94 protein-coding genes, 1 pseudogene and 1 other annotated feature (2 of these 96 cut by a window edge) are annotated in these 115,343 nt (G+C 50.1%); of the genes and pseudogenes, 22 read left to right on the forward strand and 73 right to left on the reverse strand.

Annotated elements, in window-relative coordinates:
* The 8 genes from J4772_RS29475 to J4772_RS29510 form a co-directional block, all read right to left on the reverse strand.
* A protein-coding gene (locus J4772_RS29475) for a glycoside hydrolase family 2 TIM barrel-domain containing protein (RefSeq protein ID WP_209072623.1) crosses the window boundary here: on the reverse strand, positions 1-1,104 show its 5' portion. It extends 2,019 nt beyond the left edge of the window; the window shows 1,104 of its 3,123 coding nt (coding positions 1-1,104); it begins with the start codon at positions 1,102-1,104; its stop codon lies off the left edge, out of view.
* A gap of 28 nt (positions 1,105-1,132) precedes the next feature.
* Positions 1,133-1,945 (reverse strand): carbohydrate ABC transporter permease, encoded by an 813-nt coding sequence (locus J4772_RS29480; RefSeq protein ID WP_209077516.1) that lies wholly within the window; start codon positions 1,943-1,945, stop codon positions 1,133-1,135.
* 14 nt (positions 1,946-1,959) lie between these two features.
* Entirely contained in the window at positions 1,960-2,940 is a 981-nt protein-coding gene (locus J4772_RS29485; protein WP_209072624.1) for a carbohydrate ABC transporter permease, read from the reverse strand.
* Between the two features lie 47 nt (positions 2,941-2,987).
* A complete protein-coding gene (locus tag J4772_RS29490) occupies positions 2,988-4,313 on the reverse strand; it encodes an ABC transporter substrate-binding protein (protein WP_116059867.1) in 1,326 nt (441 codons plus the stop codon).
* A 136-nt stretch (positions 4,314-4,449) separates the two neighbouring features.
* Positions 4,450-5,646 carry a response regulator gene (locus tag J4772_RS29495; protein ID WP_209072625.1) on the reverse strand — a complete coding sequence of 399 codons (1,197 nt, stop codon included), beginning with the start codon at positions 5,644-5,646 and terminating at the stop codon, positions 4,450-4,452.
* Positions 5,621-7,366: a cache domain-containing sensor histidine kinase gene (locus tag J4772_RS29500; protein WP_209072626.1), complete on the reverse strand. Its 1,746-nt coding sequence runs from the start codon at positions 7,364-7,366 to the stop codon at positions 5,621-5,623. The genes J4772_RS29495 and J4772_RS29500 overlap by 26 nt, the downstream gene beginning before the upstream one ends.
* A 164-nt stretch (positions 7,367-7,530) precedes the next feature.
* On the reverse strand, positions 7,531-9,276 hold the full coding sequence (locus tag J4772_RS29505) for an amylo-alpha-1,6-glucosidase (protein ID WP_209072627.1): 1,746 nt from the start codon (positions 9,274-9,276) through the stop codon (positions 7,531-7,533).
* Between the two features lie 419 nt (positions 9,277-9,695).
* The gene (locus J4772_RS29510; RefSeq protein ID WP_209072628.1) at positions 9,696-10,268 is read right to left on the reverse strand and encodes a Uma2 family endonuclease; all 573 of its coding nucleotides are present in this window, start codon (positions 10,266-10,268) and stop codon (positions 9,696-9,698) included.
* 243 nt (positions 10,269-10,511) lie between these two features.
* On the opposite strand from J4772_RS29510, the gene J4772_RS29515 reads away from it, so the two are divergent.
* Positions 10,512-11,066 (forward strand): superoxide dismutase family protein, encoded by a 555-nt coding sequence (locus J4772_RS29515; protein ID WP_209072629.1) that lies wholly within the window; start codon positions 10,512-10,514, stop codon positions 11,064-11,066.
* Positions 11,067-11,298: 232 nt separating this feature from the next.
* On the opposite strand, the gene J4772_RS29520 is transcribed toward J4772_RS29515, so the two are convergent.
* The 8 genes from J4772_RS29520 to J4772_RS29555 all read right to left on the reverse strand — a co-directional run bounded on the left by J4772_RS29520 (position 11,299) and on the right by J4772_RS29555 (position 25,574).
* Entirely contained in the window at positions 11,299-12,522 is a 1,224-nt protein-coding gene (locus tag J4772_RS29520; RefSeq protein ID WP_209072630.1) for an enolase C-terminal domain-like protein, read from the reverse strand.
* A gap of 179 nt (positions 12,523-12,701) precedes the next feature.
* Entirely contained in the window at positions 12,702-13,364 is a 663-nt protein-coding gene (locus J4772_RS29525; RefSeq protein WP_209072631.1) for a GntR family transcriptional regulator, read from the reverse strand.
* A gap of 92 nt (positions 13,365-13,456) precedes the next feature.
* Positions 13,457-16,798, reverse strand: coding sequence for a discoidin domain-containing protein (locus tag J4772_RS29530; RefSeq protein WP_209072632.1), 3,342 nt, complete (start codon positions 16,796-16,798; stop codon positions 13,457-13,459).
* A 1-nt stretch (position 16,799) separates the two neighbouring features.
* Complete coding sequence (locus J4772_RS29535) at positions 16,800-18,773, reverse strand: beta-L-arabinofuranosidase domain-containing protein (RefSeq protein WP_209072633.1); 1,974 nt, start codon at positions 18,771-18,773, stop codon at positions 16,800-16,802.
* A gap of 28 nt (positions 18,774-18,801) precedes the next feature.
* Positions 18,802-21,804, reverse strand: a complete 3,003-nt coding sequence (locus tag J4772_RS29540; RefSeq protein WP_209072634.1) for a glycoside hydrolase family 99-like domain-containing protein — start codon at positions 21,802-21,804, stop codon at positions 18,802-18,804.
* Positions 21,805-21,909: 105 nt separating this feature from the next.
* Entirely contained in the window at positions 21,910-23,655 is a 1,746-nt protein-coding gene (locus J4772_RS29545; protein ID WP_209072635.1) for an extracellular solute-binding protein, read from the reverse strand.
* Between the two features lie 49 nt (positions 23,656-23,704).
* A complete protein-coding gene (locus tag J4772_RS29550) occupies positions 23,705-24,598 on the reverse strand; it encodes a carbohydrate ABC transporter permease (RefSeq protein WP_116059835.1) in 894 nt (297 codons plus the stop codon).
* 22 nt (positions 24,599-24,620) lie between these two features.
* Positions 24,621-25,574: an ABC transporter permease gene (locus J4772_RS29555; protein ID WP_247740888.1), complete on the reverse strand. Its 954-nt coding sequence runs from the start codon at positions 25,572-25,574 to the stop codon at positions 24,621-24,623.
* A 166-nt stretch (positions 25,575-25,740) separates the two neighbouring features.
* Between J4772_RS29555 and J4772_RS29560 the strand changes: the two genes are divergently transcribed.
* Positions 25,741-27,570 (forward strand): sensor histidine kinase, encoded by a 1,830-nt coding sequence (locus tag J4772_RS29560; RefSeq protein ID WP_209072636.1) that lies wholly within the window; start codon positions 25,741-25,743, stop codon positions 27,568-27,570.
* Complete coding sequence (locus tag J4772_RS29565; protein WP_209072637.1) at positions 27,548-29,128, forward strand: response regulator; 1,581 nt, start codon at positions 27,548-27,550, stop codon at positions 29,126-29,128. Before J4772_RS29560 ends, J4772_RS29565 begins: the two co-directional genes overlap by 23 nt.
* Before the next feature lie 153 nt (positions 29,129-29,281).
* On the opposite strand, the gene J4772_RS29570 is transcribed toward J4772_RS29565, so the two are convergent.
* Positions 29,282-30,382 (reverse strand): SGNH/GDSL hydrolase family protein, encoded by a 1,101-nt coding sequence (locus J4772_RS29570; protein WP_209072638.1) that lies wholly within the window; start codon positions 30,380-30,382, stop codon positions 29,282-29,284.
* A 243-nt stretch (positions 30,383-30,625) separates the two neighbouring features.
* Between J4772_RS29570 and J4772_RS29575 the strand changes: the two genes are divergently transcribed.
* Positions 30,626-31,525: an AraC family transcriptional regulator gene (locus J4772_RS29575; protein WP_209072639.1), complete on the forward strand. Its 900-nt coding sequence runs from the start codon at positions 30,626-30,628 to the stop codon at positions 31,523-31,525.
* A 23-nt stretch (positions 31,526-31,548) separates the two neighbouring features.
* Here the strand turns inward: J4772_RS29575 and J4772_RS29580 are convergent, their stop codons facing one another.
* The 14 genes and pseudogenes from J4772_RS29580 to J4772_RS29645 form a co-directional block, all read right to left on the reverse strand.
* Entirely contained in the window at positions 31,549-32,712 is a 1,164-nt protein-coding gene (locus J4772_RS29580) for a Gfo/Idh/MocA family protein (RefSeq protein ID WP_209072640.1), read from the reverse strand.
* A 23-nt stretch (positions 32,713-32,735) separates the two neighbouring features.
* Positions 32,736-33,566, reverse strand: coding sequence for a carbohydrate ABC transporter permease (locus J4772_RS29585; protein ID WP_209072641.1), 831 nt, complete (start codon positions 33,564-33,566; stop codon positions 32,736-32,738).
* A 13-nt stretch (positions 33,567-33,579) separates the two neighbouring features.
* Positions 33,580-34,488 carry a carbohydrate ABC transporter permease gene (locus J4772_RS29590; protein ID WP_209072642.1) on the reverse strand — a complete coding sequence of 303 codons (909 nt, stop codon included), beginning with the start codon at positions 34,486-34,488 and terminating at the stop codon, positions 33,580-33,582.
* A 75-nt stretch (positions 34,489-34,563) separates the two neighbouring features.
* Positions 34,564-36,039, reverse strand: a complete 1,476-nt coding sequence (locus tag J4772_RS29595; RefSeq protein WP_209072643.1) for an extracellular solute-binding protein — start codon at positions 36,037-36,039, stop codon at positions 34,564-34,566.
* Positions 36,040-36,072: 33 nt separating this feature from the next.
* A complete protein-coding gene (locus J4772_RS29600; protein ID WP_209072644.1) occupies positions 36,073-38,058 on the reverse strand; it encodes a hypothetical protein in 1,986 nt (661 codons plus the stop codon).
* A gap of 4 nt (positions 38,059-38,062) precedes the next feature.
* Positions 38,063-40,330: an alpha-L-rhamnosidase-related protein gene (locus tag J4772_RS29605; protein ID WP_209072645.1), complete on the reverse strand. Its 2,268-nt coding sequence runs from the start codon at positions 40,328-40,330 to the stop codon at positions 38,063-38,065.
* Positions 40,331-40,478: 148 nt separating this feature from the next.
* On the reverse strand, positions 40,479-41,480 hold the full coding sequence (locus tag J4772_RS29610) for a zinc-dependent alcohol dehydrogenase (RefSeq protein WP_209072646.1): 1,002 nt from the start codon (positions 41,478-41,480) through the stop codon (positions 40,479-40,481).
* Between the two features lie 268 nt (positions 41,481-41,748).
* Positions 41,749-42,434 (reverse strand): annotated as a pseudogene (locus J4772_RS29615) (twin-arginine translocase subunit TatC).
* A gap of 103 nt (positions 42,435-42,537) precedes the next feature.
* A complete protein-coding gene (gene tatA, locus J4772_RS29620) occupies positions 42,538-42,762 on the reverse strand; it encodes a twin-arginine translocase TatA/TatE family subunit (RefSeq protein WP_116059822.1) in 225 nt (74 codons plus the stop codon).
* 274 nt (positions 42,763-43,036) lie between these two features.
* Positions 43,037-43,888 carry a non-homologous end joining protein Ku gene (locus tag J4772_RS29625; RefSeq protein ID WP_209072647.1) on the reverse strand — a complete coding sequence of 284 codons (852 nt, stop codon included), beginning with the start codon at positions 43,886-43,888 and terminating at the stop codon, positions 43,037-43,039.
* Positions 43,889-44,061: 173 nt separating this feature from the next.
* Positions 44,062-44,250, reverse strand: coding sequence for a hypothetical protein (locus J4772_RS29630; protein ID WP_209072648.1), 189 nt, complete (start codon positions 44,248-44,250; stop codon positions 44,062-44,064).
* A 207-nt stretch (positions 44,251-44,457) separates the two neighbouring features.
* Positions 44,458-47,640: a type I restriction endonuclease subunit R gene (locus tag J4772_RS29635; protein WP_209072649.1), complete on the reverse strand. Its 3,183-nt coding sequence runs from the start codon at positions 47,638-47,640 to the stop codon at positions 44,458-44,460.
* A gap of 24 nt (positions 47,641-47,664) precedes the next feature.
* Complete coding sequence (locus tag J4772_RS29640; RefSeq protein ID WP_209072650.1) at positions 47,665-48,879, reverse strand: restriction endonuclease subunit S; 1,215 nt, start codon at positions 48,877-48,879, stop codon at positions 47,665-47,667.
* On the reverse strand, positions 48,879-50,576 hold the full coding sequence (locus J4772_RS29645) for a class I SAM-dependent DNA methyltransferase (RefSeq protein ID WP_209072651.1): 1,698 nt from the start codon (positions 50,574-50,576) through the stop codon (positions 48,879-48,881). Before J4772_RS29645 ends, J4772_RS29640 begins: the two co-directional genes overlap by 1 nt.
* A gap of 384 nt (positions 50,577-50,960) precedes the next feature.
* Between J4772_RS29645 and J4772_RS29650 the strand changes: the two genes are divergently transcribed.
* The 5 genes from J4772_RS29650 (at position 50,961) to J4772_RS29670 (ending at position 55,594) form a co-directional block, all read left to right on the forward strand.
* Positions 50,961-51,335 carry a hypothetical protein gene (locus J4772_RS29650; RefSeq protein ID WP_209072652.1) on the forward strand — a complete coding sequence of 125 codons (375 nt, stop codon included), beginning with the start codon at positions 50,961-50,963 and terminating at the stop codon, positions 51,333-51,335.
* 529 nt (positions 51,336-51,864) lie between these two features.
* Positions 51,865-52,503, forward strand: coding sequence for a Cthe_2314 family HEPN domain-containing protein (locus J4772_RS29655; RefSeq protein WP_209072653.1), 639 nt, complete (start codon positions 51,865-51,867; stop codon positions 52,501-52,503).
* Between the two features lie 187 nt (positions 52,504-52,690).
* The gene (locus J4772_RS29660) at positions 52,691-53,668 is read left to right on the forward strand and encodes an ABC-three component system protein (protein WP_209072654.1); all 978 of its coding nucleotides are present in this window, start codon (positions 52,691-52,693) and stop codon (positions 53,666-53,668) included.
* Positions 53,655-53,879 carry an ABC-three component system middle component 6 gene (locus J4772_RS29665; protein WP_209072655.1) on the forward strand — a complete coding sequence of 75 codons (225 nt, stop codon included), beginning with the start codon at positions 53,655-53,657 and terminating at the stop codon, positions 53,877-53,879. The genes J4772_RS29660 and J4772_RS29665 overlap by 14 nt, the downstream gene beginning before the upstream one ends.
* Positions 53,873-55,594 carry a DUF2326 domain-containing protein gene (locus J4772_RS29670; RefSeq protein WP_209072656.1) on the forward strand — a complete coding sequence of 574 codons (1,722 nt, stop codon included), beginning with the start codon at positions 53,873-53,875 and terminating at the stop codon, positions 55,592-55,594. Before J4772_RS29665 ends, J4772_RS29670 begins: the two co-directional genes overlap by 7 nt.
* Positions 55,595-55,977: 383 nt before the next feature.
* Here the strand turns inward: J4772_RS29670 and J4772_RS29675 are convergent, their stop codons facing one another.
* The 14 genes from J4772_RS29675 to J4772_RS29740 all read right to left on the reverse strand — a co-directional run bounded on the left by J4772_RS29675 (position 55,978) and on the right by J4772_RS29740 (position 71,611).
* The gene (locus J4772_RS29675; RefSeq protein WP_209072657.1) at positions 55,978-57,798 is read right to left on the reverse strand and encodes a TniQ family protein; all 1,821 of its coding nucleotides are present in this window, start codon (positions 57,796-57,798) and stop codon (positions 55,978-55,980) included.
* Positions 57,799-58,023: 225 nt separating this feature from the next.
* On the reverse strand, positions 58,024-59,382 hold the full coding sequence (locus J4772_RS29680; protein ID WP_209071836.1) for an IS4 family transposase: 1,359 nt from the start codon (positions 59,380-59,382) through the stop codon (positions 58,024-58,026).
* Positions 59,383-59,819: 437 nt separating this feature from the next.
* Entirely contained in the window at positions 59,820-59,957 is a 138-nt protein-coding gene (locus tag J4772_RS37690) for a hypothetical protein (protein WP_209072658.1), read from the reverse strand.
* Entirely contained in the window at positions 59,954-61,180 is a 1,227-nt protein-coding gene (locus tag J4772_RS29690; protein WP_209072659.1) for an RES family NAD+ phosphorylase, read from the reverse strand. The genes J4772_RS37690 and J4772_RS29690 overlap by 4 nt, the downstream gene beginning before the upstream one ends.
* A 191-nt stretch (positions 61,181-61,371) precedes the next feature.
* Entirely contained in the window at positions 61,372-63,387 is a 2,016-nt protein-coding gene (locus tag J4772_RS29695; RefSeq protein ID WP_209072660.1) for a TniQ family protein, read from the reverse strand.
* Between the two features lie 6 nt (positions 63,388-63,393).
* Positions 63,394-63,759 carry a hypothetical protein gene (locus J4772_RS29700; protein ID WP_209072661.1) on the reverse strand — a complete coding sequence of 122 codons (366 nt, stop codon included), beginning with the start codon at positions 63,757-63,759 and terminating at the stop codon, positions 63,394-63,396.
* Positions 63,760-63,786: 27 nt separating this feature from the next.
* Positions 63,787-64,284: a TniB family NTP-binding protein gene (locus J4772_RS29705; protein ID WP_209072662.1), complete on the reverse strand. Its 498-nt coding sequence runs from the start codon at positions 64,282-64,284 to the stop codon at positions 63,787-63,789.
* Positions 64,281-66,368 carry a Mu transposase C-terminal domain-containing protein gene (locus tag J4772_RS29710; RefSeq protein WP_209072663.1) on the reverse strand — a complete coding sequence of 696 codons (2,088 nt, stop codon included), beginning with the start codon at positions 66,366-66,368 and terminating at the stop codon, positions 64,281-64,283. Before J4772_RS29710 ends, J4772_RS29705 begins: the two co-directional genes overlap by 4 nt.
* Positions 66,358-67,107, reverse strand: coding sequence for a TnsA endonuclease N-terminal domain-containing protein (locus J4772_RS29715; RefSeq protein ID WP_209072664.1), 750 nt, complete (start codon positions 67,105-67,107; stop codon positions 66,358-66,360). The genes J4772_RS29710 and J4772_RS29715 overlap by 11 nt, the downstream gene beginning before the upstream one ends.
* Before the next feature lie 249 nt (positions 67,108-67,356).
* Positions 67,357-68,628, reverse strand: coding sequence for an ABC transporter permease (locus J4772_RS29720; RefSeq protein WP_209072665.1), 1,272 nt, complete (start codon positions 68,626-68,628; stop codon positions 67,357-67,359).
* A complete protein-coding gene (locus tag J4772_RS29725) occupies positions 68,621-69,526 on the reverse strand; it encodes an ABC transporter ATP-binding protein (protein ID WP_116059810.1) in 906 nt (301 codons plus the stop codon). The genes J4772_RS29720 and J4772_RS29725 overlap by 8 nt, the downstream gene beginning before the upstream one ends.
* Positions 69,523-70,446, reverse strand: a complete 924-nt coding sequence (locus tag J4772_RS29730) for an ATP-binding cassette domain-containing protein (protein WP_209072666.1) — start codon at positions 70,444-70,446, stop codon at positions 69,523-69,525. The genes J4772_RS29725 and J4772_RS29730 overlap by 4 nt, the downstream gene beginning before the upstream one ends.
* Positions 70,443-70,850, reverse strand: coding sequence for a GntR family transcriptional regulator (locus tag J4772_RS29735; RefSeq protein WP_116059808.1), 408 nt, complete (start codon positions 70,848-70,850; stop codon positions 70,443-70,445). The genes J4772_RS29730 and J4772_RS29735 overlap by 4 nt, the downstream gene beginning before the upstream one ends.
* A 29-nt stretch (positions 70,851-70,879) precedes the next feature.
* Positions 70,880-71,611: a hypothetical protein gene (locus J4772_RS29740; protein ID WP_209072667.1), complete on the reverse strand. Its 732-nt coding sequence runs from the start codon at positions 71,609-71,611 to the stop codon at positions 70,880-70,882.
* Positions 71,612-71,812: 201 nt separating this feature from the next.
* Between J4772_RS29740 and J4772_RS29745 the strand changes: the two genes are divergently transcribed.
* A complete protein-coding gene (locus J4772_RS29745) occupies positions 71,813-72,865 on the forward strand; it encodes a CAP domain-containing protein (protein WP_209072668.1) in 1,053 nt (350 codons plus the stop codon).
* 58 nt (positions 72,866-72,923) lie between these two features.
* The gene (locus tag J4772_RS29750) at positions 72,924-73,865 is read left to right on the forward strand and encodes an RluA family pseudouridine synthase (RefSeq protein WP_247740889.1); all 942 of its coding nucleotides are present in this window, start codon (positions 72,924-72,926) and stop codon (positions 73,863-73,865) included.
* Between the two features lie 461 nt (positions 73,866-74,326).
* On the opposite strand, the gene J4772_RS29755 is transcribed toward J4772_RS29750, so the two are convergent.
* The 4 genes from J4772_RS29755 to J4772_RS29770 all read right to left on the reverse strand — a co-directional run bounded on the left by J4772_RS29755 (position 74,327) and on the right by J4772_RS29770 (position 79,585).
* On the reverse strand, positions 74,327-75,982 hold the full coding sequence (locus tag J4772_RS29755; RefSeq protein ID WP_209072670.1) for a right-handed parallel beta-helix repeat-containing protein: 1,656 nt from the start codon (positions 75,980-75,982) through the stop codon (positions 74,327-74,329).
* 19 nt (positions 75,983-76,001) lie between these two features.
* Positions 76,002-77,672 (reverse strand): extracellular solute-binding protein, encoded by a 1,671-nt coding sequence (locus J4772_RS29760; protein WP_209072671.1) that lies wholly within the window; start codon positions 77,670-77,672, stop codon positions 76,002-76,004.
* Positions 77,673-77,755: 83 nt separating this feature from the next.
* Positions 77,756-78,640 (reverse strand): carbohydrate ABC transporter permease, encoded by an 885-nt coding sequence (locus tag J4772_RS29765; RefSeq protein ID WP_209072672.1) that lies wholly within the window; start codon positions 78,638-78,640, stop codon positions 77,756-77,758.
* An 18-nt stretch (positions 78,641-78,658) separates the two neighbouring features.
* The gene (locus tag J4772_RS29770; protein WP_246016440.1) at positions 78,659-79,585 is read right to left on the reverse strand and encodes an ABC transporter permease; all 927 of its coding nucleotides are present in this window, start codon (positions 79,583-79,585) and stop codon (positions 78,659-78,661) included.
* A 188-nt stretch (positions 79,586-79,773) separates the two neighbouring features.
* Here J4772_RS29770 and J4772_RS29775 point away from each other — a divergent pair, with 188 nt between their 5' ends.
* On the forward strand, positions 79,774-81,621 hold the full coding sequence (locus J4772_RS29775; protein ID WP_209072673.1) for a cache domain-containing sensor histidine kinase: 1,848 nt from the start codon (positions 79,774-79,776) through the stop codon (positions 81,619-81,621).
* 16 nt (positions 81,622-81,637) lie between these two features.
* Complete coding sequence (locus J4772_RS29780; RefSeq protein WP_209072674.1) at positions 81,638-82,393, forward strand: response regulator transcription factor; 756 nt, start codon at positions 81,638-81,640, stop codon at positions 82,391-82,393.
* Between the two features lie 12 nt (positions 82,394-82,405).
* On the opposite strand, the gene J4772_RS29785 is transcribed toward J4772_RS29780, so the two are convergent.
* From J4772_RS29785 to J4772_RS29845, 13 genes are all read right to left on the reverse strand, one after another.
* Positions 82,406-82,834 (reverse strand): DMT family transporter, encoded by a 429-nt coding sequence (locus J4772_RS29785; protein ID WP_116059798.1) that lies wholly within the window; start codon positions 82,832-82,834, stop codon positions 82,406-82,408.
* Positions 82,835-83,012: 178 nt separating this feature from the next.
* Positions 83,013-83,747, reverse strand: a complete 735-nt coding sequence (locus J4772_RS29790) for a cyclic nucleotide-binding domain-containing protein (protein ID WP_209072675.1) — start codon at positions 83,745-83,747, stop codon at positions 83,013-83,015.
* A gap of 200 nt (positions 83,748-83,947) precedes the next feature.
* A complete protein-coding gene (locus J4772_RS29795; protein ID WP_209072676.1) occupies positions 83,948-85,246 on the reverse strand; it encodes a TcaA 3rd/4th domain-containing protein in 1,299 nt (432 codons plus the stop codon).
* A 4-nt stretch (positions 85,247-85,250) separates the two neighbouring features.
* Positions 85,251-86,417, reverse strand: coding sequence for a PQQ-dependent sugar dehydrogenase (locus J4772_RS29800; RefSeq protein WP_209072677.1), 1,167 nt, complete (start codon positions 86,415-86,417; stop codon positions 85,251-85,253).
* A gap of 58 nt (positions 86,418-86,475) precedes the next feature.
* Positions 86,476-87,597 (reverse strand): outer membrane protein assembly factor BamB family protein, encoded by a 1,122-nt coding sequence (locus J4772_RS29805; RefSeq protein ID WP_247741243.1) that lies wholly within the window; start codon positions 87,595-87,597, stop codon positions 86,476-86,478.
* A gap of 250 nt (positions 87,598-87,847) precedes the next feature.
* Positions 87,848-88,000: a hypothetical protein gene (locus J4772_RS29810; RefSeq protein ID WP_209072679.1), complete on the reverse strand. Its 153-nt coding sequence runs from the start codon at positions 87,998-88,000 to the stop codon at positions 87,848-87,850.
* 17 nt (positions 88,001-88,017) lie between these two features.
* Positions 88,018-88,329 carry a ferredoxin family protein gene (locus J4772_RS29815; RefSeq protein WP_116059794.1) on the reverse strand — a complete coding sequence of 104 codons (312 nt, stop codon included), beginning with the start codon at positions 88,327-88,329 and terminating at the stop codon, positions 88,018-88,020.
* Positions 88,329-89,624 (reverse strand): FAD-dependent oxidoreductase, encoded by a 1,296-nt coding sequence (locus J4772_RS29820; protein WP_209072680.1) that lies wholly within the window; start codon positions 89,622-89,624, stop codon positions 88,329-88,331. The genes J4772_RS29815 and J4772_RS29820 overlap by 1 nt, the downstream gene beginning before the upstream one ends.
* Positions 89,608-90,642, reverse strand: a complete 1,035-nt coding sequence (locus tag J4772_RS29825) for an electron transfer flavoprotein subunit alpha/FixB family protein (protein WP_209072681.1) — start codon at positions 90,640-90,642, stop codon at positions 89,608-89,610. The genes J4772_RS29820 and J4772_RS29825 overlap by 17 nt, the downstream gene beginning before the upstream one ends.
* On the reverse strand, positions 90,639-91,475 hold the full coding sequence (locus J4772_RS29830; protein WP_209072682.1) for an electron transfer flavoprotein subunit beta/FixA family protein: 837 nt from the start codon (positions 91,473-91,475) through the stop codon (positions 90,639-90,641). Before J4772_RS29830 ends, J4772_RS29825 begins: the two co-directional genes overlap by 4 nt.
* 157 nt (positions 91,476-91,632) lie before the next feature.
* Entirely contained in the window at positions 91,633-93,078 is a 1,446-nt protein-coding gene (locus J4772_RS29835) for an HD-GYP domain-containing protein (RefSeq protein ID WP_209072683.1), read from the reverse strand.
* A gap of 96 nt (positions 93,079-93,174) precedes the next feature.
* On the reverse strand, positions 93,175-93,621 hold the full coding sequence (locus J4772_RS29840) for a hypothetical protein (protein ID WP_209072684.1): 447 nt from the start codon (positions 93,619-93,621) through the stop codon (positions 93,175-93,177).
* Between the two features lie 279 nt (positions 93,622-93,900).
* Positions 93,901-96,987: a glycoside hydrolase family 16 protein gene (locus J4772_RS29845; RefSeq protein ID WP_209072685.1), complete on the reverse strand. Its 3,087-nt coding sequence runs from the start codon at positions 96,985-96,987 to the stop codon at positions 93,901-93,903.
* Between the two features lie 318 nt (positions 96,988-97,305).
* On the opposite strand from J4772_RS29845, the gene J4772_RS29850 reads away from it, so the two are divergent.
* From J4772_RS29850 to J4772_RS29865, 4 genes are read left to right on the forward strand one after another with little or no spacing between them, the layout of a single operon-like run.
* On the forward strand, positions 97,306-97,956 hold the full coding sequence (locus tag J4772_RS29850; RefSeq protein ID WP_209072686.1) for a hypothetical protein: 651 nt from the start codon (positions 97,306-97,308) through the stop codon (positions 97,954-97,956).
* Positions 97,940-98,482: an accessory gene regulator B family protein gene (locus tag J4772_RS29855; RefSeq protein ID WP_209072687.1), complete on the forward strand. Its 543-nt coding sequence runs from the start codon at positions 97,940-97,942 to the stop codon at positions 98,480-98,482. The genes J4772_RS29850 and J4772_RS29855 overlap by 17 nt, the downstream gene beginning before the upstream one ends.
* Positions 98,469-98,597: a cyclic lactone autoinducer peptide gene (locus J4772_RS29860; protein ID WP_209072688.1), complete on the forward strand. Its 129-nt coding sequence runs from the start codon at positions 98,469-98,471 to the stop codon at positions 98,595-98,597. The genes J4772_RS29855 and J4772_RS29860 overlap by 14 nt, the downstream gene beginning before the upstream one ends.
* Before the next feature lie 9 nt (positions 98,598-98,606).
* The gene (locus J4772_RS29865) at positions 98,607-98,978 is read left to right on the forward strand and encodes a LytTR family transcriptional regulator DNA-binding domain-containing protein (RefSeq protein WP_116059784.1); all 372 of its coding nucleotides are present in this window, start codon (positions 98,607-98,609) and stop codon (positions 98,976-98,978) included.
* Positions 98,979-99,598: 620 nt separating this feature from the next.
* Here the strand turns inward: J4772_RS29865 and J4772_RS29870 are convergent.
* From J4772_RS29870 to coxB, 6 genes are all read right to left on the reverse strand, one after another.
* Entirely contained in the window at positions 99,599-100,060 is a 462-nt protein-coding gene (locus J4772_RS29870; protein ID WP_209072689.1) for a DUF420 domain-containing protein, read from the reverse strand.
* A gap of 118 nt (positions 100,061-100,178) precedes the next feature.
* Positions 100,179-101,078 carry a cytochrome c oxidase assembly factor CtaG gene (gene ctaG / locus J4772_RS29875; protein ID WP_209072690.1) on the reverse strand — a complete coding sequence of 300 codons (900 nt, stop codon included), beginning with the start codon at positions 101,076-101,078 and terminating at the stop codon, positions 100,179-100,181.
* A gap of 110 nt (positions 101,079-101,188) precedes the next feature.
* The gene (locus J4772_RS29880; RefSeq protein ID WP_116059780.1) at positions 101,189-101,512 is read right to left on the reverse strand and encodes a cytochrome C oxidase subunit IV family protein; all 324 of its coding nucleotides are present in this window, start codon (positions 101,510-101,512) and stop codon (positions 101,189-101,191) included.
* A 1-nt stretch (position 101,513) separates the two neighbouring features.
* Positions 101,514-102,134 carry a cytochrome c oxidase subunit 3 gene (locus tag J4772_RS29885; RefSeq protein WP_209072691.1) on the reverse strand — a complete coding sequence of 207 codons (621 nt, stop codon included), beginning with the start codon at positions 102,132-102,134 and terminating at the stop codon, positions 101,514-101,516.
* Positions 102,131-103,936: a cytochrome c oxidase subunit I gene (gene ctaD, locus J4772_RS29890; protein WP_209077519.1), complete on the reverse strand. Its 1,806-nt coding sequence runs from the start codon at positions 103,934-103,936 to the stop codon at positions 102,131-102,133. Before ctaD ends, J4772_RS29885 begins: the two co-directional genes overlap by 4 nt.
* A gap of 80 nt (positions 103,937-104,016) precedes the next feature.
* Positions 104,017-105,048: a cytochrome c oxidase subunit II gene (gene coxB / locus J4772_RS29895; protein ID WP_209072692.1), complete on the reverse strand. Its 1,032-nt coding sequence runs from the start codon at positions 105,046-105,048 to the stop codon at positions 104,017-104,019.
* Between the two features lie 448 nt (positions 105,049-105,496).
* Here coxB and J4772_RS29900 point away from each other — a divergent pair, with 448 nt between their 5' ends.
* Positions 105,497-106,219 (forward strand): YhcN/YlaJ family sporulation lipoprotein, encoded by a 723-nt coding sequence (locus J4772_RS29900; RefSeq protein WP_209072693.1) that lies wholly within the window; start codon positions 105,497-105,499, stop codon positions 106,217-106,219.
* Between the two features lie 82 nt (positions 106,220-106,301).
* Here J4772_RS29900 and J4772_RS29905 read toward each other — a convergent pair whose 3' ends face one another.
* From J4772_RS29905 to J4772_RS29925, 5 genes are all read right to left on the reverse strand, one after another.
* The gene (locus tag J4772_RS29905; RefSeq protein WP_116059776.1) at positions 106,302-106,490 is read right to left on the reverse strand and encodes a hypothetical protein; all 189 of its coding nucleotides are present in this window, start codon (positions 106,488-106,490) and stop codon (positions 106,302-106,304) included.
* A 319-nt stretch (positions 106,491-106,809) separates the two neighbouring features.
* The gene (locus tag J4772_RS29910) at positions 106,810-107,601 is read right to left on the reverse strand and encodes an FHA domain-containing protein (protein WP_116059775.1); all 792 of its coding nucleotides are present in this window, start codon (positions 107,599-107,601) and stop codon (positions 106,810-106,812) included.
* Between the two features lie 110 nt (positions 107,602-107,711).
* The gene (locus J4772_RS29915; RefSeq protein ID WP_209072694.1) at positions 107,712-109,385 is read right to left on the reverse strand and encodes a long-chain-fatty-acid--CoA ligase; all 1,674 of its coding nucleotides are present in this window, start codon (positions 109,383-109,385) and stop codon (positions 107,712-107,714) included.
* Between the two features lie 134 nt (positions 109,386-109,519).
* Complete coding sequence (locus tag J4772_RS29920) at positions 109,520-110,737, reverse strand: copper amine oxidase N-terminal domain-containing protein (RefSeq protein ID WP_209072695.1); 1,218 nt, start codon at positions 110,735-110,737, stop codon at positions 109,520-109,522.
* A gap of 81 nt (positions 110,738-110,818) precedes the next feature.
* Entirely contained in the window at positions 110,819-111,385 is a 567-nt protein-coding gene (locus J4772_RS29925) for a putative periplasmic lipoprotein (protein ID WP_209072696.1), read from the reverse strand.
* Between the two features lie 50 nt (positions 111,386-111,435).
* Positions 111,436-111,696 (forward strand) — a binding site (T-box leader).
* Between the two features lie 58 nt (positions 111,697-111,754).
* On the opposite strand from J4772_RS29925, the gene ilvA reads away from it, so the two are divergent.
* The 4 genes from ilvA to J4772_RS29945 all read left to right on the forward strand — a co-directional run.
* On the forward strand, positions 111,755-113,023 hold the full coding sequence (gene ilvA / locus J4772_RS29930; RefSeq protein WP_209072697.1) for a threonine ammonia-lyase IlvA: 1,269 nt from the start codon (positions 111,755-111,757) through the stop codon (positions 113,021-113,023).
* A 205-nt stretch (positions 113,024-113,228) separates the two neighbouring features.
* Positions 113,229-113,384 carry a hypothetical protein gene (locus tag J4772_RS29935; RefSeq protein WP_209072698.1) on the forward strand — a complete coding sequence of 52 codons (156 nt, stop codon included), beginning with the start codon at positions 113,229-113,231 and terminating at the stop codon, positions 113,382-113,384.
* A 265-nt stretch (positions 113,385-113,649) separates the two neighbouring features.
* The gene (locus J4772_RS29940) at positions 113,650-114,804 is read left to right on the forward strand and encodes an MGDG synthase family glycosyltransferase (protein WP_209072699.1); all 1,155 of its coding nucleotides are present in this window, start codon (positions 113,650-113,652) and stop codon (positions 114,802-114,804) included.
* On the forward strand, positions 114,785-115,343 hold the start of the coding sequence (locus J4772_RS29945) for an MFS transporter (protein WP_247740890.1). Its footprint extends 647 nt past the window's final position; 559 of the gene's 1,206 nt are visible here — the first part of the coding sequence; the start codon lies at positions 114,785-114,787; the stop codon falls past the right edge of the window. Before J4772_RS29940 ends, J4772_RS29945 begins: the two co-directional genes overlap by 20 nt.

Here is a 115,343-nt window from a genome sequence, read left to right on the forward strand (position 1 = left end):
TTTCATCATCAGCACGTCGTCGCGCATCGTCGCAAGCGACACGGTGCGTCCCGTATCCGGGTGATGGTCGTGCCGGTTTACGCCTTTTAGCAAAATCGCTTTGCCGTTAACGAGGAACACGCCGTTTTGGACTTCGATTTGGCGAAAACCGACGCGCTGGGCCACAGCCTCGACCAAACGTTCTTCGCCGTCGAACAGCTCCAATGTCAGATGATAGAGAGCCGGGTTTTCCGCGCTCCATAGCTCCGGCCCTTTTACCGGAACGGAGAAATCGACAATACTTCCCTTCACAACGCTCTCCGCTACCGCAACCTCCGAACCGTCCGCATCCAGCAGCCGCAAAGCCACCCGCCCCGCAACGGCAGATCCGGCAAAACTCACACTCACATTCAACACCGCGTCCCGATAGCTGTTTACCAGTTCGGTTATAACCCGATAGTCGAAGATACGAACAGTCGCAGGCTCGGCCACCAAGTACACGTCGCGGAAAATCCCGCTCAGCCACCACATATCCTGATCTTCCAAATAACTGCCGTCGGACCATTGATAGACGCGCACCGCCAGCCGATTCATCCCGCCGATTACGAAAGGCGTCACGTCAAACTCCGAGGTTAAACGGCTGCCTTGGCTATACCCGACAAACTGGCCGTTAACCCACACATGGAACGCACTGTCCACACCGTCGAATTTAAGCGCAATCTGCCTCCCGTCCCAGGACTCCGGCAGCTCGAACTCTCGAACATAGCAGCCCGTTGGATTATCGTTTGGCACATGCGGCGGATCGACGGGGATGGGGTAGTCCAAATCCGTATAATGCGGGCTGCCGTAGCCTTGCAGCTGCCAAAGTCCCGGCACCCGAATGTCGTCCCATGCGCCGATCGCATAGCCTTCCTCGTAAAATTTTTCCGGAGCCAGCTCCGGCCCTGCCGCGTATTTGAACTTCCAGACGCCGTTCAGCGATTTGAACCAGGGAGAGCTTCCCCGATCATAGCCCAGCGCTGCCCCGGCCTCCGGGAACGGTACGAAGTAAGCTCTGCTTGCCGTTCTTCCCCGCTCCAGCACCTGAAGATTTTCCCAGTCCTTTGCCGCATTGATGTTCTGCATGGTGTCTTTTCTCCTCCCAGTTCTCTCTCTATCCTTTAATGCCCGTACCCGCAATGCCTCCGACAATGTACCTCTGCGCGAAGAAGAATACCGCCAGCGGCACAATCGAGATCAGCGACGTAATCGCCATAATCGACTGCATATCGACGCCGAACATCCCTTTGAACTGCGCCAAGCCCAGCGTCAGCGTATACTTCGACTGATCGTTCAGGAAAATGAGCGGGCCGAGGTAATCGTTCCAGCAGCTCATCATTTGAAAGACGCCGACCAGAATCAGCGCAGGTCCCATAAGCGGTACAATAATCCGGAGGAAAATGCCCAGCTTGCTCGCCCCGTCGATCGTCGCCGCCTCGTCCAATTCGCGAGGGATGGTCAAAATAAACTGCCGCAGCAGGAAGATGAAATAAGCCGAGCCGAACCAGGCGGGTACGATCAGCGGCTTCAGCGTATTGATCCAGCCGAGATAGTTAAACTCCATATATTGCGGAATCATCGTCACTTCCCAAGGAATCATCATCGTCGACAGCACGACGAGGAACAGGAAGTTGCGTCCCTTGAACTCGAAACGGGCAAAGCCGTAGGCCACGACAGCGCACGAGATGAGCTGCCCTAGCGTCGCCATCACGGTTACGATTACCGTATTTTTCAGAAACACGTTAAACGGCTGTACCGTCCAAGCCTCCGCGAAGTTGCCGAACTTCCATACGGAAGGCAGCCATTTCGGCGGAAATTGATATAGCTCGGTCGGGTCCTTCAGCGCTGTCGTCAACGCCCAGAACAACGGTGCGATAAACAGCAGCGAACAAAATGCCAGCATCGCGTATACGAACGTTTTTCTCATGCTATTGCTAATGCTCATGCGGACCGCCTCCTGGCACCGGACTTCGGCTTCGAACCGCTCTTGATTTCTCCCTCATAATAGACCCAAGCCGCGGACGACTTAAAGACGAGGAACGACAGCCCGAGCACGATGATGAACATGAACCAGGCGTTCGCCGCGGAATAGCCCATTTTGAAATATTTGAAGGCGTTCTCGTACATGTACATCGCGTAAAAATAAGTCGATTTGAGCGGACCTCCCCCAGTCAATACGAGGGCCAAGGTCAACTGCTGGAACGCCGCGATAATCGATGTGATCAGGTTAAACAGCACGGTAGGGCTAAGCATCGGAATCGTAATGCTGCGGAACTGTCTGAATCTGCCGGCGCCGTCGATCGACGCGGATTCGTACAAATCCTTCGGAATGCCTTTCAGGCCCGCCAGGAAAATGAGCATCATTGAGCCCTGTCCCCACAAACTGGCGATGACCATAGCGACGAGCGACCATTTCGTATCGTTCAGCCAATCCGGACCGTCAATGCCGACAAGCGAGAGAAAAAAGTTCAAAATGCCGTATTCGCCGCTGTATACCCACGCCCAGATCATCGCCAGCGCAACGCCGGAAATGACGGAGGGCAAGTAGAAGGCGGTGCGGAAAAAGGCGCTGCCGCGTACGTTCTGATTAAGCAGCATAGCGAGGCCGAGCGCGACGACAATGTTCAGCGGCACGAACAGCGCAGCGAACTTGACGGTTACGCCGAACGACTTCCAGAACAGCGAATCCTGCGTAAACATCTCGACGTAGTTGCCAAAGCCGACAAATTTCACTTGGCCGACGATCGGCCAATCGAAGAACGAGATGACGAGCGAAAAAATCAGCGGACCTAACGTAAACGCGAGAAATCCGAACAGCCAGGGAAAAACGAAGAGGTAGGGCGAGACCCTACCCCATCCGCGTTTCCTTGCAGGCTTGAGGGTGGCTGCGTATGTTGCCGCTTGGGGGGCGATTTTAGCCATCTCTTAACCTTCCTTCTTTAAGAGGTAGTTCAAAAAGTCTAACCGACCTATTTCAAGTAACGAGTCCCGTCCTTAACCGCCGAGTTGAGGGCTTCTTGAGCGGAGGCGCCGTGAACGACTGCTTCGACCGCTGCTTCCAAATGGCGATTGACTTCGTTCCATTTGGAGTTGAGCAGGAAGGCCGGCGTATTGTCGGAGCGCTCCAGCATCGTGTAGAACGGTTTGTACAGCGGGTCTTGATCTACTTTCAGCTCGTTAACGACGCTGACGCGAACAGGCAAATCGGCTGTGCGCATCTTGATCGCTTCAGCGGAGACGTAAAATTTCACGAACTCCCAAGCCAGCTCTTTCTGCTTCGAATCTTTGGCGATGGACAGCGCGGATTCGGCGATGATGCCTTTGACCGGCTTGCCCGGGAACGCCGGCATTTCCACCGTACCAATATCGATGCCCGCTTCCTTGAAGCCTCCAAGCGGCCAAATTCCGCTCTCCCACATCGCCAGCTTGCCGGCTTTGAAAATATCCTCGCCGCTTTGTTGACCTTTGCCTCCGACGAGCACACCGGAGCCGTTCTTCACCAGATCGCCGAAGATTTGAATCGCTTCCGCCGTTTCCGGACTATTCATATAGCCCTCGATCGTTTTACCGTCGTCGGAGATAAACGAACTGCCGTTGCTCCATACGAAGCCTTGCAGATCGTACGTATCGTTCGAAGCGCGAACTCCGAAGCCGTACTGCTTCTTGCTCTTATCCGTCAGCTTGGCGGCGATGTCCTGGAAATCGCTCCAAGTCCAGCCGTCCTGCGGATAAGGAACCTGCGCCTCGTCGAACAGCTTCTTGTTGTAATACACGACTCGAGTCGTAAAACCGACCGGAATGCCGTACAGCTTGCCGTCGATCTTGCCGTAGTTGAAAAGACCGGAATAGAAATCTTCAATATTCAGACTGGCGTCCTTGGAAGCGAAATCGTCCAAAGGCTCAAGCGATTGATGATACGTCGGAAAATCCCACATGTACATAACGTCAGGCGGGTTCGCCGCTCCGAAGCCGGCGGCCAGCTTCTGATCGAAGCCGTCGGCGTACGCTTCCACTTGGACCTTCGTGCCGGGATGGCTTTGCTCGAATTTTTTGGCGATGTCCTGCTGAATTTTCAATGCATCGCCGGTATCCCAGGAAGCGAAGCGGATCGTTCCCGTCAATCCGGCATTTTCGGAGCCGCCGGTGTTTTCGGAGCTGGAGCCGGCGGACGGCGATGCGGATGGCGATGCGGACGGCGTGCCGTTGCCGGCTTTATCGCCGCCTCCGCCGCAAGCGCTTAACAACGAAACGCCCATCATTGTGGCCAATAGCAGAGCAGAGCTTTTCTTTTTCATTTGTGCTGCCTCCCCGTGGAATGTGCTCAAAATAAGTGAACCGCTTACATCCCTATCATAGAGGACATGAAAGCGGTTCAAAACGGACATCTATTCGGACCTTCGTGCGCTTTTGTTCGATGTTGGAGGTCGGGTGTCATTCTGTTCGGGACGCGCCGTCTTTTTGTTGCGTCCGGTAATGGCTTGGCGTCTGCCCGGTGCAGCGTTTAAACCATTTGCTAAAATATTTACTGTCGCCAAGGCCGGTTCGCTCGGCAATGTCTTGCATCGTCAGGGAAGTGTCCTTGAGCAATTCGCGGGCGATTTTCAGCTTGCGCTTATATTGATAAGCGACGAAGCTGAGGCCGACCGATTTCTTGAACAAAATCGAGAAATGACTGCGGCTAAGACCGACCTGTCCGGCTACGTCGCTGACCGACCAATCCGCGGCCGGATTGTCGTGCATCAATCGGAGCGCCTTCCAGATCGGTTCCGGCCACTCTCCGGACGACACGCCGTATGCTTTTTCCATTTCCGCTTCCTTGTGCAGCTCGGAAATCGCCCGCAGCCATTGCTGCGGGCCTTCTACAGGGCCGGAACGCGACCATAGCAGTTCCGCATGCTCGCTCTTGCGCTCTACAAGCCAGCCGCTCGCGGCATCTGCAAGCGCGGCCGGGAGCATCCAGTACCAACGCTCCTCGCTGAATGGGATTAAGGCTCCCTCGTTCTTTAATGCGTCATCCCGACTTAATATGTCCGCAGCGTCCCGCCAGTTTAAGCCGGATTTGATTACATAGACATAAAGCGCCCGTTCCCGCCACGAACGCGCCTCGGCCAGCTTCTCCAGTTCGCGGGCAAACTTGTCGCTATGACCGCTTAACCACGCATAGAGCTGCGTGCCCAATCTCTCTTCGCCTATATCCTCTCGGGCGGAATCGGCGCCGGAATCCGATCGGGAAGCGATTAACTCCTTACGAAATTGCTCCAGCATGCTTTCCAGCTCGTCGTCTTCGAACGCAGTTTTGAGCAAATATCCGGAGACGCCAAGCTTCAGCCCTTCTTTGGCATATTCGAAATCTCGATGGCAGCTGAGCAGAACAATTCTCGTATCCGGCGCAGCCTGCTTCACTCTACGCGACAGCTCGATGCCGTCCATCTCGGGCATGACGATATCGGTGATCACGATTTGCGGCCGATGAAGCTGGAACGCCTCCCACGCCTTGCGTCCGTTCGCGGCGTCCGCGACAACCTCCATTCCGTATTTTTCCCAAGGCACAGTGGCTTGCAGCCCTTTGCGTACAATGCTCTCGTCATCCGCAATCATAACTTTAATCGTTCCCGTCGCCGTGTCCATCCGCGTTCTCCTCCTTTTTAGGCCACTTGATCACAATCGTCGTTCCTTCGCCCGAACTGGATTTGACCGTCAAGCCATATTGCAGCCCGAAGTGCAGCTTGATTTTCTGGTCGGCATTCCGTACGCCGAGCCCGCCTCTTCCCTTGCGCCGTTCGCTGGGCAGCAGCAGCTTGTGCAGCTTGTCGGGCGGAATGCCTGCCCCGTTATCCGTCAGCTCAAGCCGGAGCAGTGTTCCTTCGTCCTCTACCGTCAATCGGATCGTTCCCTTGCCATCCTCGAAGCCGTGGAAAAAAATATTTTCGAACAACGGCTGCAACGTCATTCGGGGAATCAGATACTTTTTCAGCGTCTCGTCGCATTCCTGCTCGTAGCGGAATACAGCGCCGTAGCGAACCTCCTGGATTTTCAGAAAATGCTCGATAATCCGCAGCTCCCGTCCCAGCGGAACCAGTTCCTGCGAGATGTTCAGATTGCCCTCCAGCACCATCGTCAAATGGTACAGCATCTGGCGGATGTCCTCCGCTCCTTGCAGCCGCGCCTTCCATTGAATCGAATTCAACGTATTGAACAGCAAATGCGGATTGATCTGATAATGAAAAGCTCTTAGCTCCGCTTCCTTCTTCTGACGCTCGTTCGTCTCGACTTCGCGGATCAGCGACTCGATACCGCCGACCATGTTGTTAAAGCTGACGTCCAGACTGCCCAGTTCGTCCTTGGCTTCAACCTTCGTTCTCGTGTGCAGCATGCCGAAGCTGACCTTCTGCATCGAATCCTTGAGCCGCCTGATGCGCGCGGTGAAACGGGAGGAAAACAAGTACGCCAGCGCAAAAGCAAGCAGCGTCGACGCGACGGCCGCAATTACCGTATTCGAGCGGATCAGTCCGGAGGAGCGGTAGAAAAGCTTGGCCGGGAGCCTCGCTTCGATCGTCCAGTCGTTGGCCTCGATATCCTTGTGCCAGACGATGTCGCTATCCCGAGCCTCGTACTCCACCGCCGTTTCGTAGATAATCCGTCCTTGCGAATCGGCAATCGTCAGATGCGCCTGCGTATCGTTCTCGAACAGTTCGAACATGCGCAGCAAATCTTCCGCGTTCTCTTCAATCAGAATCATGCTCCCGCGCAGCGCGCCGTAAGGGCTGGTGATCGCTTCCGCCAAGCCGAGTACGGTTAGAGTCTCCTCATCTTCCTCCGGATCCTTGAGCTCGTGATTCTGAGGATAGAAGCCGAGCCAGTAATCACCCGCCGGATTGTCCGGTATCGCCCGCCAGGCCGGAATGCGTTCCAGCTTGGTCACGTCCAAATTGTTCTCTCCATAGTAATATCCCGACCTGCCTATAATATAAATTCCCGCATTCTTTTCCGTTCTAAGCGCTTTCAAAAAGTACTCGAAATTGTTTTTGTCGAGAATGTCGCGATACGTGGACGGAACGCTATCGCCCAGCCCGCTCCTTGCCGGGTCCAGTAAATACGAATAAATCGTGGCCGCCGTCTGGCTCATCCTCGTCAGATAACCATTCATCTGCTGCTGCAGCTGGGCGACGGCATTTTCCCCGTATTTGCCGAACTGGGAGTCGATCGTCTTCGCCGATTGGTAGTAGGATAGCGCCCCGACCGACAGCAATGGAATAATCGTGACGATCAGGAAGCAGACGAGCAGCTTCGTGCGAATGCTATGGTAGGAAAGACGGGAGGAAAACGGCTTGAACAGTGATTTGAGCATCGATTCCGGCCCCCTTCGTCCGCTTGGCTAAAGCAAGTTCAATTTCGTATCTGAAGTGTAGCACGAACGAAAACAGCCATACAATGCGCCCTCCGACAAAAACGTCGAAAGCACTTCTCCCCCGACCTTAATCGGCCGGACGGCAAGAAGTGCGGTTCGCGAAGCTAGTTCAAGTATTCGTTGGCCAAAATCAGGAAAACGCTCGACGTCCAGGTGAACGCCCTGTCGCGCAAGCCTTCGCCGGTGATCGCGTCGAAGTTTTCCGCCATGCCGCTTCGGTTCAGCATGTCGCAGAAACGACGGGAGACTTCGCGCGCCAGCTCCCGATCCCCTGCCGCGGCCGCGCCTTCGACCAGCAGCATCGTCGACGGAGCCCAGATCGGTCCGCGCCAGTAGCCGTCCGGCGAATAGAACGGGCTGTTCACGCTCTCGGTCGCCCAGCCATTCGCCGTCAAGAAACGATTCTCGTCGCGTAGCCCGGCGAGCAGCGCTTCGCGAACAGAATCGGGCAGACGGCGACCGAGCAGGATCGGCACGAACAGCAGTAAGGTATCGCCTTCCGAAGGCTCATGCGTACCGGAGCGACAAGCGATAAAGCGGTCGCCCTTCCAGAAATGCGCCAGCATTTTATCCAGTGTTTCCTCAGCCAGCCGTCGCCATTCGGTCGATTCCTCGGCGAGTCCGAGCAATCCGGCAATCTCGGCCAACAGCTCGGTTTGCAAAATCAGGAATGCGGCCAGATCCGGGCTCTCGACCGGAATGCCATTGTTAAACGCCGTGCTGTTGTCCCACCCGGAGTCGTTGCCGTGATTATACTGCGGAATGCCGTCTCCGTCCCCGTCGCGGTAACGGAACCACCACTTCGTCCATTTGGCCAGCGGACCGTAAACCTCGCGAAGCTGCGCCTCCTTGATGAAATCGGTCCTTTGCATCATCCATGCCAATGTCCAGCCGTGAATCGGCGGCTTGTTGCAGTTCCACAGCTCGAATTTATCGTTGATAAAATCGGGAATAAGACCACTCTCGTCCTGCCGATCGAAGAAAATCATAAACTGATCCCAAGCAAGCTTAGGATTGCTTCGGACCAGCGCCATGGCGTTAAAGCAGTGGTCCCAGCTCCAAATGTTCGTCATCCAGTTTTTGGACATGTACATGGCCGGGCGAGTCAGACAGCCTTCCGCAGGCACGAGACAGCTCCATGTAATATAGGCGGCCAGCTCGCGGCCGGCTTCCAACCGTTCCGGACCGGGGAGGCTGTTTTCCAGCCAACCCGCGAACTCCTCGCGCACCCGTTTCACCGCAGCTGCGAACGGTTCCCATACCCGACCCGGCTCCCACACCGTGCGGAACTCCTCGATGGCGAACTCCGCGACGCCCGTCTGCTGATCCGGCACAAACTCGGCAACGATGCGCGAGCTTTTGATTTTGTCCCACGGTACTTCCGTTCTCATGGCGCCGGCAAGCGACGACAGCATAAACCGGCATTCGTGCGTAAAGCTGTTGACCTCCCAGCAGCCGTTGGCCGCCTCGTAAGCATAATCGTACGCCGACGTCCGGAACGTCAGCCGAACGCCGCAGCCTTGGGCGCGAAATCTGGCGGTGCGGCCGTCGGGAAGGCAAATTTCCGCAGCCGCTTGTCCTTGCGCAGATTCGGCAGCAGCAAGTCCTTGTGCCGAGCCGCCTTCAGCATATAGCCGAATCCGCTCCGGTGACGCTTCGGCTGTGAACGCGATCGCCTCGCCGTCTGCGTTGATCAACTCGATATGGAACACCTCGCCAAACTTGTCGTCTCCTCCGCGCACCGTCCGCAAATACAAACCTTGCTCTCTATTGTCGGCCTTAGGAAGCAGGGAAATCGCCAGAAAAGATTCCCGTCTGCTGAAAGGCACGATATTCAGATCGAAGTTCATGGCACTGGCTCCTTCACAATAAGGTATGCGCTTTCATTGTAACGGACGGAGCCATACGAAAGAACCGACTGTTGTTCTCGCCGGTTCGCTTTAATGTTATAGATTGCGGACTGTTGCAGCCCAAGGTGTCTTTTTGTTAGATGAAATTCCCACTTTTGTTTTTTTAGTATCTCCCGGACAGGGTGGATCGCTTTCGATAGCGGTCTGATCGCCCCTGTTCTTAGTCCGAGCCGGGCCAGTATGGGCCTTTCGTCGTCACACGCCAACATTAAATGGAATTTCGTATAAAACTCATCCCTTTTCCTATAATGCGGGCCATTTGGTCGATTCATCGTACAAAATTGGCGTATCGCCCAACAAAGTCGCAGTATTTGTACGATCAATCGTATAAATACGCTTACATGCTTATTTTCTCAAATTCACTTTCCTGCCTCTTCCTCCTCCACAAAAACAGCCGACAAATCAACCGTCAGGCAGGGAACGGTAGCGGAGACAAGCTTGTCCTCCTCAGACAAGGTTGCTAGCAAATGATACCGCCCTTCGACGATTGCGAATTGTTCCACGAGCCGGTAGACGGGGTCAACCAACCAATATTCCCCCACTCCGAAGCGCTCATAGGTCGATTTCTTGATCGTTTTATCTCTCCGCGCCGTACTGCCCGACAAAATCTCCACGACGAGATCGGGAGCCCCGTAGACGTAGCCGTCCTGGATAATTCCCTTATTTTCGCCACGAATGTATAGGATGTCCGGCTGCAAAATGTTCTCCTCGTCAAAATGAACGTCCATTGGAGCAAGCAAAATGACGCCATCCTCCGAACAGGCGGAATGAAACGCCAAATGCAGACGTCCAAGCGCATCCTGATGCGAAAACTTGGGCGAGGTAAGAAAACCGTACCTCACCCCTCCGATAATCTCGTACCTCTCATCGATAAAATAAGTGCCGTGCGTCTCCTTCACTTTAGCCGTTTTTTCTTTCTTGTCATCGCCCATCCCCATGCCTCCTCATACGAAAACACCCCGCAAAGCAACACGAATATCGTGTCTCTCTTTGCGGGGTGCTTCCCCATCACTTTCCCTTATTATGGATGAATTTGATCCGACTTGTCAAACTGTTGATTCGAGACGAGTACAAATAAAGTCACCACGATTAGAAGATATGTTTCTTTTTGCCGAAGATGGTGAAGCTAAGATAGTTGACGATTTACAACAACAGATTACGGAGGTTGAATCCGCATGTGGAAAAACATTCGAACCCAGTTGATCGCCGGATTGCTCGGCATCGCGCTTGTCTCGGGGAGCGCCGGATCCGCCCTCGCGGCCGAGGAGACGTCCGCCGTCCCGGATAAGGTGAAAGTCAAGATTATTAACGACAAGGGGCACAAAATCGGAACCGCGGTTCTTACGCAAGAGGTCGGGGCGGTCCGCATCCATCTCAAAGCGAAAAAACTCCCTCCCGGCATTCACGGCATCCATTTCCACGAAGTCGGGAAATGCGAGCCCCCCAAATTCGAATCTGCGGGCGCCCACTTGAATCCTTATCAGAAGCAGCATGGCTTCAACAATCCGCAGGGCTTCCATGCCGGAGATCTGCTCAATATCGAAGTCGGTCCGGACGGGAAAGTCGAAACCGATCTGATCAGCAAAACGGTCACGCTAAAGAGAGGCGAGCCGAACTCCTTACTGCGCGACGGGGGCACCTCTCTCATGATCCACGAAAAAGAGGACGATTACGTCACCGATCCGTCCGGCAACTCCGGAAATCGGATCGCATGCGGACCGATCCTGTAACCGCAACAAAACTCCCGGAATCAACGACCGATTCTCGGGAGTTTCTCTGAAAAGTTTGCATATCTTCGGGTAAGTTCCCCTATCTCACCTGTCCAACTCGTAGGGAGATGTTTTCAATCGAAAGATTTTGCGCTCCCTGCCTCCCTATCGCTCCCGCGCTGTCGTTGCGAATCGCCTCTTCCAGCCCAAGCGTAGGGTAGCCCGCGAACGGTTCCAGCCCGATATTGGAAAATCAGCTCTGCGTCGGGTCCGCCCAACGATCATTCGGCATGATCGGAACCCATTCAGGCCGCAGCGGGTCTTTGTCATACGTATACCCGCCAAGCTCCTGGTACAGTTCCGCATACTGGCGAATTTTATCTCGATCGACTTTGATGCCGAGCCCCGGACCTTCCGGCACCTTGATCGCGCCGTTAACGTACTTCATTTTTCCGCCGACCAGAATATCGTCGGTAAGCTGATGGTAATGCGCGTCCGCCGCGTGAGACAAATTCGGTACGACCGCCCCCATATGGAGCATCGTCGCCAGTTGAATGCCCAACTCGCCGGAAGAGTGAACGGCAATGCCGAGCTGGAACGTCTCACATACCCCCGCCGCCTTAATGCAAGGCCGAATGCCGCCCCAGAAAGTCGTGTCCAACAATATGACGTCCACAGCCAAATCCAGGATGTTGGCGGCAAGCTGCTCGAAGTTCACAACGACCATATTCGTCGCCGTTGGAATGCGAACCATAGATCGTACCCGACGCATGCCGTTCAGCCCCCACGTCGGATCTTCGAAATAATCGTTGTTCAGATGCTCGATCGCTTGGCCGAAACGGATCGCTTCCTCGACGTTCAGTGCCGCATTCGGATCGTATCGCAGCTTATCGTTTGGAAATGCCGCAGCCAGCGCTTGATAACATTCCAATTCGTAATCCGGATGGTACAAGCCGCCTTTCAGCTTGTGCACTGTAAACCCATGCTCCCGCTTCAATTGTGCGCAATGCTGGACAAGCTGCTCGGGCGTCCGGATTTCGCCCGACCCGCCCGGCTTATTCGGCGAGCGGAAAAACAAATAGCTGGCGAACGGAACCTCGTCGCGCAGCTTGCCGCCAAGCAGGTTGTACACCGGCTCGCCTAGCTTCTGCCCGATTATGTCCAGACAAGCAAACTCGATCGCCGCATGCAGTTGCGTCCGATTGTTATACAAGCTCGCTGTCGGATTGCAGATTTTGAATCTCAGCTCTTCCAGATTAAACGGATCATGACCGATCAAATAGCGTTTAAGCCCGGTAAAGGCAAGCTCCGCGCTCTCTCCTCCTCCGCCCATTTCCCCGAATCCGATAATGCCTTCGTCCGTCTCGATCTCGATGATCGTCCGTACAAAACGTCCCCAATGTGCGCCGACCGCATGACGCAAAGTCGCCTCCAGAGGCACCGTAACGGTCGTCGCTCTAATATCCACGATTTTCATTTCGTAGTTTCCCCCTCTATTTCGGCAGCACGACAGCAGCAGATGTCAGTAGCCCGCCATCGATTTTATAATCTCCGCCTGTGATGAATCCCGCTTTGTCCGAGCACAGGAAGGCGATCAGTTCACCGCACCCTAGCCAAACTAACATGTAACATGTTAGTTAACCAATAAAAAGCGCATTACTTCTGAGATTGAAGCAATGCCTCTTTTCCTTTCACAATATGATTGGCAACCAGCGCTAAAACAAGGGCTTCCTCTCGCTTCTCGAAAGCCTCGACGATTTCAAGATGGTGATGATGACTCGAATCCGCCTTCTCGAAAGCTCTGTCGAAGAAAGCTCGTTCTGTCACCCGATGAGCGTTAAGACCTTTGTACAAATCCAAAATAACTTGGTTCTGTCCCATCTTCACAAGCTGAATATGGAACTGGATGTCCAATTCGTTATAGTTGATCGAATCGAACGGCTTTGCTCTATAATCTTTATCCATTTCCAAGCAGAGATTGCGCAAAGTTTGAAAATCTTCCTGCGTCCCTTTCTCCACCCCGATTCTGGCTGCCCATGTCTCGATAAGAAGCCTGGCATCGAATACTTCCATAATCCGGTTCATATCGATTTCCGCCACATACGTTCCTTTGCGCGGCCTAATCACGAGTAAACCTTCCATTTGAAGACGGTTGAACGCTTCCTTGACCGGTGTTCTGCTAACATTAAATTGTTTGGCCAGTTCGAAAATGTCCAACTTTTCGCCCGGAGCCAGCTTACGCTTAAAAATCGCATTCTTCAACTCTTTGTATACGCGATCCGTCGTAAGCAGATTTTCAATCTGGTTGAACTTGGTCATCGACTCAATCCTCATTTTCACCTGTAACATGTTACACTTCTCAATATGATATTAGAGCGTGGCACGTGTTTTGTCAATGAGTTGCTCAGAGGTCACCAGTCTCCGTGCGGGTATAAGGTATCGAATCGTGATTTTTGTAGCGCCGTTGGTACAATATCCTTATGAGGGCCGGCATTGGCAAACACACGGCGTATTGCATCCAAATAGGCGAATCCCATGCCTTCAGTCGGCATTATGATATGCCCCTCCCCGTATTCATTCCAGTTGTCGAAGAAAAGCATGGAGCGCCCCAGGGATTTGTCGGTAAACGAGGGCATTAGATGGTTTCGCATCCATTTCAAATCCTGTTCGAATAATTCCGGATCCCGCTGATATCCTTCATAAGAGCCAGGCTCGTCCCAAGCTTCAATAGACCAGTTCGTGCTGGCTACCCCGATCATCTGCAGATTCGCGCTTTCAGCTTTTGCTTTCTGATTCGACTGCAGTTCCTGCGTATTCTGTCCATAACTAAACACATAGTCAAACCCGCATTCCTTGATCCACTCGTAATGGCTAAATTCGAATTCGACATCGTTACAGAGCAGAATGACACCCGCAAAACCTTCTTGGATAAATTGCTCCCGCATCCATTGGATAATATTTTGCCTGACATAAGAACTGTCGCCAAAATCATTAATTAAGTTCTCCACTCTGTAGATCGACAAAACCGGTTTGTTGCCAACCTTCAAATAACGATCATCCTTGAAATAATATTCCATCCAGTAAGGGAAGACATTTTCTTTGAAATACTCTTCTTTTTTATCCGCAGTCATCCAGTCGATACCGCGATCGCTGTTTTCCCACAGGATCGAAAACTTGAAATGCTTGCTATATTTAGCATAAAAGAACCCGTCATGAAGCGCATGCTTCGTCATGGCTGTATCTTTAATCGGTTGAATGGCCGATCTCCAAGAAAGTGTAGGTCCAAACCAGCAGTATTGAAGGAAATCGATGCCATGCTCGACCAGGTATTTAATTTCCCAGTCCACGGCCTCCAAATCGCCTTCATTATACCAGCCCAGAACCGGCTTTCTATCCAGATTATTGCGAACCGGATCATAACCCGAACAAGTCCCTTCCCGCCAAAGCGAGCATTGCTGCATTCCGAGAAGATAAGGTTCATGGCTGGTCGCTTCGGGTTCAGGCACATAATCGTCTGGTTCGGGCAGCTGCTCATAGATTAGGATATCGTCCAAGAATAGATCGCCTTCTGCTGCTATAGAGGTGGAAAATCGGACTTGATTGACATAGGATAGTTCGCGGGCAGCTAACTCTACTCCGCATCCTCTCAGCTTTCCGTTAATATAGATATCTGCTGTTGCCGCTTCGATGTCGACTACAATTTTCATATGATACCAAACATTATGCCGATAGCGATAAAGCGGGACAGGCTGTCCTAGCGAATTAATATAAGAGATGGCTCCTTGATAAGTTACGATAGCTATTGCGGACTTGTAATCCGCCAACAAGGCAGATTCTATACCATCCATTTTCACGGGCAGAAGAAATTTATACTCCCAAACCAAGGCGCCGGTTTCCGCATGGCCGGATGATGCCGTAAAGCTTTTCTGCACGGTTACTTTTTCATTTGTACTCGTATCCTTCAGCTTTAGACTATACGTGTCCGGCCCTTGATAACTGTCCAAGCTATACACGCCAACTTCTCCTCCCAACGAACGAGATGTCCAATCGTCAGGCAAATGACCGGATAGGGCTGTCAGGAATTGTTCGAATACCAAATAGCCTGTATAGATTCGAATCGGTGAGAGCGATACGGTAACTGGCGAATCTCCACCGATCTCAATATAGAAATTATCGATTTGATTGGTTTCGTTCAAGAAGGATGCGTTGAAAAGAGAATGGCGCCCGTTGATAAATACATCGATTGTCGCACGGACGATATCCGCAACGATTTTCATTCCATAGTCGATTTCTGGCTGGCAGGCTTGGACGATCTTGAGATTTCCGCCTGCTTCCTGATAGCATAGATTTCCCGATTCTATTACAAATCCGATTGCCGGCACGGTTTCGTTACGAAGTTGAATCTTGATTCCATCTGCTAGGTCAGATAACTTGAATCTGTATTCCACTGTCAGATTTCCCGACCTCTGAATTGGAAACCTCCTGAAAGCCGTGAATGCGCGCGCTTTCGGGTGCCGAGTCATTTCCGCATAATTCCCGGGGTATACCGTGTTCACGTCTGCCCCAACGAGATCTCTATCCCAGCCGCTCCTCAGCGTCGTACCCCCGAACTGTTCATCCACAAGAGCCCCAATCGTTACTGTCCGGGCGATTGGGGTCTCAATCACCACTGGAGCGGCATTAGGCAATTGCAAATTGTAAATTTCTATTTGCCGCAGTTGTACTCTATATTCCCCTTGATGCGGTCTTAACTTCGTGCAGAACACTCTAACATATCTGGCTTCTACAGCTTTAAATTCAAACCTCTGCCGCTCATCGCTCGGCTTTTCTGCATTTTCAACATTCGCTACTACTTTCCACGTACTATCATCGCTTGAGACTTCAATTGAGAAATCAACCGGATAATGCTCACCGTCATAGCCGTGATCATTACGCGGGTACAAATCCACTGCAGTAATCGTTTGAATGGCTCCCATATTGATTTTGACCCATTCCGGATGATCGCGATCTACAAGATGGTCGCTGCTCCAACCTAAAGTATGGCGATCGGATTGCGTATATCCGTCCACAAGGTACACCCGATTCCAGGGAAAACCGAGCTTGGAATGCCAAGCTGCCCCCAGCATACTGTATCCTTGAAGCGAACTAGACGTATATACGGCTTGGGATGGAGGCAATAACCGGGTTAAATTTGGAGGCTGCTCAAGAATATCCCGATCTGTGTCCATATAGAAGGTCACATTCCCAAACCCTTCGCTCAAGTTGCCCGTTAGAGTCGAAGGGAATGTACCCGGTTCCCCTATTACACCGCAAGTGACCGTAGCTATTTCTCTATGCTGTTCGATCGTCAGCAAATCCAGCCAACGATCTCCCCCCTTCGATTCCGAAGAAGTTAGTCTGTATGTTTTTCCTTTATAAAGCTTCATCGGACTATCCAAATTTTCATATTTGCAGCCTAGGGCATCCGTATTCGAGCCCGTTCTCACGGAAACTTGCGCAAGAACGGTTTCATCCTTCACCTGCCATAAAGTAAGGTCATGAACCTCACGCATCTGACGTCCGACAGGAACAATTCTCCCAAGTGCCCTAATGATGATGTCCTCATGCAGGACAAATTCATACCCGGCATTCACGCTTAAATGATTTATGGTTCCGGATAGCGGCATTTTCTCGTAGCTTCCGGGTTGCTCTATTTCCTCTTCTATGCCGATAAGTCTTTGGGTTAGGAAGTTATCCATTTGCTTTTTAGTCATCCTAATTTCTCCCCAAACTTAATGCGCCCGATTGAGGGGTCTGTAAGGCGCGGTCCGGGATCTTCGGCCGATCTTCGGTATGAACGAGAATACGCCACGTTCCGGTTGGAAAAGCACTTCCCATATAGAGCGGCTGAGGCAGCCATACGCGAAACCGATTTTGTTCACAAAATTCATTTCCAGCGCTCGTATAGTCGCACATGAACAGTGTTCGCTTTTCATGCTTCACAAAGTGGGAGGGGCGATATAGGAACGGCACCTCAAATGCCATCCAAACCCCCTCCGGCTTATCGGCTATAGGAGTGAGCTCAATGTATTCTTCATCTGCGGTTACGTTTTCCAACAATACGTAGTCCATGTTCCAATCTTCGTTTCTTTTCCACTTCATAGAATCGGGACGAAGCCAAAGCGTTACATTCTCTTCCTTCACCATCCGGCTATCCAAAGCCAAAACCACGGGCCCCCGCATAATTGCTTTCTGATTGACGTTCCCCGGGGCTGTCATCACGCGACCGCGAAGATCCAGAACGAGTTCAACCTCATCCCCATCTGTCCATTCACGAGTAATTTCAACATATTTTCCCGGCTCGCAAACATATTTCTCCCCATTAACGAAAAGCTCGGTTTGTTTGCTCCACGATGGAATTCGGAAACTGATTACATAGTTAGCCGTTACTTGCTGCCGCACCTTAATCGAAATTCGATTCTGCTCCGGGTAGTCGGTTTCTTGCAGCAATTCTACTTCCTGACCGCCGGCGAGCTTCAATTTCCAACTGCCCTTTACATATAAGTTGACCACCGGCCCCGCCGTTCCCATCATGACCGCCCATCCGGGAACCGTAAGCAATCCCCGCGGTCCGTTAGCCGAACAACAGCTGCACTGAACAATCTCATTTTGCATATGGCTTGGAACCCTTTCACCGATTAATGCCGAAAAATAGGCCCACCAGCTTCCGTCAGGAACCATCGCGCTAAGCAAGGAATTATAGACCGATATTTCCATTTCATCTGCCCACACGGAATCTTGGGTGAGACGAAGCAGTTGATAGCACAGCTTGACCCAGGTGGCTGTAACGCAAGTTTCCATTGGCTGTTCGATTAGCTCCGTTTGACGGCTTGCACCATCGCACCATAATTCGCCGCTGGAGCCCGAACCGACGATCATGATTTCTTTCTTGCGAACTCTATTTGCGAATTTCACTGCTGCATCCAAATAGGTCTGATTGCCGGTTACCCGGTATAATTCGCATAATCCTTCAAAGCAGGACATCATCTCGTACCCTTTTGGCGATGAGATCCTAACAGGCTCGAGCCCCTCCAAGGCATCCTCCACTAAACGCATGCCCTTAGGCGTATAACGATTGGGCTCGCTCCACAGGGAAACTAGATACTCGGCAAACTCTAGAAACCTCGCGATTCCGGTGTGCTGATATAACAGTGCGATCGGCTCCAAAATGGAACACGACGACAATGCCTCCAAAAGAGAAAGCCCGGTTTCGGTCAGCTTCCTTTTACCTGGACCGGCCACTTCTATCAAATCGTCCAACGCATGGACTGCGGCATCCAAAGCTTTCCGTTCCCCTGTTTCCTCGTAATAGGCGATCAATCCGAGCAGAGCATATTTCCTTCCCCAAACATCCCATACGCCGAAATCTTCCTTGCAGCTACTGATTCGCCCGTTAGATTCTTGCGTGGCTAAAAGCTCTTCAACGGCATTGTTCAGGATTTTCCGATGAGCTTCCGTTGGCTGATAATGATAGGCAAGACTTGCCGACGTAAACCACTTTCCCCAGAACTCCCCTCCCCAGCTGCCATCGTCATCCGTCTTTTCTCGGAACGGAATCGCGTAGAGCGAATGCTGCGCTGCCATGACTCCATTCCTTATACAAGACTCGATTCTTTTTCCAAGGTAGCCCTCTAAGATCACCTTCCCCATCTCCGGGCGTACTAATTTATCCTTAAATTTAATCGTCATGTTCTTCTCTCCTCAACCTATCCCCTATTTAATACAGAAAATTCACCGAACCGTAGGATACGTCTGTGCCATAAGAGCCCCAAGTACCGCCATTATTATATCTTCCGCCGATCCCGCTGCCTGTGCTTACGGTAACCGACCTGTTCGCATCGTAGAATGAGTCGCCTCCGTTAGTTTCAGTAGATAGCAGATTATAAGCGGTGTTTGCCGAAAGCGCTACTTTGCTCGACAAGGCACAATATTTGTAACCCAACCCATCCGCCGTTCCGTCCGACATATTGATCGTGCAGGAAGCCACCACTGATTTATCGCTGTCACGGTATAGCTTCATGGTATGAGCCTGTTTGTTCCCGCTGATATACTCTCGTCCCAGCGCCCTTACATTTATTTCAGTAGCGCCTGTGGTAAATTGCATTCCAGCCTCCGAATTTGAATCGTTGCGTAAAGTTCCTCCGGACTTTGACGCGATAAAACTCGAAGTATACAGAAAGTTTACAGAACCGTAGGATACGTCTGTGCCATATGCGCCCCAAGTGCCGTTGCTATAGTATCTTCCGCCTACCACTTGGCCTACGGTTGCAGTAACAGATCGATCGGCATCGTAAAATTGGTCGCCACCGTTATATTCCGTAGATAACAGATTATACGTAGTATTCGGGAGCAGACTAATCTTGCTGGTCAACGAACAATACTTATAGCCTAATTCGTCCGGTTGACCGGTTGACATCGCCACTTTACACGCACCGACCAATGATTTATCGCTATCGCGATATAGCTTCATCGTATGGGTTTGCGTGTTACCGTTGATAAATTCACGCCCGAGTTCACTCACGATTAATGTAGAGTTGCCTGTGGTGAACTTCATCCCCGCCTCTGTGTCTACATCGTTGCGAAGCGTTCCCCCGGTGTTCGCTGCTACAAAGCTATCCGCATTCAAAGAATATCGAAGGTTTATCGAACCATAAGACGAACCGCTGCCGTAAGGTCCATACCAAGTACCGCCGCTATTGTAGACTCCGCCGGCCGCACTGCCCGTGTTTACAGTAACAGCTCTATCTGAATCATAGAATTGGTCCCCGCCGTGTGTTTCAGTCGATACGATAAGATAGGCGGTATTTGGGGACAGAACGACACTCGAATTCAGATTGCAATATTTATAACCTAGCCCATCCGCTGTTCCGCTTGACATCGAGACCGAGCAAGACCCAAGCAATGATTTATCGCTATCTCGATATATCTTTAACTGATGGGTCAACGAGTTCCCCGCGACAAACTCTCTACCCAACTGACTCACGGTAATTGAGCTGATGCCTGTCGTGTATTTCATCCCCGCTTCGATCGTCGCATCGTTGCGTAACGTCCCCGAAGAATGCCCGTTTACCAGGGAAGAGGGCGTTGGGGTATTTAGCAATTGCGGAATTTGCGATAAATCAGGCGTGGGATGATTATGCGACGAGCCTGGCGCAAAAACATTTCGGATGGCATCCAGATATTCGTAACCTGCTAGCGCCGTAGGTATGATGTAATGTCCCTCGGCGTATTCATTCCAGTTATCCAGCAAGATCATATTGCGCTGAACGGATCCCCCTGCAAACGTGTCCATTCTCGCTTTGGCATTTGCAATCAGCGTGCCGTAATTTGCAGGCGACAATGTCCATCCAAAGTCGGAATTACCCCACGGCGATGCTTCCCATCCCACAGAAGCCGTAGTCATGTAGGGCACGGCACTGTTCGCCGCAAAGTCGTTCCATGTGGTTGTATGCGCAGCAAGGATCTGCGAATTGCTTGGAAATAAAGCTGGTCTCGTATTCATAAAGGAAGGGATATGATACGAATAAATGTAATCGACGCCTACAGCTTGAGCAACGCTTTCCGTAGCCAACGTATTCTGATGGTTATTTGACAAAATAATCAATCCGCTGAATCCGGCAGCAACTGCCGCCGAGCGGAAATTCGCAATGGCTGTAGTTGCATTCGTTTGGCCGCCTACATCGGTGACAAACTGGGTTAAATCAAAGATCGCAAATACCGGTTTATTGTCAATTTTCAAATAATTCGATTTTTCAAAATAACTGTTTATCCAATAAGGCACAAGATTGTTGCTAAAATCGCTTAAGCTATTCGCGTAGCCCATGCCGGGTTGTTCTATCCATTGGATAAACCAAGTCATATCGTCTTTATACTGCGCAGTGTTGGCAAGCGAGTTAACAAACTGATCATAAGCCGGCATAACAGGCGATTTTCCGTCATTGTCGTTCTGTCTAAACCAGCAAGGCATAAAGGTGGTGATCCCATGTTCGACAGCCATCTTAATTTGCCAATCGGTGGATACATCGTAAGCTTCATCGTAATACCCTATCAACGGCTTTCGCTCCGGATATCCGGCAACCGAATTCCAAAGATCGATATTAGACCATAAGGGACAAGCTTGCGCAACGACCAGATTGTCTCCTACACTAACGGGAACGGGTGGGGGAACGATTCCGGTAGGCTGTGAATAAACCTCCCCATTCACTTGAAGTTCCTGAACGCTTGCAGTAGCGCCGCTGAGCGCGCCGGTAATAACCAATCTTACATACCTGAATTTCGAGTTTAAGGTTTCCGTTATGTGCTGTCCGGAAACCCCGCTCACAGATCTATCAACCAACACCGTATAGTGATCGTGGGCATTATCATTCGAACCTTCCAGTCGGTAGTACCAGGTCGTATTGCTGCCAAAAGTGATGTCAATCGACGACAGCGTACTCAGTTCATTAAGTCTTACATTTAGCCATTGCGGATAGGCATTGCTTGCTGCAATCCAACTGGTCGCCGTACTTCCATCCACTGCTTGCGCAGCCGAATTGGACGAGCTGCTCTGTGTTTGTGAATCAGCAGGCTGGTTGAGTGCAAGGTTTGAACTTGCTCTCGCCTCTCTAATCGGAACAATCCCAGAAATTGAACTGATCGATAGCACGATTGCCATAATTAAACCTACTATAAATAACTTTGCATTTTTGCTTTTAGCCCTATTAATCATTTGCCTCATCATGAATCGCGCTCCTTCAAGGGGTCAAATGAAAGCCTCGTGTCGTCCGCTATGAAAAACCAGCCGGCTTTTCACCAAGCCGGCTTTTCATCCGTTACCTCTTACCCTCTACTTCATCTCGGAATCTGCAATCGCCTTCGTATAGGCGTCTGCCCAGAAGCCATACACCTTGTCGACGCCAAGCTTCTTCACTTGCTCGATCAATTTGGCCTTCTGGTCCGCGAAATCGCTGTCGTTTTTGGCCAAAATGATTTTAGGAATTGCCTGCCGTAAATAGTTGTCGATCTGGAGATCCACTTGTTTGATGTCGTCAGGCTGCGCCGCCGGCAAAAATCCGGACAGCTCCGTCAGCTTATTCTGCTCGTACGCGATGCCCGGGGGCACGATATCGACCGGCAGTTCGACCCCGTAATGAGCGGCCGCTTGCTTGGCAATCGCGTTCTCCGGCTTTTCCAACTCGGCGATCTGGATATCCCGGCTGAGGGCGATGTCCAGCGGGGTGTCCGTGCCGGGAATCGTGCCGGAATAATCAAGGCCCAGGTTATTGGCAAATTTCCGGTACCCGAATTTGTTGACGACTTCCGGATCGAGTGCATTTTTCGTATAGGTCTCGGTGTATTTGTACTTGCCGTTCTCGTTCACCCAATCGACGCCTTCGATGCCGTTGATGGCCGTCATCGCACCATGAGTCGAATACAGCCAATTGATGAGCTGCATTGCGCGCTCCGGATGTTTGCTCGACTTGCTGATTGCCAGAACGTTCCCGGACAAGCCGTATTTGTAAGTGCTGTAATGGTAGTCTTTGCTTCCTGACATCGGAACCGGACCGAACCAGCCTTTGTCCTTGATGCCCTTGCTGATCAAATACGCGTTGCTGCCGCCAATCATCCAGTTGATTACGCTGGCCTGCACCTGACCGCTGTTATACTTCTGTACGGCCTGATCGTACTTTTGCGTGAAGCTGTCCGGATCAAGCAGCCCTTTCTGATTGGCTTTGTACCAGAAATCGACGCCTGTCCAGAAAGGCGAGGTCTCGTCCGTATAGCTGTTGCGCATCTCGAACGTATTGCGGTCGATGGCCATCGTCTGGATTGTGCCGCCCACCGGCTCATAGCCTTCCATACGAAACGCCATCGTGTTCGTCTGCACATACGGTCCCCAGTCAAACCAAGGCGAGAAGCCATAGTACTTTTTGCCGTCCTCGTTCGTCGGATGCTTCTTCATCATCTGCTCCACGACGTTCAAGTAATCGTCGGCCGAATTGATTTCCGGGTAGCCCAGCTCCGCGTAGTAATCCCATCTGATATGCACGCCGCCCCAGACCGGGTCGGGCCGAGCCGGCTTCTGATTGATATTGAGGCTCAAAAATTTCAAAGCGCCGCCGCCGAGCTTGTCTTTGTTATAAGCGATCGTCTCAGGGGGAACGTTCTTCGCAATGTCGGGTCCGTACTTTTCCAGCAGCGGTTCCATATCGATGACCAGATCTTTCATCTGTTCCGCATATTTCTGATTGACGACCATAATATCCTTCAGATCGGCCGTCGCCAGCAGTGCAGCCAGCTTGTCGTCCGCCGGATGAGTTTCCATATCAATCTTGATGTTCAGTTCCTTCTCGATTTGCTTGGACACGGGGTCCTCCTGGATCCCGCTCGGCGCGTTGCTCGCCATTTGAGCGCTCCAGAATGTAAGCGTCACCGGTTCGTTGTCCGGGCCGGCCGCGGATGCCGTCGATTCCGAGCCTTGGGCGGAACCGGATGCGGAATTTCCAGCGCCCCCGTTGTTGCCCTTGCTGCAAGCCGTGAGCAACAAAGCGGCAAGCAGAACGAGCGTCGTCATTTTTACTGTTTTTCTCATCTCTTTAACCCCCTGAAGTTGTTTGATTCTCTTTATCGATGCGTCTGCGTCAGCCTTTGACGGCACCCATCATGATGCCTTTGACAAAATATTTTTGCAGAAACGGATACACGAGCATAATCGGAATGACCGTCACCATTGTGATCGTCGTTTTGACCGCGAACGGATCGAGCGGCCGGCGTCGCGCCATCTCCAAGGCGTTCCCGTCTCCGAGTTGAACCGCCTTGGCCAGCATTTCCGCCTGCTGCAGGAAATTCAGCAGCAAGTATTGCAGCGTTTGCAAGCGGGAATCGCTCACCAAATAGAAGTTATCTTGCCAGGAGTTCCATTGCCCGACGGCGGAGAACACAGCCACAGCCGCGATGACAGGCATCGATACCGGCACCATGATGCTCGCGAACACCCGGAAATACCCGGCCCCGTCAATAATCGCCGACTCCTCCAGGGCTGGCGAAATCGCCGATTCCATGTAGGTTTTGATCAGAATGACCGCGAACGGAGAGATGATCCCCGGCAAGATGTAAAGCAGAAAGCTGTTCTGCAACCCCAGCGTCTTCATCGTAATGAACCATGGAATCAAGCCCGCCTGCACAAACATCGTATATACCGTGGCCCGGTAAATCCATTTGCGTCCGGGAAGCTCTTTTTTGGTGACGATATAAGCCAGCATTGAGGAAAAGAATAGTGTGAGCAGCGTCCCGGCCAACAATCTCGCAACGGAGATCAGGAAGGCCGATAAAATTCCATCGAGCCGGATCACATGAACGAAATTGTCCAAGGTGAAGCCGATCGGGTACAACAGCACGCTCCCTCGCGATACCGCATCGGCGTCGCTGACCGATACGAGAAAAATGTAATAGAACGGATAAAGGCATACGAACGCGAACAACAGAAACATAAGCGCGTTCGCCGCTTGAAACCAGAAATCCTTCTTGCCCGCCATGTGGCCGTCACCCCGCAGTTCCTTAGAAAATCGAATGGTCGCGCAGCTTGCGGGACAATACATTGACCGACATGAGAAGCGCAACGCTTACGATGGTTTTCGCCATGCCGATTGCCGTCGATAGTGGATAATTATTCATGTAGATGCCGACCCGGTACACGTACAAATCGAGCACCTGGATTTTCTCCTGCACAAGCCCGTTCTGGAACAAATAATACTGCTCGAAGCCGTTGTTCAGCACGCCGCCGACGCTTAGCAGCAGCAGCGTAATGAAGGTCGGCATGAGACCGGGAATGGTAATGTGCCATATTTTCCGGAAACGTCCCGCCCCGTCCACGGCTGCCGCATCGTATTGCTCCTGATCGATGCCGACAATGGCCGCGATATACACAATCGCTCCGAAGCCAAGCCCTTTCCAGATACCGATCGCGGTCTGGAACAGCCAGACGATGTCCGGATTCGCGAGCGGATTCAGAGGCTGGTCAATGAGGTGCAGTTGGAGCAGCACTTTGTTGACGATGCCATCATTCGCAGACAGCATCACGTAGCAAACGGCGTATACGAGCACCCAGCTTACGAAGTTTGGCAGCGTTGTCGTCGTTTGAATGAAGCGCTGCAGCTTGCGGCTTCTCATTTCCGCCAAGAAAATCGCGAATAGCACGCCGAGCGGCGACGCTAACAACCCAAGAAAGCTCATGGCCAGCGTATTACGAAGCACGGCCAGCATTTCCGGATTGTCGAGCGCCATCTTGAAATATTTGAAGCCGACAAACTCGGTATCGAGCAGTCTGAGACCGGGTTTGTAATCAAAAAAGGCAATCGCCCACCCGACCAAAGGCAAATACGAAAACAGCGCTAGCGCTGCGATGCAAGGTACGGCCATCAGCAGCAGCGTCCCGCGCCCGCTGAGCGAACGTCGGGTCCTCCGTTCCCGGACGACCGCCGGCTCGGCCGCGTTCATCAAGATGTTTGACATGTCGTCCTCCCTCCTCTATTCTGAACTTGACATCCCCGTCAAGTCCTGATCTTATTGTAACTTCGACTCTGTATGCGCAACCATTCTTAAAATTATAGGTATATTCGATAATTATGGTTTGCTTGCGACAGGCCAGACCAGACCGACAAAACCGGGGGACCCGACGATGCAGAACATATATGGCCGGTTGCTGAGACGGAAGTTTTTTAACCGCCTTCTGTTAACCTACACGCTGATCATTTTGGCGACGATATTTATCATCAGCTCGACCATCCTGCAAAATTTGCGGCGCTCCGCCGAACAAGACGCCGCGAACAGCGTCAAGCAGGCGGTGCAAAGCGTTCATGGCGAGTTCGCGCAGAAGGTGAACACCGTCAAGCTGCAGATCCAGAACTTGTACATCAACCCCAAGCAAAACGAGGACATGATGGAGCTGCTGGCCGATCCGTCGCCGAAGCTGGAAGACGAAAAACTGTCAAAAGCGATGCTGGTCAATTATTTTCTGGACGCCTCTGCCGCGACGGATGACGATATCTTCGATGCGCTGCTCTATAAGAAAGCGACGGGGCAGCTTTTCCTACGCTCCAAAGATTTGACCTTGAACCTTGACGACTACAACGTCCACAACGAAGCGATGTTCCGCTCATTGGACGACGCGTTTTACGGACTGAGCATCACTCCCGCTTATAGCCAAACCTACCATTTCAACACCAAAAGGAACATCTTCTCGATCGTGTCGAATATCCGCGGAGACGTCAAATCGGACCGCTTCAAAAAAAGCGTGGCCGTGTTTGCCCTCAACTTCAACGCCGACCGGATCGCTAACCGGCTCCAAAGCTGGCTTGTCCAATACCACAATGCCGAAATCTCCGTGTTGACGAAAGACGGCTACGTGATCATCGATTCGACCGGCGCTTCTTACGGCCATAAGTTTCCCGGCTTCGAGCAGATCGCGCAATCGCAAGTCGGCGCCTCGGATCGTTCCCGTATCGTCGAAGCCGTAGTCGACGACTACCTCGGCTATTATGTGGTCGGTTCGCTTCCCTTGTCGCAGGTAGCCGGCAGCTTTGAGCGCCAGCGCAATACGGTGCTGTTCGTCGCGTCCGCCTGCGCGCTGGCCGCGCTATTGCTCGGTTTCATTAGCATCCGGTTGTTCTCCCGCCGCATCCGCATCATCAACCACGCCATTTCCAAAATCCAAAATGGCGATCTGACCTATCGCATCCGCACTGCCGGAACGAACGACGAGATCAGTATGATCGCGGCTAATTTGAATGAAATGTCCGCCCGGCTGACGGACTACATCGATCGGGTGTACTTGTCCGAGCTCAAGCTCAAAGATGCCGAGCTGCATGCGCTGCAGTTGCAAATGGACCCGCATTTCCTGTACAACACGCTTGAAGTCATCCGTTTGGAAGCGTCGGCTTCCGGAAGCGATCATGTCGGCTATATGATCGGAACGCTGGCGAGGCTGTTTCGAAGCAGCATCAAAGGCGGCATGGTCGTTTCGGTTCAAGAGGAGCTGGCATTTTGTGAAAATTACTTGGAGCTTTACTCCATACGCTACGCGGGCGCGCTTACGATCGATTTCCAGATCGATCCGAACATTTTGGCGTACAGCATGCCCCGCCATCTGCTTCAACCCATCATGGAGAATACGCTCCGGCACGGGGTCGATTACAGCAAACCCGACAATCTGGTGACGGTGAGCGGCTACAAATCGGAAGAAGCGGTCGTGATCGAAATCGACGACAACGGATGCGGGATCGATACGGACAAGCTATTCGAAATCCGCAGCAAGCTCAATCGGACGCGGCTCCCATCCGGCGACAGCATCGGCATCGCGAACGTGCATCAACGGATACGGCTGCTGTTTGGCGACCTGTACGGCGTCGAAATCGACAGCGAGCGCAACACCGGGACCAAGGTTCGGATCCGTTTTCCCGCAATAACGAGAAAGGAGATGATGGAGCTTGTACAAAGCTTTGCTGGTTGATGACGAACCGCGGATTTTGCAAGGACTGCTCGAATTGATCCCCTGGGAAAATTTCGGCATCGAAATCGCCGGGCAGGCCGCTAACGGACGGGTGGCGTTGGATCTGCTTGAGCAAACAAAAGCGCAAATCCTGATCACGGATATCAAAATGCCGGAAATGGACGGTCTCGCCCTCATTCGCGAAGCGAAAAGCCGATTCGGCTTCTTGAAATGCGTCATCCTGAGCGGCTTCGACGACTTCGCTCTCGTCAAGGAAGCTGCGCGGATCGGAATCGAAAATTATTTGCTCAAGCCGGTGGAGCCGGACGAAATGTCGCACACCCTGCTGGAAATGACGGCCAAGATCGATCAGGAAGTTCACCGGCAGATTCAACTGCGGGGCGACTCGGTCATTTTGCGAAACAACATTCTGAACCGCTGGCTAACCGGCCAAATCGGCGAAGCCGACTTCAGGCAGCGCGCCGAGCTGCTGCAGCTCGCCATCGATGAAAAGGCATATGTCGTGTGTCTCATCCATCCGCTGTTCGCCGAAGCGGAATCGCCTTCAAACCGTAACCTGCTGCTGTATGCAGCGGAAAATCTGTGCACCGAACTATTGGCCGTCTGCTGCCGGGCGATTGTCGTCTGCGATTCTATGGACCAGATCGCAGTCATCGTGCAAGACGATCTCGCAGCCCTCGAACCCGACGTTATTCATCCTTACTTGCAGCAGTGCGTCGATAGCATCAGGCAATACCTGAAGAGCGACGTCTTCGTCACGGTCGGCTCTCGGATCGCCGATTGCGGTCTGGTGTCGGAAAGCTATGCGCAAGCGCAGCAGCTGATGGAGTACCGGCTCATCATGCCGCCCGCCACGATCGTCGATATCCGCGACAGGGAGGAACGGACTGACTCCGACATGGGAAGGAGCATCCCTTACAACCGTCTGGCGCAACTCATCATCGATCGCGAAAAAGAACAAGCGACGGCGTTCATCGCCGACACGTTCGAAACGATCTGCCGGACTATGACGGTCTCTCCGCTGCAAGTGCAGAATATCGCCATCGAGCTGTTGTACCATATGCTGACGGTCATGAGCCGCCTCAAGCTGGAATCAGCGTCCTTGTTCGACAGTCAGGATCACTTGGCCGTACAGCTGATTCGAAGAAAAAGCGTGGATGAATTGTCGAGATGGCTGCAGATATTGGCCGTGAAGACGATCGACTGCATCGAAGCGCAGGAGAGCCGGGAAAGTCCGCTCATTAAGCGGGTGACCGTTTATATCGACGAGCATTATGCAAACAACATCTCTCTCAAGACGATCGCAGTCTCGTTCAACGTCAATCCGGCCTATTTGGGCCAGTTGTTCATTAAGGAGAAGGGGGACACATTCTCCAACTATTTGAACGCCGCGCGGATCAAGCGGGCCGCAGAGCTTCTCAAGACAACAGAGTGGGATTTGAGCGCGATCGCCGAGGCGACAGGGTACGTGAACCAAAGCTATTTCAGCTATTTGTTCAAAAAAACGAAAGGCGTCTATCCGACCAAGTTTCGGCTGGAGCACAGGACGCTCAATTAAAGAACCATAGTGTATTTAGGGAATGAAAAAGCTCCCCTTATTGCAGCAGGTTTGAATGATTTAACCTGTCTACTATAAGGGGAGCTTTTCTGTCGTCCGGTCAGCTAACAAGGTTCGACTAGGCGCGGACGGCGATCGTCTACTCATTTCACGTTAAGACCGGAGAATCCCGATATACCCGATACGGCAATTGGTGCCTTTGCAATCGGGCGTTTGGCCGTGCACGACCTCAAGCTCCAGCGTATGTTTGCCGTTCTCGAGTTCGTCGCTGATTAAGTAGTTGGAGAACAGGCCGTCCATTGGGAGCCAGGTCTCCCGCTTCCGGTTTGAAGCGACCCATTCTCCATCGTCGAGTCGGTAGCGGAACTCCGCGGAGCTCTGACCGAAATCGAAGCCCAAAGCTACGCCGCGTCCCTCAAAGTCGAATGCCAGCTTGGCGCCGACCGCGGCTGTCTCCAGCACCCGGTCGATCCATTCGTAATCGAGCCATCTACGAACGGCCCACGGGCCTTCGGTGCGTACGTTCTCGAACGGCACGAACGCAGTCGCGCCCCAATGGCGGGACGAGAGAGGTTCAGGCATCGTCCGTTCCGCTTGCCGCCCGGCGCTTGCCGAGTGTTTGCTGTCCGTCTCCAAATACGCGATCACGCTCTGGGCATAGCTCAAGCTGCCGCGGCTCCCGGGATGCAGACCGTCAGGCAACCATTCCTCCCAACGCATGCGGCCTGCCGCGATTTCCTTCACTGCATGCAATCCCATCCACACCGAGCCGGCTTCATAATGCGCCGCCAATTGCTCGAATTCGGCAATCGAGTCCGGTATGCCGCCGTGCTCCATCTTCTCGTACATGTCAATATGGAACGTGTACACGAATACGACATCCCTCTTCGCGTCTGCCAGCAGTTTGCGAAGCAACCCTTCTCGCGTGTTCATTCTCCGCTCCGGGGTCGCGTATAAATCGTTCACGGCGTAATCGACGAACACGAGGTCGCAGCCGCGGTCGATCAAATCCCGCTCTGCGCGGAAGACGGCCAACTCGCTTCCCGTCGCGCCAATTGCGGCATTTTCCACATGAATTCTCGCATGCGGGAATGTCTCTGCGAACCAGGCGACGACCGGCTCCGGCCAATTGTTGCGCGGCCTCCCGTCCGTTATCGACCCTCCGATGAATCCGACGGTCAATTTGCCGTTTTCAAGCGCTTTCCAGGTTTGATCCAGGCTGCGTCGATATTGATAGACCGGTAATGTCCTCATGTCTGCAAATCTTCTCCTTCTGCCAGCGGATCAATTCGTCCCACTCGGAAAATCGCGCGCGTCTCACATTCTGATCACTGTTTTCTTATTATATTAAGAGAGTGCCGATCCACAATCTATTCCGAAAATTATTGGTTTTTTCGATATTTATGGTTGAATTTCGATATCGACGATCCCGACTCTCTCATGCTAAAATGAGCCTGTCGGATCGGCCAAACATCTTGACGTACGGGAGAGGATAACATGCAGATTCGCGCATTCGGCTACGATAATTCTCTTAATGCCTCTCAGCCTGTACAGGATAACCTTTCTCTCTTTCCCTTGGAGTCGAGAATCGGCGGTCTTCACCCTCAACATCACGAATTGCTCTATATTATCGAAGGAACTCTGAGAATTACGATCAACAACATCACCTACCGGATGACGGGCCCCGCCGTTCTGCTTATCCCTTTAAATACCTCCCACCATTTGCAATTCCTATCCCGGATTTACCGTTATACCTACTGGGAGCTGCAGGATGACGCAAGCGAAACCTTCCCTATCCCGTCGGACTGCGAGACCTGGAACCGTCTTCAGGCGGATTCGGATGGAAGCTTGCCTGCCGTTCGAGCGGTCTATGAGCGTATTCACGCACTTCACCAGATCCTGATGGCCGATTGGATGAGCAAGCAGCCTGAGCTGACCCGGCAAATCAGCTATTCCGACATCCAAGCCATCCTTGCGCTCATCCGCCACGTAGCCAAGCCGGATGCGAAGCTATACGGTAAGACAAGCCACCCGCCCGTCAATCGAATCGCTTCGACGGTGGAAACGGTCGAAATTCTCGTCCGTTGGATGGAATCCAGCTACTGGGAGAACTTCACCCTGCAGAAGCTGTGCGAGTATGCCCATTTGAATTCCTCCTACTTGATCCGCACGTTCAAAGCCTGCAAAGGGGTTTCCCCTTTGCAATTTCTCAATAATCTTCGAATGAGCGCTGCCGAGAAATACTTGCTGGAAAGCAATATGAGCGTTCAGGATATTGCGCACGCCACGGGTTTCCAGACCATTCACTATTTCAGCCGCTTGTTCAAGCAGAAATACGGCAAAAGCCCCGCCCATTGGCGGAGCGAGCATAAGAAGACGACTTCGGACTCGGACTAAGGTCTTCCCCGATCAGCCGAACTTCAGTCCGGCCACCTGACTTCGCGGAAGGTACCGGTTTCCGCGGATTCCTTGGCCTTCAGGCACAATAACGTGCTGTTCAAGCCATCCTCCAGCGTGGACACGGACGTTTGCTTCTTTCCCTGCATGAGCGAGATGAAATTCTCGAGCAGCGTAGAGTCGCCCCCTGCATGGCCGACTGCCGTGGCCTCGTTATCGATCTCGTACGATTCGACTCTAGGCGTATGATGCATATAGACCTGAATTCGGTTCGTGGCCCAATCGAATTCGACTGTTCCTTTGTAACCGAGAAACCGTGCTCCTCTTGCGGCCGCTTTTTTTCTGACGAAAAAATTTTGCGAATAGGATAAGTGCATGCCCGATTCATAGGCGATTAATGCACTGCCCGAATCTTCGTTGCCGGTATCCTCCGCGAAGCAGCAGTAAGGGCCCAGCGGTTCCTCGAAAGCATGTTTCCGAAGATTGTCCGGACTTTCCGGGCACGTGCTCGTCTCATCGCAGTCTTTGCATTGCAACCCCGCTCGCTTATTCCCCTTGAAAATTTGCTTCGACGTCATCGCGCATACGGTCACGGGCTTCAGCCCCAGGATATGATTGATATAATCGAAATCATGCGTCGCTTTCTGTACGAACAAGCCTTGCGTCTCTGTCTCGTCGCGGAACCACCCATGATAATAAATACTGCCGTAGTTCACGTTATTTACGGCCTGTACATGCTCCACCGTTCCGATTTTTCCGGAATCGATGATTTCCTTCACCAACTGCACATGATGCGTAACCCGCAGCGGGAACGATACGACCGTCTTGCCGCCGTATAAAGCGTCCGCCTCCCTTAGCTTCACCAGGTCCTCCATCGTTGTGGCGACCGGTTTCTCCAGGTAAAGCGGAATTCGCCTGGGCAACACTTTTAAGGCCATGGGGGTATGAAGAGAGCAGCGCGTTCCGACGAATACGCCGTCGAGATCCCCCCCGTTCAGCATATCGTCCGCGTTCTCGTAAAATGAAATCCCCGACGGGTCGACCCCGTCCGCTTTCATTCGCTCGCGGATTTCGTGATGGCGGACGTCGGCTATCGCCGAAATTCGGCAACCGCTATCCATCTCCTGCATCATCTCCAGAAGCCTTTTGACTTGATGACCGTACCCGATTACCCCTACTTTACTCATGCAATTTCCTCCTGCTCCCCCATTTAGCCTTTGACTCCGCCCATTGTGGCGCCTTCTATGATTCTTCTCTGAAACAACACGTAAACGATAACGGTAGGTATGATCGTGATGACAAGACCCGCGAGAAGCGTCACCCAATCCGCCTTGAATTCCATCATGGCGTTGGCATTATACATGTTCACGCTAATCGGATACTTGTCTGGATCACTGATGAGAATAAAGGGACCCAGGAAATCGTTGTATAAGCCCACGAACTTGAAGATACCGATCGTGACAATGCCCGGCATCGACAGAGGCAGGATGATTTTGCGGAAGACCTGAAATAACGTAGCCCCGTCGATAAACGCGCTTTCGTCCAGCTCCTTCGGCAAGGAGCGCATGAAGCTCCCGAGCAGGAGCAGCTCGAAAGCCCCGACAGGCAGACCGGCCAGCAGCACCAGTCCATTCAGGCTGTCGGTCAGATTCAAGGCCCGCATCAACGTATACTGGGATACGAGAATGTTGATACCCGGCAGGAACAAGGAAATCATGATGACGCTCCACAGTAAGGACCGCAGCTTCCATTGGATTCGCGTGAAGGCGTAGGCATTCACCGTGGAAACAAACAGGCTAATAAGCAGACTCAGCCCTACATAATAAAGGGTGTTGATCACCGATTGGCCAATCCCGAGCCGCGTCCAAGCCTTCTCGTAATTGCTCCATTTCAGGTGCTCGGGGAAGGCCCATATATCGGCGAAAAACTCTTGATTCGTTTTAAGAGATTGGTAGAAAATCCAGAATAGCGGAAGCAGGACGGTAAGCGCCCAGACGAACAGCACCATTCGCCATAGCCATGAAGTGACCCCGGTTCTCATAGAACCCCTCCTTTCAATACTCGACGCTGTCTTTGGCGAAGAATTTGTCTACGACCAGCTTCAGACCGACGAGCAGGACGAAGATCATCATACCGATCGTGGATGCGTAGCCGTAAATATGCTGACCGAGGTTCAGACCGCCGAAAGCAAGGTTGAACATGTACAGGGAGATGACGTCCGTCGAACCGCCGGGACCTCCCTTGGTCATGATAAACATATATTCGAACCCTTTGATCACGGACAGCATCAGGAAGATCGTCCCGACTCGAATGACGCCGGATAACAAAGGAAGCGTAATCTTCGTAAACCGTTGCATATGCGTGATTCCGTCCAAAATGGCGGATTCGTACAGAGACTTAGGGATGCCTTGCATGGCATTCATGAAGATGACGACGTAAAACCCGACGTAACACCACACGTATAACGGAATCATGGAGAGCAGCGCCGTGCTTTTACTGCCCAGCCAGTTATGCTCTCCTCCAAGGCCGAACAAGCGGAGCAGGCCGTTCAGCAAACCGAAGGTACCGTCGTAGATAAACGACCAGACTAGAGCAATGACGACGAGAGACAGCACGTTCGGGAAAAAATAAAGAACTTTATAGAACGAATTTTCCGCAAATGCGCGGTTGACGAGAAGATCGGCCAATACCAACGAGATCGTAAGCGTAATGGGAATGATCGTAACGAGCAATATCAGATTGTGCTGTAAGGCCCGCAAGATGAACGGATCCTCGAACAGCCGAATATAATTGTCCCATCCAATGAAGGTTTTGGCGCCTATCCCGTCCCAATCCAAGAAGGAATAATAGATCGAGAGGGCATTCGGATAGAGCGTGAATAACACATAGGCTGCAAACGCCGGGGCCACGACAATGAAGAGAAATATCGCTTTTTGAAACCGTGCGCTTTTCAAGAGATACATAGTGGTCTTCTCTCCCCGTATATCACGGTCGAAAGGCAGTCCGAATGACTGCCTTTCGACCGCTTCGTAATTCGTCTACTCTTTGTTTTGAGCTTTCTTGTCGCTTGAAATGGCGTTCTGCAGCAGCTTCTCCGCTTGTTGCAGGATCGGCTCAGGTTCTTCCTGTCCCGTCAGCACGAGAGCCATGTTGTCTACAATGACCTTGAGCGACGCCGCGTAATCGGCATGCGTGAGCTCGAGCTTGCGATTCTTCAGCTCCAGCACGACTTGATTCTCCTTCAGATACGTAGCGATCGATTTCTGCAGCGGCTTCATATTGTCCGCCCGCGTCGGAACATCCAAGTAATCCTTGCGGAGCGGAAGCGCTCCGCCCTTCTCAACCAGCTCCTGCTGGACTTCGTTCGACATAAGCGAGAGGAGGAACTGTTTTGCCCATTTCTTGTTCAATTCCGGCTTGGCCGCCCAAATCTCGAAGGAATAGCTCAATCCGTTGGTCATATAGATCGGACCGTTCGGATTATTCGTGAACGGAACCGCCATATAGCCCCATTGGAAGTCGTCCGGTGCGGATTCCTTCATCTCGTTCTCGATCCAGTCGCCCGACGGCACCATCGCCGCTTTATGCTGAAGGACGAGCATTTGCGATTGCGTATGATTCATGCCTACGCTTTTCTTGCTGATATACCCCTTCTTCCCCATGTCGTACAGTCGTTTGTACACCTCGATGTTTTCCGGAGACGTATTTTGCGGACCGTTGAAATACTCGAAATCGTTGCGGAATTGCTTGTTTCCGTTCTCATCGGCCATTTCGAATATTTTCGTATCGAAAGCGAACTGCGCATAATTGTACAAGCCGGCATACACGATCGGGTCAATGCCTTTGCTCATAATCGCTTCGCAAAGTTGAATAAATTCGTCGTAAGTTTTGGGGTTTTTGTTCCAGCCGTTCTCGTCGAACAGCTTTTGATCGAAGAACATGCCGCCGACGTAGTTCGCGATCGGGAACACCCAGGCATTCTCTTTATAATATTTCTCGGGATCGTTGAAGCCCGGAACGATCAGATCGTTCAGCTTCTGACCCGGCGCGTCGTCCGGCGACATCTCGAAAATATCGGTTACCGGCTCCAGCTTGTTGGCATTTACGTATTCCGTCCAGGTGGCGCCGTAGAACAAATCGAACATATCGTCGTCGTTGCCGGCCGATGCCTTGGTCGAGATGAGATCGCCGATCTTCGGAGAAGCCGTAATATCGAATTTTACGTTCGGATATTTATCCGTGAAGAGCTTGACGGCATAATCGAACCATTCTCTCCCATAGCCGGATTCAAGCAACCCGACCTTTAACGTCACTTCTTCGTTTTTAGGCAGTCCGTTCTCGTAGTTCGCCGCTTCCCCGGACGACTGTTCGCTCGCCGCGGGCGTCGTAGACCCGGAAGCTGCATTACTGGGGCTCTGCGTTTCCTTCGTATCGGCGGCCTTCGAGCATCCGGTAGCAAACAGGGCTATGCAGAGGATGAGCGCCAGGGAACTCCATGTCATTCTTTTGTACATCGTTTAGACCCTCCCGTGTTTCTAAGTTTATTTTTAATAAGGGGCTGCCGTAAGCGTCCCGCTATTATCCACCGTGATCTTATAGCGCGAACCGTTCGGCGCCTTCAGAATAAAGCCCTCGCCGGCCACGTCCAGCGATCGGTTCAACTCGTTAATAAAGGAGTTATGATAGTTGTCGTCAACAACCGTGCTGAACTCCATGCCGGTGGCGAAGAGAGAACCCACCTCCGCGGTCAGCTTGATTCTGGCGTAAGCGGCATCGCCTGGAATGGTGGCCGTCACCATTAAATCCGACCAGCCGGTGCCGATGTCCACAGTACCGAATAAGTAGGTTTCCGCCGTTCCGGACGCCGTGCCGTCGGCTTTAAACCAGAGCAGCTTAGTCCCGGCATGACCTCCGCCGCCGATCCTTTTGGCCTTCATTCGGAAAACCGCCAACGCATTCGGGGTTACCGCGAACGGCTGTGAGGTAATAAACGACTCGCCTGTCGCGACGACCTCGATCGCGCTTGCGTAGCCCGCTGGAATATCCGTGCTCGTTTTACGGAAATAGACGGTTCCCGAACCGTACAAATTGGTCCATACCCAGCCGGACTTATCCGCCGTATTCGCGGTTGTCGCCATATTCTCGCCGGTCGTGTCGACCGAAGCGATCAGATTGACGTAATCCTTCTTGTCGTGAATCGTATGACGCTGCGAGGCGCCTCCCGCCGTATAAGTAAAGTGGGTATCCTGAACGAATACGCGGCTTCTTTCCCTAGACAAAGCAATGTAGTAAGGCGCCCACTCTCCCAGATCGCATCGGGCTATGCTCACGTTGTAGTTTGGAGAGCTTTCCAGCCCGGCTACGATATAATTATCCAAGTAGCCTCCTACGCCCGCGCTTCGCGACATCCGAACATTCTGAATTCTTAGGGAGCCTGTTGAGCCCGGAGCGATCTGGAACATCGGCAATCCGGAATTTCCGCCCATAAATCCCCCGTGAACGACGTCAATCGTCACGTCTCCCTCGGCCTTCACCCATGTACAGGGCATTTCGATGACGCAGTTCGAAACAACGAGGTTACGGCCCTCAAGCCCGCATCCCTCCAAATATTCCACTTTCAACAGTTCGCTGTCTTCGACCGAGATCTGGCCGATCTTGCACGTAATGACGGTCGAAGCCGGAATGCTGAACGGGTTGCCCGCTTGAAAAAACCATTCCCTCTGATGGCAATCGATCGTGCTTCCGGATATCTTGAGGAAGCCGTTCGGCTGATTGCTGACGATGCAATTCTGCAAGCTTCGGCAGCGAAAACCGTACAAATAATTCTCGCTCTGAGGCGCGTCGTGGGGGCTCGGATCATCCAGCCAAGCGCCGTACTGAATGCCTACGAGAATATCCCGGATATACATGCCGTACACGTTAATAAAGCCGGCCTGGGGATAACCCGGACGCGAATACCAATGAATCGCTGCGCGATAATTCAGGTTGAATTGACCGTTGATTTTGATATCGTAGAGCTCCAGGTAGATGCCCGTAATTTTGAGTATCGCGTCCTTATCGGAGACGGAATCCCCGCTTCCCGTAATTCCGATCAGCCAATACCCGTTGAAGTTGATAGTTTGCGTGTCGCCCTTCATCTCTACCGATCTGACATAATAGTTTCGCGTAAAGACGACCGTGCGGCCTGAGTCGAATGCCGCTTGAACGGCCTCCGTGTCGTCCGGGCCCGTACCGACCTTGTAGAAATCCGGCGTAACGGCGCGACCGCCGAGCTCCTGATCGATCTGGTCGAAGTTGGCATTGACGTCGGCAGCGTCTAGCGGATCCGTTAATTTGAGCTTCATGTTCTCGGTCAGGGTAGTGGATCGGGCGTAGGAGATTTTGCCGCCTGCCATTAACGAGAGTCCGGTCAGCCCTAGCGCCGTCATCATCTTCCTTCTGCTAATCGGCTTTGCGAGCGCTTGGTCCAACTTACTGCTCAGCTCAGAGGAGCTGTTCCCTTCAGGGATGGAAAACCCATCATGATTCGACATTCCTTCATTCCTCCTCGGAAGTATAAAATATCGCCGATTCATCCATCTTGCCGTAAAGCGGTAGTCCGGTTAAATTCTCGACTTTCACCTTGTAGCCCGGAGGAGCGTCGAACCGGTATTCCACTCGTCCGTTCGCCTTGGTCCACTCTAAGCGAACCGCACCGTCCCCTAGAGGCAGCACCCCCTTGCAGAAGGAAATTTCCAGATCGCAGAACCTCAGCGTAAGATTTTGCGCGATCGGGTCGATTTGGTAGATGCCTAACACGTCGCGAATCAAGCTGTGTACGACATGGGAAGCGAATCCGTGATTGCAGCTGGCGTAATCCCCGTCGTTCTCCCAGAGCGTCCCGGTTCGTTCAGCCATGTACAGCAGGTAATCCGCCGACTCGTCCACCGCCTGCCGTGCATAGCCGTACCTTGCCAGCAATTCGAGGCGCAAATAATTCCCGATGAAAGCATTCGCTTCATGAACGTCCGGATAATCATTTATTCGTTTTCTGGACGGCCCGAACCGAGTTAACAGCGTATTCCACAGCTCGGGATGGCTGCCGGGATTGGCCGTTCCGAAGTAGAAGGCATAATACTGACAAATCTCGCTCCTGTTCCTCGTAAGGACGAGTTGATCGTCCTGCCTCACTGCATTGTCTATAAAAAAGCTTCCATCGTAAGACTGTCCCCGGATCGTCTCATGCACCGTCTCGGCCTCTTGCAACAGGCGGGGAAGCCGGTATAATCGACCCGCGGCGGCTAGCGCGGCTGCATAAAGCATATTGCTTGGATAGTTGACGTCCTGCACGAATTCGTTCGCTTTGGACCACTCCAGGAATACCCAGCTTTCAAGACTCTCCAGCAGGCCGTCTTCGTTCTTGAAACGTTCGAAGTAGTCGAACAATTCCATGATTCTCGGCTGCATCGCCTCGATCAATTGCCGGTCTCCGCTCCGTTCCAGATACTCCTCCAGTTCGATAACGAACCAGAGCGACCAATTTGGAATAAAAACGCCGTCGTTATGGTCCGCCGGATAACACATCGGAAGCATGCCGTCGGGCAAATGCGGGAAGCTGTCGGGCAACAGGTAGTTCTCGAAGAAGGCTCTCTCCACCTTCGTCTGCCCCGTCAAGCTGAACGCTGACCGCCCCATGAAGAAGCTGTCGCAAAGCCATCCGGCGCGTTCCCTTGAGGGACAGTCCATGAATAGATCGACTGCGTTCTGTCGGAAAGTTTCCCTTCCCGCTTCGAAAATCGCATTGAGCCGTTCGTCGCCGGATTGAAATCGCGCCTTGCCGGCTTCGGCGTTCGCATACTCCCTCACGTATAACCCCGACAAATCGCATTCCCCTTCGGCTGCGATCCACTTCATATAGCGCAGCGTATACGGCTCGAACGATTCCAGCCTGTAGGTTCCGGGTTCAAGCTCATACCGCAGGGCATTCACGCAACCGAACCGCAAATGATCCACGTCGTCTTCCCGTAGAACCTCGTCGAACGTCACGTACAGCAGGGTCTTGCAAGAGCAACGAACGGTACCGCCAATGAACCCGGTCCGATTGATTCCCATGTCCAAAATTCCGAACTCGCGGGTAGCGAGCAACAAAGAATCTTCTTGCGTATGCGGTTGCTGAACGACACGTTGGCTCCTTATCTGCAGATCGGCCAATTCATCCGACAAAATGAAGGCCAGATCGTTCATTTCGTAGCCTCCATATTGAGGGCCTACGCCTGTCAAGGAACGATCGCGCCAATAAGCTCCTTGCGATTTTCGGCGAATCACTTCTCCCTTCGCGTACACCGCAAGTGGATAACGCTCGGTAAACTCAGCTAGGGGGACGCCCCTTGGAATCAATGTCTTCGCGGCCGTATCCACACAAGCAATTCGGTTAAAGGGAGCGCTTTCATCAGATCGCCAGCGGTCATAGCCCGATTGAAGCGAATACGCTTCGACGAACGTTCTCTGGAAGCTGAATCGCTGCACCTTCTGTACGCGCTCCTTCAAGAGAGTCGCCTCGAATCCGTCTTTGGCTCCCGTCGCCAGAAGAGTCTCCTCGCCCGCCCGGACCTCCGCCTGTAGGAAGGATGGCTGATCGAGTACGTAATTGCTGTTGATATTATAGCCCGCCACCTCAATGGCTACGAGGTTATCGCCCTCGTTCGCGTATTCGTTCAGCTCCCATACATCGACTCGATAATGCCCATGGGGTCCGCGGGCAGGTCCGTGACCGATGAACTTGCCGTTCATATAGCATCGATAGAGGGTCGATGCGGCAATATGCAACGTTAAACCCGCATCCCTGTGCGTTGTTACTAAACCCCTGAACCCGGCGGTGATATTTTTGTCCCTCTCTCGGTCTTTCGGCCATATGGGTCTTGCCGATCTAAAATGCTCGCGATTCGCCGTTCTAGTCAACTTACGCCACCTCCTCTCACTCGGATGTGTTCGACTCCGCGGCGGATTGTCCTAGATGATCGCCAAGCGATTGAAAGTCGGCCTGCGGAAAGAAGAACGCTTTAATCGCTTCCTGCCGTTTCAACAGCTCTATGGCTTGGCCATAATCCGCGAATGACGCATGATGCGTCTGGAGGCATTCGGTGTTTAGTCCCTTGTTCACGACAAGATCGATTAACAGCTGATGATCCCGCGGACCTACGGGCCTGTATTTGTACGATTCCAGTTTCGTCCCTCGAGCCCACAAGGCTTCGGGATAGGTAATGTCTCCATGCAGCACTCCGAAGATGACGACATGCTCGTTCACATGAGCAAGTACATTCTGAACCGAAGAGGCCGCGCCCACGCAGTCGTATCCAAGCTCGAATCGCAGATCCTGCAATTCGTTCGCATGCATGACCGTACCAAGGCCTAGATTCCGAACGTATTGAATCCTGCTCTCGCTGACGTCGATACCGACGACATGAGAAGCCCCCCACAAGCGGGCCACCTGAACGGCCAGGATACCGGCAGGTCCGAGTCCCGATATCAGAACGGACTTTCCTTTGAGATCGCCGAGCTGCATGATCCCGATGGCCACGCATTTCAACAGCTCGAACGAAACCGCCTGCTTAAACGTAATGCTGTCCGGAAGCTTAATCAGCTCCTCCTCCCGGTAAGCGGCGTACTCCGCGTAAGCCCCCTTGGGGACGATATGCTCAAGGGCCGCGACGCGATCTCCAACGGCAAAGCGATAAACGCCTGGTCCAACTGCTTTAACGACGCCCGCCATCTCATGCCCCGGGAAGCCGATCGGCAGGGGATATTCCGGAGCTTTGGCATAATTGAACATATCTCGGCCGGCCATCATGTTGATATCCCAGCGCGGACAAGTCGACACCATCTGGATTTCCACCAGTACCTGATGATCCTGAAGATCGGGCATATCGGCGTCCACGATGCGAAATTGTCCGGCGCCGATAATTTGTAGCGCTTTCATTGTTGCTATTCCTCCTTGCATCCACTTGACGGTTGGCCTTGCGTTTAGTCTTATCCTACTGTGAAAACAAGGTGGCGTCTTTGCAGAGTTTATTGTTTATGCCGCGTATCGAGCGATCTTTCTTCGGGCATCCGGACGGCGTTTTCGACACGCCGTTTGCACAAAACTGACTTTCGCTTCGGCTACCTTCGACTGAACGGCTAATTGTCCAACATAAAAGACCGTCAGAGACAAGTTCGCTCGCTGACGGTCTTCTATATTAAGCGGATTACGCTTCATCCATCGCCGCCATTTCACGCTCCAACATACGTTGTCTTCTTCCAAAGGCAAGCTTGGATAACAATACGCTGATTTCGTATAATAGCACGAGCGGTACGGCCACAAGTAAATCCGATACTACGTCCGGCGGAGTAACCGTCACGCCGATGGCGATCAGAATAAACCAGGCAACTTTCCTCATTCTTACAAGCAGTGCCGGGCTCAAAATACCGATGCGGCTCAGGAACAAAATCACGAGCGGAAGCTCGAACAGAAGAGAGATCGGCAGCAGTATGTTGAACAAGAACGAAAAATATTGCGATACGCCGTACGTCTGCTCAAGCCCCAAATTAAACGTGACCTTCTCCGTGAACAGGAATGCCATCGGAAAGACGATAAAATAAGAGAAAGCCAAACCGACGAGGCACATGACAAGCGCCCAAGGAACGAATACGAGCGTCGCCCTCTGCTCTAAAGCCCGATGGCATCCCATGGCGAGAATGCGTGCAGATCCAAGTTTTTCTCAGGCTCCGCGTCCACCAAATAATCGAATACAGGCTGGGAACCAAACAAGCCCCCGACAAAGCCGATCGCGAATACGATCAAACAATAAATAATTCGTTTGCGCAACTCGCCGAGATGCTCTGTAAATGGCATCCATTCGTCACTGCGCTGCGCGCTTTGGTTTTCGGCCATATCTCATCTCTCGCCCCCTCGCGACAATGGGGCCGCCCCTAGCGCGAAGAATTTTTTCGCATCGAGAGGCCGGCCCCATGATATGTGTTCGTAGCAGATTCGCTTATTCCGGCAATCGCCGTTCCGCTTTCTGCAGCTCCGGTTGTTCCGGGGAAACGTCGACACGGCTTGCCGGCTTCGTATCGTCCAACAAATCGTTGGCGCCTTTCTTGAATTCGCGCAATGTGCGACCGAACGCTTTGCCAAGTTCGGGAAGCTTGTTCGGCCCGAACAACAGCAACGCGATCAACACGAGCAATATAATACCGGATGCACCAATACCGCCCATCGTATGACCTCCGTTCTCGTTTAATTTAAACGCTTACAATTTTGCTTAGTTGTATCGTACTGCATAAACGAATGGGCGTCTTTGCACGTCTTTGTCTTTAATCGTCTTTTTCGGACACTTCTTTTGCTTACCATGCCGTCGATTTGTCTTGTTCATTTGCACGATTTTGACAATATTCCGAGTAGAAACAGTGCTTCTCGATATGGAAATAAAAAAGACCCGATCATAACAATCGAGTCCAGTGCAGAAGAATGATTTTTGAAGGCTCTCAGTTCTATGCCGTCTCATCCGCATTATTTTGTACTTCAAGAGATTGTTGAGCTGTTTGTTTCCTTCTTTGTACTTTGACGTCATTAGTGGCATGAATGGCCTCGAGACTTGCGTGTAATGCTGCCATTAAATCAGTGATCGCTGCTCTCGGCGTTCGGGATTGGATAACAATCTCTTCGCCTGCAATTTTATTTTGGATCGCGGAGATTAACCGTTCCTTACTCTCATTTCTATATTGCGATGCACTGTAAGGTTTGCTCATTTGAGCAATCAACAATTTAGCGATCTCAATTCCTCTGGGATCAAGCTCTACATCTCTATTTAGGTTGGGAACTTCTTTTATCGATCGGATTTCGTCAGGATAAAACAACGTACTTATCGTCAGGCAATTGCCTACCACTTGAATCGAGGCAAGACTTTCTTTCGACCGAATCGATAGTTTGCAGATGGCAATTCTCTTGGTCTGTTCCATTGCAGAGATTAACAATTGGTATCCATTAACTCCAAATGTGTCAGGAGAAAGATAGTATGTTTTCTGATAATGGATTGGATTGATTTCCTTCGGGTTTAAGAAGTGTAGCACTTGTATTTCTTTGCTTGATTCCGGTTGGATGTTATCCCATTCATCTTTCTCAAAAGTAATGAACTTCCCGTTCTCGTACTCATATCCCTTAATAATCTCACTTTGCTCAATTTGTCTTTGACAGGTTTTGCAAGACTTAGTGTTGCTGACATGACTAGAGCAATCCCTATGTAGATACTTGTAGCTTATGTCTTTTTCATCCGTTGAAGTGTGAAGCTTAACAGGTATACTAACGAGACCGAATATCAACGATCCCTTCCAGAGAGTATGCATGGAGGTCACCTCTAAAGGATTTTTATATCAGGTTATCCCTTATAAGAGGTATATAAACCTTAATGATAGACTTGTGTCCCCTCCCTAACAAAAAAGCAGGTTTGCGTCCGCACGCAAACCCGCCTGGATAACCTAAATCTATGACTTAGCTCTCCGCTACAGCAGCCCAGGATTTATTCGCCAGCCTGACCCTTCAGAAGCTTCAGATTCGCAATGACGATCAGGAAGCCCCCGATACATAGGCCGTAGCCCAAGCCCTGCACGAAATCGGGGATGAGCGCTTCGTAACGATTCGCAAACATGGAAAGCAGGAACACCAGAAAACTGATCGATTGAATCGCCAACGCAACGTTTTTCGTCAATTTTACTTTTGTGCGCCATAAACTTCTGTGGGTAACGTCTATAGTTGAGACAAAGGATCACCGGACTAGGTGACTTTTTTGTTATAAGTGAGACTTTGTTGATTATCAGTTAAGACTTATTGTTAAAATTTCAATTATAGATGAGATTTACACTCAAAGATTTAGACAGATGAATAATATGTGTGCGATAGAGCAACCATCCCCACACTAACTCGCAATCCACCCAAAGCCAGTTATAGCTTGATCAATGATGTGCTCATACACCCGATTGCTCTTCTGTGTAAATACATCTCTTTCGTAGCTCTCGGGCAGGAAGCTGTTCAACACCGTAATAATCTCTTTCTTCACTTTTTCCTTAGGCTGAGGATCGTTATGCCATCCGACTACGAATAACTCCGACTTCTTCTGAGTCAACGTTTCGTACAACATCTTAGCTGCAAGCTTAACCTTCTTCTCTTCAGCAGCAGTCAGCTTTTCTTTACGCAGCAAGTCGAATATCTCGAGCTCTTCCTCAGATAACTCTTCCTTGATGTGGCGTTCCTCTTCAGCTTTTAATTTCTCCATAAATTCGAGCAACTTCTCAAAAAAATCATCATTCGTTGATCCGCCAGCATTGTAATTATCGATGATGTTCTGAAATAATACAGCAAAGTTACTTCTTGTGATGTTTTTCTTAAGCATCTGTGCCAGTTTACTCGTTATGTAGTCTCTTAGATTAGCAATCTCAAGATTCTTATATTTAATCTTTTTGAACTGCTCCCTTAACTCATCGATATTGAGCTTTGACAGGTCGATTTCCTTGGTTTGCTTAGCAATTTCGTAGGTTGTCGCACGTTCAGCAATGACACTCCCGTCTAGCAAAGCATCAATTTTCTTGCGTGCCTCTTCTAGTTTCTCGGGCCGTATCTTGCCATCAATAATTCCTCTTAAATAGAGTATGGCTTCTTTAAGTAGGTTGTTCCAATCCATCTTGAATATATCAGGACGGAGCGACTCATAGAGCATATCTACTGTATTTGAATGGACCTTAAACTCATTTTTCCATTCATCGTTTTGTAATATCGTATCCGCAAAGCTTTCAAACAAATCAAGCTTCTTGAATGTATCATGAGCTGCGACTAATTCATTTATGTTGATTCCGATCGCACCGCAAAATTCAGTCGTATTCTCTATGGCCTGGTTTAATAGATCAACCAGCTTCTCAATATCTTTAACAGGCATATTACCATCTTCTGATGTTGCATAATCGGCAAGAGCACGTTTCATAAACTTAAAAACATCTAGGTAATCAACGATAATCCCGTTATCCTTCCCAGGAAATACTCGATTCGCTCTTGCGATTGCCTGCATGAGAGTGTGCCCCTTCATCGGCTTATCCAAATACAAAGTAGTTACACTTGGCGCATCAAAACCTGTTAGCCACATAGAACAAATGAATACGAGCTGGAACGGATGATTCTCATTCTTGAAATGATCTTCAATATCAAAGCCATTTTCATCGACAGCATTCATGTAATCTCTGTGCTTTTTAATGGATAAGCCTTGATCTGAGAATTTCTCTTCCTCACCATCTTCAGGACTAATCACAACCGCCATCTGAACTCCTCGCATGTAATCAACAATACGTTTTAGTTCACGGCGTTTCTCATTATCATTTGCACTGTTAATTTCCGTATTGAGCTTCTTGATTTCCTCTTTCCAGTGGTAAGTCACCTTATCGTACATTTTCACTGCTGTAAATTTATCTACACAAACAACCATACCCTTTCCAAGGAAACCTCGACGTGGAAAATGGTACGCGATATCTTGAGCGATGACTTCAAGTCTGTCATCACGCTTAATGACTTCGAGCTCTTTTGCATAGTGATTCTCTAATCGCTTCTGCTCTTCATCTGTAAGATTATCCTGTTCTAGAATATCTGAGAAATCAGAGTCAAGGAAATCATTCTTTAGTTCTACAGTAGGGACTCGCTTAGTGTAATACAGGGGTACAGTTGCACCATCTTCAATCGACTGTGCAAAATTGTATTCGCTGACATAATCGCCGAACCAGGAGTTCGTTAGGCGCTTGCTTCCAAGGAGTGGCGTTCCTGTAAATGCAATGTATTGGGCATTAGGCAGCCCATTACGCATATTTTCAGCAAGATCCTTATACTGCGTTCTGTGGGCTTCATCCACCATGACGATAATATCTTTACGTTCGGATAAAATAGGATATTTCTTGCCCTTGTCGTATCTGAACTTATGAATCATCGTAAATAAAATCGTCTTGTTTGTAGCAAGCTGTTCACGCAACTTTGAGCTGCTTCCTGGGCGAACATCTTCATCCTTCGCAATAAACTCTGTACGAAGGAAGTTCTTGTATAACTGTTCGTCCAAATCCTGACGATCGGTAACCACTAAGAATGTAAAGTTACCCTCACATTTATGTTTAATTTTGCGTGCGAACATCAACATGGAATAGCTTTTGCCGCTACCCTGTGTATGCCAGAAGACACCTAACTTGCCTTTCAGACTCTCACGATTAACAAAAGCATCGAAAGCATTGTTAATACCCAAGAATTGATGATTCTTAGCAATGATTTTCGTTCGTCTGCGATCGAACAAAATAAAATTTTCTATGTAATCAATTAGCGTATCTTTCTTTAATAGACCTTTTATCAAGAATTCAATACTAATGCCGTCTTCTGTAATCTGTTCTCTGTCCGGCTTCTCCTTCTCACTATGAACCTTAAGCCATTCAAAGAAATGCTCATAACCTGCTTGAAAGCTGCCAACACGAGTTTCTACGCCGTTAGAAAGGACACAAATCTGGTTGTAGTTAAATAGGTAGGGGATATCCTTCAGATAGTCGGTCAAGTTCTTATCATAAGCATTTTTGACTAAAATATTTGAGTTCTTGAGCTCAATAAATACAAGCGGTAAGCCATTAATGAAGATAATTAGATCAGGTCTGCGCCAATGAACCTCGCCTTTTATCCACATTTGTGATACAACGGTGAAATTATTATTGAGCGGCTTTTTGTAGTCGATTATTTTTAAAATGTTGCTTGCCTGCTTACCATTCACTTCATATGTTACGGTAATTCCTGTTCTAAGAACTTGGTAGTTTGCATAATTGATCGCTATTAAATCCGCAGTATGGGGGGTATACTGCAGAGTTTCGGCAACTGATTTGATTGTCGCCACAGGTATCGACGGATTAAGCTCGCACAGTTTATTAAACAGAATATTCGGCAGCACAACCTGCTTTTTATTCTGCCTGCCCGTGCCATCGGGAAGAGTTTCCCTCTCTGCTGTAAAGCAGTTCATCGTGTCGTATCCATAGGATTCAACCAACAGCTTGATTGTCGCTTGCTCGATCATGTCTTCTGTTATGATTTGTGGCATTTGAAGCCCCCCTTAAATACAAATCTATTGCAAAACTTCTAGCTTGCCACTCATCAGGCGTTGGAGTAACAGATCACGTTGCTTGGTTAGGTTTTGGTTTTGAAGTTGTAATACTTTAATTTTATTAATCATAGGAGCAGTAATTTTACTAAACCTATAAACAAGTGTTTCACCAGGAAAAATTACCTTTAGCCCTTCGAACTTACCTTTACTTAAATTCGTCATTGTAGCGCCTGTCGCACCAAACATTTCAATTGTTGATTTCAATGCTTTACATGTAAAATACAGCCACTCAAGATAATTACTATCATAAGGTATTATCGAATTAATCTGCTGATTGGTATGTGCTGGTTCTGCATTTATTGCAACAACACCGCCAGTGCCTATACAACTCACACATATTGAATTTGCAGGAAGCATTTTTTTCGGCTGTGTAAAATGCCCCTTCTGAGTCAGCTTTTCATCAGTATCAATTACAAATGCTTGTCCGTGCATATCAGGTGTTTTGATAAACATAATATTTCCACTATAGTTATCTGATTCTACTGTTGGAGGTGTTTTCCCTGTTTCTATCAGACCAAACTCTTGCAATCTTTTCACTTCCCACACATCAGGCATCCCTTTAGTAAAGTGGGCATTTTCATAACCAGGGAAACGAAACCGCACAAACCATTCTTTAAATATTTGCTGTGCAGCATGCTCGAGTAGCTCTATTCTGTGGTTATTATTTTCAATTAGATCATCGTAAACGGATAATATGTTTGCAATTTTCTGTTGAACAGGTAGAGGTGGTACATTAATCTTAATATTTCCAAAACTACTCTTGCTTACATTTTCACGGCCCGATGCTGTTCCGCTTGATAAGTGTTTAACCGTAGGCAGCATAATCTTCATCATGTAATAAATGAATCTTCCATCATTGCCCTTGTTCATGATAATTGCATTTATTGCTTGGTTCGTGAACGAAGGTTCCTTTGTTAAGCAAAGTTTTTTTCCTAGAGATCCGATAGTCACAACACAAGGGGTGTTAACAGGCAATAAGCTCTTCCGATACCTTTCATACCCCTTAATTGAAAATCTCTCTTCTGTATTCTCAACATGCCTAACTCCTTCAACAATATCTGTTGGTTTGATGAATGCATAATCATTACCGTAATATTCCCTGTTAGCTGTTGGTGGCGTATTACCTGTTATGATTGTCCCAGTATCACGAAGTTTAATGAATTTCCATTTAATCATCACCCACGCACCAAAGACAACAAATTCTCTGTTATCTTCCTTTCAAGTTCCTGCGCAGTGCTGTTTAGTGCCGTTAACTCCTGATTAAGGCGCAGCATCTCGATATTAAACTCTTCTTTGGTCAGGTCATCTTCTTCGATCACTACCCCCACATAACGTCCTGGGTTAAGAGAATAATCCTGTTCAGCTATTCCATCCTCACCGTCGATTTTTGCAACCTTACATAGTCCGACCACATCGCAATATTTCCCCTCTGGGAACCTCTCAGTAAGCCAATCGATATTGTCCTGCCAATATTTCTTCTCGCTATCCGTTCCCGCATTCTCAAGGCTAGCTTTATATTCGTTAACCAGGGCTCCAAACGCATCTGTGTTCCCCTCATATAATCTTGAGATAATCCCTAGATTCTTAATCTGCTCGTCACTGAATTTCACATGAGCCCGATCAATTACTGTAAACACGTTCCTTGCATCAATGAATAAGATCTCATCCTTTTTCTTCTTTTGCCTGTCAAAAAACCAAATCGTAGCAGGGAGGGTTACTGTACTGAACATATTCTTAGGCATAGTTAGCATCTGACTAATTAGCCCTTCTTTTATGAGCTTCTTCCTAATTTCTTTTTCACTATGACCTGCATCCGATGCAGAGTTGGCCATAACTAGAGCAGCGCGTCCTTTTTCATTAAGAGCGGTTGCAAACATATTTATCCAGAGATAATTGCCATTAGGTACAGTTTCGGATTGGTCGCCTTTAGCTTTTTTGGTTTTGTTCTGAGGGACACCAAATGTATTGAACCTCGGTTGATTCTTAACTGCGTCAAGTTCCACTCCATCCACATTAAATGGAGGATTAGCCATAACATAGTCAAAAGCGTCAAAACAATCGTAGGGATCTACATAATAAGAGTTCGCTTCGGTGATGGTTCCTCTAATGTTGTTAAGTGCAAGGTTCATTTTCGCCAGTTTAACAGTTGCACCTGTTTTCTCCACGCCATAGGCACGCAGATTGATGTCGTTTCCGTTTTGTTTATGCGATTTAATATAATGAGCGGTTTGAACGAACATCCCACCGGAACCGCAAGCTGGATCTAAGATTTTGCCTTCAGTAGGTGCTAGCACCTCAACCATATAACGAACGACACTTGACGGTGTGAAGAATTCCCCGCCACCTTGGCCTTCTGCAAGAGCAAAGTTACCAAGGAAATATTCATAGATTTCACCAAATAGATCGATGCTAATATCGTCTGGTATGTCTTTGAAATTCTTTAAAAGCTTCTTTAGTACGGTTTTGTCCTCGGCACCATTAACGCTATAATATTCATCCTTCGGCAAGGTATTTTCAAGCTCTATTGTGAATTTCTCAACTGCAACCATTGCTTCCTTAACCTTCTGCGCTAAGTTCTCACTCTCTGGCAAATTAAGAAGGTAGTTGTATTTAGCTTCATAGGGCAGATAGAATCCGCATTTTTCAATCGCTATTTCATAGATTTCACGTTCCACGCGAGTGCCTTTAAGTCGATTGTATTCAGCGTTAATCTCATCTTCAACCTGCGAGTACTTGCTCTCTGCAAAACGAAGAAAGATAAGTCCCAATATTGGAGTAGCATATTCTGTGGATTTGAGTCCAGAATTCGCTCTTAGTTGATCAGCAGATGCCCATAAGTCGGCTTTTAATTTTTTGAATTGTTCGTTAGTCATTTGTAAGCTCCTCTGTTCTTGCGTTATATCAAATAATTCACGTATTGAGTCTATTTTAACACAGGATACTTTTCGACTTTATCATTTATGTTTCTTCAAAATCTACCATTCTAAGCAAATCACAATATTCTTAACCTCCACACTTTCGGCCCTGTTCATATAGCCTATACGATTATGCTAGATGGTATAATCAACCTATACAATAAGTCGGCTTATCCCTCACGTCGTGATACAGGAATCTGGTTGAAGTTTGAGGGTAGCGGAGAAGACAGGGTTCCAAACGATATGAAGTACATGGAGCGAAAGAATAAATTGTATTCACATAACGACCAAACTTTCTTTCGTCGTCGGCCGTCAGGCATAAAGAAAGGAGATTTAGTCTTCATGGCTGTGGTAAGTAAGGATGACAAAGGGAATGCCACTCCAATAATTATTGGCTATGCAGAATCAGGTGGTTTCGAACATGTTAATGAGACTGGTCCAGAAGATCGTTTTTACAAAGCGACAGACGGTCGTTACCCGTACTACATTGTGATTCATAATGGCCGCTACTTAGATGCACCTATAAGATACGGTATTACCCTTATAGACCTTTGCAGAGATCTGGGATCTGATCTTTATCCTGTTTCCAAGGAAAGCCCGGAACAAATATTGTCGACTCATCATCAAAAGTCACATATACAAATTACTGAGATTGCAAGAAACCACCTTCTAGTTACATTGGATAAAGTCTTTAAGCAATATGGTGAAACTGATTAGGATTTATTCAATTCAATAGCGCATAACTCTGCTTTCTAATTGCACTGCCTCAAGGGATTGCTAACTGACTCAAATAAGCAATCGATATTTGGATCTAAATAAATAGATCAAAGTAATTGGATCCATTACATTTCATTAGCAAAATCCCGTTGCAGCTAGGAAAAAAGCTGCAACGGGATTTTAATTTAACGCCATTTCAGATTAAACTAATGCCAAGCATAAAGGTTTTTTATCTCAGGCATGATCATTACGCACATTCTTAATGGAAATAAGAAAAATGACTCCTGTCTATTTACAAGAATCATCTTTCTCAATTTCTATAATAGCAATTTCAAACTATCTATTATGAACTAAGAAATAAGGATATTACGACTCTTGGAATAATCGTAATACTTATGCCCTTTTAGAGTAAAGAAATCCGCGTTACTCTTAACATGAGTATACACAACTTTGGCATCACTTTTGTTAGATTAGATACTTGCATGATTCATGATATTAATTGAATGGCGATACCGGAGGAGTCATCACCATGCAAATGTATAGTTATCCATCACTAGACGCAGTTAAGACTAAGTTTGTGGGTACCATTATGAATGGTAAAATGACTGACGATCAATGGCAAAAAGAAATTCGGATTTCCAGCATCCGAAGCAAGCTAAATCATGCTAACTATCATTTCGAGCGATTTACTGCTAACTATCATTACGATTCTTTCCGAGAGGAAAGTGGACATGAAGTCCTTCGAGCTGAATTCTCAGCATTTGTGAGTGCACTTTTAGGAGCGATTGAGTTACTATCCCATGAGGTAAATATTCTTTTCAGACTAGCCATTAAGGAACGGCACGTAAAGTCTAAAAGCGTTATACAGGCTTTAAGGCTCAATTCGCCTGAATCTGGAACGTTATTGAAACTCGAGAAATTAGAGGGAATGAATTGGTATATCTCTCTTAAAGAAATGCGAAATAAATCAGTACACAATCCGACAATGATTTGGACATTCCATAGCGGTGGTAATCTCTCAGGATTAATCTTTCTTCCTGATGATCCATTCGAACGCGATTCAAATTCAACAATCGAAGTTAAAAAATACATGAGTAAGTTGATTGAACATACGAAGCGATTCATAGATGATGTTCAACTCAGCATACTCGATGATCTCCCTAGTTAAGTTTTTTAGGGATCGAAATCGAAATAGGGTTAGAAGACTTCATTTACAAAACACCTGCTGAGAGCTAGCAGGTGTTTTTGTACTTTATAGTTTGATTTAGAAAATTCCAAAAGGCTACTACAAAATGGATTAATTTAGTGTACAATTTAGTGATTGAGTTAAGTTTATTTCATGGGAGATCACTTTTATGAATAGAGATTTCTATCATTCTTATGTAACCGAGAAAATTGAGTTGCTTAGTTATCGAATTAAAAGTAACGGGAAACTTAATATACTTAACTTAAATATTCATGCAGAGTTCTTTTACAGAGATCTTATTAATCTATTGTTTGATAAGCAATTCGAGAATGCGAACATCTTTGACCAAAATTCCGAAGCGATTGATTTGATAGATCAAGTAAATAAGACTATCATTCAAGTCTCATCTACTGATACAACAGCTAAAATTAACAAGACACTTTCTAAAGATATTCTGCAGGAATACAAAAAGCAAGGATATCAATTAAAATTCCTATTTTTTTCCGATGCTGACCATCTTAGAAAGAAGAAGTACACTAACACGCATAAGATTAGCTTTGACCCCAATAAGGATATTATTGATAAAATTTCACTAATGAAATCTGTACTTGAAGCTAGCATAGACAAGCAAAAAGAGGTATATGAGCTGGTATCAGCAGAACTTGGGGAAAAACCAGATCCTTCGAAAATATCATCAAATTTAACAGAATTAATTAAGTTACTCTCAAAAGAAGATTTAAAAACAACACAAGAACAGACTAAACTAAATGAGTATAATATAGACATGAAGATAGAATTTAATGATCTCTTAAAGGTAAAGAACATTATAAAAAAGTATAAAGTCTACTATTCCAAACTCAATTCACTATATGCAGAATTTGATAGACAAGGCAATAATAAAAGCCTTTCTGTATTCGAAAAACTCTCTAGATTTTATACAGAAGAATTATTATTTGATGAATATAATAACAATCAAAAATTCCTAAGGATTATAAATAGGACTGTTTCATACATTCGTGAGACTGATAATTTTTTCGATTTAGCAGATGAGGAACTTGAACTTTGTGTCTCCATAATAATTGTAGATGCTTTTATTAAATGCAAGGTATTCGAGGATCCGGAGGGATATATTCATGTTACTGCCTAAGGATATTAATCCTGAATTAAGCATATACTACAATGGATCCATTATTCTCGATCAATTATTCAATAAAAATAATATTGAACTAATTAGTTTATATAGCGATGTAAAAGCAAAAAGTAATATGTCCTTTTTTACTTTTATTCTCTCGTTAGACTGGCTTTTTTTATCCGATATTGCGTTTGTAAATGAAAGTGGTGAAGTATCATTATGTTGATTAAACAACTTAAAATAGAAGATAAATTCGGTCTGATTCGAGACATTAGATTTCATAAAGGAGTTAACTTAATTGTCGATGAGACGGTAGGCATCACTGAAAAGGAGACTGGAAACAGCGTTGGTAAAACTACTGTGTTAACGCTTATTGATTTTTGTCTTGGAGCAGACCCAAAGCTTATTTATACGGATCAAGAAACAAAGAAGGAAATTGAATTAGTAAAGAACTATTTGATTGAAAACAATGTTCTAATTAAGCTAACACTAACGGACAGCTTTAATCATATACATGCTCGTGAAATTGTAATTGAACGGAATTTTTTGAACAACAAACACAAAATAACGAGGATTAACGGTGAGAAAATTAAAGATAAAGAATTCGAAAGTAAGCTTGACGATTTAATAATTGGAGATAGATCAGTCAAGAAACCATCCTTTAGAGAAATCATTTCACACAGTATTAGATATACTGACGATCGCATAAATAATACATTGAAAGTCCTGACAAAGTTCAATTCTCTTCCCGAATATGAAACACTGTATTTGTATTTATTTGGAATTATCACAACAGATCGGTCTCAATTATTTAAAAAAATGAAAACCGAAATCGACTTTAAAAATAGACTAGAGAAGAAACAAAGCAAAACTGAGTTTGAATTATCGCTAGCGATGATCGAAAGCACAATAAATAAGATTGAACATAAAAAAAATTCATTAAATCTTAATCCTAATTACGATAAGGATTTAAAAAATCTGAATGAAACAAAATATCAAATAAGCTACATCAGTTCTAAAATTAGTGAATTGAGCATAAGAAGAGATTTAATTCATGAAGCTGAAATGGAACTTAAAGAAGATCAATCAAATATCGATCTTAAACAACTAAAGAGAATTTATGAACAAGCAAACAATTTCATCCCTAATCTTCAAAAAACTTTTGAAGACTTGGTTTCTTACCATAATAAAATGATCGTAGAAAAGATAAGATTCATTAGCCAGGAGTTACCTGAAATTCATGATCAAATAAATAATCTAAATGAAGAACTAAAAACATTATTATCGACTGAAGTTGAGCTAACAAGTAGCGTAACTAAAACAGATACCTTTAGCGATCTTGAAAAAATCATATCTGAATTAAATGAAAATTACCGTCGAAAGGGTGAAGTAGAACATTCTATCACCCAAATAAAAGAAGTCGATAAAAAGATAACCGACTTAGAGGATGAATTGAAAACTATCGATCAAGATGCGTTTTCAATATCTTCTCAAGAGAAAATAAAAAATCAGCTCGTTAAATTCAATGAATTTTTCACGGAAGTATCTAAGGAACTTTATAATGAAGAATATCTAATAACATATGGTATCAAAGCAGAAAAGAAAACTGGAAAAAATATATATGACTTCTACTGTTTTAACGCTAATAATAGTTCGGGCAAAAAACAAGGTGAGATTCTGTGCTTTGATTTAGCATATATCTTATTTGCAGATGAAGAAGAAATTCCGGTTCTGCATTTTATTCTAAATGATAAAAAGGAACTAATGCATGCTAACCAGTTAATCAAGGTTACAAAATATATTAAGGGAAAGAATATTCAATTAATATTCTCTATACTTAAAGATAAACTTCCAAAAGAACTAAATTCAGATGATTATATTGTTCTTAGACTCTCGCAACAAGATAAACTATTTAAAATTGAAAATCGTTTTGACAAATAATTTCTTTGGTATATATATCCTGCTCAGATGAGTGCTACTGGTACAAATAATGCATTTTACTGAATTCACAATTCTAATGCTATTCATCTTGGTTAGAAATCGTCAACTTCTATAGAAACAACGACAGTTTGGATCGAAAAATCCACACTGTCGCTGTTTAATTTAACTATTTTTTCCCGACTCACGGAATACCCACAACTTGCATTAATCTCATCAAGTTGTACTACAAACACATTTCACCAATCAGTAGGTGCTAGGCGCATTCCAATCAAAAGTTTTATTTCTTCTCACTACTACAAAAAAATAGTTTTTATGTTCGGCGATGCCAAAGTGACTATAAAATTAGGAAATGATATTGACTCGTTATTATCGGAATTCACGCTTTACCTTTGAAAAGCGTTAGATTTCACCTTCAGTTTCTCCAGTGTACTTCTTCTTTGAATCGAACAGTTTTGTCTTTTCATACTTATATACTGGTTTAAATCTGGTGCAATCGACTTCATGTAGCTTTGACTCATCCCAATAAAATTGTATATATCCTTAGACAAGACACGACATTTTTCATTTTGCTTAAAAAACTGATCAACTTTCTCGATAATCTCCTCTTTTCTAGCTACTAAACGTTTCTCACCCTGCTCCTTCTTCATATTTTTTATATAAATATGAACTCCCCATTTCCGAATAGTAGTAGATGAAATATTTACTAATGAGCATATGCGCTCAACTGAAATATCTTGATCATTTTCTAACATACTTCTACACAGAGATTCTATTTTATTTTCATAGTCCTTTATATCATGTCGTAAAGGGACCTTTCTTTTTGAGAAAACAATGGCATTCATCACACGGGGATGATATCTATACAGGAGAAAGTGCCTGTAAGAATTCCAACAACTCCATTTGTGGATGTTATTCATATTCCCATTCTGTTCAACAGACTGAACGAATGCTAATAATAGATCTTCATCAAGCTTTTCAACCTCACCAAAAATAGGTCTTGTACTAAAATAAGCTATAACACTCCACCAGCGATCTCTCTTAAAATCAGCTGGCCTCCGACACTCTTGTAAAGTCAACTGCCCCTTCTTCTTAAACATATTCGTCAAATCGTTATAGCCTTTAAAGAACCCATCTAGTTCTACCATATTGCCATCGATATTATAAGCAAACCTGCTACCGCAAACAGTACATGCGACATACTTTCGTAGGTATCGACCGTCCGAATAACGTTTTGCCTTGGTACCTGTTTTTACTAAGAAATCAGACTTTTGATAGGATGCACACCAAGGAGACATGCACCCAGTGTTCTTTACATTATCCCGTTTAGAAGTACGTATCGATTCTCTAAAACCATATGGTATTGATATTTTTTCAAAATATTCATAATCAATGTTACTATATACCATTACGTCTAGCAGCGTGCTAATATGTACCGTTCTCTTCCTCAAGAGAGCGTCCCTTGCAATTTGAAGTACATGCGGTAAACATATTTTGAGAATATCAGCATTCCGTTGGATGGTATTTCTCTCAAAAAAGGAACTTTCCTCATTTAACAGATACACTAATTTGGTGGCAACTTCTGACGGACTCATATAATTGGGGCTATGGCATAGTAACTGACTCCATATAGTTTGCAAAAGGCTTTGCTCTTTTAACTCCTTCGCTGAAAATTTTCGAATCATCATTTGGGTATTTTTTAATTCAGTATTGCAGTACGGACAAAGCTCAATATACTCAATATCCTTTAGCTTGACGATGTTACCACATTGACTACAGCTTCTTGATAACGGTACTTGATGTTTCATACAAAAATTGACCCCATCCAATTTCCACAGCAGTTTGATGTGTGCTTGCTCCTTAATACAAAACGGACAAAAGTGGAAGTCATTACGAATCATTCCTTTAAGAATACGTGAACGTGATGTTTCACTATGATAATAGAACTTTTGTAAGACGTGGTAAAAAGTCATAGCTATAAGCCGATTTTTCGAAACCTGAGTTGCCTCAGCTAAATTATTTAGCATTAATAATGCCTCAGGTGCTTGTTCCAGCAGATGAGCATCAGCCTTTTGAGGATTAATCGCTTTATTTCTACTGTTATCGTGCCAGATAGAGAGCATTTTCGTCCCATTCTCTGAAGCAAAGCGAGTCACAAAGCTAATCAGTGACTCGTCACTTTTTGGTTTAATGCGTACAGTAAACATTGATTCTGCTCCTTTTCTATGGGCCACTATTTTCAATGTTGCCCCTCAGAAGAAAAGTATTCATTTTTCAACAGATATTTTGATCCCAAATTTAGTGAATATTTCGGTGCCAGAGATGGTTAATCAGTTAGAGCCACCGTGTTAATAGAATAGAGCTATGATGTTAATGTGTAGAGCCACTTTAGATTTAGGCTATGAAAAACATTGTCGCGAGTGGTTATTAACTCAACTTTCGCAGCATGAAATTGGCAAACAAGCCTTGATGTAGCTGGGCAGACTGGCAATCCATTGCTGAAGTTGACGCTGAATCAAAACTGAAAGCCTCTTTCCTGCTTTCGTGGCGATTTCGCTGACAAGATCGAGCAGTTGTTGTAAGGCGACTGTCCAATCCAGTGTACCGACTTCGTCGCACAGCACATAAAACAAACCGCCGAACGTACGTGCATCAGTGCTTTGCCGATGCTGCCAGGCTAGTAGAAGGTAGCGTGAGAAGACAATTGTCGTATGGCTGATCAGCAAATCATAAGAGCGGCCTTGAAACTCCTTTTGCAAACGAAGCAGCGACTTGGTGCATTTGAAGAAAACCTCAATGTCCCAGCGAATGGCGTAAATTCGGATGACGTCCTCTACACAGAGCGTCAAATCGGTCGTCAAAACGGCGAGCCAATCATTTTTCTTCGAGCGGTTGCGAACAAACACCACATGCACCGGCGTACCGCAAGCCAGCTCCGTTCGGATCGAGCGGAGAATACTGCGCTTCTGGCTCGCTACAGGTGCGGCTGCTAAGTAAAGCTCTTTAAGCGACAGCTTCTGGCCTTGCACAAGGAATCGTTTATTGTCGTTCTTGACCATGCCGATCACATCGAGTCCGCGGGAGACGACTTCGCGAATGAGCGGCGCGTGCGTGAACCAACTGTCCATCAAGACATAAGAGGCGGTTGCTCCGGCTGCCAAGGCGCGATCCAGCATGGACGCAACGACTTGAGGAGCCGACAGAAGTGCTTCCTTCCGGCGCTTGTAACCATGTGTTCGTTTGTCGATGGATTCGCTCATGCCGGTGATTGCCGACTTGCTAGAGCTTAGCAGCGCAAAGTCCATGGGTAAGAACGTATGACCATCCGACCACCCCATCGTCAGCATGCGGAAACCTTTGTAATACGCACCCGTGGCATGATCTTTGAACCTGGCGAGCAACTCAACGGCTTTACTGCGATTGCGTTCGAACATCGAATCGTCGACGATGAAGACGACATCCCGATCCGCAGACGTCAGCGCATCCACTTTCTTCACGGTAGCCACGCTAAGCGAAGTCAGAAATCGGCGCCATGCAAAGCCGGCATGATTGAGAAAGCGATAAACCGCATCTTTGCCAGGCATGGAATCGTCCTTGCGGCTCTCAAGCAGGCGAAACCAGTTTTTCTGATGGAACAACAAAACGAAAACAAGTTGGAATAGTCGGGCACAGCTAAAGCCAAAGCGTTTACGAAATCCAGCTTGTTGCAGATGCTGCATGACTTTCAGTTCTTGGAACGCTGGTTTTAGTTCGTTAGGCAGTTGATTCAATTCGGATGGTTGGGCTATCATTAGGGTAGACACCTCTTCGGTTGAAGTGATTGCTCGACACTCTCACTTTAGCAAACGAAGCGGTGTTTTTCTATTTACAAGCCCAATACCTGATCACCTTGAAAGACTACAACGACATGCTCTCAAGATGATTTGTGCTCTGCGAAAGTTGAGTTATTAAGCTAACCGGGAAACGATAGAAACATCTGAGAGGATTCCTTTAATAAATATTAAAGACGACACACTAGAGGAATTGACCATCTTCCACCAGTTTCCTGCGATGCCATGTAAGCAAAATGATTCATCATTGTAACCCTTTTCTTATGTATACAAAAAAACAAAAGACATCCTGTAGCTATCAGGATATCCTTTGAATATAGTTTAGCAATTATTTTTTTCTAGAAGATGAGACGATAATATGACCCCACTAACTCTTTACCAAAAGCTCCATTGATAGCTCAAATAACGCATATTAGCGTTGTTGTGAGAACGTATCTTCCGCTCATTCTGAATATATAATCTATTCTCCACCTAACAGCCCTTAAGATGGAGGTATGTACCCCTATAACTCTTCTTTGCTTCCTTAACGTTCTCACAGATACGCTATTTGAAAGCTCTTTGGTTTCACTTCTAAGATTTCAAGGTCAGTATCTTTGACATAATTAAAAAGCGCATAATTAGTGTACTTCCCATTCCAGTTTGCTACACCTTCATACTTAACTCCTTGAAAACCAATATCTAGACAACAACCACCAATAAAGTTTGTGAATAAATATGCCTTCTTAATCGTACTTGTTTCTTCATTTTGTGATGCATAAAACTTTTCAAATCCCTTGAATACTTCATCTATGTCTAACAACTTCATATTATTCTTCACATCAATAGACGCGATATCGATGGCTTGCTCATGAGTTGGGTGTAATTCATAAGGAATTGCGTCAATTGTATCGCAGCAATAAAGAATAGGGACGCCAACTGCATTATATCTTCCATGACTCGCAACACCGGCAGGAGGACTCCATAAACCATCTGAGTTATAAGAACTCATATCTTTATTCCTCGACCTCCCACGGTAAATTATGGTAGATGATTTAAGTAAATAAAACTCGTCATCCTCGAAACTCATTTTCAATACGTCATATATCTTTCCAGCTGTTATACTTCGTGGAGCCACTGCTGGATTAACGTACAGATGTTCTCGAAAATCAGAGAGTTCTTTTTCATCAAAATTAACTCCGTATCTTGAAGCGAAATTAATAAACTCTTGGTCATATCCCCAAAACTCATTGATCTCGTCCTCACTATATATGCGATCACTATATTCAAAGTTATGACTATCAGGATTGTGCTTTGGGTGATACGGCTCCCCATATCCGCAATTGAGGCATCTGAGTTCACTTATTACCCTATCAACATAATCCTGAGGTATATTTTCTTCGGATAGAAAATCCCAAATGTCCATGCCGGTCGAAGGATGCTCATCATCCTCATCTTCCACGTCACGATTGAAGGAATATATGTATGCTTCAATATCACTTCCTTCATTGCAGTGAGAACAACGGTGGATTTTAAAAGACAAGGTTTGCCCAAGCGAAGTTATGACTTGTTCAACAAACTCATTAAAATCACTTACACTTTCAAAGTACAAATCATAAGCCGATAAACACTCGTTGCACTTTGTACATGTATACTCTTGTCGTTCATTGATACCCACTATTTTTATAGGCGGAGAATTGTAATCTGAGATTGATATCCCGTGTGTATCCATAACGTCGGAAAGTTCCAAACAATTGAAACAAATAACCGATGTTTCGTCCATGACATTGACCTCTCTATGAATAGCTTTTTACCTTGTCTTAACCAAAAGGGCAGCTAACGATTTTCGAAACTAAAATAGCTGGAAGTCAAAAAACAACATAACTCGATAAATAATTCAATAATTAACGTCTTATATCCTGCAAAATATCATATTTTGAAGGGATTTGTCAGAAGAAACGCTGGCTCTATCTTTTAACTTCGTGGCTCTGATACATTAACCCAATGACTCTGTCCCACCAAAATATTCTTATAGTCTTCAATCTCTTGCTTAATCTTTTCTTTTACAGGCCTATACCCCTTCACATGTATGTATTTAATTCCTAAACACTTTGCAACAGCCGTAACTGATATATCTCTTTGCTTTTCACTGAGCTGCTGTATGGCCTCTTTAATCCGCCTTACAAGTTGCTTTAATCGGTGAACTTCTGCTTTATTATTGACTTCCTTAACCGAAGCTGTCATGTAGTTTATAAAACCTGGGTAATTTTCAACTACATAGTCTCTGTTCCTCCCTAGACAGTTGTACACAGCCCTCATTGACAACACTTCTTTACAATCATGGCGAGAAATTAGAGTATCAAATGTTTTTCGAAGTTCTTTTTCTTCATCATGCAGTCGTTTAGATGATTGCTTAGATTTGGCCTCTTGTACAACAGATGCGATTCCGTAAGAATGTAGAGTGCTTTCAGAACAATCTAAAGAAGACGCCACCTGATTGAGCGATAAACGAATATCAGATAGAACCATGTCATTGATGCTTCGTTCTGCTTGAATACAAAGATCATTATGCTTCTTCAGTGGTTTTTTTAATTCGGATGGTTTATGAATAAAATACAGTTGCACATCAGAATGAGCATAAAAATAACTGTACATCTTCAAGTTCCAACCATATCGATTTCTCGTTTTTTTATATTTAGTTTCTGGGTAAGTATATAACTCACATTGTATTGCTTCAAATAAAGATACAAGATTCTCCGGTATATTCGAATATGCATAAGTAGCATGTATTGATTTTGGCAGCAAATGATGATAAGCAAGATACCCGAATATTTCACTAATTTGAAAGTAGTTGATTTTTAGTTCTCGCGAAACTTCTGACCTTGTCATGCCAGCTTCAACGAGTTTTTTTATAGCAGACACCAATTCTATCTTTCCGTCTATCTCCTGCCATTGATTTATTTCCGGATGATACGCATATCTCATGAAGCATCCTTTACAGACATAATAGTAAGGATACCGAATCCCCTTCTTTCTTGGCTCCACTCTATCATCAATTAAGATCATTCTTTGATGTTCCTGATTGTAACACCAAGGTGCTAGGCAAGTGCTTGGTGGATTATTCTTCTTTTCTTTAATAGTGAATATGCTAGTAAGATATGACTTCGGAACTTCAAGATTAGAAAATTCCTCAATTGTCATGTTGGCGTAGTTCAACACTTCGAATAATAAAGATTGGGTTACTTTCTTAACCGAAGAGGTGCCTCTGACAAATGAAACAAGACTTTTTACAAGATTTTTAGAGAAACCAACAATGTCTTTTCGAACATATACTGATGCCTGATTTTGGGCAACAAATAACAGTTTTAATGCCAATGATCTTTCCATATTCAACCTTCCGTATCTCTTTGTGAGTACTTTGTCTGATTTAAGGAGAAAATTCCAACGACGATAAATCACTTCTTGCTTATTCAAATCATTAGTATCCGACGTAACCTCAGAAATATCAGCCAAATTCGTGTTTGATTCCAACCTGATATTATGAGTAAAGCAGTAGTCTACTTCTTTCAACAACCAAGTTAGCTTATATACATCCTCATGCTCGATACAAATTGGACAAAACTTACGTGAACGTTTATCAAGAGCCATTTGAATCATGACCATAGCTCGGTCATAGTCTTTATAAGGATCGTCAAAAAATTTGGAACAAACGGTAAAGAAGGTAAGTTTCTTTATGGAATCTAAAGTAACATCTAAAAGCATGGACAATTGTTTCGGGTCAATTAAACAAAAATCATAGTCCAGTCGGTAGAATAATTGGGATCTTAGCATGTGAATAGATCCTGCATGTATACTTCTCCAAATATCCATCTCATTGCACCCATTTAATTTTGCTGCCCTATTCAAGAAGGAAGTAAGGCTTTCCCCTAATTTAGGTGTGGGCCTTACCGTTAATAGTTGATTCTCCACTGTATATATCCCTGCTGTCATTGAATTTTAGACTCTTAACGTTTGTCCGAAAAAGCTTTCCTTAGCTTCCCGTAGTTTGGTTACTGTCAATTCTGCAGCGCTAATATCCCGAAAATCATCAGCAAAAACGCCTAGTAATCGGTATGCTTCTATTAGTATGGCGTGTAAATAACCAATTCTTCCTTGACAATATTCATGCAACAATTGCGGTAAACCAGATTCCAATGCCCCAAGTTGTATTCTTCTGGGCGGCTGAATTGCAGTTTCTATGTCATTCAGCAATTTACAGAATCTCTCATCACATTCTTCGAAAGGCATAATTCTTTCAAGCTTAAACCGTCGAAAATATTCATCTTCCATATCGAGAAGATATTCAACTTTTGGAGTACCCATACAAACAAGAGATACACCCTCATTCGATTAATCCTTAAACATTTCCATACCATCCTGATCATCAAAACGCTTAGTTCGAGTTAAAAAGTTTAGTTCGTCAAAAATAATCAATTCTGTTTTTTGCTTTCGCAGTAAATGTAATGCCTGGTCCTTCGCATATCCAACCCTCATATCAGAGCGAAGAATTTTTGTTCCTAAACCGGTTAGTATTTTTTTGTAAAAATCGAGCGCAGTGAACGGGTAAGGCAACTTTATATATAACACTGGGGCGATATCAATTTTTGTTTCATCCTTATCAACGTATGTGTAACCAGGATTTCGTCTTTTATAATGAGTTGCCAATTGTGTTTTACCTACACCAGAAATACCAGTTAACATTAAATGATTAGGATCATGTTCCTGGTTACCAGCTTTCAGATGAACACGAAGAGAATCAAACCGGTCCCAGATTCGTCTGACTTCTTCGTGTTGGATAAATAAATCAGCAATTCGGTTTGCAAACTGCTTGGCCTCTACGCGACTCATTTTCTTTCATTCCTTCTCTCTTCAGCCAATTTAGCCGCTAGAAACAGTTCTTCTTCCCTTGATCTATTTACGGCATCTTTTTGTTGTTGTCCCTGGAAAGTAACTGTGACACTACGATCTGCGTTTATCATTCGAGCAACAGTCTTACGGGTGCTCTTCTTCTTAACGTAACTTTTATTGATCTCTTCTTGAATCTTCTTCGCTGCCCGAGCATACTGATCATTTCCAGGGATACTATTCTTTTTACGTTCCCCTTCCTCGCTCCATATCTTTAAGACTCTTGAGTACGTATAGGCATTAACTCCAATTAGTTGTTCATACGACGGTGAAACTGCGTATAACTCGATGAATCGCTCTTTTTTGGGATGTTTCAGAAAAATACGAGAGATATCATCGGGATCATATTTAATAACATACTTCGTTTCCTTCTGGCCAATAATATCATTGCATTCTTCCGACTTATAAATACGGTTCCCGAATCTTACCCCATCTCTCGTATAGGGCTTCTTAAGAGTCAGCATAAACTCAATTTTATATCGCTCCTCCTCGGATTTTTCAATCCATTCAGGAAATCCCACTTCATTACATCCGTCGTGATAACGATTCATAGGTGTCTTGCTATAGATGGGCAGACCCTTATGATCTCGAATTGGATACATATCCGTCATATAGATCGTGAGTATTTTTCGAATCTGATTAAGGGTTAAACAAGCTTCTTCTTCTGGCTTTATTGCACCTAAATCTGCAAACTTGCTCTTTGTTGTACCTAAGGTATTATGAATCAACTCATCATTAAGTGTTCTGAATAACCGCTCTATAACTGCCCCATATTTAGGAATCCTGACCGGACGATGCATGATTTCGGACTTTAAGCTTTCATTCACAAGACGTTTAATATCGGAACTCTTAAAATCCATGCCGTTATCAACGTATATTACATTGGGAATACCAAAAACTTCCCAATCAGACTCAGTGCCATAAATTTTTCTGGTATCCTTGAAGAAAACTCCATGTTGTATGGCCTTACGAATTACATTGGCGCTCGGAGCTTCAAAAGAGACGTACAAGCACCATGGCATACGGCTAAACACATCAATTCCGAGTGTAATCCACGGCCGATCAATGGTTAGACCAGTCTGATCATCAATAACTTGCATGTCCAATCGAGTATGATCGAGCTGAATAATGTCTAGCGGGTGCAGAGCATCTCTGTCTGCATATCCACGTGCTACATCATCATATATTGCTTTTGCCTGCTTCAGATTACGGAAACGTTCTCTTGCCTTCTTATTAATTCGACCAATAAGGTCTGAGATCGTGCTGTAACTGACCACTGGAAGTTGATGGTACGCACATTCACGATTTACGCTTCTCCATACGGTAGCTTTGGATATGTTGTATTTAGTTAAATAGTCATTTTCAATAATTGACTTCACAATATGTATTAGTTCATCGCTAAGGCGTACCTGGAGAACATCCAATACGATATCGGGTTTTTGAGGATGGCAAATTTCCAGAGTTTTAGTATCCTTTCTCCCGGTATATCCCCGCCCTTTTTTAGAAATGAGACCCTCTAACCCATTATTCTGTAGATTCTCTTGATCACGGAATGCCTTCATGTAGCGCATGAACGTTGCACGAGATACTTTTTTCTTCTTCTGGACAATACGCATTTCGTTTACCCGATTAATGAGGACCTCCTGTCGGATCGATGTGAGATCTTCCCCTTCTTTTATCAAGTATTTATACTGGTCCATGAACTTTTGAACCGATCTTAAATTCTGATTTTTAATTTCTTCTAGCAGAATTAGAGGACGTATAATCTCAAACCGTTCGCTCACTTCTTCTCTTTTTGGTTCAGGCAGTATGGCCAACGTATCGTATGGCGCAAGCTCCTTTTTGGAAACCTTCATCGTCGAATCTGGTTGGAAGGTTGAATGAGACACAATATCGGTAAATTTCATCTGAATATCTTCGCCATCTGGGCGTTTAATTCGCACAAACGGTGGCTCAATTGATATAATTTTATGTTTCTTTCCATACAAATAAAATTCCGAGTATAGTCGTAGATGATTAATTGACATCCAACAACACCTTCCTTTCCTCTGGAATGAATGGTTTCATAAGTTGATTAACTGTAATGAAGCTATTAGAACCAATCACCTGGTTTACATCAGTTTGAAAGATTCCCGTTGCAATCAGATGGTAGATCAATGGTTTAATCAGTAATGGGTGGTATTCGTCACCAAAAAAATCCGCTAGTACTTCTACAGTACTTCTGTCTAAACAAACTAATCGATACGTGACTTTCTCACTCCAATTCGAATAATAAGACCTCACTTTAAGAAAGTTATTAAGGAACCGGATATTACGCGCGAGAACAGACGGCATTGTCTTAGGGCAAATCACAAGATAGTTCCATCCTCGAACTAAAGCGTACTGCTCGCAAAAATGATTGATTTGCTTCGACTGTTCATTGATATTTTCTTCTGGTTCATGCTTAACTTGATAAAGAATCGGATTTGTGTGTTTACTAAACACCAACGAGTCTGGAATATGAATCCAACCCTCTTTTCCCGGGCTATGTATCGGAACCTCAACAGGTTGCACGTAATATCTTACAACCGAATGATCCAACTCTAAGTAGTGGTAAAAGAGTCGTTCACCTAAGGATTCATACTCCACCGGACGATCCATTTTTTCACTATAGAAACTTCCGATAATGTGCGGACGATGATGACTATTCCGATTATTCACTTTCCTTTTTGGGGTATAAAGGTGATCCTCTTTTCGCCAATCCATGTTTGACGAGTCATTTCCCATATGAATCCTCCGGTAAATATCATTTATTGCTAAAATAAAACACCAAGCTCCATGGTATCATCTATGGTCAAATTCTGGGCAAAATAAACATGTAGATATTTTGAAGAATAGCAAAAAACCCTGATATACCAAAGGATCTGGCCATCAAGGTTCTTCACAATATCTCAAACATATGACGTTATTTATCTCAATTATTTCCGCAAACTATCTCAACTATAGACGTTACTCACAACTTCCTCACTAATTCCCCTACACCTTATAAGCCTTCATAGCCTTCACGATTTCCTTCATCGAAGGACGCTTGCCGTACATCAGTACGCCGACGCGGTAGATTTTCGCGGAGAGCCAGCCGATAGCCAGGATCGAAGCGATCAGAATACCGATGGACAGCGCGATCTCCCACCAAGCCGGTTCGGCCAAGCCGATCCGCAGGAACATGAGGAACGGGGAGAAGAACGGAATGTACTGGCAGACGACCATCAGCGTGCTGTCCGGCTGGTTCAGGCCGAACATGGCGATGTAGAAGCCGACAAGCGTGAGCATCGTAATCGGCATAACGGCCTGGCCGAGGTCCTCGGTACGGCTGACGATCGATCCAACCGCCGCAAACAAGGTCGCGTACAGGAAGAAGCCCGCCAGGTAGAAGAATACCGCGTAAACCAGCAGCAGCGGATCGATCGAGCTAAGATCGAAGCCGAAGCTTTTCAAAATGTCCGTGTTGTGCGGCAGCGTCAAGTTCGCGACAAGCGCGCCGACCAGAACGACGATTTGAATCATGGCCACGAGGAACGTTCCGAGAATTTTCCCCCACATCTGCTTCAGAGGAGATACGCTTGTTACGATGATTTCCATAACGCGGGAGCTCTTCTCCGCCGTAATCTCGGTAGCGATCAGTTGTCCCGTGATCATAACCGCCATGAACAGCATGATGATCATAATGTACGTCAACGCGATGGCCATGCCCTGCTCTTCCTCTGTCTTGCCTTTCTCATCCGTGAAGCTGACCTTCTGGGTCTGGAATGCAACCGGCGCGTACAGCTGTGCCTTCTGCGTCTCGTCCAGCCCTGCGCCCTCAAGCAAGGTATCGTATTTGACCTGTTGAAGAGCGGTCGCCAGCGAGGAGGAAATTCCTCCCTCGAATGCACTCTTGGAGTTGTAAGTGACTTTCGGGAACCCGGCCGCCGCATCGTCCGCGAACGTCAGGTAGCCTTTAAGATCGCTGTTCTCCAGTGCGGACTTCAATTGTTCCTCGGATGCCATGCCGACAAGCTCCACCTTAGGCTCCGGCAGCTTCGCGTAGTGATCTTTCAGCCCCTCTACGACCTGAGCCTGGCTTGCTTCCGCATAGCCGATTTTCGCGGCTTCGCCATCTCCGCCCCCGCTAAGCTTGTCGATCAGATAAGGCAGGTTGCCCCCAACGATCATCAGCGCCGCGAGCACCACCGTCATAATAATAAATCCTTTGCTGCGCAGCTTGTTGCGCATCGTAAACGACATTACCGTCCATAAGCTATTATTCATGGCTCTCACCTACCGTTTTAATAAAGATTTCGTTAAGCGTCGGTTCCAAGACTTCGAAGCGGTTAATCGGACCTTGCAGCAGAGCGTGCTTCAGAATACGCTGACCGACTTCCGGAGAATCTACCTTTAACTCGTAGCCGCCGTGCTCGTGCCGGAATACGTGCTTCACTCCCGTGATCGTATCCAATCCCTCAATCGTTCCGTCGCCCGCGACGATAACCCGCTCCTGAGGAAACTTCTTTTTGATTTCCTTGATCGGCCCTTGCAGTACCGGATTGGATTTGTGCATGATCGTAATGTTGCGGCACAGCTCCTCGACATGCTCCATTCGGTGCGTGGAGAACACGATGCTCGTTCCTCCGTCCCGCAGCTCTTTGACCGTCGATTTGAGCAGCTCCACATTAACCGGGTCGAGTCCGCTGAACGCCTCGTCGAGAATGAGAATTTTCGGATTATGGATGACCGCCGCGATAAACTGGATTTTCTGCTGGTTGCCCTTGGACAGCTCTTCGACCTTCTTGTTGTAATACTCCGGCACCTGGAACTTATCCAGCCACATTTTCAGATTCTTGTCCGCATCCTTGCGGGACATGCCGCGCAGCTGAGCCAGATACAAAATCTGCTCGCTTACCTTGATCTTCGGATACATCCCCCGCTCTTCCGGCAGGTAGCCCAGCATGCTAAGCTGCTGCTCGCTGTAGGGATTGCCTAAGTAACGAACATCTCCCTCGTCCGGCAAAATCAAGCCCAGAATCATACGCATCGTCGTCGTTTTCCCCGCACCATTGGCGCCCAGCAGTCCGTAGATTTCCCCTGCCGCTACATCGAAGCTAAGACCGTTAACGGCCCTCTTGTCGCCGTAATTTTTAATAATTTTATCTACCTTCAATGAATTCATCGTCTTGCTTCCTCCTTTCGAATTAAACAGCTCAATATATCTTCCAGCTCCATACGCTGGACGGCTACCACACGGAATCCGTTGTCGCGGCAATAAGCTTCGCCCCGCTCGGGATCGTCCACTTCAAGCCGGTAGAGCCCCGCTCCCGCTTCCGACAAGCCTTGAAAACCGGGAGCTCGCTGAAGCATCTCGCTTCCGCCCTTAGCAGCATAATCGATCTGCACGACGATCGTTCGCCAATCGTCCAATAACCGATCTTTCTCATAGAGCCCCAAAACTTTGCCTCTGTAGATAAACAGGATGTAATCTGCCAGTCGCTTGATTTCCTCTAAAATATGGGTAGCCAACACAAGCGTCCGATCGCCGGGCTCCATATAACGCCCCAGCTCCTCCAGCATCGTCTTCCAAGCGAACGGATCCAATCCCGATGAGGGTTCGTCGAGCAGCAGCAGGTCCGGGTCGTGGGCCATCGCAATGGAGAGCTCGGCCTTGCGCCTCATTCCTTTCGACATTTTGGACAGCTTGATTCCGCCGTCTACGTCGAAATGTCGGAGCAGCTTGTTGTACCTCTCCCACTCCCAGCTCGGATACCAGTACGAAGCGAACTTCGCTTTCTCGTTGGCGGTCAGATGACTCTCGTGAGCATGCGGGTTTTCGGCCAAAAATCCGATTCTGCTCTTATATTGATCGCCCTGGTTTCCGTCCAGCAGCGTGCCGAGCATCTCAATCTCTCCCGCCCGGACCGGCTCTAATCCCAGCAAAGCCCGAAACAGCGTGCTCTTGCCCGAGCCGTTCGGTCCGACGATCGCTGTAACCATCCCTTTAGGAATGCTGCAATCCACGGGGCCAAGAGCGAACCGTTCGTGCTGCAGCTTCATGCCGCGAAGGGAAATTGCAGCTTCCATATTCGCAATCGTCATGACGAGTCCTCCCCTTTCTCCGTCGCTTTTCGATGCAGCGCTTGCCGGAACGCCGTCTCGATCTCCTCCGGCGCACAGCCTAGCTGCAGCCCGATTTCGATCGCTTTTTCCAACTCCTGGGTCAACCTCTCTAGTCGATGCTCATCCCGAGCGACCGGCTCCACGCCTGCAACGAACGTCCCCGTGCCCTGTCTGGTGCGTATCAGGCCTTCGTTTTCAAGATCTTGATACACTCTCCTAACCGTGATCGCGCTGCATTTCAGCGATACCGCCAGCTCGCGAATCGAAGGCAGAAGAGTTCCTTCCTTCAGCTGTCCGCCGAGGATCAGGCCGCGAAGCTGCACCTCGATCTGGTGATAGAGCGGTTCCGGACGTTGTTCGTCAATCCGTATCGGCAGCCACACAAGCTCACCCCTCTTTCCTTGTCCGCCGCTTAGAGCGGCAACGATCTTCGGCGGATGCGTTCGATGGTCAGCTTATGTCCTATCAGGACCGAAGCTGCCGCGACGACCGCCATTCCGAGTATCGTCACCGGGCCGTACCCGTCTTTAATTAAATTCAACACGCTATGGAATACGTTTACTCCCTGCCACGTTAGCACGATCGAGAGCAATGCCACCGCGATCATCAGTCCGAAGTAGACCAAGCAATATTGCTTTCCGGTATATCCCAGCTCCATCAGAATAATGACCGGTATTATGATTAGCGCATAGCACATCCAGATCAGCCCGTTTTCGATCCATTGCATCGGCGTAACGTAATCTCGCAGCGCCGGCGTCAACAAGTACTGCGCCAGAAGGTAAACCCCGCCAATGATCGGAAGCATGACCGCGCTCTGCAGCATTCTGGCCCGAACGATCGAAGCGGCCGGGATCGGCATCGTACGCCATTGAGCGAGTCTTTTCGAATAGTAATCGTCTTTCCACATGTTCCACGAGGACTTGTTCATCACCATTCCGAAGATCGGATACATGGCCAGGGTCACCCAATCGATAAGGCCGTTTATGGCTCGCGGCACATCTTCTTCTCCTCCCAACACCCCATCGATGGCGGCGCTGTTAATCACCCCCAGATAAATGGCGAATACGAGGGTAAAGAGCATGCCGAACCGTTCTCGTCTCCACAAATAAGCTCCGATATAAGCGACGGCTTGCCGCTGGCTCATTGTCATTCCCCCAGCACAGTGTTCATGTGTGTATATCCATATACACACTATACAGTGCACAACACCTATCGTCAATACCTGGAAGGAATCTTTTTTCCTTATGGCGAATGATTGTAAGTAAAACTTATGCTTACCGTTTAATTAACCGTTCTGCGTACCTGCTCAGCCATCCAGAAAACCCACTGAAAGCGAGCTGTTCCTATGAAAATCAAAAGATTGGCGCTTGTGTGCGCTTCGCTGCTCGTCCTAACGCTATTTCCGCAGCCTTGGACGGTTTCCTCCGCGACAACCCCGCTGACGTCCGGCCTTCCGGCCCGCAGCGTGCAGGAAATCTCCGCTCAATGGAAAAAGCTGATGCAGCCTGCGGCGGATTACGAGAACCCGTATGCGAGTCTGCCTTCCGTCAGCAAGCCGTACGCTCCAGGCTCTCTGAAGTCGGGCTACATCCGGGACGGCGTGAACGCCGTCAACTTCTACCGCTTCATAAGCGGCCTTCCTTACGACTTGAGCGCGACGGCCAGCTTGAATGACCAAGCTCAGCATGGCGCGGTGCTGCTCGCCGCAGACGACGATTTCAGCCATGAGCCGGCTCGACCGGCGGACATGCCTCAAGCCTTCTATAAGAAAGGGTATGAATCCGCGTCCGCGTCCAATCTGTATGCTTACTACGGCTATGAGGATCATACGATGGCGCTGTCGATCGACGCCTATATGGAAGATTCCGATACAAGCAATCTGGCCGAGGTCGGGCATCGCAGATGGATTCTGAATCCGGCTCTGAAGCGGATCGGACTGGGGCAGGCCGCAAGCGAGTCGGGATGGCTCTATACCGTCATGCAAGTGTTCGACGAGAGCAGGACCAAAGTGCCCGACTACAACTATGTCCCTTATCCCGCTCAGGGAGCGTTCCCGCTGGAGGTATTCGGTCCGAACTACGCCTGGTCGATCAGTCTGAACGAAGCGAAATTCCGGGCGCCGGAGGCAAAAAAGATCACAGTAACGGTCGTACGGCAGAGCGATCGGAAAACGTGGACGCTGAATTCGAAATCCGGCAAAGTGGCTGAAAAGGGCAATTACTTTAACGTGGATACGAACGGGTACGGCTCGGGGACTGCGATTATTTTCCGACCGGGCGGCATTGCGGAGTATAAGGAAGGGGATCGTTATCAAGTGACGATTCGCGGGCTGCTCTCGAAATCAGGAACTGCCCAGACGCTGTCTTATAGCGTGAATTTCGTTCGTGCGGCTAAATGAGGTATAATCAATCGATTACAATCATCCCAAGATGCGAGAGGAACGATCAACTTTAAATATGAGAAAAGAAACTAAAGGCTCCCGTCGGCAAGCAGCGGCTTCTCCGAGCCGCAAGCCTGCGCCCGCCAGAAGGCTTCAAGTAACGGAGCCCGGCGAATTGTTGGAATTTCTGCTGGTCAAGCTTGCGCCGCAAGGACGCAACAGCATTAAATCTATGCTCGCTCACGGTCAGATCGCGGTCGACGATCGGATTGAGAAGCAGTACAACCATCCGCTTCGCCCCGGCCAGACGGTGACCGTGAGCAAAACTCGCTCATCGGCGTCAGCGCCTCTTGTCGGCCTGCGCATTCTACACGAAGACGATGCGGTGATCGTCGTTCATAAGGACGCCGGACTGCTGTCGATCGCGACCGCGCAGGAAACCGAGCTGACCGCCTATCGGCAGCTGACCGCCCACGTTCGTCAGGCCGATCCCAAAGCGCGTATTTTCGTGCTCCATCGGTTGGACAGAGAGACGTCCGGCGTCATGATGTTTGCCAAGAGCGAGCAGATTCAGAAAAAAATGCAGGACAACTGGAAGGATGTCGTTACGGAGAGGAAATATGTCGCGTTGGTTGAGGGCCTTGTTAAGAAAGCCAGCGGAACGATCTCGTCCTGGCTGAAGGAAACGTCGACGCTGAAAATGTATTCCAGTCCCGTAGCGAACGACGGGCAGCATGCGATCACGCACTACAAGGTGCTGAGAGCGAGCCGCAACTACTCCCTGGTGGAGCTTGAGCTGGAAACCGGACGCAAAAACCAGATTCGCGTCCATATGCAGGACATCGGTCATCCGATCGCCAGCGACAAGAAGTACGGTGCGAAGACAAAGCCGTTCTCCCGCCTTGGCCTTCACGCCCGCGTGCTTGCCTTCGAGCATCCGACGACCGGCAAGCCGATGCGCTTCGAGACGGACATCCCTAAGCCGTTCCTGAGTCAATTTAAGGAAGAGGCTCGTTAGTTAAGGGAATGGCGGCGGATCTATTTGCACACAAGGGTTTACGCGGGGAAGTTTGTGCGGAAAATCGTACAACACAGCTCGAATCAGGCTTAAACGGCGGACGTTTGTTCGAAAAGTCGTACAAAGCTGCTCTGCTCAGGCGCAAACGACGGAAGTTTGTAGGGGAAATCGTACAAATCGAACAAAATGAAGGGTTGTATGTCACTTGAGCGTCCTCGATGATTGTGCGGATAACTACTGGTAATTAGTTGAAAGCGTTTTGAGTCATGAATAGCCTAGAGACTGCCTCATGCGGTTCTGAAACGGGTACGTTGTAGCGCATAGACTGCCTCATAAGCCCCTGAAATTAGGAACGGATTTACCCGTTCCTATTTCAGGGGCTTACAGCATCGTAGGGAGATACATCCACCTTAACCTTTATCATCGATCATCTTGTACGACCTGTCTTATGGAACAGCCCCTTACTCTTCCACAACAACACGTTCGCAGCTCGCTTCGTCGATGGAGACTGCCTCCCCCGCTTCCTCGAAACGATTGCCCCTAACCAAAGCCGTATCCAACGACTCCAGCCTAACGGCGACCGCGCCGTTGCCACGAATGAAATTGTCGGTAAACGCGAACGACCGGTGAGTTCCGAGGCCGGCACGCTCGCTTTCCGTCATCACGACAAGCGCGGATGTTTTACGGTACGTCCCTGCTCCGAAGCCGCACGAGAGGAATTCGTTCCGCGTCACCGTCACGTTCGCCGTCGAGATCGATTCCTTCCAACCGTCCGCGCAGTTCACGTGGATGGCCGTTCCGGTGCAATGGTCGAACGTATTTCCGGAAATCTCCGCGTCCCGAGTCTGCACCAGAATAGCCCGCGCGCGGTTGTTGCGGACGATGCTGTCGCGAAATCGCAGCTTGGCGATTCGCGACGAATTTGCGAGCAGATCTTCCACAGAGAACCGCTCCGGAAGAGGTTCTTTGAAGCGCAGAGCGATGCCCCCATCCTCATCCGTCTCGACCTCGCGTACATGCAGCGTCGCATAAGGCTGCAAGTCGCGACGACTGGTGAACTCGATTGCGTCGCCGACGACGGGAACTTCCGGACATTCCGATTGGATGTCCGCATCCACTCCGCATAGGAGCGTATCGTCCCCCTTGCGTTCCCTGATGCTGAGATAGAAGCCGTGCACGTTAGTTGCGTCGTCCCCCATCCCTTCGAACAGGCAATCGTCGAACTCGATCGTTCCCATGCATCCTATAAAATGCGTCGCATCCGTGTTGGCGCTCATGATCCGCCCGCTTCCGGGCCGTCTCATGACTCGAAGCTCGCGCATCGAGACATCGCCGCAGTTGTGACCGATCACGCCCATCCCAGGCGCGGCGTAGACAGTCGCATTCTCCAGCTCGACGCGATCGCAGCCGTAAAACAGGAAAGCCGCCTTGTAATTCATGACATGCCGTACGATGACAGACATTCCGATCCCCGGAACCGCACGGTTGCCGCCACCGCCTTCCCGCATGCGAGCGCGCAGCGATTCCTTAAGCGTTACGCGCAACGTTTGCGGACCCGTCAACTCCGTGCGCTCTGCGATATGGAACCAGTCCACCATTCCGCGCAGCGGGTAATCGCTTCCCGGGATATAATCAATCAGTCCTGCGACCGGTATCCCTGAACGAACGGGATATTCGGAATCGAATTCGATCTCGAAGCCGTCCTCGTCGACCGAGACGATCCTTCCTTGCGAAAACGGCGGTCTGCTCCAGTCGACGACGACATTGCGGATTTCGACGCGACTGCAATTTTTGAAGCAAAACGGCTGGATCAGCCCATGACACATTAAGGTGGAGCCTTGAAAATCCAGGACGATGCGCTCTATTCCTTCCGCGCGGATCAGAACGTTCTTGTTCTCCGTGTCGTCTCCCAGATCCCACGAACCATTGCCCGCCATCAGCGTTTCAAAATCCTGGATCGCTTTGGCGTCCGCAATCTCGTACCGTCCGCGCTTAAACCTGAACACTCGCACTCCTTCATTCAAACCGTCGCGAATGAACGCCCGAATCCGATCGGCCGTATTTTCGCCCGTATCCGGCTCGATGCCGAACCTTGTCGCTTCCCGCACTGCGTCCATCCGATCTTCTCCGTCTCTATTATCGATTCGCGTTGTTCGCTTTGTAGATGTCCGTCCAGGCCTGCTCCACGTCCGCCAAGCCGAGCTTGTCGGCCTTCTCGATAAATTCCGCGTACAGGCTCATCGCCGTCGATTCATCCTTGGCGAAAATCATTTTCGAATAATAGCTGGAGTACAAGTCGATGATTTTCTTCTCCACGATCCCGATCGGCGTCGACGAATCCAGCGTGATGCCGGCGATTGAGGGATCGTATTCGACATAATCGGCGAACAACTTGTTGTACTCGGCGAATTGCGGATCGCTCGCATCCCATTCCGGTTCGTTCCACCAGGTGGAGTTGGCGGTCAGCCAATATTCCGAGAGGCCGTTCTTCTCCGCGACGCCGGACCAGTCCTTCTGCTTCTCCGCCCAATATTCCGGCAGGTACGTCGCTTTGCCGTCGACCATGCGGTAATGCGGACCTTGCGCGGCATCCACGTAAGTCTCCCCTTCGACGCCCCATTTCGTCAGCTTGTGGCCTTCCTGGGAGGACAGGAACGACAGGAACTGTATCGCCCGCTCCGGGTTCTTGTTCGTCTTCGGAATGGCGATCGCCGTCCAACCGCTGCCGTCTCTTACTTGTTTATAGGATGGGAACGGAGCCATTACAACATAGGAAGTGTTCGGATTGTCCGCAGGCACCTTCGTTCCGTCTCCGATCGTCCATACATAGGAGATGACATCTCCGTTATTCATTTTCTGTGTGGAAATATCTTTCGAATCGATATAGGAGTCCTTGGTTAGCAGCCCTTTGATCGCCAGTTTGTTCAGGAATTGAATGACATTCTGGTATTCCGCGCTTCTGAGCCCCGATTTCAGCGTATCGCCTTCCTTGACGAGTCCTTGAACGCCGAGCATCGCGGATGTTCCGAGCGTGACGACTTCGGTCAGATGCTTCGCGTTCGGAATGCCGCTTGCGCTCGTATAGAACCCGATCTTGTCCTTATGAAGCGCCTGAATCTGCTCCAGCGCCGCGATGAACGCGTCTTGGGTTCCGATGTCCGGCTTGCCGATCTCTTCCCAATAATCGTTGCGGATTGACCAGGACGTTTGATTGGAGCCGATGAGCGCGTTGTATTTTCTCGCGGACTCCTGGTATTGCTTGCCTTCGATGAAACTGACCAGCTTGTAGGTTTTGCCGTCGGCGGATTTGTAATTGGTCAGCGCCTCCTCCGGCAGAACGTTCCTCATCTCTGGCGCGTATTGATCGATCAGTTCGTCTAGCGAATACAGCATCTCTCCATCGATCATCCGCTGCAAAGCCGGATCGGACTTATCCAACAGCACGAAATCGGGAAGCTCGCGGTTCGACAGCATGATGTTGATTTTCTGATTATCGTCGGATACCGGCTTCGTAATATTGAGGGTTACTCCCGTCTTCTCCGTAATGCTCTTAGCGGCCGGATCGGACCAGTTCAATGCATACCACGAAAAGTTGACGTACATGTCGAACGTGATCGGCTCGGTCGACGGCGCTTGCGGCGATGCTGCGGCGGATTCCGATGGACTAGTGGACGCGGACCCGGTCGCGGCCGGCTCCGATGAAGCCGAATTTCCTTTGTTAGATGAACAACCGGCAAGCAGACCTGCGATAAGAACCGCGCAAATGAACCAGGCGAAGCTTATTTTGCTTTTTCTCATGCTTCTCATGCGAGATGACCTCCTAGTATTCTATTTATTTTAACTCGCCGGCCTTGCGATAGACCAGCCAGCCAAAATCTTCTTAGCTTGTCTCAGGCTTTGATCGATCCTACGAGCATGCCTTTGACGAAAAATCTCTGGACGAACGGATAGAGCAGCGTAATCGGCAGGATCGAGACGAACAGCGTCGCATAGCGCAGCGATTCCATCGTGACCTTCGACTGATGATTGCCCAAGTATTGCTGAATCTGCTGCTGCGCTTCGCTGAGCGACAACAAACGGATCAGGATGACCGGCAGCGTCTGCAAGCTTTCCCGAGAGATGAAGAACGAAGGAACGAAGTAATCGTTCCAATGGTTAACGCCCACAAACAGCGAGATCGTGGCCACGACCGGCATGGACAGCGGAATGACCAGCTTGAAAAAAATGTACAGGTCGTTCGCCCCGTCGATATAAGCGGATTCGTAGAGCTCCTTGGGCAGCTCGCGGAAAAACGCCATGAACAGCAGGCAGTGAAAAAACGTGAACAACGACGGCAGAACGTACACCAGAAAATTGTTCAGCAGATGAAGCTCGTTCAGGACAAAGTAGAGCGGAATAAGTCCGCCGGAGAAGTACATCGTCACAATCGCCATGGCCAGGTAGAGCTTCCTGAATCGCAGGTTCTCCTTGGTCAGCGCGTAGGCCGCCATCGCGGTGACGAGCACCGCGGCCGCGGTTCCGACGACCGTTCGGGCTACGGACATGCCCAAGCCGGTAATCAAATAGTTTTGCATGAACACCATCGAATAGTTTTCCAGCGAGAATTTTCTCGGGTAAAAATAAATGTTGCCGCTCGCCGCATCCGCTCCGTCGTTCAACGAATTAATCAATACGTAATAAAGAGGATAAGCCGCCACGATCAGCAGAACGAGCGCAATGAGCACGGCAGCAGCATTAACGGCCTTGTCCTCCCATGTCAGCTTGATAGCGTTCATCGATATATCGCCCCCTTCCTAGAAAATGTTGCTCCCGTTGATCTTCTTGGCGGCCCAGTTCGCGGCCAGAAGCAGGACAAGCGAGATGCACGACTGGAATAGATCGACCGCCGTCGCGAAGGCGTATCGCATTTGAAGCAGCCCGTTGTCGAGCGTGTAGTAGCCGAGCACGTACGAAGTATCGCGGTTAAATACGTTGCCGAGCAAATACGACTGGTTAAAATTCGAGCCTCCGTAGATCAGACTTCCGATGTTGAGAATGAGCAGCACCATGATCGTGCTGCGGATCGCCGGCAAGTTGATATGCCAGATCGTTCGCAGCCTTCCCGCTCCGTCCACCTTCGCGGCCTCATAGATTTCCGTATTGATTCCGGTAATCGCGGCGAGATAGATAATCGCTCCCCATCCCGTCTCCTGCCACAGATCGAGCGAAGCTCCCAGCGTCCAGAAATGTCCCGGCTCGGCAAGAAACTCGATCGGACCGTTCGTCAGCCCGAGACTTTGCAGCAGTCCGTTCACGATTCCCTTCGGATCCAGGAAAATCATCGTCAGCGTGGCGATGATGACATAGGACAGAAAATGCGGCAGCGTCGTCAGCGTCTGCGTCCACTTTTTGAAGCGCGCAAGCGGAAGCTCGTTCAGAATCAAAGCGAACAGGACGGGCGCCAGGAACGTGACGACCAGCTTGATCGAGCTCATCGCCAGCGTGTTACGCAAGGCGCTATGAAAACGCTCGTCGCCGAACATCTCGCGAAAATGATCGAACCCGACCCAAGCCCCTCCGAACAAGCCGTCGAGCACGTTATAATCTTTGAATGCGATTACAATTCCGAACATCGGAAGATAGCTGAAAATCAACAGCGTCAACAACGCCGGCAACAGCATCAACTGCAAAATCAGCTGGTTATCCCATCCGCGAGAGGATTTGATTTTTCTAGGATGCACCGGGATCTCCCCTTTCCTTGTTTCGATTGCTCCTTCGTGGCGGCTGATTCCATTGTAGACGCTCGTTTTTCCGAAATCAGGAGAATATCTTTGGGTTTAGTCGACGATTTATGGCTCTTTGATTCGCGGCCCGTCCATCGTATGGACGAATATCCGAGCATCCCCTACAATAAAACCAGGTGATGCCCATGCGACTGCTTCCGCTGCCCGGCCGGTTCCGCAGGTTCAGCTTCAAGTCCAAGCTGTTCCTCTCCTATATCCTGATCGTGCTTATTCCCGTCTCGATCAGCGCGGTGTGGATCTACAACGAAGTCATTGTGCCCATGCGCGGAGAGCGAATCCAGTCGGTCGACCAAACGATGAGCCAACTCCAAACGGCCGTCAACAAAGAGGTTGACGACATTGAGAAAACCGGCTATTTGATTTCCACGAACATTGTGCTGAAGAAGGCGCTCCTCAAAAGGTATTACGACCAATCCGAGCTGATCGACGTCATGAACACCTCGATTCAATCGCTGCTGTCCTGGTTTGCGTCCACGCATCAAGACATTGGGGAATTTCGGTTTTTTACCGTTAACGAAACGCTTCCTGAAAGCGATTTCTTCCTGCCGGTCTCGCGATACTCGGGAGAAATCTGGTTCCGTACCCTGCAAGAACGCATCAAGACGACGTACCCTTATTGGGAAAGCTGGCATGTGCAACGAGATTATCCTTACGGCAAAAAAAGCAATGATCCGGTGTATTCGCTGTTTTACCCGATCAATGAAGATTTCGCCGGGGAAACTTCGTATCTGGAGCTTGAGATCGACATCGATCGCTTCTTCTCCAAGTCGATCTCTATGGCGCTGTCGCCCTCCGGCGGCGTGTTCGCTGTCGATTGGAGCGGCCAACTGCTGTCCGTTCCCCGTGAGTTCGACGAATCGACGACACAACAGGCGAGCCGCGACGCTTTCCGGCGAATCGATCTGTCCGTTGCCGGCCAAGGCAACATGGAGCTGAACGGCGTTTCCTACCGTTATGCCGTTCAGCCCATCGATCGACTGCACACTTCCCTCGTCGGACTCTTGACCCATTCCGAGATCAATCGTCCGTGGGCGAAGACGAGAGACGCGTTCCTGCTGCTGATCCTGCTGCTCACCGTTCTGCTCGCCATTCTCTCGTTCGCGCTGGCCGGACTGCTGATCAAGAAAATCGTGCGCATCGTCGGCAACGTCCGCAAAATCCAGAACGGAAACTTCAAGGTGCGCATCCCCGTCAAAGGCGAGGACGAGATCGATTTGCTCGCTGTGAATATCAACTCGATGGCCGGACAGATCGACGACCTGGTCAATCGCGTATATAAGTCGCAAGTGTCCCAGAAAGAAGCGGAGCTTAAAGCGCTGCAAGCGCAGATCAACCCGCATTTCTTGTTCAATACGTTGGAGACGCTTCGCATGATGGCCGAGACCGAAGACCAGGCGAAGCTGTCCGACGCGATTGCCGCACTGGGCAACATCATGAGATACAACATCTATAACGGCCAAGAAGCGATCGCGCTCGAGACGGAGCTTGAGCATATTCAAGACTACTTGCACATCCAGAACCTGCTGTTGAATCAACGGGTAAGCCTGGAATGCGCCATTCCGCAATCGTTAATGGCGTTTCGGATTCCGAACCTGCTGCTGCAGCCCCTTGTCGAGAATTGCATCGTTCACGGCATGCGCGGATTCAGCGGCAGACTGACGATCCGCATTTCGGCGGAAGATTTGCCCAACCATCTGATTCGGTACGAGGTGCGGGACAACGGCATGGGGATCTCTCCCGAACGTTTGGATGCGCTCCGAGACCGACTGTCCCGCGAACCCGACCAGAAACCGGTTCCGATCGTCGCCCGGGAAGCGGCCAGCGCTGGCTCCCGCTCGGGAAGCATCGGGCTTGCGAACGTGCGCGACCGCATTCATTACTGCTACGGCTCCTCGGCCGGCATGGAGATCGACGCTACTCCGGGCGGGGGAACGATCGTCGCATTGATCCTGCCGGCGAACTTCATCTTATAGAAGCGAGGCGAACAAAATGTACCGATTGCTGATTGTAGAGGACGAGGATATTATCCGGACGGGAATCAAGAAGATTATCCAGGAGATGGATCTGGGGTTCGTTTCCATTCTTGAAGCTTCCAGCGGAAGGCAGGCGCTGGAAATCGCAGGCGCACAGGAGGTGCACGTGCTGGTCACGGATATTCGCATGGGGGACGGGGACGGACTGGAGCTGCTGGCCGATCTGGCCCAAGCGGGGATCCGCTGCAAAACGATCATTCTGAGCGGTTACGGCCAATTCTCGTATGCGCAGCAAGCCATTTCTCTCGGAGTCGGCGAATACCTGCTTAAGCCGATTAAGAAGAAGAACCTGTATGATGCGTTGACGAAGCTGATCGCACAGTTGGATTCGGAGCGCCTCTTGCGTCCCGCTCGCGAAACGGCGGAAACCCGGCCCTCGGCCTACGATAACCATTCGATTGCCCACATCGTGGAGTTCCTGGAACGCCATTACGACCAAGATATCACGCTGCGCTCCGCAGCGGAACAAATTTTCATGAACCCGAGCTATTTCAGCTCCTTATTCAAGAAGAAGACGGGAGTTAATTTCGTTCGTTATTTGCAAAAGCTGCGCATCGAGAAATCGAAGATGCTTCTTCTGGACCCGAAGTATAAAATTTACGAGATCGCTACAAAAATCGGATTCTCCGACGAGAAATATTTTTTCAAAGTATTCAAAAGCGTCACCGGCATTACGCCCAACGAGTACCGGGACAACAAGGAGCGCGCATAAGCGGACGTCGGCTTATTTGAGCTTGAAAATGGCGACTCCCGCGATCATAACGCCGATGCCGATCAATCTGTTGGCCGACAGCGCCACCTTGTCGACGCCGAACAGGCCGAAGCTTTCGACGGCGAGCGTTCCGAGCAGCTGCGCGATCAGCAGAATGGCGATTGCGTACGCCGGGTTGAGCGCAATAACCGACTTCATGGCCGTGAAGACGATTACGACGCCCATGCAGCCGCCGAGAAGATACAGCTTGTTGACTGAACCGAGCTTATGCAAGCTTCCGTCTCTTATGAGCCAGAACACGACGAGAGACAGAACGAAACCCGAGCCGTGCACGATCGCGTTCGTCAGCCAGAAGCCGACCTTCTCGCTAAGCCGCACGTTAAATATCCCTTGAACGCTAACGAACAAGCCCGCAATCAGCGCGTATAGAGCTCCCAACATTTTCGCTTCACCTCTCCTTGGGCGAGTATGCCTACTCCGAGGATAGTAGATTTGGTCGAATTTTCGTTCCATGCAACGAACTATTGTGAAGGCGTACCGGGGGTGCGTCAAGCGAAAGTAACGACGCAGGGGGCGAAAAGACGGTGAAAGAGCCCCTGAGCAGGTTTGCATACACGCCCTAGCTGTACAATGTGCCGCTCGCAAGACGCTGTAAGCCGGCAATATCCTTGACGTACAGAGCTCCCCTCGACCGTTCGACCAATCCCTGCGCGACAAACTGCGCGATCACCCGATTCAGATGACGGTAGCTCGTTCCGAGAAGCTCCGCGATTTCGGTCAGCTTGGATGCTTTCAGCTCCTCGATCCGCTCGCGGTCGTGCTCGTCGGCCGTAATCGCGACCAGATAGCTGGCAAACCTCGTTTCCACCGGGTACAAAATATTGAGGCTGGCGACCGTGGAGTTCGTATTCAGCTTGCGTGCCAGATGCTTGATAATAAAGCGCAGGAACGCCGGGTCTTCGCTCGCCGTATCAGCCAGTGCCTGCCGCTTAATGCCGATAAACAGCGTGTTCCCCACCGATTCCACCGAGTTGTTGACCTTCAAGTCGCCCAGCATCTCCATGTCCCCGATCAGGCTGAGCGGGTTGTTGAAGCGGAGCAAAATCGATTTGCCGTTGGGCAGCACCCGATAAATTTTGAGCTTGCCCCGGACCAGCATGAAGAGATGTTCGATGCTGTCCTCGGCCCGACAGATCATCTCCCCTTTGCCGAACTCGTATAGCTCCATGACCGCTTCCGTCTTCTCTCCGAACATGCCGGCCAGCCTCTGCTCTTCCATAACTCTCCGCAGCAGCGCCGGATCGCGAATTTGTCTCATCCCGTTCACCTGACCGTCCACATCTATTGTCTGCACCCATTGTAAAACCATTATTCCCTGAGTAAAAGGACATATGTCCCATTGGAAGTACGAATTTAATTTGCGTGACAAATGAAACGGGGTTATCTAGGTTATCTCATAAGTAAAGGCATCTATCTCTTGGACACTGCCTCATATAGCAGTGGAAGGAGATAGATGCCCTCAACTTTTAATTAATCAATTTACGTAAACGAGGTTTAACCCTCGTAGCTCTTCACATTCGAGGAAAGAACCGAGGAGCCGGCATCCGACCATTCGTATACAATCCATTTGCCGTTGTCGTAACGAAGCCTATAGCTTATCGTCTGCGAGCCGGCGACCGGATCGGGTCTGAAGTCGAACGCTCCGTAATAATAGGCTTCCTCGTAATCGAGTCGACCCAGCACGGTCGCCGAGTAGTCCGAAGCGTCCAGTTGGTCGAGGCGCAAGCTATCCCGGTCGAAAACCGCCCGTTTCAGCTTCCCGATATAGTGCTCGTCTCCGGCGACCATATCGGCGAAATGGCTGGCCAAGTCGGCTTTGCGATCCGAATGGACGTTCCGAAGCCGCTCCGCATCGCGTTCGCGGAACGCCTCATACCAGCTGGACGCGAACGCGTGCGCGGCATCCACGATCTGCTCCTTCGTCTCGTCCGTTAAGGCGGACAGCTTGAACTCCGCCCGCGTGCCGTCGATCGGCCGCTCCTCGCTCTTCACGGTACCCCACGGATAATCGGCCTCCACATGTATCGTATTCGAGCCGTCCGTCGCGATTGGTCCGATCCGCTGTCCCTCTTCTACGCTTAATCCGATATCTTCTCCGTTAATGAAAATACGGGCAAAGCCGTTGTTCGAGAATACGTCGACATATTCGCCTTTCAGCGGAACCTCTAGCGGATGCGCCGTGCTTCCCAGAGGGAACAGAGCCAGCTCGACCTCATTTTCCAGGGTCGTATATTTCCCCGCGTATACCGCTTTGACCTTATATTTCCCTGGCAGCAGCGGGCCCATCTGAAGAGTCGAGCCTCCTACCCCGGCAATTCCCGCTTCTTCCCCGTTCAGCATAATCCGCGCGCCGCCGAAATTCGTCGTTACCGGAACCTTGTAGCTGCGCAGCTTAAGCTCATAATCGTCGAAGATGAACCAGCGCTTCTTCTCCTTCTTGTGCGCATAAACAAACGCGGACTCTCCGTCGTTCGTCGAAGCTACCGCCGAGCCGTCGCTCAAACGCGCGATTTCCGACTTCAGTCTGGAAAGCACCGCATGCTTCGCCGGCCCGTCCGCACCGAGATAGCTGACGATCGCCTCCGCCGTCGCGCGCTCTACAGCCGCGCCTTCATCGGACGCGGCGAACAGGCTCAGCAGCTTGTCCGGCTGCCCGTTGTCGATCGAGCTTTCGAAGCGCTCAAGCAGCCTCTGCTCGTCCGTCAAGTAGTTGCCCAGGAAATATAACCCGACAACCGCGAGAACCGCGAACGCCGCCGCTCCGATCGTGATTTTCATTTTCTTGGATGTCATATGCTCACCTAATCTTTGTCATTCTGAGTACTTGCCCATCGGCGGTGCAGACGTACAGCTCATTATTCGCATCCAAGCCGAACGAGGTGACGTTGTGGTCGGAGGTCAGCAGCGTTCGGTGCTCGGCGCTGCCATCTTCCCGCTCCCGCAGCGCCCATATCGTGCCCATGCCATAATCCGCATAGACGTACCAGCCCGTCAAATCCGGTATATCGCTTCCGCGATATACGTAGCCTCCCGTTACCGATACGCCGTCATCCCGACCGTACGAGAATAAGGGGTCTATTAAACCGTCCCGCTGGCAGTCGCTCTTCGGATTATAGCATTCCGTCCCCTCCATCAGCCGCCAGCCGTAATTGCCGCCGCGCTGGATCAGGTTGATCTCCTCAAAGCGGTCCTGGCCTACGTCCGCCGCCCACAGCTTGCCGCTCTCCTCGTCGAAGCTGAAGCGCCAAGGGTTGCGCAGCCCGTATGCATAGATTTCGGGTCGTCCGCTGTCCAGGAACGGGTTGTCCGGAGGAATCGCATATGCGAGCTCCCCCGTCTTGCCGCTCACGTCTATTCGCAATATTTTGCCAAGCAGACTGTCCAGGTTCTGGCTGTGGTTCTGCGGATCGCCGCCGCTGCCTCCGTCTCCGGCCGCGATATACAAATAACCGTCCGGTCCGAACGCCAATTGACCGCCGTTATGGTTGGAATAAGGCTGCTCGAACGTGAGCAGCACCTGCTCGCTGCCCGGATCCAGCTTTCCCGTGTCGTTCGGGTCGGCGGTATACCGCGCAATAACCGTATGCGTCTTGGTCGTGTAGTTCACATAGGCGTCGTTCGGACGCTGCGGATCGAAGGCGAGCCCCAGTAGCCCCTGCTCTCCGCCTTTGTCGTGCACGCGCTCCCGGATGTCCAGTACGATCTCGGCCGCTTGATCCGGTCTGCTTAGACTTTTGCTTACGATTCGTCCCGGCTGCTCGACGAGATAGATCGCATCCGGATCGCCCTCCCGCCGTTCCAACCCTACGGGCTTGTCGAACGTCTCTTCTCCGAAGACCGGTTCAAGCGCCACAACGCCGCTGCTTGCGGAGTCCGCCGGCTTCGGCTTATCCGCCCCGCCCCAGCATGCGGTCAGGCCCAGGATAACGATCAGCCCCGCAAGCGAGACCCCAACGATTCTCAACTTAGCCCTCCCCCTTCACGGATAAAATAAAGCTTCTACTCCCGATCGCCAATCTCCTTTACTTAGTCAGAGACGAGGGCAAAGCTACGGCGTAAATTTGGTCCTCGGCCTGAATGATCGCCATCCCGTTCTCCACTTTCGCGGTCCCAAACTGTCTCGCACCCGTGACAAGCTTGCCCGCCACCTTGCCAGTGGACGCGTTAGCCAAATAGACTTGCCCGTTCGTTAGCCCGATAACGGCGGCTTGGCCAAGTAAATCCAGCTGCGCGATGGGGTTCGCGGGCCCGTTAAAGACAATGAATCCGTTGCCTCCATCCTTAAGCCCAATCAGCTTCTGGTTGACCTCGAAATAGAGTCGGCCGGCATAAGGTCCAGCCAGAAACTTCTCGTGATTTTCGTAAACCCGCGGCGTCTGCTTCTCCGGCTCGTGATCCAGCGAGAACACGGACACCTTGCTCCCCCCGGACTTAATCTGCTCGATGTAGATCGATTTTCCTTCGATTATGACCGCCGCCGCATTGTTTCCAGCCACGTCTTCTTCCGGAATATAGGAGAGCGTTTTGGCGATCTTCCCCGTCTTGACGTCCACTTTATCGATGACTGCCGCAAAGCCGTTATCGAGCACGGGCCAATTGTTGCGCAAATACAAGTAACCGTCCTGTTCGTGAAGCACGTCGGAATGCGTGCCGTCCAGCTCCCAGAGCCGCTTGCCCGAGGCTGCTTCATAGCCGTAGAAATGTATTGTCGTTATCGCCCCGTTCTCGACTCCGGATACGACGGCGATTCCCCCATATGTGCCCTGATATTGAGGCGATCCTATTTCCTGCGATTTGGTTTTCCACTTTCTCTTGCCCGTGGAGGCGTCATAGGCGGACAGACTGTCAAGCTCAGTCACGTATAGCGTTTTTCCGTCCCTAGCAAGAGAATAGAAAGCGTCCTCGGAAGCGTCGGCGATTTTCGTTTTCCAGCCGGCCGCCGTTGCGATTTCGGACGCTCCTCCCCCCGCAACATCGGCTTGAAGCTGCCACTTGGGCTTGAGGATCGGCGTCTTGTCCGCAGCCATAATTCCATACTCGCGCGAGTAGGTGGTTTTCCCTGCCGCCTCGGCTTGGCCGGCGACAGCGGGCAGAACCGAAGCAAGCAATGCCAGCGACAAAGCTGCGCCAGCCGCTTTTCTCATGAGTTGCACAGATTTTCCCTCCATGTTCTGCGCCTTGAAGGCACTGTATAGATTGAACCTTGAATGTGCAATGCCCATTGGACTGATTTTCCCGATGTCTTTGGTTCAACTGATATAGACGCAATGAATGGGGTAAAGTTTCATCTTCCGCCCTGTCGAACCGCATCCCGGCCGTTCTCCGGCAACACAAACAACCGCGATCCCATGAGGAACGCGGTTCTCTTCCAGTATGAGTCTGACCATTGGCCGCCTACGACTTCGCTTCCCATTTTCTCAACCGTTCGCCAAGCTCCCAGCTGCTAAAATGATCTTCCCAGATGATATGGTACAGATTGTCGTGAATTTCGACGATTACCCCATGCGTGCCGTCCTGCACATAGACCACGTGATCGCCAACCTTCATCCCGAGTCCCACCTTTGTCATCCGAGTCGAAAAACGATGCCGTGGCCGCCTTTCGGATACACCCATTTGATGTTCTGATGAGGACAGCCGATGCGGCAGCTTCCGCACTCGTGGCAGCCCTCGTAGCCGACGTGCATGCGCACCTCTTCCCATTTATAGACTTCGGCCGGGCAGAAGACGGTGCAGATTTTATCCGGACAACTCGTCAGGCATACTTCCGTGTCCATCACATGCAGATGAGACTGCGTATCGGCGTTAAAACGAAGCAAATATTGCTTCTCCTCGATGCTTGCGCCCTTGGCTGACGCTGCCGGCTGCGTTTCGCCCATCACTTCATCACCCTCCACGCGCGATACAGGTCGCGGGCCATTTTGATCTTCTCCTTGGCCGGTCCGATGTCCCTCCAGATTTTCCTTTGCTTCTCCCGCTTGGGCATGCCGTCGACGGTCAGCATTTGGCTCGCCGCCCGGTTCATCATCGGAATGTATTGCTCAAAATATTGCGGGAACTTGTCGAAATGGTGGGTGGCGTCCTTGTACTTCTTCAGATCCTGACCGACGAAGCCGCTCATCAGCTTCTTGCGATAATCGTCAAGCGCCGCCTCCGAGAAGTCGCCTCGTTCTCTCGCCGCGACAATCGTCTCCGCCGCAAGTCTCCCCGACGTCATAGCCATGTTGGAGCCTTCGCGATGAATGGCGTTCACGAGCTGCGCCGCATCTCCCGCGACGAGGACTCCTGCTCCGACAACTTTGGGCATCGAGCGGTAGCCACCCTCGGGAATCAGATGAGCCAGATACTCCTGAGCCTCGGCGCCTTGAATGTAGGGACGGATCATCGGGTGCTTCTTCACGTATTCCATTAGCTCGTAGGGCTTTATTTTATGCTTGATCAGACCTGAAAGCAGCGTCCCGACGCCAATGCTGAGCGTATCTTTGTTCGTGTACAGGAATCCGGTGCCGAGGATGCCCTTCGTCGCATCGCCGAACAGCTCGATCGTGCAGCCCTGACCTTCCTCCAGATTAAAACGATCCTCGATGATCTTCTTATCGAGCTTCAGAATTTCCATCGTCGCCAGCGCCACTTCGTCCGGACGGAATTCCTTATGGAAGCCGAGCTGCTTGGCGAGCAGGGAATTGACGCCGTCCGCCAGCACAACCACATCGGCGCGCAATTCCCCATCCGGCCGATCTGTCCGCACGCCGGCGACTTTGCCGTCCTCGACGATGCACTCGAGCACGACCGTCTCGTTCAGCAGCAGCGCGCCCTGCTCCACCGCCTTGGCCGCGAACCATTGGTCGAACTTCGCGCGCAGTACGGTGAAGTTGTTGTACGGCTCTTCGGCCCACTCCATGCCTTTGTAGGAGAACGTTACCGCCGATGTCTTATCCATCATCATAAATCTCTGCTCGACGATCGGCCGTTCGATCGGCGCTTCTTTATGGAAGTCGGGAACGATCTCCTCCATCATCTTGCGGTACAGCACGCCGCCCATCACGTTCTTGGAGCCAGGGTACTCCCCCCGCTCGATCAGAATGACATTAACGCCGGCCTTCGCCAGCTCGTAGGCGCAGGCGGTTCCGGCCGGCCCCGCTCCTACGACGATCGCGTCAAACTTTTCCGGCATCGGCCTCTTCCTTTCTTCCCAACGCGGATTTGAAAGCCTCGGTCAGCATCGGCACGATCGTGAGCGCGTCGCCGACGATGCCGTAATGGCAGGCCTGGAAGATCGGAGCCGCCGGGTCCTTGTTGATCGCGATAATGAGCCCCGAGTTCTGCATGCCGACCAGATGCTGAATCGCTCCCGATATGCCGATGGCAAAATAAATTTTCGGCGTCACCGTCGTTCCCGTCTGGCCGACCTGATGATGATGGCCGATCCAGCCCGCCTCCACGACGTCCCGGCTCGCCCCGACGGCGGCGCCGAGCGCTTCCGCCAACTGCTCCACGATTTTGAAGCCCGCCGGACTTCCCAGTCCCTTGCCGCCCGCCACGACAATATCGGCCTCGTCGATCCGGATGCGGCGCGTCGTCGAACGGACGATTTCCAGTACCTTCGTGCGAATATCCTCTTCCCTCAGCGGCAAGCATTCCTCGACGACAACGCCGGAGGCTCCGACTTTACGAGGTAGCGCTTTCATGACTTTGAGGCGAACAGTCGCCATCTGCGGACGATACTTCTTGCACAGAATCGTCGCCATAATGTTCCCGCCAAAAGCCGGCCGGCTGGCGAGCAGCAGTCCGGTGTCCTCCTCCACGTCGAGCTGGGTCGTATCCGCCGTCAAGCCGGTCGGAAGATCGGTCGCCACGGCGCTGGCCAGGTCCTTGCCCGTCGAAGTCGCCCCGTACAACAGAATTTCCGGCTTATGTTTCTCCACGCAAGCCAGCATTGCCCTCATATAGGTTTCAGTTCGGTAGAAGCGATAGATCGGAGCGTCGTATACATACACTTTGTCGGCTCCGTATTCGAACGCCCTATCGGCCAGCGCGCTAATATTTTCCCCGATCAGCACGCCGGCCAGCTCGGTCTTTCTCTTATCCGCCAGCTGTCTGCCCGCCCCGAGCAGCTCCAGCGAGACGGGAGCGATCGCCCCGTCCTTCTCCTCGATAAACACCCATACTCCGCGATAATCCTCGAAGCTCAAGAAGCTCCACCTCCCGTAGCCGCAGCAAACAGCTCTTGGCGCGACATTAAAATGTCCAGCAATTGAGAGACTTGCTCTGCCGGCGCTCCTTCCAGTATCTTGCCTCCCTGCGGCTTCGGCGGCGCCCACACGGAGCTGACGATCGTCGGAGATCCCTTCAGTCCAAGCTGCGTCTTATCGATGTCCGACAGATCGGCGACCGCCCAAATATGCGGCTGATAACGAGCGGCGCGGAGCATGTTCGGCAGCGAGGAGTACGGAACCTCGTTGATCTCCTTCTCCACCGAGAGCAGACAGGGCAGCTCGGAACGCACGACCTCGTAGCCGTCCTCGAGCTTGCGGTGAACGATGGCGCACTTCATCTCCTCGTCGATCTCGACGACTTTGTTGACGGACGTGAGCGGCGGCATATCGAGTCTGCGGGCAATGCCGGGCCCGACTTGACCGGTGTCTCCGTCTATCGTCATTTTGCCGCAGATGATCAGATCGATCGGCCGGGTCTGAGCGATCTTCTCCAGCGCCTTCGTCAGCGCATAGCTGGTCGCCAGCGTATCCGCGCCCGCGAACGCCCTGTCGGTAATCATGTAGCCTTCGTCGGCGCCGATCTCGATGCACTTGCGAATCGCCTTGACCGCGGGAGGCGGTCCCATCGTCAGCACGGAGACGACGCCCCCGTAGCGATTGCGCAGCCTGACCGCTTCCTCTACCGCATGGGCGTCATACGGATTCAGAATGGCCGGCGCGCTGGAACGATCCATCGTGTTCGTCTTCGGGTTCATCTTGATGATCTTCGTGTCCGGCACCTGCTTGATACAGGCGACGATATGCAGCATGAGACTCACCCTTTCCGCTCTATCCGGTCGACTGCCCCGGTTCAAACCTTTCCACTTATCTATATTAAGCGGAGAGCCGGATAATGACTGGGTTTGTCCTTGCAGTCGCAAAACAAATCGCCGCCCCACATCCCGGAGAGGATGAGAGCGGCGTTGGCTAACCTTCATGCTCGAACGAATACAGTCGACGAATCGAGGAGTAAGCAAGAGACGTTGTCGACGACACGCTTGAACTCCCCTCAACGGCTTGCTCCCAGGCGTCCAAGCATTTCGGATCGAAATGCGTTCCCCGGTTTTCGCGAAGAATCGCCATGGCCTGCTCATGAGACATCGCTTGGCGATAAGCGCGGTCAGAGGTCAGCGCGTCGTACACGTCGGCTACGGCTACGATGCGCGCCAAACGCGGAATCTGCTCCCCTGCAAGACGGTCCGGGTAGCCTTCCCCGTTCCATTTCTCATGATGCGACCGGATAATTTCCAGCTCTTCCTTCATAAAACCGAGCCGCCTGCACATCTCGTAGCCTCTGGCCGGATGCTGCTCGATGATCGACCGCTCTTCCTCAGTCAAACGGCCCGGTTTGTTCAAAATTTCGTCGGGAATGTCCAGCTTGCCGATATCGTGAATGATGGAGCCTTGCGACAGAGCGCGAAGCTGATCCGGCGGGAGCTGAAGCTCCTGGGCGATCTGCATCGCGTATAGCGTCACCCGCAGGTTATGGCCGGCCGTATAGACGTCCTTGCTTTCCGTAGCGGCCATCAGCGCTTTAACGCTAGGGGACATGGATTCGGTAACTCTTTCGATCGGGTCCGTCGTAAATAGCGCTTTCAGCGCGCCGGCGAGCGACTTCTTGGCCGCGTACTGACTCTTTAATCCGACCAGCATGACAACCATCGAAGCGAGAAGAAGGAAGTGGTACAGCCACCAGCTCAGCCGCCAAGTCTCTCCGGTTGCCATAATCAGTTGGGACACAATCAGCCATCCCGCACTGTATACAATAGAGAGCTGCAGCGGAAATCTCGAATACTCGTAAGCATGGTAATAGCGATAGATGGTATAGCCGTTAATCAGGATTACGAGCGCGATAACGATGCCTTTAAGCGGATTAGAATTTAACGGGATGAATGAAATGGCATCGGGGTACAGCAACGATAAGCTGCCCAGCACTGCCAAAATGGCCGTCCAGAGAGGCAGCATCTGTTTCTCGAAGCGGATGAAATAGCGAATGAACGGGTGATCGGTTGGCAGAGCGGACATCCATAACCAGAAGGTCGCCAGCAGCACGCTGAGCGATGCGGCAACGCCGGGCAAATGGGTGGCGTGCAGCAATAGATTCGGCGTAGACAAACCGTGCACCATGAACACTTCCGCCAACGAGACGAAGGCTAGCGAGAGACAGCTGATCTTGATGTTGCGCGCCCGCCGCCCCGCAAGACCGACAGCGAAAGCGATCAGCACGGACAGCAGCGCGACGGCGCTAACCACATAGAAGTGCCCTCTCGGCAAGCTCAGATGAACGTCCCACGATTGTCCTCTTACCATCTCGTACAGCAGATAAGGCAGCAGAATCCCGGCCGCCGGTCCGATCATTCTTCTAGTCTTCATCGCAAGCTATGCACCTCGTTAGGAGTGGAAGAATTCCCCTTGGAAATCTATGCTTCTCAAGTGTAACACCCGATGCCTGCTCCCAACAATACGAGGCTAATTGATTTCAAAAGAAATCGGAGTTGTGGATAAGCTGTATGCGTGCGATGCGGCGGAGAATATCGTTTTCGTCTGAACGATCGCACTATACTTGCCGCTGGCCAGTCGAATATCGTTGACTTCTTTGTCGTATGCATCCTCTTTCGCCATCGACTCTTTAGGAATATCGAAATCGATAAACCGAACGATTTCTCCGTTACTATCATCCTTAATCGTGATTAGAAATGAGGGTGACTGATCGAATCTCCTCTCCCCTTCTCCGCTGTATCCGAAGGATGAACGCAGCCGTATGTCTTCTTTTTCTTGGAAGCTCCCCTTATTGACTCCCAAACTCAAATAAAAATCATTGGCTTCTACCGTGCTTTGAATTGGAGTCTGCTCGGAAGCGCTGCTGCATCCCAACAACAACAGACAGCAAACCGCTAAAGCAATGCATGACCTCATCCTCCCCGGCTCCTCTCTGTAGAGAATATTCAAAGACCTTCCTCGTTAAGAAAAAAAGGGCAAGTTGCTCGTTCTTGAAGTCGACGACTGTCCGAAGCGACATATTAGCTTGATTATCCTATTTTAGCAACATTAAAGAAGATTTCAACCTAGTATTGGCTCCTCATCAAAGTTACGAGGCTCGACAGTTCATAATAAACGAAGCCCCTGTTTCCCATAAAGAGGGGGCAGAGGCGTTCGCCTGAAACAGCTATTTCGCTCGCGTTTTACACTGTGTTTTTAAAGCGCTGGAGCCTTCGTCTCCGTTAGCGGCGCACCGTCTACTTTCAGAGCAAGATTTTGATACACGTCGCCGTTCAATTGGGCGCGAACCATGATTTGCTTGCCCTGCGTGGCGTTCCACGCGGCAGTCAGGTTACTGCCGGCCAGAGTTACGCCGCTGCCGCTCAGATCCACGGTCGCACGGAGCGTGACGTCCTTGGAAAGAACATACTGCAGCGTTTCGTCAGGAATTGGGTTATTGTACTGGTCATATACCGTGGCTTTCACGTCGAGAGTCTCGCCAGGCGCAATCGCCATCGCCGGGTGGTCAAAGAAGATCCGATGCGGCTTGGGCGCTTCGCCAAAAACTTTGATATGTTTGGTTTCCTGGAACTTGGCCCTGTCGCGGTTCCCTTCATTGGCGGCGCTTTCCCCAACAACCGTAAATTTTCCGCCAAAGTAGCCGCTGGAATGTCCGGAATCGGCCAGACAAGCCGTCAGGAAAATATCCTGATCCATGGCGGCGTTGGCCGCGACGCTCAGCTCTCCCGTGTCTGCGTTCAAGACAAGACCGTTCATTGTCGTCGCGCTGAAACCCGCAGGGTACGTCACGCTTGCCCCGCCAACCAGATTTATACTTCCGCTTGCTAACGGCTTCGAGCCGCCGATGTCGTCGGAGAAACGCCACTTGATGGACAGATGGGGTTTTCCGGAAATATCGTAAGGCTTCCCGAACTGATCCAGTACTGTGGCGGATAGATTAACGGTCGATCCCTGTTGAAAATAGTCCCATGAAGTGTTGTGGCGGCCTTCCACAGATTTGCCTTCCGCATCCTTCAGTCCGTTGATCACGATGGACGTAGGGACCGGATCTTTCTTCTTATAAATGCGGAAATAGTCGAATATCGCTTCCTTCGGCCAGTATCCGTGATCATGCCCGTAACCGTCGCCTTCATCGTTGCGCCCCAGATAGACACTGAGAATCGTTAACATGCGATAGTCTGCGGTACGAGTGGAGACATAAACCGGACGGCCGTCGATGTACATTTTCGTACCGGTTTCATCCCATTCAAATCCGTAGATATGGAACTCCTGATACGCATCTCTCCCCCCGGTGTAGCCGTCCTCGGTGTGCGTCGTGTAATTATATTTTCCGTAAGGACTAGCGACCGGGTTAGGTATCTCGCTTACGTCTACGCCAGCCCACCAGCGTCCTTCGGCGGGATGGGACGGAGACGAGCGGGAGCCGTTCTTGTGAATGACCGGGAGCCAGCGATTGTATTCTCCGTTCGGGCTGTTCTTGTCGGCCGTAATCTCCAGAATGTCGTACTCTACGCCCTGGTCGGTGGTGTAGAATACATAGTTGCCCCAGCCGCCGGGGCCGAGGTCGTACATTTGCGAGCCGCTGCCGTCGCCGTATCTGGTTCCGGCAGGCTTCGGACCGGACAAAGCCTGAGTCGGATGCGAGTCGTCCTGAGCACCGATCATCCACCAGGCGAAGTGTGCGCCGTCGCCGGTGCTGGGCAGACGCAGGCGAGTCTCGAAGTAGCCGTACTTGGTAGTCACGAGGCCATCAAAATCGGGCAGGTTCGGATCTAGGGCATTGCCGCGCCCCTCTTCCAGCAAGTGCTGGTGGTGACGGTCGCGGGAATAGAGAGAAACGATAGGCTGATCGCCGCCGTCGTTGGTGCCGTTGAAGCCCTCGCTAAAGTCGGGCCGCTGTTCCTTGGTCCCCAGCGCCAGATAACCGTCGCCGTTCTCGTCTTTCACGATTTCATATTTGGCTTCGCTGTTGTCCTTGTTGATCGCCCAACTGTTCAGATACTGAGGAATCCACGCGGTCGTATCCAACTCAGGTCCGTCAAACTCGTCATTGAAAAACAGTTTCCAGTCGACGGCATTCTTTCCTTCCGGGCCATCCTCTGCTTTGCGGGTCGGCCAATCCTTAATTTTAGCGTCCTTGACGATCCGCACATTGCGCGTTGCGGATACAGGCGTCCCGTTCACTGTGGCAGAGGCGGTAACGGCAATCGTCATCGTTTCCGCGGTATTCGGGCGAACGTAGAGCATCCCGTCGCTTCCGATCGTAATTCCGGGGATGTCGTTCTGCCCGGCCGCATTGGGGGATATACCCGCGTAGGAATACGTAACCGCCGGATCGTTCGCCAACGCGCCGGTCGAATCAACTACTCTGACGGGAAAATAACGCCGCTGGAACAGCGAGACAGGCACAATAATCGCATATTTTTCATTATCCAAGTCAGGAACGGTCATGTAAATCTGCGGTGCAGGCGCTCCTTCAGAGAGCCGTACGCCGTGAACGCCCATGTTCCCGCTCGAGTTGTTCAGGGAGAAGCTGACGGTCAGCGGCGCTTTGCCGGCATCTCCTGTATAAGTGAAGGAGAACTTTGCGGCATACCGACCGCTGATCTTGTTGGAGGCATTCTGGGGAGCTAGTGTCTCGGTTTTGGTATACGTGTATTGCCCGCCTCCCTGCTTGGGCATGGTTGCGCTGATAGTAAGCGTCCGGGCGGCTGTAGCCTGGAATGTGAGATAGACATCCAGCGTGCGCTCTACGCCCTCTGCGGATGGAGCGGTGAACTGAGCGGTTGTCGTTCCGGTGCGCACCACGGACCAGCTGCTGCTGTCTCCCGCCGGGTTTGTGCCGTCAATATAAGCAAGGCGGATATTTTTGCGTTCCTCGTTCTGGCCGTGTCCGCGGCTGTTGCTCACGGTACCCGCGAAGGTTGCTATCAGCAGATTCGCGTTGATTTTACGGTTGATCTTCTCACCGGTCCCGTCGTTGGTAAAACGCATCCAGTCGAGGATGTTGGGAACGCTCAGGTTATCTTCAATCTGCGGCACTCCCGGAACTGCAGTGTTGTTGGACACGCTGGAAAACGCGGTCGTCCCGGCCCACGGATGCCTTGCTTCGCCCGTAGACCACTTTGTGAACACATAGTCGTTATATTTTCTCGTGCCGGTTTGAGGATCGTTGTTGTCCTTGATCCCTGGCTCAGCCGCGCCCACTGCGCGATATTCCTTGTCGACTTCCGCATTCGCATGAGGCGTCACGAAGTTCGTTTTGTCGGTTTTATTCGTCACAATCTCGTGCCCCCTATCCATGATCGTTTTCCTGTCTAGAAACTCTTAACTCATTATAGAATTCACTAGAAATCGCACTCAATTATGAATCGTTTACAATCGTTTCAGATTTTTTACCCATGCGAGGTTTGGTGCTGCATCTTTAGCATACAGATTCGAAATATGATTGGCTGCTCTGGCACGACTCTGTCAGCTTGTATATGTGAATGAATCAATTTATGAAGATATGGAAAAAAAAGATTATTGATTTCAGATATTCCAATTAAAAAGAAAATTATGTATAATCTAGTCAGAGGCTGCCGAAAGGAGCGTAGTTGGTTGGAGCCAATTATCTACGTAGCGATTTATACCCTTGAAGCGTTTTGTACTATATCAGCCAGCTATATGTTGTTTCGGTTCCCCTTCAGAGAGTTTATTTGGAAGAAGCTTGTTTTGAGCGTTGTTCTGGCAATATTCTCCTACTCTTTAAGAGATATTACGGTTGTTAACGAGTTTACGATTGTTGTTCCTTTGACTTATCTTCTGACATACACCTTATTTATTAATTATGTCAGTAAAATTAGATTTTTGTGGGCATCCGTGATGATGACTACCGGCTATGCTGTCGTAAGTGTGATTCAAATGCTTGTAGTTCCTATTCTTGGTTTTTTCGGAATCAGTATTGAAATGGTACAAGGAAATCTTGGTTATTTGGCACTTGGACAGGTCCTAACCGCGGCCATTGTGATTCCCTTCTCCTTCATCTACTATTTTCACGGTTATGGGTTTACTTATGAATTTCCTTCATGGCGTTGGAAACATCTCTGGCTTGTTGTTCTTGAGCTCTTACTTATTGCCATCCTGTTACGTTTTGTATATATAAATATGCTACTTACTTTAATAATCGCTGCAATACTTACGCTGGTTGCACTCCTAATTCTGAGTAGAAGTATGGAGAAGGAGGAAATAACTAGTGAACTGGAGCTATAGACTTGCCAACCATCTTGCAATTAAAATCCACGCCGCAAACCCTCAGCACCCTGTCAGTCTTCCTGTGCAAAGATACGCAATCGAGACGGTCATATCATATACGATTATTAATTCCATATCATTAGGCATCGGCCTTATGTTCGGAAAGGCTCTACAAGTATTTATCGTAATGGTCGGTTTTTCTTTGCTTCGATTAATTACTGGCGGGCGGCACTTTTCTTCACCTACTGCATGTATTGTTACTACGATTATCGGATTTAATGCAGTTCCGCTACTAGCCGAGTATATTCATCAGCCGCTCCATACTTTTGTAATAACAGTAGGAAGTCTGATCTTGTGCACCGTATTCGCCCCTCAAGGAAAGCGCTCTATTATAAAGCAGCACCATATCATTAAGCTGGCAGGAGGGGCGATTATAGCAGTTAATTTTATTGTTGAATCGCCATCTCTCGCTATAGCATTTCTCCTGCAAACCTTGACGTTGGTACATTTTATCAGAGGAGGTGAGGCGAATGAAAAAAATTAAGCTAATGGCTCTGTTCACGATTTCGACTGTTTTAGGACTAGTTGCCTTTGCACAAGCTTCCTTTGCATGCCAATATGCGTTGTATGACCCTGAAATGCCTGAAGAATTGCAGTAGGAGGAGCTTATGGAGTGGATCAAGGAGCTCCCAGTAAGTAGAGACCCTAAAGGTGCAACTGGCATCGTGTCGTTGCCAATGGACTCCATTCTATACATCCACTTCTATGAAGCTACAATTCAAGTCCACACCGCAGCTGAAAAATTTTACTTTACGCTAGGGAGCAATCTGAGCGTACTTGTCGATAATCTCAACAACTCGGGCTACCAATTCGAGAAGACAGACCGTGCTCAGGTCGCGGATTATCGACGATTAAGTCGTATTGAGAAAACGGAGTTTTTTCAATACAAAGGTTATTTCGAGGGAACGGAAAAGTATGTTATTTTCTCGGAGAGCAATTACAAAAGAGCTTTAAAAATACTAAGGGATCGCTCGGAGTAGAGCGATCCCTTAGTATTGCAGGCTGTTATAGTTCCCCATCGCACCCTAGCCTACCCTTTATGCCCATATGCGTTACGCCCCACTGTATCAAGCTAAGCTGACTTGCGCGGCTTGTTTTAGGGGCATTTTTTTGGCCTTCACGGGGCTGGGCCACAGCCCCTAGGCACTTTTTTGGCCTACACGATGGCGGCGACGCAGCTCCGAGGCACTTTTTGGGCCTTCACGGGGGCGACGATGCAGCTCCGAGGCACTTTTTTGGCCTTCACGGGGGCGACGATGCAGCTCCGAGGCAATTTTTTGGCTTCACGGGGGCGGCGACGCAGCCCCAAGGCACTTTTTTGGCCTTCACGGGAGCGGCGACGCAGCTCCAAGGCACTTTTTTGGCCTTCACGGGGCCGGGCCCGCAGCTCCGAGGCACTTTTTTGGCCTTCACGGGGGCGGCGACGCAGCTCCGAGGCACTTTTTGGGCCTACGCGATGCCGAGGCCGCGCTCCAAAGCACACTAACCTGCCCGCTTACTAGCTCGCAGAAGGCTACAGCTTCCGCAGTCGCCAAATCAAATAAAAAGCCGCCTCCCGATAACATCAATCAAGATGTTATCGAGAAGCGGGCTTCATCGATTACCCAAATATCGCCTGAATGACCGGCTTCGTGTGGCCGCCCGGATACATGAGGTACAGCAACACGTAGACGGTAACGCCAGTAATGACGGTAGCGAACCAGATCGTCGCGGTCGTTCGTCCAATCTTCCGATGCTTGGCGAACTTCTTACGGAACGCCAATGTCAGCGTCGTGATGCCGAAGACGGCAGCTACGGTCGCCAGTACGATGTGGAAGAGCAGGAAGATCAAGTAGACCGTTTTTAAGCTGTCGGGTCCGTTAAACGTCGTATTGCCGATGAAGATCGTGCGGGATACGTAGATGATGAAGAACAAGCTCGCCGCGATCGCCGCCGCGATCATCACCTTCTCGTGCGCCTCGCGCTTCTTCAGGACGATCAGCCGCCAGCCGATGGCGACCAGAATCCCGCTAATTAGAATAAAGCTCGTGCTGACGAGCGGAAAAATCTCATACCAGGACATAAGCTTCCACCTGTTCTATCGCCGGATAGGATATTCCAAGCTTTTTCCTCTATTGTACCTGTACGAACGGCCTAGTTCAAACGTTTAGCCGGATCGTCACACATTGTTAATAACTAGCTTACTCCGCCGCCGGCTCCAGCACGCTGTCTTCGTCGCGGGAGCGATCCCTGCGATACCATTGCATGAACACCGTATACAACGCCGCAACGTTGATAGCTTCCTGCAACAGCTTCATAACGATTCCGCCAAGCTGCTGATCGTCCGTTGCGCTCATCAGGTTAAAAAAGTTCGGACCTTCGAACTGCTTCAGCAGCTCCGCCGGATCTCCCGACACGCAATACCCCATAGCTTTGGCCCAAACCTCTGGATCGTTATAAACTCCGAATAACGGCTTTCCGGCGAAGATGATCATCACGCATGCCGGCGTAAGCAGCAGACCGCTCATGAAAATATAGGCCAAAGTCAGCATATGCGACATACGCCGCCACTCCGGAATCGGACAGTATACATGCCACCACATAGACATTGCGCTTAGAAACATCAACGCGTAATAAATCCGGTGAACCGTGAAATGCGTCATGATCCAGTCATGGTTGTCCGGCATGTGGTACATGGAGAACAGCATAACGAAGGCCAGCATACCAACGATCGGATTCGTCAAAACGCGGAATATTTTCTTCTGCCAGAATGCCCCCCCGAACGCGGCGCGCCACAGCCAATCCGGTATGCCGTAGATTAGCATCGGCGGAACGAGCATATAAGCGAGCGCCATATTGGTCATATGGAAGGTGAACATCAAGTGCCCCAATAAGCTCAGCGGCCCGCCTTGGGTCAAATACAGCAACAGAATCGCCGAAATGAACGAAAGCTGGCGCATAACCGACACAGGCGCGCTGGCTGCGAAATGATGCCTCCAGGGTCCGACCACGAACGTGTAGAGGACAACAATCACCATCATGAAGATCATAAACGCCGGACTCCACAAATCTGTGAAAGAGAAATATTCCAATCCCATCATTGTCGCCGACCTCCTTTCGAATGCAGAATGCAAATTGCAACAGACAGATCCATGAAAAAAGAGAGGACGGATTGCGGCCCGCCTCTCTGAAATTTGCTACTGCCCGGGAATTACCACCAAACCCAGTACAGCGCCATGATGACCATCGTAATTACGACGATAGCTCCGCCGATGATTCCGATAATCGGGAACAAATGTCCGCGATCCTTCATATGCATCCAGTAAGCCATCTGAATGATGACTTGAACGACGGCCATCGCCACCAAAATGATGTACGTGAACGTCTCATTGATTTCGCCTGCAGCTACTGCGGCAAAAGCGATGATCGTCAAGGCAAGGGAGAGAATAAAGCCGACGACATGCTTCTGTGGCCCCTCTACCTTATGACGCTTAGGAAGCTCATTGGAAGCCGTCTCGTTGTGATTGCTCGACAAGTTAACCAGCCACCTTTCCCATCAAGTAAACAACGGTGAAGATGAATACCCAGACAACGTCGATAAAGTGCCAGTACATGGCGGAAATGTACACTTTGGGCGCGGTAACGACCGTAAGCCCTTTTTTGAATACTTGGCCGATAACCAGCGAGATCCAGAGTACCCCGAAAGCAACGTGGGCGCCGTGGAAGCCGACCAGCGTATAGAACGAAGAGCTGAATGCGCTCGTCGAAAATCTGTGGCCTTCGCTGGCATAGTGCCAGAACTCGTAAATCTCCAAACCAAGGAACCCAAGGCCCAGCAGGACCGTTATGACAAGCCATGCCACCATCGATTTCTTGTTATGGCGGTGCATGGCCTGAACCGCGAACACGCTCGTCAAGCTCGACGTCAGCAGGATCATCGTTGCACCGAAGATCATCGGCAGCTGGAATAGCTCTGCAGCTGTAGGGCCGTCGCCGATATTGTGGCGCAAGGCCAAGAATGCCGCAAACAATGTTCCGAACAAGACTACCTCTGCTCCCAAGAACAACCAGAAGCCCAAAATTTTATTGCGGGCCTCCAGAGTCGCTTTCTCCGGTTCGTGAGGAAGATGCCCTTCTACGTGGTTGTGTGCGCTCATGCTTGCACCTCCTTATCCTGATCTTCCGGTTCGATATGGAAACCGTGATCGTCGACCAAAGAACGGATAGCCATGCAACTTAGCGTAATTGCCAAACCAGCGCCTGCAACGATCAAATGGTCGTACATAAATCCGAAGCCGGCGATAAACAATCCGATACTCATAAAAAACGGCAGAATCGACGGAGAAGGCATGTGAATCGAGCCAACCGGTTCGGCCGGCGTCATCGCAGTCTTCCCTTCCATCTTTTCCTTCCACCAAGCATCGTATCCGCGAACGAGCGGAGTCTGCTTAAAGTTATATTCCGGCGGCGGTGATGGAATTGTCCATTCGAGCGAACGTCCGTCTTCCCACGGGTCGTTGGACGCATTGCGCGGCTTCGCCCAAGTAATGAAGATGTTGATCACGAATGCGATCGTCCCGATCCCCATCAAGAACGCGCCGATCGTACTGATGAAGTTCATGTTGTCGAAGCCTTGACCGCCCAGGTACGTGTATACACGACGCTGCATGCCCAGCAAACCAAGGAAATGCTGAATGAAGAACGTCATGTGGAATCCGATAAAGAATGTCCAGAACGTAACTTGGCCAAGCTTCTCGTTCAGAACGCGTCCGAACATTTTCGGCCACCAGTAGTGCAAGCCGGAGAAAATACCGAGAACCAGACCGCCGACGATTACGTAGTGGAAGTGGGCCACGACGAAATACGTATCATGGTACTGATAGTCGGCCGGCGCGGATGCGAGCATTACGCCGGTTACGCCGCCCATTACGAAGGTCGGAATAAATCCGATTGCGAACAGGCTCGCCGTATTGAAGCGAATCGAGCCGCCCCAGAGCGTGAACAGCCAGTTGAAAATTTTAACCCCGGTCGGAACCGCGATCAGCATCGTTGCAATCGAGAACAAACCGTTGGCTACCGGGCCGAGTCCTGTCGTAAACATGTGGTGAGCCCATACCATGAACCCGAGGAACGCGATCAGTACCGTCGCGAATACCATCGAGCTGTAGCCGAACAGACGCTTGCGGGAGAACGTGCTGACGACTTCGGAAATAATTCCGAAAGCCGGAAGGATCAGGATGTATACCTCGGGGTGACCGAACACCCAGAAAATATGCTCCCAGAGTACGCCGTTACCGCCGTTGGCAACGTCGAAGAAATTCGCGTTGAACAACCGGTCGAACATGAGTGCGACCAAGCCTACCGTCAAGGCAGGGAAAGCGAATACGATCAGAGCGGACGTAATGAAAATCGCCCAAGTAAACATCGGCATTCTCATGAACGTCATGCCGGGAGCGCGCATGTTGATGATCGTCGCCATAAAGTTAATACCGCCGAGCAGCGTACCAATACCGGCTATTTGCAGACCGAGGACGTAGTAATCGACCCCTTTGCCTGAACTGTAGTATTCACCAGCGAGCGGTACATAAGACGTCCACCCCGCATCCGGAACCGCACCCGCGAACCAGCTCAGGTTAAGCAGCAATCCGCCGAAAAAGAACGTCCAGAAGCCAAGGGAGTTCAAGAACGGGAACGCAACGTCGCGCGCGCCGATCTGCAGCGGAATAACCGCGTTCATCAATGCGAACAACAGCGGCATCGCCGCAAGGAAGATCATCGTTGTTCCGTGCATGGTAATCAATTCGTTAAAAGTGTCACCGGCGACGACATCATTCATCGGCTTAAGCAGCTGAATCCGAATGATGACCGCCTCCAATCCGCCGATCAGGAAGAAGAACAATCCCGCGATCAAATACAGGATGCCGATCTTCTTGTGGTCGACGGTCGTCAGCCAATCCATCAAGCCGCTATAGCGCTTGACCTTGTGTCCATGTGCATGTGCTGCTGCCAAGGCCACGTACCTCCTTCAGTTCCCGCTGATTAATAGTCAAGCTTATATTCAGCCAAATACTTGGCTATGCCTGCAATCTCTTCCTGCGTCAAATCGAAGTCTTGTGCGCCAGGCATCATCGCGCCTTTCTTGACCTTCTGCGGATCGGTAATCCAATCCTTCAGGTGCTGCTCGATGCCGCCGCCTTCGTCGTTGAACAGAATGCCGGCAACCGTCTCGCGACTGCCGAGGCCGGTCAGGTTCGGCGCGCTGTTGCCGCCGTTCTCTCCTACCGCGTGGCAGCTAAGGCACTGAGCGGTAAACTTCTCGGCGAGCTCCGCATCAGCAGGCATAACCGCAGGAGCCTTCATCGACGCAACCCAACGGTCGAACGATTCAGGGCTAACAGCCTTGGCCTTAAATTCCATCAATGCGTGAGAAGGTCCGCACAGCTCCGCGCACTTGCCGCGGAATACGCCTTCTTTAGGGAACTCCAGGAACATTCTGTTGGTCGAGCCCGGGTTCGTGTCCATTTTTCCGCCGATTGCAGGAATCCAGAACGAGTGCTTAACGTCGGCAGCAGCCAGCTCGAAGGAGATCTTCTTGCCCGTCGGAACGATCAGATCCTGAGCGGTCGTAATGCCGTAATCCGTATACTCGAACTCCCACCAGTACTGGTGAGCCGTAACCTTAACCTGTACGGCGTCTTTATCCTTACTGTAATCTTTGGCGAAGCCGAATACGTTCTGAATCGTCGGCACTCCCAAGATAAGCAGCAGAATGATCGGAATAACCGTCCAGATCACTTCCAGCTTGTGGTTGCCTTCCACTTGCTTTGGAATCGCTTTATCGCCTTTCTTGCGGCGGAAGCGGATCAGAACGTAAATACAAATAGCGAACACGACGACAACGACCAATGTCATAATGCCAATGGACAGTTTCATCAATTCGAATTGTTTCTCAGCTACCGGTCCTTGCGGATTCAGAGTTGAGAGGTCTTCTCTTCCACATGCTGTCAGCAGCAGCACGAGTCCCGTCATCAGCGGCAGCAACCGCTTCATTACAGGCCACCGTTTCATCATATCAACTCCATTTTGACATTTTCATAGAAAAACGCATGCCTGTCCGGCAGACGTTCTCCACATGTACACCTGTTGGACCAAGCAATCCACATTTCACCCTCGAGTCCGAAAAATCCGCGATGCAGCGGTTTTTTTCCAAACTCCTGCCTACAAGTACTCTAATAAATATAAAGATTGTTCCTCCTTTTTGTCAATGTTCACAGAACAGTTCACAAATTGTTCTTAAAACTGTCAAAAAGGCCGCCATTCTAAGGATTTCGCATACTTAAAGGATCCTTCAAAGTGCGATTCGCGCTTGACATACGTTCATTATAGCCGGGATTGAAGCCGTATTCTTCCTCAACTTCTTTTTTCCATTTCGTCCGCTTTTTATGTGCGCTTCTGCGCGCATACTTTGCCCGCTTCGATCGAAGTCTATACGATAACGATTTGTCAAGGAGGGTTGTCAATGACAACGGCCCAACGTTTATGCTCGGCGGCTGCCGCAATCGCTCTGCTGCTCGCATCGCTGACCGCATGCAATTACAAATCTTATTTCCAGAAAAGCGCTCAGGATTACTCAAGCCGGACGGCCAACGATCCGAAAATGTCTCAAATGCGATCCTACGGCTCCTTAACCCCCAATCCGAAGCAGCATGAAAACCGTTATTTCGAATACAGTTCGGCGCTTTCGAACAAAGTGGCGTCTCTGCCCGGCATCAACACCGCGCTTGTGTTCGTTACGGACAAAAACGCGTACGTGGCCATTATGACCGACTGGTCAGCAACCGGAACAAAGGCAAACGGCGACGCTCGCGGCCGGGAGCAAGACAACACGGGAACGACCGAGGGCGTCTACAATGTCACCAACGGCAGCTCCAAATGGGACAATCGCCAAGTCGCGACGCCTTATAATTCGTACTATACGCATAAGGACGCGAGCGACCTGTCCACCGAATTGCGCCAAGTGATCGGGACGACCGTGCGCAAGCATTTTCCTAGGGCTCAAGAGGTGCACATTTCCGCCAATCGGGAATTCGTCAACCGGTCGCTCGAATACGCGAAAGAAGCTTGGATGAAAAAGTCGCTCTCGCCGCTTACGAAAGACTTTAATACCCTTGTCGGTTACACTTTCGGCAATGGCAACGAAATTCCGCTTCCCCTCTATTTAAAAAAGAAGACGAATCCTTAATTGTCTCAACCCCCGATACTTCCGCAAAAAAACAGCCCGGAGAGGCGCAATGCGCCCTCCAGGCCGATTGTCTGTTCACCGCTTATGAGGCGGGAGTGTTCAATTTGGTCAGCTCGCGTTCCACGAATACCGTCAATTCGTCTTCGTATCCGCCGGTAATCCGGTATTTGCGGATGTAATCTTTAACAAACTTGCGTGGATCTTTGGGTCGGAAAATTCTCGTCAGTTCTCGCAAACTTTCTTGAACCTCGTTGTGGCTGCGTTTGGCCATGCGATTCCCTCCCAGTGGAATGATTCCGTTCCTAATTGCCGGAACGGAGGCGTAATTCGCCACCGGAGAACCCACAAGCATAAACGTCAGTCGCCACACACGGCGACCTGGGCTTACGTTCGAGACGATTCGGAGAAGAATTGGAGATTAGGCTTCCCTGAATCTCTTACAAGGGTTCTTCCTTCAAACTCGATGTTCCACCGCTAGTTGCCATATAAGAAAACGTCCTGCATTATTTGATTATAACATTTATCGGCTGGGGGATAAAGCACAAAACGCACAGCCATTTACAAGCATTGCTTCGTTGCGCCGTTCGCCGCTATTCCCGTTCCGCATCTCTAACCTCGAACCAATGCTTCTCGCCGGACAGCGAAAACCGTTCTCCAGAATGAAGCTCGTATTGAACTCCAGGCTTCAACCGCTCTCCGTTGATTAAAAAAGTACCATTCGACGAGCCGTTATCTTCAAGGATAAACAACCGGGAATCTTCTCTGTACTTAAGCGTGCAATGCACCCTGCTGATATCCGACGCTTCGTAAGGAAATAAAATCGCGCAGCGCGCTGGGTCCCGTCCGATAGTCAATCTGCGATTCAGAATACGGAAACAGCTGCCCGCATGCTCTCCCTCGATTCCGCATAGCATCGGCTCCGAACCGTCGGCGGTCTCCGCTGCGCCAGGCAGCGGCAGCAATTGGGTCATGGGAATCGTGTAGTCGGTAAGCGAATGATCCTCTTCCCCTTGTTCCTCGTTGTCCTCGTCCTCGCTCGTCTCCTCGGCGTTCCAGCTCGAGGAGCTCTGGTCGTCATCCGATTCAGATTCGTTGCCTGCGGACTGAGCCGCTTCATTCTCCTTGCCCTTGACGGTCATCTGCAAGAACGCGACGACCGCGAATACTGCGACCGCAATTCCGATTCCGAGCGCCGCAAGCAGCGGAAGCGTGCCCATTTGCGCAACGTTGTTGATGACCCGGGCTTCGGATGCGAACGCGCGGCTAGGCAGCATAAACGCCGCTATCCCCGCGATAGAAGCGGATAATGGCATGCGGAGCCGACGTTCCCCGCGGAGCTTCAGCGGCCCCCTTTCTATTCGTGATCTGTTCCGTTCCGTCAACCCGCTCACCTCCTGCCGCCCTTCCTATTGTAAACGCTTTCCTCTTTAGTCAGAAAAGAAAAGTATATAGGACGTATTTACAAATATTATATCTAAAAAGGAAGGCGTCTTCAATTGCCCGACATGACTTTGCCGAGCTGCGTCAGCGGCAGGCTGTCTCTGAACTCGTAGCTGGAGGGGGCCTTATATGCGGCAAGCCGTTCCCTGCACCACCGGTCGAGCTGCATTTCCGACACTTGCCAGCCGTCCTTCGCGACGACAAGCGCTTTGATCGCCTCCCCGCGATACGCGTCCGGCACGCTAACGACGAAGGCCTCTTTAATCGCGGGATGCTCAAACAGCACCTCCTCCACCTCTCTCGGGTAGACGCGATAGCCGGCCGTCAGGATGATGTCTCTTTTCCGACCGATTATTGTAAAATACCCGTCCTCATCCATCGTTCCGATATCTCCGGTACGCAGCCAACCGTTCTGCAGCGCCTCCTTCGTCTCGCTTGGCCTGTTCCAATACCCCTTCATCACTTGCGGCCCGCGAACCGCAAGCTCTCCCGCTTCTCCAGGCGCAAGCGGCTCCCAGCCGGCCTCTCCGACAATGCGCGCATCCGTATCCGGAAGAGGAAGGCCGATCGTCCCGTTTTTGCGGAAGCCCCGAATCGGATTGCAATGCGTCACCGCCGAAGCCTCCGTCAAGCCGTAGCTTTCGATCATCTGCCCGGCCGTCAGCCGCTCGAACCGCTCCTGAACTTCCAGCGGCAACGGAGCCGCTCCGCTGATGCAAAGCCGGACGGATGCAAACTCGTTTTCCTGCGTCTGCGGATGGTACAGAAGAGCGATAAACATCGCCGGCGCGCCGGGAAAAACCGTCGGTTTGCGGCGTCGAATCGTCTCCAGCGCCAGCTCGGGTTCGAAGCTCGGGAGCAGCAGCAGCGTCGCCGCTCGGCTGACGGCCTGGTGGAGCAGCACATTCAAACCGAAAGCATGAAACATAGGAAGCGCAGCCAAAAACCGCTCCTTGCCGGCCTCGAGCCGATAGCTCCAAGCGTTCATTTGCTCTGTGTTCGCCAACAAATTGGCGTGGGTCAGCATAACCCCTATCGACTCGTTCGTCTCCCCTCCGGCGTATTGAAGCAGCGCCAAATCTTCGTCCGCATCCACCTCCTCGCACAGAGCCGAAGCTTTAGCCTGACCGACGAAAGACGACCATCGCTTTAATCCCTTTTCTCCTTTGTAATCGACCTTAAAGCTCGGCTGCTCCCTGCGCCTGTTCCTCGGATACAGCAGATTGTACGGGAAAGGCAATCCGTCCCCCAACGTCGTCAAAACGACATGCTTTAGAGCGGTATGCTCCCTGGCTTTAGTTATACAAGGCATCCGTTCGTCAAGCGCAATGAGCGTAGTCGCTCCGCTGTCGGCCAACTGTCGCTGAAGCTCGGATTCCGTATTGCTCGGGTCCGCCTGTACGACAACCGCTCCCGCCATTAACGCCCCGTAATAGGAGATAACGGCCTGCGGGCAATTCGGCAGCATAATGGCGACGCGATCCCCTTTGGACACCGGAAGGGACCTTAGCGCGTTCGCCATTTTGCGGCACTGTCGCAGCAGCTGTTTATACGTGCAGCTTCTTCCGAGAAAATCGAGCGCCTCCCGATTAGGGTAAGCTTCCGCCGCATCAATCAGGAGCTTGGCGACATTGTGTTTCGGGTAATCGCAAGAGGGCTTTACGAGAAGCGGGTATTTCCGTACCCAACGTCTGTCGTCCGAACGAACATCGAATGTTTCGACCATGCCGCGATCCTCCCCTTTATAAGACCTGACACTGGTAAATTTATTCGGCAAACCGTCTCGCATATGCCCCCTTCGGCAAAAAAGGCGAGAAAAAGCGCTCCCCCGAAGCCGGGAGAGCGCGGATGATGCCCGAATTATAATTGCTCGCTGGAAAGAACGATCGCTTCCGCTTGAAGCAGCCATTTGCCGTCGACTTTAACGGCTTCGTTGAGCACGACGGAGCGGCTCTTGTACGTCTCTCCGCCTGCCGTCGTCTCCGAAACCATTTCAATTAGCAGCGATGCGGTGCCCTTCTTGCCGTCGTAATCGACAACCGTCCAACGCTCGCCTTTGACGTTAAGCGTCGCCGTCTCGAACAACTGCGCCAATTCGTCTTTTAATTGTTCTTTCTCCGGAAAGTCCGCCAGCGTTGCGACGTATGCCTCCGCGTTTTTCTCGTTGGCCGCCTTCGCTTGATCTTCGAACGCTTTCCCGATCGCCGCTTTATCCGCATCCGGCAGCGCTGCCTGCTGCTCGAACAGTCCCGGAATATTCGTGTACTCGAGTCCGAGCACTTCTACATTGTAGATTTTCCAGGCGCCCTCCGAATCCTTGTGGAGCGTGTAGCGAACTTGAGCAAGATTGTCCGGATAGAAGCCGCCGCTGAGCTTCTTCGTATCTTCGATAGCGAGAACGACAGCCTTTGTTCCGCTGAAAGTTTGGATTTTCAACTCATTGATATTGGTCTTCGTCTTAGCCTTCTCGAAGCTGGCACGAACTTCGTCCAAGTCCATGATCGTGTCTCGCGCCATCAGTTGAATGATGCCTTCCGGATCTCCGGCGGCCTCTACGAGCAGCATTTTGCCGAACAGCTCGTTTACGGAAGCTTTGTCCGCCTCGGTCGGGCCTTGGAACGCTAGCGAGATGCTTTTATCCCGACCGTTCCACAGCACATTGTGGTTGGTTAACGTGCCCGCGAAGCGAAGCGCAATCAACGTTTTGCCGTTCCGCTCGATCATCTCGCCCGTGCTTGGCACCGTCCGGCCGTTCACGATAGCGATGTCCGCCTCTGCGGAGGCTTGAATCTCATAATCGTCCGATTCCGCATAAAGAATTTGCGTGGAGGAGTCCAGATCCGTCTCGTAACCGAGCGCTTCGAACAATGCTGCATACTCTACATAGCTTTTGCCTTTCTCGATCAGCAAATCTTTTCCGAAATCTACGGCTTCGCCGTTGATTCTGACGCTGATCTCCGGCGATTTGCCTGCGGTCGCCGCCGACGCGGAGCCCGCCGTCGTTAACGCCGCGATTGCCGCGAACAATACGATTGCCAAACGTTTCAACTGTCGCACCATCTTTCTGTATGTAGTCAATGCACGCCTAGACCCTCCTATTATACCAGCAGTTCGGACAAGGCGGCATTTTAACCAAATTTCGAATGGTCCGTAAACCTTTTATCCGCCGATCAACTGCTGCAAATCCTTCAGGCTCGGCTTGCGGAACGTCACTCCGACCTCTCCCTCGCCCCACTTCATGCTTTCAATTTTCAGCGGTTTGGGCAGTTCATCCGCGATTGGAATTACGCGTTCGGAGAACATCGCTTTCGGCAGCGGCACGTCTTTCATCTTCGCCTCTAGAACGACGGCGACCAGATTCGGATCCTTCCAACGCAAGCGGTATGTGATTTGCAGATTCGCGGGAACCCAGTCCTTCCAGAGAACGTTCAAGTTGGCAATCAGCCTGTCGCCGTCGAGCGCAAACTCCGCTCCCGTTACAACGATGCCTTTCTCCACTGAGGGATTGTCGGCGAGCGACTTCTTAGCCAAATTGTTCAAATCGTCGTCGGTTAAAATCAGATCCAGCGACATCCTCTTGGCCATATCGATCGCGCGATCCTTGAGCGGCACCTCATCGTAGGCAAGACCAAGAGTCTTGTCCGGCTTGACGTAATAGAGAGCTCCTACTCCCGCTATGACCGCGAGAAAGACGAGCACGAACAGACTGATCAACAATTTTTTCATCGCAATCTCCTTTTGGGTTGACTTCGGGGAATGAGAAGCGTATAACAATAATAAATTCAACGACGGGAACAAGTTGTTCGGGCCCTTCGACCTCCAGAGAGTCGGTGCGACGCTGAGAGCCGACGGTCGAAGTCCGATGGCAATATCCTCCCCGAGAAGCGACGCCGAACCGAGCTTCGTAGGCGCCGACGGCTCCCCCCGTTACGGGAAGTCGTATATACACTATACGACATTCGAGCGCCTGACGTTGCATTTTTTCATTTGCAAATCGGGAACGAGGGTGGTACCACGGATAACGATCCGTCCCTTTTCAGGGGCGGTTTTTTTATATTTCATACGCCAATTCCCATTCGAAAGGAAGATTGCTCTATGAATGCCCGATCCGATTATCATGCCGTACCGCTGGCCGATATTTTGAACGCTCACCGCGTGCTGCAGGACGTCATCGCCCCTACTCCGCTCCAATTCAATGCCGCGCTGTCCGCCAAATTCGGCTGCAACGTCTATTTGAAGCGCGAGGATCAGCAGATTGTCCGCTCCTTCAAAATCCGCGGCGCTTATTACCTGATCGCTTCCCTGTCCCCGGATGAGAGAAGCCGCGGCGTCGTCTGCGCCAGTGCGGGCAATCACGCCCAAGGCGTCGCTTATTCCTGCCGCAAGCTGGACATTCCCGGAATAATCTTTATGCCCGCAACGACTCCAAGGCAGAAAATCAATCAGGTAAAACTGTTCGGGGGAGACCGGGTCGACATCCGCTTGATCGGCGATACGTTCGATGACGCCTATGCGGAAGCGGTGCGCGTCAGCGAACAGGAAAACCTGCCGTTCGTTCACCCGTTTGACGATCCTCGTATCGTAGCCGGCAACGCCACGATCGGCAAAGAGATCATCGAGGGCGGAGCTCCGTCCATCGACCTGCTCCTCGTGACGATCGGCGGCGGCGGATTGGCGGCCGGCGTGTCCACGTACATTAAAGCGATCAGCCCTGCGACCCGCATCGTCGGAGTCGAGCCGGAGGGCGCCCCTTCGATGCGCCAAGCTTTCGAAGAGCAGCAGGTCGTTACGCTGACCGACATCGATAAGTTTGTGGACGGCGCAGCGGTCAAGCGGGTTGGAGAGCTGACATATGCCATCTGTCGGGAACTGCTGGACGACATCGTCGTCGTGCCGGAGGGACGGGTATGCACAACGATTCTGGAGCTGTACAACGAGCATGCGATCGTCGCCGAGCCTGCCGGAGCGTTGACCGTTGCCGCGCTGTCGGCGATGGATCGGGAACAATTGCGGGGCAAGAACGTCGTCTGCGTCATCAGCGGCGGTAATAACGATATCGACCGGATGCAGGAGATCAAGGAACGTTCTCTCATTTATGAAGGGCTGAAGCATTATTTTATGATCAATTTCCCTCAACGGGCCGGAGCGCTGCGCGAATTTCTGGACGATGTGCTCGGTCCGAACGACGACATCGTGCAGTTCGAATATACGAAGAAGCATAACAAGGAGAACGGACCCGCGCTCGTCGGCATCGAGCTTAAGAGTCCGGAGGATTGCGAAGGGCTGCTGAACCGCATGCAAAGCAAAGGGTTCCAGTTCATTGAGCTGAACAAGGACCCTCTGCTGTTTAATTTGCTGATTTGAGGTTTCGCTGAACCGATAGCGGCTTATGCCCTATGTTGCGGCCTTATGGCCGCAAGCTGAGCAGCAGCAAACAAACGGCCAGGGCGTGTCTGCATACTCCGAGGACAGCAGATATGGCCGAATTTTCGTTCCATGCAAGGAACTTTTGTGAAGGCGTACCGGGGGTACGTCAAGCAAAAGTGACGAAGCCGGGGGAGAAAAGGCGGTGATAGATGCCCCTAAGCGGGTTTGCATACACGCCCTAGGACGATATGCGCTAGCCGCTTGTTTGCTGCTGCAGCGTCCACAGCCGGGCATACAGCCCCGCATGCGTCAGCAGCTCGTCATGGTGAGAACGGATTCATCGCATACGGTTGCCTGAAAGCTTAGCACGATCGAACTCCGCTCTTCCGAGTCGAACGCTCCTACATTATCAACCTCCGATCCCTCATTTCCTTTCCTCACGCAAGAGAGCGTTTTTTTCATAATGACGCATAACGCCTCGATCCTCCGCCCAAAATGATAAGTACGGGTTTTCAACATTTTTGACGTGCCTTCTCCTAAGCCTTTATTCCGACTTTACATTGGGGAGTTACAGTGGACGGAGAACGATATCATCGACTAACGAGACTAAACGAGGTGCGAGCATGATGAACGACCCGCGCAAATTTTTCATCTTGTATGCCCGTTTCGGAGAAGGACATTGGCAAGCGGCGTCCGCGCTTCAACAAAGCTTCGCCAAGCTTGGCATCGCGGAGGTTAAGCTGGTCGATCTGCTGGAGGAATCGCATCCCGTTCTGAACGGGGTAAGCCGTTTCGTCTATCACAAAAGCTATTCCGTGCTCCCGCAAGCATACGGCTGGGTATATCAGCGCACCAAAACGATGAAGCCGGATTCGCTATTCGCTTCCTGGCTGCATTCGTTTGGAGTACCCGCATTGTTGAAAATGGTGGAGGCTGAGCGTCCGGACGCTATCATTCATACGTTTCCGACTCTGGCTTGCCCGCAGGTCATGCATAAAATGCGCCGCAAAATTCCGATGTTTAACGTCATTACGGACTTCGATCTGCATCTGCGCTGGGTTCATCCGGAGATCGATAAGTACTACGTCGCGACGGACGACATGCACCGACAGCTTTGCGAGCTGGGCGTCGAGCAGCGGAGGGTTGCCGCGACAGGCATTCCGATCCGCCCCGAATTTCAGGCATTGTCTGCCGCAACGAGGCCCCCTGTCGGAAAACCGACCGTGCTATTTATGGCTTCTGTCGGAATGTCGCCAGTGAACGTCTCAGGAATGTGCAGGAGCTTGACCGCTCGATGCGGCGTTCGCGTCGTCCTGATATGCGGTCGTAATCAGGCGCTCCGTCAGGCGCTTGAGGCACAGCTTGAAGAAAATCCTCACGTGACCGTACTGGGTTACGTAGAGCGAATGCAGGATTGGATGGCTGCGGCCTCCTGCATTGTTACCAAGCCGGGCGGATTGACTTTATCGGAAGCCATAGCCGTCGGGCTGCCGATTTTTCTCTATCGTCCCGTACCGGGACAGGAGTATAACAACGCTCGCTATTTGGAGAACAAAGGCGCCGCCGTCATCTGTAGATCGATCGGTCAATTAACGAATGCGATAGCGGAAAGATTTGAGAACTCCCGGCTTCGCGAGCAGATGCTTCAAGCGGTCCGTTCGCTGCGCAAACCGAACGCCTCGGACACGATCGCCTTGGATATTGTTCAACAATTGAATATAATGGAAGATGTCCCCGTTATGAAAAGGAGAACTGCTTGTGAGCAAGTCATCCCTTAAATCGCTGCTTCACACGGATATGCTTCTCTATCTGACCATTCTGTATTTAATCGAATTCGTCAGGGGAGCGGCATTGATCAGCTTTATGCCGATCTATGGCGATAAAGCGCTCGGCCTTAATTTGGATGTTATCGGAGCAGCCATAACCGCACATTATTTAACTGATACAGGACTAAAGCTGGCAATCGGCTACTTATTGGATCGTCTGTCCGTTCGCACAGTTATCAGCGTGGGCGCATTATGCTCCCTGATCGGCATCGCCGCCATGCAGTTCGCAGACATCCCTTGGGTATTTATTACGGCGGCGGCCTTGTATGGAATCGGCATCTCGCCGGTCTGGATCGTTTGTTTGACCAAAATCAACGAGGACCAACGCGCTACACAGATGGGCTTTCTGTATACGATCTGGCTCGTCGGCATGGGCAGCGGCCCCGTCGTCATCAACCTGCTGCTCGACTACGATCTGGCGGTTAGCTACTGGGTGATGGTCGGCGTCTCTCTGGCCGCCTGGCTGCTGTCGCTAATGATCAAGGGAGGCC

The organism is Cohnella sp. LGH (genome assembly GCF_017671885.1).
Lineage (GTDB): Bacteria > Bacillota > Bacilli > Paenibacillales > Paenibacillaceae > Cohnella > Cohnella phaseoli.

Excerpts from the sequence above, each read along its gene's own strand:
- J4772_RS29530 (WP_209072632.1), bottom strand. The coding sequence starts at position 16,798 with ATGACTAAAAAGCAAATGGATAACTTCCTAACCCAAAGACTTATCGGC.
- J4772_RS29680 (WP_209071836.1), bottom strand. The coding sequence starts at position 59,382 with ATGATAGCCCAACCATCCGAATTGAATCAACTGCCTAACGAACTAAAA.
- J4772_RS29805 (WP_247741243.1), bottom strand. The coding sequence starts at position 87,597 with ATGAGAAAAGCGGCTGGCGCAGCTTTGTCGCTGGCATTGCTTGCTTCG.
- J4772_RS29730 (WP_209072666.1), bottom strand. The coding sequence starts at position 70,446 with ATGACGATTGCGAATATGGAAGCTGCAATTTCCCTTCGCGGCATGAAG.
- J4772_RS29675 (WP_209072657.1), bottom strand. The coding sequence starts at position 57,798 with ATGTTTACTGTACGCATTAAACCAAAAAGTGACGAGTCACTGATTAGC.
- J4772_RS29900 (WP_209072693.1), top strand. The coding sequence starts at position 105,497 with ATGACAACGGCCCAACGTTTATGCTCGGCGGCTGCCGCAATCGCTCTG.
- J4772_RS29905 (WP_116059776.1), bottom strand. The coding sequence starts at position 106,490 with ATGGCCAAACGCAGCCACAACGAGGTTCAAGAAAGTTTGCGAGAACTG.
- J4772_RS29510 (WP_209072628.1), bottom strand. The coding sequence starts at position 10,268 with ATGGGCGATGACAAGAAAGAAAAAACGGCTAAAGTGAAGGAGACGCAC.
- J4772_RS29550 (WP_116059835.1), bottom strand. The coding sequence starts at position 24,598 with ATGGCGGGCAAGAAGGATTTCTGGTTTCAAGCGGCGAACGCGCTTATG.
- J4772_RS29785 (WP_116059798.1), bottom strand. The coding sequence starts at position 82,834 with ATGTTGGGAGCTCTATACGCGCTGATTGCGGGCTTGTTCGTTAGCGTT.
- J4772_RS29570 (WP_209072638.1), bottom strand. The coding sequence starts at position 30,382 with ATGAGGACATTACCGGTCTATCAATATCGACGCAGCCTGGATCAAACC.
- J4772_RS29820 (WP_209072680.1), bottom strand. The coding sequence starts at position 89,624 with ATGCCGGAAAAGTTTGACGCGATCGTCGTAGGAGCGGGGCCGGCCGGA.
- J4772_RS29795 (WP_209072676.1), bottom strand. The coding sequence starts at position 85,246 with ATGACATCCAAGAAAATGAAAATCACGATCGGAGCGGCGGCGTTCGCG.
- J4772_RS29660 (WP_209072654.1), top strand. The coding sequence starts at position 52,691 with ATGAATAGAGATTTCTATCATTCTTATGTAACCGAGAAAATTGAGTTG.
- J4772_RS29485 (WP_209072624.1), bottom strand. The coding sequence starts at position 2,940 with ATGGCTAAAATCGCCCCCCAAGCGGCAACATACGCAGCCACCCTCAAG.
- J4772_RS29580 (WP_209072640.1), bottom strand. The coding sequence starts at position 32,712 with ATGAGTAAAGTAGGGGTAATCGGGTACGGTCATCAAGTCAAAAGGCTT.
- J4772_RS29815 (WP_116059794.1), bottom strand. The coding sequence starts at position 88,329 with ATGGGCGAAACGCAGCCGGCAGCGTCAGCCAAGGGCGCAAGCATCGAG.
- J4772_RS29715 (WP_209072664.1), bottom strand. The coding sequence starts at position 67,107 with ATGGGAAATGACTCGTCAAACATGGATTGGCGAAAAGAGGATCACCTT.
- ctaD (WP_209077519.1), bottom strand. The coding sequence starts at position 103,936 with ATGGATTGGCTGACGACCGTCGACCACAAGAAGATCGGCATCCTGTAT.
- J4772_RS29720 (WP_209072665.1), bottom strand. The coding sequence starts at position 68,628 with ATGAATAATAGCTTATGGACGGTAATGTCGTTTACGATGCGCAACAAG.
- J4772_RS29515 (WP_209072629.1), top strand. The coding sequence starts at position 10,512 with ATGTGGAAAAACATTCGAACCCAGTTGATCGCCGGATTGCTCGGCATC.
- ctaG (WP_209072690.1), bottom strand. The coding sequence starts at position 101,078 with ATGATGGGATTGGAATATTTCTCTTTCACAGATTTGTGGAGTCCGGCG.
- J4772_RS29490 (WP_116059867.1), bottom strand. The coding sequence starts at position 4,313 with ATGAAAAAGAAAAGCTCTGCTCTGCTATTGGCCACAATGATGGGCGTT.
- J4772_RS29635 (WP_209072649.1), bottom strand. The coding sequence starts at position 47,640 with ATGCCACAAATCATAACAGAAGACATGATCGAGCAAGCGACAATCAAG.
- J4772_RS29645 (WP_209072651.1), bottom strand. The coding sequence starts at position 50,576 with ATGACTAACGAACAATTCAAAAAATTAAAAGCCGACTTATGGGCATCT.
- ilvA (WP_209072697.1), top strand. The coding sequence starts at position 111,755 with ATGAATGCCCGATCCGATTATCATGCCGTACCGCTGGCCGATATTTTG.
- J4772_RS29915 (WP_209072694.1), bottom strand. The coding sequence starts at position 109,385 with ATGGTCGAAACATTCGATGTTCGTTCGGACGACAGACGTTGGGTACGG.
- J4772_RS29525 (WP_209072631.1), bottom strand. The coding sequence starts at position 13,364 with ATGACCAAGTTCAACCAGATTGAAAATCTGCTTACGACGGATCGCGTA.
- J4772_RS29775 (WP_209072673.1), top strand. The coding sequence starts at position 79,774 with ATGCGACTGCTTCCGCTGCCCGGCCGGTTCCGCAGGTTCAGCTTCAAG.
- J4772_RS29700 (WP_209072661.1), bottom strand. The coding sequence starts at position 63,759 with ATGGGTACTCCAAAAGTTGAATATCTTCTCGATATGGAAGATGAATAT.
- J4772_RS29725 (WP_116059810.1), bottom strand. The coding sequence starts at position 69,526 with ATGAATTCATTGAAGGTAGATAAAATTATTAAAAATTACGGCGACAAG.
- J4772_RS29480 (WP_209077516.1), bottom strand. The coding sequence starts at position 1,945 with ATGAGAAAAACGTTCGTATACGCGATGCTGGCATTTTGTTCGCTGCTG.
- J4772_RS29750 (WP_247740889.1), top strand. The coding sequence starts at position 72,924 with ATGAGAAAAGAAACTAAAGGCTCCCGTCGGCAAGCAGCGGCTTCTCCG.
- J4772_RS29810 (WP_209072679.1), bottom strand. The coding sequence starts at position 88,000 with ATGAAGGTTGGCGATCACGTGGTCTATGTGCAGGACGGCACGCATGGG.
- coxB (WP_209072692.1), bottom strand. The coding sequence starts at position 105,048 with ATGATGAAACGGTGGCCTGTAATGAAGCGGTTGCTGCCGCTGATGACG.
- J4772_RS29495 (WP_209072625.1), bottom strand. The coding sequence starts at position 5,646 with ATGGACACGGCGACGGGAACGATTAAAGTTATGATTGCGGATGACGAG.
- J4772_RS29595 (WP_209072643.1), bottom strand. The coding sequence starts at position 36,039 with ATGTACAAAAGAATGACATGGAGTTCCCTGGCGCTCATCCTCTGCATA.
- J4772_RS29710 (WP_209072663.1), bottom strand. The coding sequence starts at position 66,368 with ATGTCAATTAATCATCTACGACTATACTCGGAATTTTATTTGTATGGA.
- J4772_RS29670 (WP_209072656.1), top strand. The coding sequence starts at position 53,873 with ATGTTGATTAAACAACTTAAAATAGAAGATAAATTCGGTCTGATTCGA.
- J4772_RS29860 (WP_209072688.1), top strand. The coding sequence starts at position 98,469 with ATGAAAAAAATTAAGCTAATGGCTCTGTTCACGATTTCGACTGTTTTA.
- J4772_RS29520 (WP_209072630.1), bottom strand. The coding sequence starts at position 12,522 with ATGAAAATCGTGGATATTAGAGCGACGACCGTTACGGTGCCTCTGGAG.
- J4772_RS29665 (WP_209072655.1), top strand. The coding sequence starts at position 53,655 with ATGTTACTGCCTAAGGATATTAATCCTGAATTAAGCATATACTACAAT.
- J4772_RS29540 (WP_209072634.1), bottom strand. The coding sequence starts at position 21,804 with ATGATGAGGCAAATGATTAATAGGGCTAAAAGCAAAAATGCAAAGTTA.
- J4772_RS29830 (WP_209072682.1), bottom strand. The coding sequence starts at position 91,475 with ATGCTGCATATCGTCGCCTGTATCAAGCAGGTGCCGGACACGAAGATC.
- J4772_RS29760 (WP_209072671.1), bottom strand. The coding sequence starts at position 77,672 with ATGAGAAGCATGAGAAAAAGCAAAATAAGCTTCGCCTGGTTCATTTGC.
- J4772_RS29865 (WP_116059784.1), top strand. The coding sequence starts at position 98,607 with ATGGAGTGGATCAAGGAGCTCCCAGTAAGTAGAGACCCTAAAGGTGCA.
- J4772_RS29705 (WP_209072662.1), bottom strand. The coding sequence starts at position 64,284 with ATGAGTCGCGTAGAGGCCAAGCAGTTTGCAAACCGAATTGCTGATTTA.
- J4772_RS29940 (WP_209072699.1), top strand. The coding sequence starts at position 113,650 with ATGATGAACGACCCGCGCAAATTTTTCATCTTGTATGCCCGTTTCGGA.
- J4772_RS29600 (WP_209072644.1), bottom strand. The coding sequence starts at position 38,058 with ATGTCGAATCATGATGGGTTTTCCATCCCTGAAGGGAACAGCTCCTCT.
- J4772_RS29505 (WP_209072627.1), bottom strand. The coding sequence starts at position 9,276 with ATGAACTTCGATCTGAATATCGTGCCTTTCAGCAGACGGGAATCTTTT.
- J4772_RS29765 (WP_209072672.1), bottom strand. The coding sequence starts at position 78,640 with ATGAACGCTATCAAGCTGACATGGGAGGACAAGGCCGTTAATGCTGCT.
- J4772_RS29650 (WP_209072652.1), top strand. The coding sequence starts at position 50,961 with ATGGCTGTGGTAAGTAAGGATGACAAAGGGAATGCCACTCCAATAATT.
- J4772_RS29840 (WP_209072684.1), bottom strand. The coding sequence starts at position 93,621 with ATGAGGTCATGCATTGCTTTAGCGGTTTGCTGTCTGTTGTTGTTGGGA.
- tatA (WP_116059822.1), bottom strand. The coding sequence starts at position 42,762 with ATGGGCGGTATTGGTGCATCCGGTATTATATTGCTCGTGTTGATCGCG.
- J4772_RS29575 (WP_209072639.1), top strand. The coding sequence starts at position 30,626 with ATGCAGATTCGCGCATTCGGCTACGATAATTCTCTTAATGCCTCTCAG.
- J4772_RS29745 (WP_209072668.1), top strand. The coding sequence starts at position 71,813 with ATGAAAATCAAAAGATTGGCGCTTGTGTGCGCTTCGCTGCTCGTCCTA.
- J4772_RS29690 (WP_209072659.1), bottom strand. The coding sequence starts at position 61,180 with ATGGACGAAACATCGGTTATTTGTTTCAATTGTTTGGAACTTTCCGAC.
- J4772_RS29500 (WP_209072626.1), bottom strand. The coding sequence starts at position 7,366 with ATGCTCAAATCACTGTTCAAGCCGTTTTCCTCCCGTCTTTCCTACCAT.
- J4772_RS29610 (WP_209072646.1), bottom strand. The coding sequence starts at position 41,480 with ATGAAAGCGCTACAAATTATCGGCGCCGGACAATTTCGCATCGTGGAC.
- J4772_RS29560 (WP_209072636.1), top strand. The coding sequence starts at position 25,741 with ATGCAGAACATATATGGCCGGTTGCTGAGACGGAAGTTTTTTAACCGC.
- J4772_RS29755 (WP_209072670.1), bottom strand. The coding sequence starts at position 75,982 with ATGGACGCAGTGCGGGAAGCGACAAGGTTCGGCATCGAGCCGGATACG.
- J4772_RS29780 (WP_209072674.1), top strand. The coding sequence starts at position 81,638 with ATGTACCGATTGCTGATTGTAGAGGACGAGGATATTATCCGGACGGGA.
- J4772_RS29870 (WP_209072689.1), bottom strand. The coding sequence starts at position 100,060 with ATGTCCTGGTATGAGATTTTTCCGCTCGTCAGCACGAGCTTTATTCTA.
- J4772_RS29535 (WP_209072633.1), bottom strand. The coding sequence starts at position 18,773 with ATGACGATTAAATTTAAGGATAAATTAGTACGCCCGGAGATGGGGAAG.
- J4772_RS29555 (WP_247740888.1), bottom strand. The coding sequence starts at position 25,574 with ATGTCAAACATCTTGATGAACGCGGCCGAGCCGGCGGTCGTCCGGGAA.
- J4772_RS29835 (WP_209072683.1), bottom strand. The coding sequence starts at position 93,078 with ATGAAGACTAGAAGAATGATCGGACCGGCGGCCGGGATTCTGCTGCCT.
- J4772_RS29590 (WP_209072642.1), bottom strand. The coding sequence starts at position 34,488 with ATGTATCTCTTGAAAAGCGCACGGTTTCAAAAAGCGATATTTCTCTTC.
- J4772_RS29640 (WP_209072650.1), bottom strand. The coding sequence starts at position 48,879 with ATGATTAAATGGAAATTCATTAAACTTCGTGATACTGGGACAATCATA.
- J4772_RS29585 (WP_209072641.1), bottom strand. The coding sequence starts at position 33,566 with ATGAGAACCGGGGTCACTTCATGGCTATGGCGAATGGTGCTGTTCGTC.
- J4772_RS29885 (WP_209072691.1), bottom strand. The coding sequence starts at position 102,134 with ATGAGCGCACACAACCACGTAGAAGGGCATCTTCCTCACGAACCGGAG.
- J4772_RS29625 (WP_209072647.1), bottom strand. The coding sequence starts at position 43,888 with ATGCATACTCTCTGGAAGGGATCGTTGATATTCGGTCTCGTTAGTATA.
- J4772_RS29695 (WP_209072660.1), bottom strand. The coding sequence starts at position 63,387 with ATGACAGCAGGGATATATACAGTGGAGAATCAACTATTAACGGTAAGG.
- J4772_RS29925 (WP_209072696.1), bottom strand. The coding sequence starts at position 111,385 with ATGAAAAAATTGTTGATCAGTCTGTTCGTGCTCGTCTTTCTCGCGGTC.
- J4772_RS29545 (WP_209072635.1), bottom strand. The coding sequence starts at position 23,655 with ATGAGAAAAACAGTAAAAATGACGACGCTCGTTCTGCTTGCCGCTTTG.
- J4772_RS29740 (WP_209072667.1), bottom strand. The coding sequence starts at position 71,611 with ATGAGCCAGCGGCAAGCCGTCGCTTATATCGGAGCTTATTTGTGGAGA.
- J4772_RS29655 (WP_209072653.1), top strand. The coding sequence starts at position 51,865 with ATGCAAATGTATAGTTATCCATCACTAGACGCAGTTAAGACTAAGTTT.